This window comes from Paenisporosarcina sp. FSL H8-0542, from assembly GCF_038632915.1.
Classification (GTDB): Bacteria; Bacillota; Bacilli; order Bacillales_A; family Planococcaceae; genus Paenisporosarcina.
In genome coordinates, this window is sequence record NZ_CP152050.1 from 3,462,844 (window position 1) to 3,578,186 (window position 115,343).

The following is a 115,343-nucleotide window of genomic DNA, read 5'->3' on the forward strand; positions in this document are numbered from 1 at the left end:
CATAGGACAAGTCGTTCAATCGACGTCCTCACTTTTCGAAAAAGGCGATGTCGTTCTCGGATCATTGCCATGGCAAGAATATAGTGTGGTAAAAGAAAGTGCGGTTCGTAAAATTGATCACCGTATTGCGCCTGCCTCTGCTTATTTGAGTGTGCTGGGCATGACTGGTTTGACAGCTTACTTTGGCTTATTGGATATCGGGAAACCTAAAGAAGGAGAAACGGTGGTTGTGTCAGGAGCTGCAGGTGCTGTAGGGTCCATCGTGGGACAAATTGCGAAAATTAAAGGCATGCGTGTCGTTGGAATTGCTGGTTCTGATGAGAAAGTGAAGTTTTTGGTCGAGGAACTGGGTTTTGATGCTGCAATAAATTATAAAACTCAGGATGTTGCTCAAGCGTTACGCGAAGCTTGTCCAAATGGAATTGATGTTTACTTCGAAAACGTGGGTGGGGAAATTTCAGATGCTATCTTCCCTCTTTTGAATAATTTTGCGCGTATTCCTGTATGTGGCGCAATTTCTTCTTATAATAATAAACAAGCTGACATTGGACCTCGTGTTCAAGGATACTTAATCAAGACGAGCTCATTGATGCAAGGCTTCACTGTTGGCAATTACTCTTCTCGTTTTGGAGAAGGCGCAAAAGAATTGGCAACTTGGCTCAAAGAAGGCAAACTGAAATACGAGGAAACGATTACGGAAGGTTTCGATCATACGATTGACGCATTTCTCGATCTTTTCAAAGGAGCAAACCTTGGGAAAGCGATTGTGAAAGTATCGGAAATCGAATAACAATTTTAGCCGTTCTGGTTTATTCCAGAATGGTTTTTCTTTCTCTTTTTACGGGACGATATTTCTTACCGATTTTAAATATAATTGGTGTTCCGATGATGGTTGGCAAGTACCAGAAGATAAGCACAGGCAATTCGTTAAGAAGTGGTATTCGAGGAATGTTTACAACAAGTGTGGCTGTGAATATCCCTATGTAAGATCCCAACATCCCTCCGATATGGATACGCAGCCAGTTTTTCCATCTGATTTTTGCAGATATATAGCCAAGCAATGCAAGACCGTATGAAAATATACCGATATAAAAGAGATAGGCACTTTCTTTCCAGTGCATAATAGACATCACGACAGTAGTGATAAATACAAACACGAAAAATCCATGATAAATCTCTCCACTGATTGTATGTCTGCCTTTTCTCTTTTTAGAAATACCAGCCAGCAAACCAGTAATCAAACAAATGCATCCAGCTGCAATATGAATCATTAAAAACAGGTTGAACAAATTCAACACCTCCAATTATTTACATTTTATTTCTAATTATAGTAACATACATAAAATTCCATTTCATTCATTCGAAAAAATATTCCGATTGTTAATCTTATCTCTACTCTTATATGATTAAGTTATTAAAGATTTCGGAGGTCACCCACATGAGTGAATTTGATCTTGTACAAGAAACTACATCTTTCCAATCAGTTGAAACGTTGAAACAACAGTTGCAAACACTTGGCATCAAAGCAGGAGATGCTATCATGGTTCATTCATCTATCAAATCGATGGGGTGGATTGCCGGTGGAGCAAAAGCTGTTATCGACGCATTGATGGAAACCATCACGGAAAAAGGGACCATTATCATGCCAGCCCAATCTGCCGAGAACTCAGAGCCTTCCTATTGGATGCTACCGCCAGTTCCAAAAGAATGGCATGCGCCTATCCGAGAACATACTCCAGCTTACGATCCACATTTGACCCCACTACGTGGAATGGGCAAAATAGCGGAATGCTTTCATCGCCATCCTAAAACCATTCGCAGCTATCACCCTGTTCACAGCTTTATGGCCTGGGGCAAGGATGCTGAAAAATGGATGATGGAACATCCACTTGAGGATTCATTTGGAATGACTTCCCCACTCGGTTCATTTTTAAATGAAAATGTTAAAATCCTGTTAATTGGAGTCGGATATGATTCGTGTACAGCTTTGCACCTATCGGAGAATTTAATTGAAAAGAAGACTTACATGAATCAGGGTGCAGCGATGCTGGTGGACGGTGAGCGTCAGTGGATTGAGTACCAAACACTTGATGTAGACTCGGATCGTTTCCCTGACCTTGGAGAAGCATTTGAAAAAGAACATCCCGATGCCTATCATGTTGGAAAATTAGGTCAAGCCGACTGCCGCATCATTCAAATGAAACAGCTAGTTGATTTTGGTGTGGAGTGGTTAAAAGCAAATCCTGTAGAGGAAGATTAAAAAAATTTTATTAGTAAAATTCTCATTTTTGTTCATCCTAATGGAACTAACATGATGGAGGAACAAAATGAAAAATAAATTTTTAAAATTTGCGATTGCAGCTATTCTTTGCCTAAGTGTCATAGCTCCTATCGCCACTTTCGCAACTCATTACACGTCTACCCAGAATGAAAAAGAAACCAATCTTGAAACAAAAATACTTCAGTCTCTTGATGCAGATAACATGTATAACAATATTAAATTTTTATCCAAAACACCTAGGGTAGCTGGGACCCAGCAAGAAGATGCTGCAGTTGCTTATATCAAAAAGCAATTCGAATCTTACGGGTATAAAACCGAAGTTCAAGCATTCACTTTCAATGACTATACAGTCCCTAATTCCATCGGGTTGGATGTCGAGCGATTTTCGAAAAAACTGAATCCGCAGGCTTTAGAATATTCGGTTAGTGGAAAAGCTACCGCGGAAGTTATCTTCGCGGGACTTGGTCAGAAAAACGACATCGCACAATTGGACCTTACCGGAAAAATCGTACTCCTGCAACGTGGCGTCATCAGCTTCAAGGAGAAAATGTTGAATGTGGCTGCGAAAGGTGCTGCCGGGGTCATATTTTACAACAATGCACCAGGAACCATCATGGGAAGTTTAGGTGAACCAAATAAGGCTTATGTTCCGTCTGTGCTGTTGACCCAGACAGAAGGAGAAGCGATATTGATTCATCTCAACAAAAACCCGCGTGCTGTTGTCTCATTGAACATTGAAGGTGCTAAATCCGCTCAAAATACATCGCACAATGTCATTGCAACTAAAAAGCCCAACGTTTCCAACAAAGCATCTCATGATATATTGGTCATCGGTGCTCATCACGATTCAGTTGCAGGTGCGCCGGGTGCTAATGACGATGCATCAGGAACTGCCATGACGCTTGAACTTGCACGTGTCTTGAAAACCATTCCAACCGACACAGAAATTCGTTTTATCACGTTCGGTGCTGAAGAGCTTGGATTACTTGGATCCAATCATTATGTCGAACAGTTACCGAAAAATGAAATCAGCCGAATCGTGGCAAATTTCAATTTGGACATGGTCGGAAGCAAAGATGCCGGGGAATTAATCTTGCAAACGGTCGATAATAAGCCTAACCTTGTGACTGAACTCGCCCAGGATGCCAGCACACAGCTAAACGGTGAACCCACACCTTACAATCAAGGTGACAGCAGTGACCATGTACCCTTTTCAAATGCAGGCATTCCCGCTGCCCTATTCATCCACAATCCCGCTGAGCCTTGGTACCACAAGCCACAAGATACAATAGATAAAATCAGCAAAGAAAAACTGCAAGATGTTTCGGAAATCGTCAGTATAGCTGTATGGAATCAAATCAAAATCGATCGCCAAGTCAAATAGTGTAAACCTTTAACCCCACGTCACTGGATCGGATGATCTCGTTACGTGGGGTTTTTACGTAACGTCTACTATACTTTCACAGAGCCTCCAAAAGGATTACTACGGCTGGGTGAGAGAGGACGATGAACTATGGATAGCACTCGTGGAAGATTAATCCTACTCAGGTCGTTGCACTAGCCAATCCTCCTAGGCTTTTCACTCTAGGAAGGATTTTTGATTATCTGACAGATTAGATTAATAATAAATCTTACAAGGCTCAGCCTTTTTTTAAAAAGTGTTTTCTGGGTCTACTTTAATTTGCTTTTTTTTGATTTTAATTTTCATGGGAGTTTAAGTACATTACTTCACAATGTTTAGTTTTTGATAGTCCAGTTAAATAATCCTTTTACTTCTTTTCAACATATAATATTTAGACCCTAAATTAAAGGAGTGAAATAACATGGGATTTTTCCAGCCCGAGGGAACAATGGCACCAACTTCCCCTCCCCCACCTCTCATACCAACAAAACCTTCTGTATCCTATATAATTGACTGTGTATATCAAAACACTTATGTATGGCTTATAAATGGGGACCAATTCTGGTTTTACCCAACTCGCGTGGAATATGGTGAAGTATCTGGATATAGATGGAACGGTTCCTTCTGGCAATTCTACGGAATTGACCCAAGATTTATAGATGCTGTTGCCTGTTATCCTACTCCTACCCTTTACTAAAATCCAAAAAGCCTTTTGGTAATTAAAAACCCAAGGCTTTTTCTTTTGTAATAGGCTTAAAGTGAATACACATTTTCGCGACATAATCCATTCAAAGTAGTATTATTTCACTAACCCCGTTAGTTTTACTTATTTGTTCTTCCTCGAAAATAAGCCTTCATCACAAATACCATCTTTCCAATGAATAGTCCCATCTCTATTATATGCTTCGATTTTAAGATGGTTTGGCTTGCCATTGTCGGATTGTTCTTAAATATCGAATGAACTAACCAGATTCTTTGCGTTCGATAACTCCCGACTTTACTTCTTTCCCTAAATGGTTTTGTTCTGCTGTACGCAAACATGAAACTCTCCTTAAAACATGGACTGAAAGTGATTAATAGCAGAGAAAAACTGATTAATAATGCGGACAACCTGATTCAATATTTGTAACGATGAATGTGTAACCTAAAAAAGAAATACTTATTATTATTGAAGTATTCCGAAAACCATAATAGTAAAAAATAAAGGGGGATAGGGAATTGAGAAAAGCAATGGGGATAATGTTGATTGGTGGCTTGCTAATAACAGGGTGTTCAGAAAAGGTTAAGTCCAGTGAAAATGAAAAATCAGACCCAATCACAGAACAGGAGTATGTGGGTAAGTTTGAAAACAACTATGATTTAATACATGAGAATTTAAATAAAATATCTGCAGCATCAGCATCATCCTCACTAGACGATATGGAGGAATTATGTAAGGCTTTTTCACATACAACCAATATTAATTTGCAGGTAATGAGTGAGGTAACACCTCCAAAGGAATACCAAGAAGCGAATGAGATGCTAATAGTGGCTCTTGAGAACTATATTGATTGGGGCTGGGCTATGGTGGAACTTTTGGATGATCCCAGTGATGAAGTAGGAGCAAAAGTGGATCACCACTTAGGTATAGCCTCTGAGAACTTGGAAAAGGCTCATGCTGAAGTAGAAAGCCTTAAATAACCTAACCTATTCTGTGAACCTGCTCCGTTAATAGAAAAAGACATTACTCCTTCTTGAAGTAAAGCACCCGTTAGTTGAAGAAGGTTATTTAAAATTATCAATATTAAAGTGGAACCAACTTTTATACTTTCAATCCACGCACTCACATGGTCCTCTCCAAATCTTCAAATTCCATTAGTTTATTTCATGCAGTTTATTGGATGCAATCAATTCAAAATTATAATGATGTATCCTACGGTCTGAATATTCGTTGGCAATTTAATTCCCTTGATCCACCTTAGTCTTAAGTGCTCGCATCATTTCAATAGGAGTAAAAAATAGAATCCCACTTATTCCACCAACTAATAAGCTATTTGGAAGGATGAGTTTGAGAAACAAGCCTGGATGCTCCGATAATCTAAAATACAACAAAATAAATAGAAAGGTTCCAATTAATGTAGCCCAGAAATATCGTTTGCATCTAGCGTGCGTTCGCTTCGTACTCAGTACCATTCGCTGGAGCGACTTTTGTGTTCCAGATTAAAGATTTTTGTTCCTGTGTGAATGTGATTTCTTTTGTTGTCATTTTGACAACCTCCTCTAATTTTTTTGGATTGGTATTGCTATATAAAAAAAAGCTCTCTAAACGTAGGTTTAAAGGGCTTTTAGATATCGGACTTATCAAGTTTTTGGAAACAAAAAAACGCCTGTACGCAGATGTCATAAAGACATAGGTATACAGACGTTTGGATTATAAACTAATTAATATTTTTTCATTTCCGTTAATTCTGCTCGTCAAAAGACGGGAATTGTTTTGGAAAACACAGACGCACACCTAGCTTTTTTCTGCTCATCTTAACGATGGGAAAATACAAAGGTTTTCGAAATAAAATAACTACTATTAGTATAGCGAATTATTAAATAGTCAGCAAGTCATTCTTTTGATAATTTTTAGTTTTCCATCTTTATAGATATATTCAATTAATTTTTCATTTTTTGTTGTAATTTTTATTCTGAATCCTCCTTTTAGTAAATGTAAGACAAAAAAAGGAGATGGTAAAATGGCAATTCATAATGGAAATCACGATTTTTACTTGTCAGTTCTTCAAAGTGCAACACGACAACTTAAGATTAGTTTCAAAACACCTGCTAATGCGACCTCAGTGAGTTTGATTGTTCAACGTCCGGGGGATTCGGGAATTGTAAAAACACAAACTATTTCTTCAAGCCCTGGTCAAAATCACACTGTATATGTAGAAGTTCCATATTACGGAGAATACTACGTCAAAGTTGATGCAGTTAGAGGTGCAATTTACGATTATTTTATTAGACCAGTAAAACTGCTTGGCACACATACTCAAAAGAAAACCTTTACTCAAGCTGATGTCGATCAATTTAAGACTAGTAAACTTGTTGCTCTTTTCGTAGGAACAGCAATAGGGCTTACAGCAACTGGAGTTATAGCGAAATATGTAACACTTTTTACTGCTGCCTTTACTATGGCAGAAATTGGTGCTTTTGACACTGAAGACGAAGATTGGCCAGACCCACGCGTTGGTTGGGGGCTACGAACAACTATGTACGATAATGGAAGTGCCATTCAAATTAAATGGGAAGCACTTGATCAGTACGGTAATGTACAAAGGACTCAAAACGGTCAAATTAACTATATAAAATGGTAATATTTATATAAAAAAATAAAAAAGGACGATAGCTACTAAGCTTCGTCCTTTTTATTTGTTTTGATTATATCAAGTATAAGAGTAATGTGAATAATAATGAATATAACTATCAATAAATAGGTATTAAATTGGTTTATGAAAAATAATCGATATTGATCCGACAAGTAATAGGTAATTAAATTAAAAAGTAGAAGAATTCCAATGTTGACTACTGTTATATAAGCATTAATCTTCTTAAATCTTTCTTTTTTCTCTTTTAAAAAGATTCGAACTAGTATTAAACCAAATAAAATCAATGAGAAATAGTGAAACTCTATTGGCATGAACCTCTCCCCCAATGCTTTGACTATCAAAATATATATGATTTTTTATGAAAATCATGTAAAATTAACCTAAGAAAAAGATTTTTTAGCATAAACTGGTTGTTATATTTATACTATATATCCCTTTAATAATAAAGGACATGATTTTATTCATGTTCTATATTTTTTACCCAAAAAGCGAACATACATTCGTAGAAATGGGAGGTGGAAGTTTGAAATGAATAAAAATCGACTACTTGCAGAGTTTTTTCAAGATGATAGGAATCGAAAGCTATATCAAGAGTATCTTAGGAATCCAACAGGCATTAACCAAAAAATTTTAGATGAAAGATTTAAGGAGTTTTATTTTAGAATCCGTTCGATTGCTTATATACTAAAAAGTTTGCACTTTGAAAGTCAAAAATTAGATAGAAAAAATCGACTGTATAAGCAACGTTATCAATCAATTTTAGATAGACCAAACGAAGATAATTCTACGTTACTAGATTTAATTGAAGTACCACCTCCCAGAGAAGAAACTCATTCAAACAAGTTAGAGGATTATATAACAGATTTTAAATTGCATTCTTCGATAAAAAAATTAACCAATAAACAAAGAGAAATTTTATTTTATGTATTTGTAATGGAGTTAAAAGATGTTGAGATAGCGAAAACTTTAGCTGTCTCACAGCAGTTTGTTACTAATACGAAGAATGTAGCATTGAAGAAACTAAGGGGGGAAATGAACGATGTTAGATGAAGCGAGTATGATCCAATTAGTAGGCAACTTTGGTTTTCCGATTGTCATGACCATTTATTTATTGCATCGCTTTGAAAGAAAGATTGAATCTCTCGATAACACAATACAAAACTTAGCAAAAGTTGTTGGAAACAAAGGAGTGAATTCATAATGAATATTATTGAGGAAAAAGAAATAAGAGCAATAATAGAGTTAATTCAGCCTAAAATTAAAAGGTCACTCTTTCAGACATCTCTTGAAAATAGAGAAGATTTGGAACAAGAATTAATGTTATATATACTAAAAGTAATTAACAATAAGATAAGTAGAAACGTACCAGGTTTCTTTACCACTTTTGGACAATCATTCAACATAACAGAAAACGAATTATTGTCCTTTGAACTATCTTAGTGTAACCATTGAAAAAAATTTTAATTAAAATTTAGCGAGCATAATCAATTTCTAGGTAAAAAACAAACCTCGTATTTTGAAAATACGAGGTTTCACCTGTTTATTGCTATTCATTTTTATAAAAAAGATTGATTATTTCAGAAATCGAATCTTCAACTAAAGCACCCGTTAGTTTAAGTGAAATGTTTCACAAAATTGCTCTTTACAATCGATAAAAAAAATTCAAGCATAAATACTAATTCTGTGTTTAAACCAAATATCCAAATATTCACAATAACATTGAGGTAATAAAACGGTTGTACACATTGTTTTAGTACCCATAATAATTCACAAAATTATGAAACTCTCGCCATTCCAAAACGTATGTATATTTAACGATACATCAAAAGGGTGAAAAGGATGTTAATAGCTTTTTACAGTACTCTCATAATCTTTCTAATTTTATTTATTGTCACGTTAAGTTATTTGGTCAGTCTTGTAAAGCGAAAAAAGGCAACAGGCGGCAATGTCCTAGCCTTATTCTTCCTGTTACTATTAACAGGAATTGTTTCAGGTATATATGGATTTGACTTTCTTAAATTGCAAGCTGGAAAAGTACAAATAGCACAAGGCGATTGCTTTATTGAGTTTAATGATAATGGGAGAAGTATTGCAACTACTACAATTGAAATAGACGATAGAGTCTATCAAATAAAAGGCGATACATACAACCATTTGCCAGATGGAACTTATCAATGTAAAGTTCATTATTTGCCAGTTACTAAAATTATTGAATCCCTTCACTTAGAAAAATAATAGGAATCAGTCTGGAATTTGGCTGTTTCCTACTAATCCTTGTTCAACTAACCTGCCCCGTTAGTTTAATAAGACATACCAGCTTCTCTAAAGGCATTTCGATAAATCTCAGTGTTTATTCTTTGAACATCAATCTGCAATAATTCTTTTCTAATGGTACTAAATAGGTCACTTGGAATATTAGGAAATTTACCTTCAAGATCCTCTCTTTTATCTAAATGATTTAGCGTTTGAATAATAACAAAATAAATGTTTGGATATTGCTTTTTAATGTTGGAAGTATGTTTTAGAAACTCTTTGAGGTACTTATCAAAATAGTGACGGTTGTATCCTTCTATACCTATATAGAATGGAAATCCACTTCGGTCTTCCCACTCTATCAAAAGACCCCAAAAAGCAATAAGGGAACCCCCCCTATATCTCAAATTATCGTCGTTAAAGTGTTCATAATAAGGGTAAAACAATTTTACACACCAATCAAAGTCTACTATCCCATTCACTTCTTTTATCATATTATGTAATAGGTCTAATTTTTCTTTGATCGAATTCATTTGAAACCCCCTCTGGAACGTAATTAAAATTAACAATATCTCTTATACCTATTTTTATCGCTTTTCTTATCGAACTAACCTGCCCCGTTAGTTGAATAACGTTATTCTCATTATATTTACATCTTTTTGTCTCTGTCTGGTTCCTTCATAAATATATTTTCATTCTCATCAAATCCTTCAGGTAGCCAGTAATCCTCTGGTAATCCTTTTTCCTCAAATAACTGTTCAATTGATTCGGACCACGTTAAAAAGACTTTGATAGAATATGGTGGTTGTCCTTCATCATTCCAAACTGCCCACTTTTTATTAGGGAGTTCTGTCGCATACCAACCTGCGTCTTCTCCTAGACGCCAAACATAAAACGTGTTTTCTTCAGCAACTTTCCAATCTTTGTAGCCCAAAACTTTCGCAAATTCATCGTAATTTTTATAGATGAGAGAGCGTAAAAACTTTTTCACTTGTTCCATTTTCATCCTCTCCTCCTCTTTTTCTTTACTAACAAAACTGCAACTTCTTATTGAACTAACCTCCCTCTATAAACATTGATGTATCAACGGTTTACATCACTTCGTGATGTGAGGAAAAATATTTTTGACGGTTTCAATAAACATAGATTTGAATATATAGTTTTTATTACCAACTTAAGAGTACGCTTCGCTAAAACTAATGGAAATCATTAGCTTTTCTTTGCCATTATGTGATGCACAATGGATCTCTGCGAAACTTATGATGACGGACCCTCCCATGTCTCTTAGCGTCAGTGCGCTTACATTCCTTCGTTTGGTCTATTCATAAGGCAGAGGCCTGCTAAGCTGCCCCGGGGACTCATGGTCTTAGTTTAGTTATGTTGCTGGCTTCTCCGTGTCATCCTTCTTGTCATAAATCGATCATCGAAATGTTTACGCTGCCTCTGAGAGGCAGTAAAGATCCTTCATCATATACTGCTCATTAAAATGGACTTTCTTTTTACATATGCCATGTAATACTTTCAGTAATTTACCGCACAAGACCACCATTGATTGCTTACCCCGTAAGGGATTTTGTTTGCGTGTTGTGTAGTATTCATGAAGCTGTTTAAACGCCGCGTTATGACGTATGAGTGGAACTATTACTTTGAAGAGGATATATCTGAGTTTCTTTCGCCCTCTTTTCGAGATATGTTTTTGTCCCTTATGTTGACCAGACGAGTTTTCACGTAGTGTTAATCCCGCTAGTTTGATAAGTTGGCGTGGATTTTCATAAAGTGAAAAGCTCCCTACTTCAGAAAGTAAATCAACAATCGTCGCATCTCCTAAACCAGGAACGGAACTGAGTAACTCATATTCCATTGTTGTTTGTGCCATTTCGGCTAATTGATTATTTACAGAGGCAATTTCGGTTTCTAATAAGCGATACTGACGTAGGAGCGTGGCGATTTCATGTCGGGCCATCTTTTCTCCTTCTTTCAGGCCGATTGAGTTAGTCGAAGCTTCAATGAGAAGCTTTGCTTTCGGCAACTGTGGCGTTCTCATACCCTCTACCTCACGGTATAGAAAAACCAACTCCTCAGCTGTTTTCCCTTCAATATCCTGTGGAAATGGAGTCATTTCCAATGCCGCCAACGCCATCTTTCCAAAAGACGGAAAGACTTGAGTAAACTCTGGAAAATAGCGATCAAGCCAACGGACGATTCGATTTTTAATACTCGCTAAATCTTCCGTTAACTTTGAACGGAGAGTAGATCCGATACGAAGTTCAGCTTCTACCTCTTTTAACAAACGTGGATAACTAAAACGGCCATCCTTCAATAAGCGTGCGATGACCAACGCATCTTTTTTGTCGTTCTTTGTTTGTAAATTATCGTCCAGTTCCTTCGAACGTTTGACGTGCATTGGATTTACCATGACGAGTGGAATGCCATAGTTACCTAAGAAATAAGCCAAGTTCATCCAATAGTGGCCTGTAGGCTCAATTCCAACGATAACGTCTGTTTTCTTAGCTTCCTTCATGGTTTGACGAATCTTTTCATACAAACTTTCAAAGCCTTCTTTTGATTGATTTACTGCAAAGGATTTTTCAATCACACGCCCTCGTTCATCGACAAAGCACGCATAATGAACACGCTTGGCAATATCCATACCGACAACGAGTGTATTTTCAGTCACTTGATTAATTTTTTCATTGCATTTAAACTGCATAGAGAAGTCCTCCTAGTTAGCTGATGGGTCAATGGTCGTTGACACTCACATCATACTAGAGGGCTTTTTTTCTTTCAAGATGGCACAAATCCTTCAAACAGGAATGCTGCCCCGTTAGTACAATAAGAAAGATGATTTTCAGTTAGTTGAAGAAGAAATGCGTTCAGTAACATATCTATTCTATCGCTGAACGAGTGTGCAGCATGCACAACGTGTTGACATAACATCAGGATCAGGAAGTGATCATTTTTGGTCAAAAACCATTAGTCTTCCATGTTGGGGAAGCATAAGCATTTTCTCTTAAGAATTTTACAAACATAAAAAGAAGTCGCCCAAAACAATACAGGTAATGAATTAGAAGCAAATGCATGTTCTCTTAAGAATCCTACAAACATAAAGTACCTCCTATATAAAAATATGCAAGAAAATCCGAGCTTATTTCCTTGAAGAAAAAAAGTTTCCTTAATGCAACTATAGAATAACATATGCATTTTCCCTTGAGAATTCTACAAACATAAAAATACTTCCTGCAGGTAGTAAAAAAATGAACTGGCTTGTATGGTGTATGCACAACGTGTTGACATAACATCCGGATTGGGAAGTATTCGACATTAATCCATAAAGAAAGCTGCCCTTTAAAGGCAACTGGCTTAACATTTGTATATAATCCAACTGACATAATGTTAAATAAAAAAATCGTCCGTTCAATCGGACGATTTTTTCTTATTGTGCTACTTCGCTGGCAATGCTTGATTCTGCTAAGCCAACTTCTCTTTCGGGAGAAAATTAATCAACTTCTGCTTTCTTATAAGTTCAAAAGAAAAAGAGCAGCCGCTACCGTTCATTGTTTAACTCAATAAAGAAAGCGATCCCTGCTAAAGAATCGCTCCGGCTTGCGGAAGACTAAAAATGTATTTAAAGGGCTTAAGGGCATGTTTGCGCTTAGCTGGCTAAACAGAAATTTGTTCGGATTTTATATGGTTACTGAAAATAGACAGCCTTTTTTGATCGTGTCACTTGTTGGTAGTAACCCTCCAACCAATAAATCCATATCAATAATCTTTCAGCTCGATCCCGTTAGCAGCTTTGGCTATCATTTTTGAAATCATCTTAAATTGTACGATCATAATCGGGGGTATGTGCAACATTAAATTGCGTAGAAAGATTTTGAAGTTTGATTTTTCAATCATACTCCTGGCAGCCATTAGTCCTATTTTTTGATTCTTCTCAACAAACTTTCTCATTTTTTGTTCGTAGGCTACAAATGCACGGGCGAAATCGCCATCTGCAGCTTTAAGTTCACCAGCTAATACATAAGCCCCGACAAGCGCCAGGCTAGATCCTTGACCTGATAGAGGAGATGGACCATACGCCGCATCGCCTACCAATGTAATCCGCCCTTTTGACCATGTCGGCATGTGAATCTGGCAAACCTCGTCAAAATAAAAGTCTGTCGCATCTTTCATGGTTTTGAGTAGATGCGAGGTTTCCCAACCTGAATCGCCTAAGAAGGCATTTTCTACTAGTTTCTTTTGAGATTCTGTAGCATTGCGGTCGTGCTTCAATGCCTCTGATTGAAACAAGAACATACCCCTTGCTTCGGTATTGTCACGAGCGCTATACATACCTACAGTTTTGCCTGGTATCGTATATAACAGTTGGCGGTGGTCGAGGTTGAGGTAATTCTCGAGAGTGAAAATCGAGATATAACAGCCAAGCGTCCGTTTAAACTGTGCTTCATCTCCAAAAGTTAAGGTTCGAACATTAGAATGAAGCCCGTCTGCACCGATGACAAGGTCAAATGTCTGTGGCTTGCCATGAATAAATTGAACTTCTGCACCAGCTTCAGTCTCATTTATAGCGGTAATCGAATCGCCCCAAATGTAATCAACAGTATCCTTGGTTAAATCGTACAAAATGTTACTTAGATCGTCTCGCATGACTTCGATGTCCAGACCATACTGGTTCCCCATACTTGCTTCGCTTATTTGACCTTGTATCTTGCTCTTGCTGTTCACAAAGTAAACACCAGTCATGTTCGTGTCAGCTGCACGAACTTGATCGAGTATACCCATCCCCTTAAGCACGGAAATGGCTGCACCACGGATATCAACCCCGAATCCACCCGCGCGCAATGCTGGAGCACGTTCAATTACAGTCACGTTGAATCCATGACGATGAAGCCAGTAAGCGAGTGCCGGACCGGCAATGCTTGCACCAGAAATAAGAACGCGCATCGTTTGTTTCATTATTGCCTATTCACTCCTATCCTAATTAAAGTCTTAACATACCCACAGTATATTTATGGACGATTTCACTTATTTAGGACAATAAAATAATAGGAATTTAATTTTAAAAGCTGAGACTAATGTTCAACTATCCTGCCCCGTTAGTTGAACAAGTTCATTCTTTTACCCATTCTTTTTTCGCTTTTCTATATTCACTCCTTGATGTAAAGAATAGGAGTGACATACTTATCATTAAATATAATGGTTCCATATCGAGAACATCTTTTATTAAAAAATTACCCACAAAAGAAGAGCATCCACTAGGCTCTTACCTCGACCGGACTATACCAGATAGTCGTGCCTGACTTGGTTAGACACGCAATAAAAAAAAGAGCTAGCAAAAATACCGCTAACTCTCGTATTGATCAATAAATGGCCTAATTACAATCTTTGAATCAACCAATAAAATGCCAGCACAAAAATAAGGCAAGACGTTGAGATCATCATTTTACGATACCATGGGAACCTTCGCAGCCATAGCAAGAAGGGAAGTAATAGGCATAGGAACATGATCTGGCCCGCTTCCACACCTAAATTAAACGTCAGGAGTGAGCCAATCAGATTGCTCTTTGGAAGTCCCGTTTCGGCCAAAGCCCCGGCGAAGCCCATGCCGTGAATCAGGCCAAATAAGGCCGTCAATAGCCACCGCCATTTCGCCTTTTGAACAAACATATTTTCCACTGCCACATAACAGATCGTCAGGGCAATCAAGGCTTCGACCCAATGCGAACTGACCTGAATACGGTCGGTGGCCACCAAGAATAGTGTTATGCTGTGGCCGATTGTAAAAGCAGTAACAATTTTCAACGCATCCTTGAAGCGAGATGCGATTAATACTAAGGATAACAAAAACAGCAAATGATCGTACCCGGTCAAAATGTGTTCGATTCCAAGTACAAAGTATTTCCATAGGACGGATCCAATTTCAGGCTGGGGAAGTTCCTGAGGAAGGTCCTGGGGAGGGTCCTGGGGAAGGTTGATCAGAATATCTCTATTAGTGCTATCAATCATATCCTGCTGAAAATATTCCCCTGCATGGACCATGAGTACACTCGTATGAGCAGGCGCATCGTCAAACACCAAATCGTAATGAAGATTAAATTGTTCGATTTCTTCATCGGCGATAAACGTCAGTTGAATTTCCATGCCTCTTACGGCACCCTTTTGCGCCATGTTCATCGAAACCAATTCCATCGTTAAGGGCTTCGAATCCGCATCTATGCGAAGACCTTTCTGTAGATAGGATTCAATTTTTTGCGAGGCCAGTTCATCGTTCACCAGATTATCCAAGTCAGTACCGAATTGTGGAAACAAGTCTGTTTGTTCAATAAAAAGATCATAGAGAATCTCGTTCCCTTCAATGTTTAAATCCGAGTAATTCATATCTATGGAATGCGCAAGTGAAGTTGTGGCAGTTCCAAAAAATAATAAGATGATAAACAATGACAGGAATGAACGTCGAATCATAATGGGACCTCATTTCATAGAAAGTGGAGAGAAAAGATTTACTTTTCTCTCCTTATTATCTGGTGCTATTGCAAAATCTTATTGGCGATCCAAACTAAATCTGCAAAATTAATCTTGTCGTTATGATTGATATCTGCATCTTTAACCATGTGCCAATCCTCACTTGTAATGGTCTTTCCTTAATTCACCGTATCCAGCGTTCAATAAATTCTCTTAAAGTTAGAAGCTAATTCTTTACAGTTTCTGTTTCAAGGACGCTAATCTCCGCGGCCGCTGCCCAGCCGTTAACACCCGCCGTTGCTTCGAGCTTGACATATGATGCATCTGTCGGATCAAAAGTTGCTACTTTCTCCGCATTGTCGTTTGCCCAAGTTCCGCTTGCAACTTTAGTAAAGGTCACTCCATCTGTACTTACATAAACGTTATATCCTGTAATATTTCCGTTGCTGCCTGATGGCCTTGGTAAATACGCGACCTTATCGATTGGGTAAGTTCCTCCAAGATTTAAGGTGATCGATTGAGGGAGAACATCAGATTTATCCCACTTTGTATGCCAAAAAGTTTGTGAATTTCCGTCAATCGCCATGGATGCTGAATTATTTTCACCAATCGTTTCCTGACTTGTCGCCGTTGCCGTCATTTGAGACTGAGTGATCTTATTAACCGTTACTTTAGTGCTTGTTGTCAAAGGGACGTTATTGGGATTTTTCACCCCAGTTGGCAAAGTTACAGTTCCATTGACAGCGAAGGTTTGTGCAGTCTTTACAGTGGGATCATAGTTTGAAGCATCTACATTCCATGTCACATTGGCTTCTCCCCTGCCTGCATCAGTATCCAAGGATACTGTCTTTGGCAATCCAAGGGCGTCCGCTGTCTTCGCCGTTCCGATTGTCAACCCTGTTATGTCAGCAGGCGCAGTGATGCTGTTTAAATTAACACTTTGAGCCTCAATGTCAATGTCCTGCGACGAACGGTTATACATGGAATCGTCGGCAAATACCCTGAGTATATATGGAGTAGTCGGCGACAAATCTGTAAACTTATACTGTCTGTATTCATCGAATGGTTTGTCTAGCGGCAGTGAAAGGCTGTTAAACGATTTGTCCACTTTCCCGGTGAGCTTGTTGATAAGCTGAATATTGTATTCCAAAACGCGCACATTGTCATTTGCTTGCTTTATTGTAAAAGCAAGTTCGTTGTTTTTGTAGGAATCGACCGTAATACCCTCTTCAAACTGCGGAGCTATGAGTTCTCTTATATCGCTCCTGCTATAGGTAAAGGCATCTTTGCCTTCACCAACGACTTTTACAGAAGGTATGCCTACATATTCATCTGTACTCAAATTATACTGTTTGATGATAATTTTTGAACCGTAAACCTCTATGAAATTCGCGATGCGAGGTGTGGTATGGTATTTGATATACGAGCCTTCTATATATCCTCCGTACGGACCGTTATCAATATAACTGGAATATGAACTCGCACCGCTGTCGAGATACGTAGCCGCACCTTGATAGTGAGAACGTTCGTCGGTCGGGTCGTATTGCGTATGACCTGACATATATACCACCTGTGAAAAATTATTGTCGGCAATATATTTACCTACATTATTACTTGCCGCGCTGCTCCATGCCGATCCCCACGCGGTTCCGCTTATAGGGTAGTGAGAAGATACAAATATGGGTTTGGTTGGATCGTAATCCTCTTCTTTTCTAATTTGGTCGAGGAAATTGGTGGCTTTTCCCACCGTTTTTTCGTTGTTATAATTTCCGTCAAAACCCACAAAATTATATCCTTTTACCTTTACCCTATAAGAATCGTTAAAGAAATTGTTATCGTATGAATTCGTTGACTCGTTCCACGCGCCCGCCGAACCGACAGGAATAAATTGTTCGGCTCCGCCCATATCATGGTTGCCTCTTACCATATAAAACTTCGTATTTTTTAACAAACCCTCATTTGTAAGTTTAGTATGTATGTCTGTCAGATTTTTCATCCATACATATTCATTGGCATTGTTACCGCCGGTAACGTCGCCAGGAATAAAAAGTACGTCGGCCTGTGGGAATAGTCTCAGTTCTGTTCTGTAATCTTTTTCAATGCGCGCGTGTGTTGCGGGATTACCACTGATTTCCGGGTCGCTGTCCACAATCATATTTAAACCGGCGGGAGTTAATGTTTTATTGCTTTTTTGATAGATGAATAGGGCGTTGTTTAGTTCACGTTCGTAATAATTGATGGTTTCCTGTGTATATAATTTTACTTTTTGCGTTCTTGCAACCGAAGTTGCAGTATTCAAAACCTTTTTCAAATGATCAAAATCGGTTTCGCTGAAGCCTTTGCCAAGTCCGTCTGCTATTAGTGTATTTGCTTCTGATATTGTGTCGTTAAGTGCGTTCATATCTACTTTATTTACAGCGTAACTATTATAATTAGCTTGGACTACATCACTGCTAAATGCACCTTTCCAAACATTCAGATCAGCTATATCGAATGAATTACCGCCATGTTTGCCCAATCCGTCGCTACCTATATTTAATGGGTTCGATGTATCTAAAGATCCGATTCCCAGCGAAGTTTCAGTCATTTTGTAACCATCAATATACAACGATCCGAGCATTTTATCTCTGTCTACAACAAATGTCACGTAACGCCAATCGGAAGCATTAAACGTGTCGCGCCCAAATTTTACTGATGTGGTCGGGAATCCTAAATTCATATTGACCGAATTGGCTGATGTATAAATCGCCCAGCCTTCATTAGAGCTCTTAGTAAAATCCTTGTTTGATAATATTACCTGATTATTGTTAGTGTCACCCTTATACCAGAAGGATGTGGTATAACTGTCATTACCAAAATTCAAGCTATGCTTTGTACCGACATAATTGCCGTCTCCACTTTCTAAGTGCAGAGCTTTGGTCCCGGGTAATACACCGTCTACATAACTATAATTTCCTTTCCCTTCCAAGTTCTCTTGATTTGCATCGTCCTTTAAATTATTATCGAATTTCATCGATGCAATAAGGGGATTGGCATTTAATACTGCGTTCGTGGGCAATGAAGTTTTTCTGTCACTATTTGATGGTAAACCAACTACAACACGCAATTTTTTACCAATATCATTTAACGTTACGGTGTAGCTTTTGGATGTACCACCCGATTTTACATTAATATATTTATCGCTTATACGTGAATCCTGTACTTGCCATTGAAATGTTAGATTTTTGCCCTTTGAACCTTTACCCTTGATCACACTGGCGGTAATCGTTTGACCGTAAATCGGCTGCATATTGTCGATTTTGACGATTTTGTCGCCCGATGCGCCTGCGGTGGTCGTTAACATAACGAATATCATCGTTAATACGAGGGTAATGGATAAAATTCTTTTCATTACAGAAAACCTCCATATTTTAAGTATTTTAAGAGTCTGTTCAAAAATCTTGAAAAATTGAGTAAAAAACAAAACCGTAGCGAAACTTTGATGCGGAACTCATTGATTATATCGAACATGTCGACGACTCCATTGTGATGGAGAAGGTCGCCCCTCTTTACAAGGATGGTGGGCATCCTCCAATCGATCAGGATGAGAGGAGATTTTTCGTCACGGAAATCCCCCTTTCGTTTCCAATATTGGAACCTTGATTCTCTCCTTCTACTATTCTCATTAAACTGAAACGGTGCTTTAATCCTGGCACGCCGATATTTTGAAGTTCACCTCCCAGAATAGGGGGAATACATAGACGCCACCTCAAAACAGCATAAAATAATGCACTCACACAAATTACCTATGTATAAAAAAATAATACACAATCAATATTGATTTTCTGTAAATATCTTGTAAATTATTATTGTTTTTATGAAAAATTAGACAAAAACACATAAATAGCTGCTGGTGGATTTTATTTTCCTGGCTGCAAAAAATAAAAGATTTACTTAGCTACTTGATTGAGGAGAGAAGCTGAATTGAGATAAACTGAGTTTAAAAAACTCATAAAAAAAAGGAAAGTAGACGGCTACTTTTCCTTCAAATTAATCTTATTCACAATTTCAATACCTTCTTTTTTATATTTCTTCAGTTTGACCCCTTCGTCCGAATTAGAAGAGGAAATGAAAAAAGTCCTCTCCATTAAAGGAGCCTGTTCCAATTTATCTCTGACTTAAAAGTCATTTGAAACATATCTTATTAGAAAAGCATGTTCGAAAGGTGACAAGATTTGGAGAGTCAATTAAATTCATTTATTTACGGATTGCAACCTAGAACCCCCAAACAAGCTGCGGAATTATGGATATTGGGTGTAGAAAATCGAAGTGGTGCTGTTCAATATGCTGTGCTATCACCATCTCTTCAAAAACTTACACAGAAACAGTTCGAAGAAAAAGGTTGGGTGACTGGACAATCAAGTCCGTGGGTTGCTAACGTTCATTTTGTAAAAGTAAATAAAATAAGTGATACAAAGTTACAATATACAATTTCATATGATTTACTAACTTCATATGAAAATTTCGGCAGAGGACATAAGGTTATTACTGTAGAAATGAATCCAGAGCCCTATAGAACAAACTGGTTTATTACTAAAATAATTACAACTTATTTTCAAAATGAAGGGGTTACTCCCGCCGAAACGGTAAGTAAATAAAGGTAAATTACAAGTATATTATTCGTTAAACCTATTGTATAGGACATACACAGTATGCTGACATAACACCCCGATTAGGAAGTATTCCTTTTCTTCAACTAAAGCACCCGTTAGTTCAACAACTTCTATATAGCCTAAATAATGGATACGTTATTCATCATCAGAAAAGATTTACTTTAGTAAATAGGTTATAAAATGAAGATAAAAGGGCTAAGACCCCAACTATTTTACTGAAGTTTTTTTGCTTACTTTCTTTGTCCAATATAAAGAAAATACCTGTACAAAAGAATCCAATAAAAAACCCGATTTCATATTGTAAAAAGGCTAAAACAAACCCTAAAAGACCAATAGTTTGAAGTATTATTGGGAAGTTTTTTTTCATAACCACTCCTTATTTTTATTTCTTTTTTGAAATTTCAACAATTGAATCGTTCTTCAACTAACCTGCCCCGTAGTTAAATAAGAAAAAAGAGCTGCCTAAGCAACTCCACGATCTTTAACTAAAGCACCCGTTAGTAGAATAAGAAAAAAACTTCTCACTGAATCAATGCCTTGTATAAATTTGTCATTTTTATATATAACCTTAATAAAGTAACAAAAGAGGCCACATTAATAGGGTAGCCCTTTGTTTTAATTAAGGATTAGAAACATTGCAATGTAAATTGAACTTTATCGAATTGCTTATTAGCTAGTGAGGTCTTATCTATACAGAAATAAATGATGCCTGAATCGCCCCACAGCAATTTTAAATCTTCTTCATCTGAATCAATCTGTAGGAGAAGAACAGCTTCTTCTGGTTTTAAATCAAATTCATCAAAAACATCATTTTGAATGCTAAATGGATACCCTAACATATAATGAGCCGGTTCGTAGTTACCTTTCTCATCACTTGGCTGGATAAGTTCGTGCCTCATTTCAGAGTAGTTTTCTTCATCCTCATCACTAAACTCCATATCTTCTGGATACTCCGGTAATGTCAGCTTGTTTGTGAATGTAACTTTAAAAACAGGTAAAGGGAAGTAGTCTTCTGTCTCTTCCGGGTATTCTGTCCTTTTTAACTCTTTTTCGTCTCCCTCAAAGTATAAAACCTTAAAACAACCCTCGTCTTCTTCAAAACCCCAGGGCTGTTCTACTACATCATAAAATATATAAAGGATCTCACTAATCGGAAGATTATTTTCCGCGTTATATGGCTTTATTTCCTTTAAGTTAAATTGCCCTAAAAAAGAGAGCGAGCGATTGTTGTAGCTTGGAAACTCCCAATCTTCCGGCAAATCTGGTAGACCACCAATTTTAGAGGAACCTAACGGAATTTGCTCTTCCTTCACTTTATTTTCATCACAAATACATTTTTTTAATTCTTCCTTGTTATTTAGATTCTCTATGTGGAGACAACTGTGTACGTATCCTCTTAACGCGCTTAGCTTTAAATTAGGATTTTGGAATGATTTACACATTTCAAGTACTTTTTTATATACGTCAACTGCTTCTTTGTAATATTCCTTTGAAAAGTATTAAACTCCCAAATTGTGCCATACGTTGATTTCCTTTGCCTCTTCTTGATAAGTTCGGCAGCTTTTGATTAACGACTGATATTGCTGAACTGTATCTTCGAAATGATCAAGGTCGTTAGATGCCATTTGCGCTAACATTAGCATTTCTGAATCCAGGATTCTTTTGAAATTATTCGTTTTTCGAAAATAAGTTAAGGCAAGATTTCCATAATAGTAGGACTTTACTTTAGCATTTGTGTAATGAGAAGCAGACGCAAGATGAAAATAAAATTCATGGTTATTGTACTCCATCGGGTTAATATTCTTCAGATGATGAATTGCTTCTTTACTTTTATTTAAAGTAAGGTAATAGATTCCCAATGTATGTTCCAACAAATTTTTTTCATAACGATCCAACTCATTCCAATGAGCTTGACAGCTCTTTAAAATGTCTTTTCCTTTTTCCACATCCCCTTTTATTAAGAAATAGCGTGCTACTAGGATACGATAAAAATGATGTGCTTCTGATATATGGACAAAAGTGTTGTCTTCGATTTCTTGTTTGAGAAGTTCTATATCTGCCATCTGTTGTTTGACCATTACTTCAAGCCATTCATTCAGCTTCTTTTTCAATCTATCATATTGTTCTAATTCTTTTTGTAAATCGATGTTAAGTCGCTCACAAATAAGATTGATAATTTCTTTTGAACATTGGGTTAGTCCACGTTCAATTTTACTTACATGAGTGACAGAACAAATCCCTTTTCCCAGTTGTGCTTGAGTCAAACCAGCTCGTTCACGATACAGTTTAATAATTAATCCTTCATCCATGTACCATCAACTCCTTTATTCTTATTTACATGTAACATTTTTAGAAGAAATGGATATATCAGATGTCAGTTTTTCACATAAGGACTAGAAAGCTAGGAGGAACAATACTTTAATCCGACTAGCCCATTTGGAAAACTAGTATTTGGGATAATTAATATGAAGAAAATGCTCTATCAATATATTATTTGTAAGAAGAAGTAAGTTTTAGAGGCGCTTTTATCTAGTGAAAATAATTATTTTACATAATTTAATTAAAATTTCATAAGTAAATCCCTATTTATTCCTAACTAATTACCCTCATTTACTTCCTATTAGGCGAATAATACAATTATATTGAAATATTCTTAATTTTAAAACTATTAAAAAATTGAGAAGTAAGTATTTTTTGTTTCATTAAAAAAAAGGGGGAAGGGTAAAAAATGAGAAGAAAATTTCCGTACAAGGTATTTGCAACGACGACTTTGGCTGCGATGTTGTTAACGACAACAGTGTTTGCGGAAGGGCCACAGAATAATTCGGTTTCCTCTCCAAATATAGAGGAGATTGCGAAGCAAGGATTGCAAATTTTCCAAGATGAACAAAACCAAGCTGCTATAGAAGCAGCTGATAGGCTTGGATACAAGAATTTGAAAAAAGACGGCTTAGCTAAACCGTATAAGCCGGATGAAAAGGTGCGCTTGATTGTGGAGGTAGAGCAGCCAATAATATTGGAAAAATCTGTCCAAAACAAAAAGACGAAGTATAAACAAAAACAAGATCAAGTAATTGCACAAATTTCTAAGGAAAATTCAGCTTCTAAAGTAAATCATCGATTCTATGAAAGCTTTAACGGCTTTAGTATGGAAACGGAGTTTAGTAATGTAAAAGAAATTCAGGCAACTCCAGGTGTTATAAACGTGCATATCGCAAGGACGTTCCAACCATCTATGGGGGCAAGCAAAGAATTGGTACAAGCACAAAAGGTATGGGAACAATACGGATATGAAGGAGAAGGATTGCTTGTTGCGATTGTCGACTCCGGACTAGACTATACTCATAAAGATATGACGTTGACAAAAAAAGGAAAGGAAAAAGAGAAGTGGACGCAAGAGAACATTCAAGGGGAACTCGCAGAAACAGCAGTAAACGAAGTATGGTACAGCGACAAAGTTCCGACAGGTTATGACTGGGCTGATAAAGATACAGACGTAATTCCACGCGGTCAATATGGAAGTTCACATGGTATGCATGTTGCAGGAACTGTAGGAGCTAATGGTGATGAAGCAAACGATGGAGTACAAGGGGTTGCACCAGGTGTGCAGTTGTTGGCAGAAAAAGTTTTCTCCGATAATGGGGGTGGAGCTTATGAAGATGATATCATCGCAGGTATCGAGCACGCGGTAACATTAAGCGCCGATGTTATCAACATGAGCTTAGGTTCTGACGCGGGATTTGTTGGCGAAGAGAACGACCCAATTCAAAAAGCAATTCGTCAAGCAACTGAACAAGGCACGCTAGTTGTTGTAGCAGGTGGTAACGCTGCTTACAGCACAAAAAATAATCTCTTGCCTTCTTCCGAAAAACCATATGCTGAGAATCCGGATATTGGAACAGTTGGAGAACCAGGAGTAAGCCCCTATGCGTTATCTGTTGCTTCCTATGAAAACACAAAAATGCATAAAACCACGCTTGCAGAAGAAAACGGTTTACAGCTTCCGTACCAAGACCAAACGCAATTTAATTTTAAACTCTCCAGAGTACTAACACCTACTGAGAGCTATGAAATGGTGTATGTAGGGGAAGGAAGAAAGGCAGACTTCGCTGGAAAAGACGTCGCAGGCAAAATAGTAGTTGCGAAACCGCAAGTACCCTATGCATTTTATTCTTATATTCAAGTGGAAGCAAAGAAGAATGGTGCGAAAGCAGTTATTCTAGTACCGCCAACCACAATGGCAGATTTCCCATATCTAAATTTCAGCTATCTATCTACTCCAGCTGCTACAACAAGTAAGGTTGCAGGAGATGCGTTAATCACAAAGCTTACAAGTGGTCAAATTGTTAAGATGAATATGACAAAGGGTATTTGGCTTGATAATCCTGATAATAATACCATTTCCGACTTTTCATCTGTCGGAACTCCGCATACGTTAGACTTTAAACCAGAGCTTTCAGCACCGGGTGGCAACATTTATTCAACTGTTGCGGGCAATGAATATGAGGTTATGAGTGGAACATCCATGGCAACTCCTCATGTTGCAGGTGGTTCGGCATTGTTAATGCAAGCATTATATGAAAAAGGATTATCTCATTCAAAGAATACAGCACTAACGGCAAAAATCGCATTGATGAATACAGCGCAGGTAGTACAAGATCCGCGCACAAATAATGAAGTACCGTACTCACCGCGTGTACAAGGATCCGGCTTAATGAAAATTCAAAATGCAATTAAAACACCTGTTATTGTGACAAGCAAGGATACTCCGTTAGAGCAAGCCGGAGCTGTAGCGTTAAAAGAGATTAATAAAAAAGGGACGAACTTCAAGTTGAATGTGGAAGCCTTAAAAAATGTAGATGTAAAAGATTTAGAATACATGATCTTTGTAGATGTTTTGACGGATGGAAAAGAAACAAAAGAATTTGACTTAGACGAAGACGGGAAATTGGATTCTAAAGAATATTTAACTTTAACAAGCAAGCATGTAAAAGGTGCTATTTCATCTATAAATGGCGAGAAAGTGACACATACACAAGGTGCGAAATTGAAGATTAAACCGGGTCAAGAAAAGAACCTAGACGTAAAACTTGTATTACCTGAAAGCTTGGAGGAAGGGACGTTTGTTGAAGGATTTGTTCGCCTAGTGCCCACAGGCAAAAACAGCAAGGCGGCAGTTCCGTTAACCGTTCCGTATATGGGCTACTATGGAGATTGGGATCAGCCGCAGAACATTGATCCTGTTGCATGGGATAAAGATGCATTCTTAGGATATACCGTGCTTTGGAACGATGAAGGAGCACAATTCCCGTTGGGATATGACCCGTATACGGGAACCTTTAATATGGACCGAATTGTCATTTCTCCAAACTTTGTCTTGCCAGGTGTATACCCAACATTTACAGCACTTCGCAACTTAAAGAAGACAGAAATGTACGTGGAGAATGATCAAGGAAAAATGGTTCAAGACCTAGGCGATTTTAGTGAATATACTGGGAAACCGTGGAAGTTCCGTAAAAATGTTATGGCATACGGTGATTATATGAATAGTGGTTATTTATGGGACGTAAAAGACCAGGCAGGACAAGCAGTCAAGGATGGCACATACAACTTTGTTATTAAAACAACACTAGATTACCCAAATGCGAAGCCACAAGAAGTGAAGCTTCCAATCCGTGTTGATTCTGTTGCCCCAGTTGTATCTGATATTCAAGTGCAGCCAAAAGAAGGACAATATGAAATTTCTTTCAAGGCAGTGGACAACGAGGGCGGTAGCGGATATAACGCAGCAATCATCTGGTATAACGGTAAGTATGAATCCTTACAGCCGGGACAAACTTCTGTACTAGTAAAAGAAGAGCCGAAGAGTGTGGTAGTGTTAGGTGCAGACCATGCTTTTAACCACAGCTATACGGTTTGGGGAGATCCTACTTATATTAATGAAGAAATGCTTGTAAGTTATTTCTCCGTGTATCCAAACAACAACGTAAACACAACCACCCCTGCCCAAATTAATGCGTTTGCCAGTAACCGTGTGAACTGGACAATAAACGTTAAAGATGTAAACGGCAAGGTAGTGGACACGATTGTAGCTGAAAATGAGCATGAAATTCACTTGAAATGGACTCCAGAAGCGGATGTTCCAAGCGGTACGTATACAGTTTCAGCAGAAGTAGTAAACAAGCAAGGCTTTAAAGTAACGACAAGTCCGCAAACAGTAACTGTATTGCAGCAATAATTAAAGATACGAAAAGAGCCGGCCTCACTATTACTATAGTGAGCCGGCTTTTTCTGTAAAGTGATTCGAAAATTTTTTCTTAATTATGGTACCCCAAGTACCCCAACTCTGGGTTTCATATGCTGTATTCGCAAATAATGCAGTTGATAACACACATCTTTTGGCGATTTTTAATGCACCCACTCCTCAAGTAATTTGGGGTTCTAACATTTTAAATTTTACACCTTCAAATATTATGTCGTATACCTATGGTATGAATGAAAATCTTGGAAACAGGTAACCGCATCTGTTAAACCTAACACTTATGTAGGACCCACCTGATAATCTTGAAAGGATGTCCCATCTAGATATATACCAACACTCAATATCCAACCCCAGAGCTTTACTAAAAAAATAAATTCCTTGGGGGAAATTATAACCACAAGGAGTTTTTATTTGTGTTTTTCTCGAAAGGAATTTGACCTCCTTATACTACTCTGCAAATCCTTATTAAAATACCTTTTAAGAAATCTCTCTTCTTCAACTAAACTGCCCCGTTAGTTGAAGAAGAAAAGCTATTACCTTTCAGTTGTTTTAGCTCTATATTAGAGACTTAGATTAATAATTCACCCCATAATATCCGTACCGCTGTACCTGCAATGGCAACATCTTTTTCTTTTGGTGTTACGTATAATAACCCACCTCGTTTTGAAAGCTGTTTGCTGACAATACTTTCTATTGATAACTTTTCACACCAGTAAGGTCCTAATGCACCGTGGGTAGAACCATTTACATGGTCTTCATCAATGCCCTGTGCTGGAGAAAAAAATCTAGAGACAATATCAATTCCCTCCTCATTAGACATGCTCGTGATACAAACACCACGTACAGGAAACTGTTTCATTGCAGAAAAATCAGGTTCAAAATCTGCAATGTATTCTTCGTGACTTAGTTCCACTATATAATCCAAATCTGTTTTCCCTACATATTTCGGTTTCGTACCGAGCCATTCTTCAAGCTCTGAAGGACATTCAATCTCTTCTAATTGGTACTTCTTAATTGTTATTTCTACCAGTTCATTACACCATCTTGCTTGCAGAGGACCGCTTAAAGTCTGGAATGTAATAGAAGAATCTAAGGGTAAAATCGCTTGTTGCCAAACAATAAAAGCACTGGCTATTGTTCCATGTCCACAAATCGGAATTTCCATCTCTGGAGTAAACCATTTAAGAAAAAAATCATTCCCCTTTTTTTGGACAAAAGCTGTTGTTGGTACGGGTATCTCCTGAGCAATTTTTTGCATGGTCAACTCAGATATTGTTGAATCTAGTAAACATACTGCCGCGGGATTTCCCTTGTAAAGATCTGTAGTAAATGCATTTACGATAAAATACGTGACTCTGTTCAACTCTCCCACCTCATTCTTCGTTACTAATATAAATTTATTTTCATTAACCTACCCCGATAGCCATCCATGCAACAAAAAACACTGTGCCATAGAGCCCAACCGTTAGTAACTCACATCATTTTATCATTGATTTTTATTGAACTAAACTGCCCTTTAGTTGTATCGCGGCAACTTAGAAGTGGTTTTATATGTATGATTCCTTTTTGAATTGATGTCTCTATGTATCCAATGATTTGCTCAAAAGTAAAAACGTTTAATTGTTGTTTACTGTGTGTATTTTCATAGTTCATATCTTCTAAAACATATGGAATAAAGTCATTAATGTCTTTTGAGGGTACTTCTTCAATTTCGATAACTGAACCATTACTATCGAAAATTTCTTTAATTCCATCTGCGACTCCATAATAATCCAATAACAACCCATTTAGAGTTTGAAAATCCCCATGATACAGATTTAAAATATTTTTATCGTTTTCCATTCTGTTTTTTAACCACGGTAAATAAAACCCCTTTAACCACAAGTCATCTGCGATGAGATGTGAATAATACCCTAAAATAAATGAATTATTTTTAACAGAACTGTATTTTTCAATGAAATTTTCATAATCCACATTTCTTGAATAATCATCTACTTCGCCTGAAAAGAAATGTGATAACTCTTTAGGAGACACCGCATCTGGTGCTATCCCTCCTAATAAAAATGAAGCTTTATCTGATATTGAAACTGATTCAGTAATCTTATAGGCTATAATACTATGCATAATTCTTGAACCCATAATAACCTTCCTTCACATTTTTTTAGTGATTTTCTTCTTACAAAAATGAAAACTTCTTGCCCACTCCTTTCTATTCTCCTCTGGAATTTCAATCTCCTTTAATATGGAAAAAGAAGGCATTTGGTTTTTAGATGACGAATACAATAATAATTAAATCCTTTTCTTACGTGAATTAAGGAGGCATGAAGAATGGAGGTTGACCATTCATTAGAGTTTATTGAGTTCCTCCATTTAAATGAGGATGAATTACATCCATATGAACCATTGGCAGGATCCTATGCAATCATTCAAATTAATCATAATGTGCTTTTTGCATTTAATCGATTTCGGAAACGGTGGGAGTTGCCGGCAGGTAAAAGAGAAATAAATGAAACTGCTAAAGAATGTGCCATCCGAGAATTGTTTGAAGAAACAGGACAAACGGTGCCGAATTTAAAATTTCAAGGATTAGCCAAAATCCGTAATCTGAACTCACAACATATAAAATACAACCCTATTTAAAGTTGCAAACTTAACTACTTTTATTCCGAATGACGAAATGGAATGTATCACTCTATGGGATTTGTCTAGTGATATAGGACCTGTAGATGACGTAGATTTAAAAATTTGGATAGCGTTAAAACATAGTCTTTGTAGCAATTAGAGGAGATGAAACAATCAGCAGGTCCCTTCATGGACCATACCGGTGGTTTGGTAATAGTGGATGTTAATGAATTGAAAGATGCAGAAGAAATTGCAAAGAATGATCCTGCTGTACTTGAGAATAAATTCACCTATGTCGTTCACCCTTTGGAACCTTTGGAAGGTATTTTCAGGTAAATACAAATTAATTACTTCAAATGACATCTAATAGGATTATCAATACATTCTCTAGTAACGGAGGATTTTAACATGACAACGACCTATGTAAACTGGGGGAAGTCTCGAATAAAATTAACCTGGATATCGTCTTACACACTGCCTCAACCTGAATTAATAACAAGTGTGCATGCTTTTTGCTTTCATCAAGACAAATTGCTGTTAGTGGATATAAAAAACCGCGGATGGAATTTTCCTGGTGGGCATATTGAACAAAATGAATCACCACTTGAATGCGTGAAACGTGAAGTGATGGAGGAAGCGTGTGTTGAGGGAGATTGCACGTACCTTGGCTATGTTGAAGTCAACCACAGTGAAAACCCAGCTTGGAATAGCAATAGTCCCTATCCTTTAATAGGATATCAAGCCATGTATCGAATGGATATTACTCGCATACTTCCGTTTGATGCCATTTACGAATCTGCTCAAAGGATTTTTATCCAGCCTTTTGAAGTTACCCTGCATTGTGAAGATTGGCATGAAGTTTATGCAGACATTCTGCGTAAAGCGTTGTCATTTGAAATTAAGTGAACTAATGAAGAGGCTTTAAAAGAAAGGCTGAGAATAATCATGTTAGATGGAAAGAGAAACGAACATATATAAAGAGGAATTGCAGACAGGAGGAGTCTATGCAAAACGAAATCGGAAGCCTTATTTTCAGAAAGTTAGTAACAACGTTTGTCGCCACCACAATTTCTTCTTTGTTGCTCGCTATTCTCAGCACACAAGGACCTATAGAAACCATATACAACCAAGGGGAACATTTCATCGGATGGTTTCTTATTTTCTTTATGTACATCGGGGCTATCATTCTTATTTACGGGAATTTGGTTTCTGTAGGGATGGAGCATTTTCAGCGGAAATGGTTTAAACAACACGATTGGCTCTATGTGTTAATCCTTAGTCTTTTTGGCTTAGCGAACGGGTTGTTTTTTCAAGAAAGACAGTTTGCTCTAGCTGGGATGTTGGCTGCTTTGTTATATGCGGTGATAGACAAATGGTTTTATAAAAGAGTGGCAGAAAGTAAAAGTATTAAATGGTTTTTCCTCTTACCCCTTGCCTCCCTTCTGATAGTATGGGCATATTTCCATGTTACTTCGCCACTCTTGCCCCCTTTTACAAAAGGAGATGCCATAGAATTCGCAACTTCTGGAGATGGAACGATAATCGATCATTTTCCTAGAGAAGTTGGTCAGTGGGAAGGCAAGATTAATGGTTATCAAGTGACTAGAGAAAGTAATGCAAAGGAAATCGGAAAGGAAATTTATCTAGTTACCTTTACAGAACGTTGGCGTTGGAGTCAACGTGCTGGAGAAGGTATTTATACTATATCCTATAAAGTTGAACGAGGAAGTTTGACTGCACATAGTGAAAAAGGCCAATTGCCTCCTTACTATAGTGGGAATTAGTCGGTTCTTAAGTAAGATTAACACGCTACCGTGAAGTGAAAGCACCCTCAAGCATAAGTCAAAAAACAGGCGCCTTCTTACTAAAGAAAGCGTCCTGTTTGTTCTTATTCAAGTATTCTAAAACTACTTTTGATTGCTCAAACGTTTTTTATCCTGTATAGCTAACTTTTCCAGTCTCAACTAATTCCTTCAGTCCCATGAACATTAAATTCCAACCATGTTCAGCTTTCTTTTTTACTTTCTAAAACTCATTCTCAAGATTAGCCATAAAACTCAATATGTTCTTTCTCGTTTTTGTAATACTCCAGTCGATCCTGCAATGTGCCCGTGTGAAATTCAAACTTATGTCCATCCAAGTCTTCAAAGTAAATGGACTTTTTATCCCGCTCATCCCGCTCCCTGCCAGGCAAAATCGAAACGTTCAATTGGTTCAGCCTGACTAGAGTTTCTTCATATTCTTCCTCGGTAATTGTGAAAGCCATATGTGTGTAGGATTCCTTTATTTCATTTCGCGGAATGTCGGTTTCCTCGTTTAGTGCTAGCCATAATCCTTCCAAATCAAAATACGCTGTTTTTCTGCCTTTCATCATTAGCTTGGCTCCGAATACTTCCTCATAAAATCTAATAGAACTTTCCAAATCAGAAACGGAAAACAACAAATGGTTTATTTTCATTCCTTACTATCCACTCGTTCAAGCAAACGATAAGGTTTTGTTTCGTACGATTCGTATGCGACATTTCCAGGTTTCATGGCATCATGAATACGAGTAGCAAATTGCTCTCTTGTAACCCATTCGTTGATATTCGTTTCATTCAATTCAACAAACTGAACGTCTATCGTTTCGCCCGGTTGTGGTGTAGGTGTCCCTGCTACCGCCTTCCCTGCATATACAATACAAAAAACTCCGCTAGTGACATTTTGATAAACGCCGACCATGTCCCCAATTTTCGCATGGATTCCCGTTTCTTCAAATATTTCTCTTGCAACGGCTTTTTTTAAACTCTCACCCGGTTCAACTCGTCCCCCTGGCATTTCATATGTATCGGATCTGTGACCATTTCGAACCAACAATACTTCCCCCGCTTCATTTTGAATGAAAGCAGAGACCGCCACCACATATCGCGGAGTTGAATAATCACCTGTCCATTCCATAAAATCTTCAGAGCTTGTCTCAAATAATGGTGGTAATGTTTTTCGGAAGTTTTGTGCCGTTTCATGAAGTTCAGAAACCCGAATCTCCTGATCCACACGCTCAAAATCCTCGCGGTCACGGTAACCCCACATAGCCATAATTTCTGTTTTATCCACGTTCACCCAACGCCCTATTAAACGTGCACCATGCGTTAATTGATTCGGCAATAAATAGGTGTGGAAAAAGTGATTAAACGTCTCCAGCATTTCAGGTTTAATGGTGTACATTTTTCTTCGAAATAGCATACGATACCCGCTTTCAATTAAAGATTAATCTTCTTTTTTAGGTTTGGTTTCTTCATATTCAATCTCATGCTTTGTATCGTGAAGCGATGACGCATTATTATCATCTTTCTTTCCTTCCATTGCATCATCAAATGGCATGTAATGATTCATTGGTAAGCGACGTTTAGTTCCCAATCTCCAAAGTGTCCAAGCAATCACACCGATTAATATTGCTAAAAATATGTAGCCCATCCCGTATCACTCCTTTTAGTTGATTGTACTTTATCCGTCTCTTATGAGTTAGGGTTAAATCTATTTCATAACTTTTCTACAAACACTAGGAAATCCCCTTTAATTCTCTTGCGCAGCATTTATTCCCTTTCAATTTGGTTTGTTCCTTTTCACGAGGGGTTTCTTCCCTTCCGGTCAATACAAAAAAACCGCAATGCCTCAAGTTTTCACTCGAAACATAACGGTTTTCAAAAACTATTAATTTGAGCTTGCTTGAATTTCTTTATTCTCTTCAGCCGTGAACGCGCGAGATCTAGTCAGAAACCTTTTCCCTTCCACGCCTTCCAGTGAAAACATGCCGCCTCGACCGTCTACCACATCAATAATTAACTGAGTATGTTTCCAGTAGTCGTATTGGCTCTTATGCATATAGAAGGGACTGTCGCCGATTGAACCGAGTAGTACATCTTGATCTCCCACTATCAAATCACCTTCCGGGTAGCACATCGGTGCAGACCCATCACAGCAACCTCCCGATTGGTGGAACATGACGGGACCATGCTTGCTTTTCAACAACTCGATTAGTTCAAGCGTAGCGTCCGTTGCGATGACACGTTCAATCATTGGTCATTCCCCTTTCTATCAAAAGAATCCTAATTTGTTTTCGTTGTAGCTAACTAACAAGTTTTTCGTTTGTTGGTAATGGTTTAACATCATCAAATGGTTTTCGCGTCCGATACCTGACATTTTGTAACCACCGAATGCAGCGTGTGCTGGGTACGCGTGGTAACAGTTTGTCCAAACTCGGCCCGCATGAATAGCACGGCCGAAACGGTATGCTGTGTTCATGTTACGAGACCATACGCCAGCACCTAGACCATATAAAGTATCGTTTGCAATTTCAAGTGCCTCTTCTTGCGTTTTGAACGTTGTTACAGAAACAACCGGTCCAAAGATTTCTTCTTGGAAAATACGCATTTTGTTATTCCCTTTGAAGACAGTTGGCTTCACATAATAGCCACCAGCGAAATCACCTTCAATGTTATTACGCTCTCCACCGATTAAGCATACTGCGCCTTCTTGTTTCCCGATATCCAAATAAGACAAGATTTTTTCCAATTGTTCACTTGATGCTTGTGCACCCATCATCGTATTCGGATCAAGTGGGTTCCCTGTCTTGATTGCTTCAACACGAGCCAATACTTTTTCCATGAACTTATCATAGATAGATTCCTGGACTAGTGCACGTGAAGGACATGTACACACTTCCCCTTGGTTCAATGCGAATAATACAAAGCCTTCTACCGCTTTATCAAGGAAAGCATCGTCTTGGTCCATAATATCTTCGAAGAAAATGTTCGGTGACTTTCCGCCAAGTTCCAATGTTACCGGAATCAAGTTTTGTGAAGCGTATTGCATGATCATACGGCCTGTAGTTGTTTCACCAGTGAAAGCAACTTTGCCAATACGTGGATTCGATGCAAGTGGCTTACCAGCTTCCAAACCGAAACCATTTACAATGTTCATAACACCTGGTGGTAATAAATCGCCCACTAGTTCAGCAAAGACTAGAATACTAGCTGGTGTTTGCTCAGCTGGTTTCAACACAACACAGTTTCCTGCAGCAAGTGCCGGAGCAAGCTTCCAAACTGCCATTAACAATGGGAAGTTCCAAGGAATGATTTGTCCAACCACACCGATTGGCTCATGGAAATGATACGCTACTGTATCGTTATCGATTTGGCTTAAAGATCCTTCTTGCGCACGAATGGCACCAGCGAAATAACGGAAATGATCGATCGCAAGTGGTAAGTCAGCATTCAATGTTTCACGTACTGCTTTTCCGTTATCCCAAGTCTCTGCGACAGCCAGCACTTCTAAATTTTCTTCCATGCGATCCGCAATTTTATTTAAAATATTTGCACGTTCAGCTACAGACGTTTTCCCCCAAGCGTCTTTTGCTGCATGTGCTGCGTCTAATGCTAGTTCAATGTCTTCAGATGTTGAGCGAGCAACTTGAGTGAAACTTTTACCCGTAACTGGTGTCACGTTATCAAAATATTCACCTTTAACAGGAGCAGTCCATTGCCCGTTAATATAGTTATCATATTTCTCTTTAAAAGTAACAATTGAACCCTCAGTGTTTGGAAATGCATATACCATTCTCAAGTTCCCCCTTTAATTTGGCCGACTCATTATTTGTATGCGCTTTTATAATCTAGTATTCAAACAAATTAAGAAGTCCGTACATCTATTATTGTCAGATAACATCGAATTTTACAACATATTTGTTTATGAAATATGGCCAAGACTATTCATACTATATTAATCTTCTAAAGAAATTAAAGGCGTGACATTTATTTCGGACGATTAGAGAAGTTCCCTTCCATTCCTACTCTTTTTTTCATCAACTCTTAACAAACACCGGTAATTATATAGATAGAAACCCTCAAGTAATCTTCTCGAATTTTGAATTAGAGTAGACACCCTGATAGTTTGAAATCTTTATTAATAGTCTGCCTATCTCTCATGCCAATGGCGCACATATTATAAACTATCTTGCAAGAAAGGAGGTGAACTAATGAATAATTATAGAAAAAGAAGAAATTACAAAAGTATTCATCATAAAAATGAAATTGATAGAAATTTGAGGCATACACATAATCATAGTGAACATCAACATCATCATCATCATCATCAAGTACATGCTGAAAGCAACTATCATCATTCCGAAAATATTGATAAAGAAAAAGAATATAGCCATTCCAATGAATATAAATGGGATAGGGGGCCACAGGGACCTAGAGGACCTGCGGGACCGATGGGACCTGTTGGGCCTGCTGGGCCTGCTGCAATTGGACTTTCTGGAATTGACGGAGCTACTGGACCAATTGGACCTGCTGGGCCTCCTGGAACTGACGGAGCTACTGGACCGATGGGACCTGCTGGGCCTGCTGGAACCGACGGAGCTACTGGACCGATAGGACCTGCTGGCACTGACGGGGCTACTGGACCGATGGGACCTGCTGGGCCTGCTGGATCTGACGGAGCTACTGGACCGATCGGACCTGCTGGATCTGACGGAACTACTGGACCAATGGGACCTGCTGGATCTGACGGGGCTACTGGACCGATGGGACCTGCTGGATCTGACGGGGCTACTGGACCGATGGGACCTGCTGGATCTGACGGGGCTACTGGACCGATTGGACCTAGAGGACCTGCTGGAACTAGAGGACCTGCGGGACCTAGAGGACCGATTGGGCGTACTGGGGCTACTGGACCTGCTGGCGCTGCTGCAATTGGACGTGCTGGAACTGACGGAGCTACTGGACCAATGGGACCTGCTGGACCTGCTGGGCCTGCTGGAACTGACGGAGCTACTGGACCGATGGGACCTACTGGATCTGACGGGGCTACTGGACCAATGGGACCTGCTGGATCTGATGGAGCTACTGGACCAATGGGACCTACTGGATCTGACGGGGCTACTGGACCAATGGGACCTGCTGGATCTGACGGAGCTACTGGACCAATGGGACCTGCTGGATCTGACGGGGCTACTGGACCAATGGGACCTGCTGGACCTGCTGGATCTGACGGAGCTACTGGACCGATGGGACCTGCTGGATCTGACGGGGCTACTGGACCAATGGGATCTGACGGAGCTACTGGACCGATGGGACCTGCTGGATCTGACGGGGCTACTGGATCGATGGGACCTGCCGGGCCTGCTGGATCTGACGGAGCTACTGGACCGATGGGACCTGCTGGATCTGACGGGGCTACTGGACCGATGGGACCTACTGGGCCTAACGGCGCTACTGGGCCGATGGGACCTACTGGGGCTAACGGGGCTACTGGACCGATGGGACCTACTGGGGCTACCGGTGCTACTGGACTGATGGGACCTGCTGGATCAACAGGGCTAACTGGACCAATGGGGCCCGCTGGCGCTACTGGACCTGCTGGACCTGCTGGTGCTGATGGTGTAGATGGGGCTACTGGGCCAATGGGGGCTACTGGGGCTACCGGACCGATGGGACCTGCTGGCGCTGACGGGGCTATTGGAGCCAATGGGGCTACTGGACCAATGGGACCTGCTGGTGCTGACGGAGCCACTGGACCGATCGGACCTACTGGACCCGCTGGTGCTGACGGAGCCACTGGACCTACTGGACCTACTGGACCTGCCGGTGCTGACGGAGCCACTGGACCTACTGGAACTACTGGACCTGCCGGTGCTGATGGAGCTACTGGACCAATTGGACCTGCTGGACCTGCCGGTGCTGACGGAGCCACTGGAGCTACTGGACCTGCTGGTGCTGACGGAGCTACTGGACCAATTGGACCTGCTGGTGCTGATGGAGCCACTGGGGCTACTGGACCTGCTGGACCTGCCGGTGCTGACGGAGCCACTGGGGCTACTGGACCTGCTGGTGCTGACGGAGCTACTGGACCAATTGGACCTGCTGGACCTGCTGGTGCTGACGGAGCCACTGGGGCTACTGGACCTGCTGGTGCTGACGGAGCTACTGGACCTGCTGGACCTGCCGGTGCCGACGGAGCCACTGGGGCTACTGGACCTGCTGGTGATGACGGAGCTACTGGACCTGCTGGACCTGCCGGTGCTGACGGAGCCACTGGGGCTACTGGACCTGCTGGTGCTGACGGAGTCACTGGACCGATTGGACCTGCTGGTGCTGACGGGGCTACTGGACCGATTGGACCTTCAGGCGCTGACGGGGCTAATGGAGCTAATGGAGCTACTGGACCTGCTGGACCTGCCGGCGCTGACGGCGCTACTGGACCGATCGGACCTACTGGACCTGCTGGTGCTGACGGAGCCACTGGACCGATCGGACCTACTGGACCTGCTGGTGCTGACGGAGCCACTGGACCGATCGGACCTACTGGACCTGCCGGTGCTGACGGAGCCACTGGGCCGATCGGACCTACTGGACCTGCTGGCGCTGACGGAGCCACTGGACCTACTGGACCTGCCGGTGCTGACGGAGCCATTGGACCGATCGGACCTACTGGACCTGCTGGTGCTGACGGAGCCACTGGACCGATCGGACCTACTGGACCTGCCGGTGCTGACGGAGCTACTGGGCCGATCGGACCTACTGGACCTGCCGGTGCTGACGGTGCTAATGGGGCTACTGGAGCTACTGGACCTGCTGGACCTGCCGGCGCTGACGGCGCTACTGGACCTACTGGACCTACTGGTGCTACCGGTGCTACTGGACCTACTGGGCCTACTGGGCCTACTGGACCGGCCGGACCTACTGGGGCTACTGGGCCTGCTGGAACAGGAGGCATACTAGACTTTGCAGATTTTTATGCTTTGATGCCTGGTGATAATGCTACAACAGTTGGTGCAGGTGAAGATGTTGATTTCCCTCAAAATGGACCTACCTTAGCTGGATCAAGGATTACTCGTATCAGCGGTGATTCATTTAATTTGTCAGCTATTGGAACTTATCAAGTTTTATTTCAAGTGAGCATAACAGAAGCTGGGCAACTAGTTTTAACTCTTGATTCGGGATCGGGATCCACTGAATTACCTTATACTGTAGTCGGTCGTGCAACCGGCACTACTCAGATAGTAGGGATGGCATTAGTGCAAACAAATGTCACTAATTCAATCATCACCGTACGAAATCCTCAAAGTGCATCCACTGCACTGACAATTACTCCTACCGCTGGAGGATCAGAGCCTGTATCAGCTCATCTTGTTATTACACAAATTGGATAATGAGAAAAAATTCTAGACTTTCAAAAAAAGCTTCCATCCCGGGAGCTTTTTTTATTGTTTATTAACGCAAGAAGCTACACTTTTTTAATCATAAGGAGCCCTGTTTCTGTTTCTGCATAGCTACTCTAGCTTCGAAACATGATTAAAAAATCAACAGTAAAAGTAGACAGAGTCAATCGTAAAAACATGAAACTAGTAATAGATTTCACGATTCAATGTTTATAATATCCAGTTCATTTTTAACTTGCTCTTTTCTAAAAATACTTTTTGTTAGTCATCAATAGGACAAAGTTACATATCATTGTCCGACAAATTAAAAAAAGGTTTGCGGCGAACTCTTTCGCTACAAACCTCATTTTAACCTTATTCTTCTATTTCATTAACTTCCACTAACATTCCGACCACTAAAGTAATTACAACAAAGAAACATATCAGCATTAAGACCATTTCATTCAACTCCTACCATGTTTTGAATCCTTCTGAACCAGGAGGTGCATGGTGAATCATGCCAGTTAGCGGTATAGCATAGGCGATAATGATTAATGCGAATGCGATGCCAATCCAAATCCACCAGTTTTCCAAAAATTTCGGTGTGTTTTCTTTGTCACTTTCCGCCATTGGAAACTCGACAAAGTCTTCTTCACGTACAGCTTTTGGTGATAAAAACATCGACATCACGACGATATAAATCATGATCATGGCAGATAGGAATAAAATGCTACCTCCAATTGCCATCGTTACATGATTCGTAATTATCCCATCAAACCATTCCATTGCGGAAGGATGATTATTGTAATTGGAATATGCAGTGCGTCTCGGTGCTCCCAGAAGACCTAAAATATGTTGCGAAGTGGACATTAAGAGCATACCGATAGTCCATGTAATAATTTGAATGAATCCTAGCTTTTGCATAGACTTTGAGAATTTACGTCCTGTTAAGTATGGAATTAACCAAAATGTCAGCCCCATAAAAGTCATCGCTACAGGTGTCCCAACAGTAATGTGGAAATGTCCGACGATCCATAATGTGTTGTGGACGACTTCGTTTAATTGGAAACTTGCGTTGATGATTCCGCCCGCTCCACCAGGAATAAAGAAAGCCATTGCTATAAAAATTGATGTAAAGCGAACGTCTTTCCAAGGAAGTTTCGTGAACCAGCCGAATAATCCTTTCCCTCCTTTTTTACGTCCTGAAATCTCGAATGTCGCAAACATAGAAAACGCCGTCATTAAAGATGGAATAATAACCATGAATGTCAACACGACTTGAAGGAACTTCCAGAAGTTCGAAATCCCTGGTTCCGTTAATTGGTGATGGAACCCTACTGGAATAGAGAAAAGAATGAATAATACAAATGACAAACGAGCCAATGAATCACTGAAAACTTTCGTTCCAATTAGTTTCGGAACTATTACATACCACGCCATATAAGCTGGCAACAACCAGAAATACACAAGCGGATGACCGAAATACCAGAACAAAGAGCGACTTAGTTCCACGTTAATCGTATCTACCCAGCCAAACGCCCAAGGGATGTATTGAAATAGAACTGTGGCTACCACACCTAGACAAGCGATGATCCACAGGATGATTGTCGTAATGGTCATGAAAGCAAATAGTGGACTTAATTGTCCTTTATGTTTTTTTCTCCAGACGAGATAATGTCCTACCAATGCAAAACTATTAATCCATGTACCTACTACAAACAATGCCAATCCTACATAATACCAACCACTTGCTTTCAACGGAGCATAGAACGTATATAGAACTGAAGCTTCCCCAGAAATAATCATAGCTGTTGCTAAAATAGTGCCGATTGTTGTGACTGCAAAACCAATCCAGGAAACGCGTCGAACTTTTGGACCGAAGCTTCCAAGGCTTTTACTCATACCAGTAATAAAGAAACCGAAAATGAAATAAGTAGTAAATATAAGTGCAAGCAATACGCCATGTGCCGTTAATATTTGATAATAATCCAACCAACTAGGTAATTGGAGAGCATCGTTTCGTATGAAAACTTGTAATAATCCGCATAATGTTCCAATCAGAAATGCGATGTATGCAACTCCGATATTCCATAAAGCCAACTTACGATCTTGTGCAGCAATCATCTTAATACACCTCTATTTCTGTGGACATCATGTGGTGACCGGCACCACAGTATTCATTACAAAGAATTAAATATTTACCTGGTTTATCGAATGTATAAGATTTTGTTGTAATCCGACCTGGAACCACCATCATATTTACTTTCGTATTATCAATCGTAAAACTATGAACTACGTCTGTACTAGTTAATTTAAAAATGATTTCTTTTCCTGCAGGTACCTTAAGTTCCGGAGCATTGTATCCGAACGCCAATGCCACAATTGCAACCTGGTACGTATCGTCATCTATCTGAGTAACGCCAGGGTGATCAAATGGCGCAGTTTCATTTACTTTTTTAGGATCAATTGTATCCATTCCTCCCGATGGTGTGTGGCCGTGAGAGAATGCGCTTACTCCGACTATACTTAAAAACACGATTAATGAGACTAGGCCAAATACAAGCCAAATCTTTTCATATTTATGAAAATGCATTTAAATCTACTCCTTTTCATCTTGCTACATACATGAAATAAACGACAAACCACATGACGATAATAATGATGCCGACTGAAAATACACTGATCAGCGTTCCTTTTAAGTTCAACTCTGGCGATTGATTTTTTTTACTCAATCTCATTCACCTCTTTACGTTTTTATAACTTATATTCAGCGTAGGCCATTCATGGTTTAGGGACTGTGATATAAGTCACACTCGAAGGATTATTTACAGTGAGTGTCGATAATTTGTCAAAATTGGAATAGGGCTATGGAGTAAATCGAGGGTGATTGAATTTAATCGGAATGGAACTCAGTTTAATCGGCATCAAACCCGTCTTAATCGGTTTCGCCCATTTTGTCCCACAAAAAAAGCGATTTACCTTTGAGGTAAATCACTTCTTTAATCAATTTTACAAAAAGCAATTGGGCAGTTTTCGCAATTGATTTCTTCTTTTAAATAATCAAGGTCGTGTATCAGCATCTTTCCATCCACCGTGGAAAGTATGTTTTGCTTTTTTAAGTCACTCAGCAGTCTATTCACCACTTCACGTGTCATGCCGCAAAAATTAGCAAGTTCTTGATTGGTAAGCGTCATGTCGATCATGATGCCCTTTTCGTTAGGTACTCCATAGCTATTCGTCATGCGAATCAACGTTGAGTAAAGCGCTCCTTTTTTCCCATGCAATAGGAGATCACGGAATTTCGTCTGTGTTTTTTGGTGATTGATACCCATCCACTTCATAAAGGAAACGGCAAGCTTGGCATTATGGGTCAGCTCTTCTTCCAGATCGTCGACACTTATCTTGATGCATTCTACATCTTCCATGACCTTGGCATCCAACATATATTTGGCTGATTCGGCAAAGAGCGTAAATTCCCCAACGAACTGATTGCGTCCACAAATCCTTAACGTCAATTCTCGACCTTCAGGTGTAACTTTCCCAATTTGAACTTTTCCGGTTCGGATGAAGTATATCCCTTTGATGGGGTCGCCCTCTTGGAACAAATAAGAGTCTTTATTATACGTTTTCACAATGTGTCGTATGGAAAGCAACTCTTTCAGTTCAACGGACGTATCAACCATCCCTTTTTTCAATCAAAACACTCCTTTCTTCGTTTTCTCTTGGGTAAAGAGTACCATAGAACCTTTTCTATTGGATAGTACCATCTGCACGATTGAGATTCCCCTTCCATCTCATATAGGAGTTCATTATGGGGTATAATTAACATACTAAATGAAGCAGGTGATGATATGCGCATAAATAAATTTTTAAGTGAAGCTGGTATTGTCTCAAGACGCGGTGCTGATAAATGGATAGAAGACGGACGCATTACGATCAATGGGAAAAAAGCTGAACTTGGGAGCAAAGTAGAGCCTGGAGACGATGTGCGTGCCGATGGCAAACCGGTAAAACATGAAGAGCCCTATGTCTACATCGCTCTTAATAAACCCGTAGGCATTACTAGCACAACGGAACGACATATTAAAGGAAATATCGTTGATTTCGTCAATCATCCTTTACGTATTTTTCATATCGGCCGACTCGATAAAGATTCACATGGATTGATTTTATTGACCAACGATGGAGATATTGTAAACGAAATATTGCGGGCTGAAAATGAGCATGAAAAAGAATACATCGTTAAAGTGGACAAACCTGTTACACAGGATTTTGTTAAACAAATGTCTGAAGGCGTAGAGATTTTAGACACCAAAACATTACCTTGTAAAGTAGAAAAACTCTCTTCTCAAATGTTTAAAATTACGCTAACACAAGGATTGAACCGTCAAATCCGCCGCATGTGTACAGCACTGGGTTACGAAGTCAAAGGTTTGCAACGTATTCGAATCATGAATATTCATGTGGACGGTCTTACGGTCGGTGAATGGCGTGATTTAACGAAAGTGGAATTGGAAGAACTATTCAGTACGCTTAACTATTCACCAAAAAGGTAATAGAGTAGTAGGAGGCGATGCAATGCTATCATTAACTCATACACTTAATATAACCGGTGACCTAATACGCGGAGACTTTGGGGACTTAAAAGAAGTCAGTCAGGCACTTTCCGGCTAATTTTACCCAAAATAATGAAAAAAAGCGGTCCTATTCTTTAGGATCGCTTTTCTTCATCATCATGACATCTTCAGTTTACTCCGTAAAACCTAATTTCTTTAGTCGTGAATTACTTGATAGTCGTGCGAAAGAATTAAAAAGATATACCTGGTAAAACCCAAGGATACCCTACACAAAGTTCACAATTATAAGCAAAACATCATGATTGCGAATTGTTGTTGTTTCATGAATTGATCCGGGGACAATGTCGGCTTCCATGCAAAAGGAAGTAGTTTCGTACAAGCATTCCAAAATTCAATTTGCCGATGTAAATCTTGAGGCCCTTCATAAAAACGATATGTGATTGTCACGTGTAATTGCCATCCACTATTTTTTTATATGCCATTCTGTTAATGACCTCTTCTTGTTGAGGATATAATTCTAGTAATTCTTTTTGCGTAAAGAGCTCGAAATCATCGAAATCAAAACCAGGCGACACCATACAACCGACTAAAGAAAATGTGGATTCAAGATCAACTGAGGAACCGAATATTGCTCCTTTAGGTACGAGTACCTGTGGCTTTTCCCCGTTATTAAAGTCCAACCCTAATTTCTGAGCTGTATATTCACCATCCGGGTGTATCACGTGGACAGTGAGTGGACTTCCGTCATGGAAAAACCATAATTCGTCCGATTGAAGTCGGTGTAAGTGGGATACTTCGCCACTCTTTAAGCAAAAGTAAATTGTCGTGTAGAGATTTCTTGTTTTGCTATCCGACGTTTCCATTTTTTCTTCCGAGTAGAAACTCCGTGTATAGTGTCCCCCTTCTGGGTGCGCTTCCATGTTTAAATGTTCTATGTAATAGGATGCATTTCGTTTTGTCATCATTTCTCTCCCTCCCCCTAATACATTCATCATCCGCTATAAAAGAAATGGATTCAATGCCTTTCGACAAAATGTGCCACGTGGAACATTTTTTAAAGTGTTTTTATCGACATTTTAGTCAGGAAATCTTCTGGATGATGAGTGTATCGATTTGTGATAGACAACCATTCAATCATTAAAGTTGATAATTTTTTTCCGTTATTAAGTTTCTCTGGATTTTCCCATGCATCCCAAAAGACTCCGCGTACAATTTGCTCACTGATAGCTTCATCAGCATTGATATTTTCCATAACAGCCGAGAGTAGCGATCATATAGTTCAATCAAAGACTGTTGTTCCTTGTTAGAAAATCCGATGTTCAAACACTCTTCAGTATTCATCTAGTCACACCCTTTAAATCCTCACTCCCCCACACGCGTTTTGTAAAACATTTCAATGTGCTGAATTTAGAGTAATTTACTTCAAAATAAAAAGCACATGAAGTGATAGACACTTCATGTGCTTAAATGATTAGGCGTAATAGAATGTTTTTCTCTGCTTAATTGTAAACAATCCTGAAACTACCATTACAACTGTGGAAAGATAAAATGCGTGATTTATTCCAAACCATTCGGCTATCAAACCGAAAATAAAAGTCGCGATTCCAAATGCATCAGTCACCAAAACAGATTGAACTGAAAATACATGACCAAGTTGATCCGTATCTGTATGCGTTTGCAATGCAGTCAATTGGGCAATCAGCTGTAATTGACCAAAGACGCCAAGGAACAGTGAAATGACCAGCGCCATCGATGCATAAAATGGAAACAGAAACCACACTGTTAATAGGCTTGTAAGAAAACAACCAACTCCTATCATCAGATGTGCAGGAATCTTCATTAATTTGGCAAACAAATACCCACCAATCAAAAAGCCACCTGAATAAAATGCGTTTATATACCCCCACCACGCAGTGCTTTTCTCAATTACTTCGTCAACATAAACATACAGAATGGCGGAAATCCAGACCGCTCCTGCAAATGCTGTCAATGTATCTAGCAGCAGTATATTACGAATAGGCTTTATGGAAAAGCTATACTTCCATCCTCCAGAAAGTTGTTGAAATACAGATTGTACATCCTTCTTGATATGGGGAATCGCTTTAATTCCGTATGTGAGCATCCATGCGAACATATATAACCCGATGGAAACAAGTAAAAGAGTTCCCCCACTATAAAGAGCGACAAAAAATGCGCCAATCGGCCAACTTACCAGATTGATTGTGTTATAGGAAATGGCTACTAAACTATTAGCCTTAGGCAATTCCGATTTCCCGACCAATTCAGGCAGCATGGCTTGTCGGATCGGCGTTGCCCACCCATCCAGGAAGGCGATGACACTGACCAAAATAAGAATCCATAGGATACTTTCTTCTTTACATAAAAAAACGCCACTTAAGACAATGATTTTCCCGACCATCGAAAAAAGTAATATTTGACGTAAAGGAAACCGATGCAAAAGAAGTGGGGTTAGATAACTCCCAACCAGCCGTGAAAAAGTAATGGTTAATGGAATAAGTGTCAGTGTTAATACAGAACCACTCGAGACATAAACCAGTTGTATCAGTCCCACAATATAAAGAACATCCCCACCATTGGACATCATCTGACTTACCCATAGAAAATAAAAAGAACGACGGTCGTTCACATGAATCTCTCCTTCACTCTATTCAGTTTATTAGATTGAAAGAAGAAGTCTTACACTCGTCGCACCCTTTCCCGATTCATACTATTTCCAATAATTTTACAGAAATAAAAATCTCTCTGCAAGAAATGTTTTGAACGCCGTTTCCAAAAGGAACAAAATTGCATCTATTAAAAGAGATAGAATGGAGGTGAATTCATTATGAATCGCAATATGCCAGGATCAAACTATGGACCAGGATCAAACTATGGGCCACGAGGTGTTCAAGGTGTTCAACAAGGCGCACAACCAGGTTATCAACCAGGTGTTCAACCAATTGTATGTCCGCCTTTATGCCGCTATACGGACTCTTACGTAAAACGTGAAGTTCCTTATATTCAACCATTAATTAATATCAACAGACAGCACATCGTTGACGTTCCTAGAACTTACTACCGGGAGATTAATCAGAACGTTGTTGTTTCTCCAAGCCAATCGCCTTACGGTGGAAACCCTTACGGAGGAAACCCTAATGGTGGAATGAACCCATACGGTGGAAACCCTTATGGTGGAATGAACCCATACGGTGGACGCCGATGTGGTTGCGGTGGAAACCCATGTGGTTGTCGCCGATAATTCAAAAGTTTTATTCGTTCTGATGTAAAGTCCAATAGTGGGGTCGACAGTCAGACGAATTACTGTACAGAATACTCCTCTTTTTTTCCCCACACAAAAACCCCGATGGTCAGTTTATGCTGACCATCGGGGTTTCCCTTTTAATCGACTAGTTGAATAAATTGTTTCGTACGTTCATGACTTGGATTTTCAAAGAAAGTAACTGGATCCGCAGACTCAATAATTCGGCCTTCATCCAGCATGATGACACGGTCTGCAACTTCACGTGCAAACTTCATTTCATGTGTCACCACAACCATCGTCATACCTTCTTGTGCGAGTTGCTGCATAACGCTCAGCACTTCTCCAACAAGCTCCGGATCAAGTGCAGAAGTTGGTTCATCAAACAGAAGAACTTTCGGTTCCATTGCAAGTGAACGTGCTATTGCGACACGTTGCTTTTGTCCACCGGATAATTTGCTCGGATAGACATCTGCCTTGTCAGCCAAGCCTACTTTTTCAAGTAAGCCCTTTGCCAAAGTAACCGCATTTTCTTTTTTCAACTTCTTCACAATCATTGGTGCTTCAATGATATTTTCAAGCACCGTCATATGCGGGAAGAGGTTGAAATGTTGGAATACCATGCCTACTTCTGCACGGATATTTGATAATTTATGTTTCTTGGGATCCACCACTTGTCCATCCACCTCGATGGTCCCTTTATTAATTCGTTCTAAAAAATTGAAGCAACGTAAAAGCGTACTTTTACCGGATCCACTGACCCCGACCAGGACGACCACTTCCGAAGGAGCGACTTCCAGATCAATGCCCTTCAACACTTCCAAATCGCCGAACGATTTATGGATATTTGTTCCCTTTAACATTTAATCCACTCCTTCTTATTTGTCGACATTCAGTTTATTTTCATACAGTTTTAGTAAATAAGTGATGATCATAACCAACACTAGGTAGTATACCCCAACCACTAAAAAGGTTTCCAGAGATTGATAGGACTGCACCGCTCCTCGGTTAGCCATGGCGAACAGTTCTGGCACACTGATAATATAGACCAATGAAGAGTCTTTCAAGGTGATGATGAACTGATTTCCAAGAGGTGGAATGGAGCGTTTCAAAAAAGCTCACCTGCCGTAATTGGCAAGTGAGCTTTAATGCTAAGGTTATTTTAGAATTTTGATTTTGACTGTTTTACGTCCCCATTTTAATGCACTTGTCTGGTTAGGCATAAACAAATCAATCTTATTTCCTTTTATTGCACTTCCTGTATCGCCTGCGACAGCGTATCCGTAGCCTTCTACGTATACTTTTGTTCCAAGCTTGATGACGTGTGGATCAACAGAAATTACTTTTAAGTTTGGATTCTTTTTCAAATTAATTCCCGTCGCTGTTATGCCCGAACATCCTCGACAATTTGCTGTGTAGGCAGTTGTCGATACCATAAATTCTTTTACCACATTGGCATTCGATCGAGATGGTGTAGATTTTTTAGCAGCAGTTTTAGTGCCGGTTAATTTAAGTTTTTGATTCGGTTTAATCATGTCGGACTTTAAACCATTTAAGGATTTGATGGTAGAAACTTTAACATTATAATGTTTGGAAATTTTATATAATGTGTCACCTTTTTTAACCATGTGCGAAGAAGCAGCTGCTTCTGAATCATTGGCAAATGTGAAGAGGAACATTAGTACAAAACTTATCACGAAACTAAATTTTTTCAAGTTGTTTCTCCTTTATTTCTCGTTTGTAGAAATAAAAATAACATTTAAACATTACAGATTCATGACAAAACATAGGATGTTTCTTTACAATTTGAGGGTGTTTATATTACTAATGCGAAACAAAAGAATTTTCAAAACCAAAAATAAGTAGGTATATTTGTCTATTCCCATCGAAAAATGACGTGAAAAAACACTCCAGTCATAAGTCTTCAGGAGTGCTAAAATCTTCTTTTGTACTTCCTAATATTCCTTCATGAATTAATTCCACATTGACCGCCATTGCAGCCTCGGCACCACTTGCAGCGGCTATGATCAATTGGGCAGGATAGACATTTGAAGCTTCTCCTGCCACAAATAAACCGTGCACTTTAGTTTTTCCTACCTCGTCCGAATGATGGCCTCCTGTATTGTTTAACTTAACACCTAGACGAGTTCCTAATTCACATGCTTGCACAAGCTCCGGTGTCACAAATCCACCCATTCGTGCTATGACTCGTCCATTTTCAAGCTCGATTTTTTGGAGCTTTCCTTCTATTCCAATAAGAAGTCGGATAGGACTTGTTTCTACTTGGAGCTCAGTCTTTTTAATTTCATTCAATTGACTCTTCGTCAATTCTTGACCATTCGTAAATATCACAAGATTTTGAGACCAATTGCGTAATATTTCAGCTGTGTGAAGGGTGTAGTCAATTATGCCAAATAATGCGAGTGGTTGATCTCGCAATTCCCAACCATCACAATATGGGCAGTTGAAGATACTTTTACCATAAAAATTCCGGAGGTTTGGGATGTTCGGAAACTTCTCTTTTACACCAGTAGCCAGAATGACTTTTCGTGTCTTCCACTGTTTCTTCATTTCAGTTTTAACTAAAAACCCATCCTTCTCTTTCGCAATTTCAACAACTTTGTCTCTCAATGTCTGGATAGTCGGGTAGTGACTGAACTCCTGATGGGCAAGTGCTCTGAATTCTGCCGGTTTTACGCCGTCTCTTGTTATGAAGCCATGCGAGGCGTCCGTTACTTTATTGCGTGCCTCATCACTGTCAACCAACACTACATTTCTTCTAGCCCTTCCTAACACCAAAGTGGCATTTAAACCCGCTGGACCTCCCCCAACTACTGTGCAATCTATCATTCTATTTCTTTCCTCCTAACAAATCTTGTTTAAAGGTCCATTTATTTGTAAACTTCCATTAATAACATTAATCTTTCCTTCTTTTGGTTTAATCAAACCGAAAGATTACTTTTTATCTAAACGGGTACTTATCCTATTAACAGCAAACTAAGGGAGGGGTATGTGTGATTAATTCTACTTATCAATTATTTACGTTTGAAGATGATGGCACGATTCCAAATAATCCACAATTACCGGTTATTTTATATCCCGGTGTATTCAAGCATCATCCAAATGAAATCGAACCTACATTTAGATTGAATAATTGGGGAAACAGCTGGATTGATGGTGTCTTTGACTATCATCATTATCATAGCAATGCTCATGAAGTATTAGGAGTTCGCGCTGGTTCGGCAACATTAAGAATAGGAGGAAAATATGGGGAAACGGTTGAAGTCAGAACCGGTGATGTCCTCGTTTTGCCCGCGGGTACAGGACATAAAAAGTTAAAGGGTAGTACAGATTTTGAAGTTGTCGGTGCTTACGCAGATGGCAACGAATACAACCTTAAAACCGGTGAACACAATGAAAGACCTCGAGTCTTAGAAGAAATTAAGCAAGTTAAAGCCCCTTCCATGGATCCCGTGTACGGGAGTCGTGGGCCAGTACTTGATCGATGGATACAAGAATAGCTAAGAACTTGGAGCAACCTAAAAAAGCATTCATCACGCGAAATTCATGTGATGAATGCTTTTATTCGTAGTAGTTATCTATATTACTTTTTAAAACGATAAGGAACAGTCGTTACAACTACATCTCTTCGGTAAAGCAAGATGGATCTGATTAGTAAACTTGACTGATTGTGAAGGATATTATGCCACCCTTTTTTCGGAATAAATTGTGGAATCAAGACGGTTACACGATGGTTTGATTCATTTGCTTTATATTCCACCGTACTAATAAATTTCGCCAATGGTTGAGTTATGCTTCTATATTGAGAATGCAAAGTCACAAGCCGAACATCAGGCTGGAATTTTTTCCACTTCTCTTGGAAAATGTGTTCATCTTTTCTCTCAAAAGATACATATACGGCAATGATTTGTGTTGGATTAAGTGATTTGGCATAGTTTAATGAGTTTTCAACTACATGCGTGATTCCTGCAACCGGCACAATAATGACATTTCCTTCTATTGGCATTGCAGGTTCACAAGTAGAAATACTTAACTGTTCGCCAACAGAAAGATAATGTTGTTTTATCTTATGGAAGACAAAAACGAGCAGAGGCAAAAAGATTAGAACCGCCCAAACCTGTCCGAATTTGGTGATGAAGAAAATCATCATGACCGCAAAACTGATAAATGCTCCGACAAAGTTAGTGATTAGTTTGACCATCCAACCCTTTGGCTTTTCCCTCATCCATTTAACAAGCATCCCTGTCTGGGATAACGTAAATGGAATAAATACTCCGACTGCATAAAGCGGGATAAGTTGTTCCGTTTGTCCTTGGAAAACAATGATGAGAAGGATTGAAGTGATTCCTAGTGTGATAATCCCATTGGAATAGCCCAAGCGATCGCCTCTCATTTTGAACATGCTTGGAATGTATTTATCATTCGACAGGCTGAATGCCAAAAGCGGAAAAGCTGAATATCCTGTATTAGCTGCCAGTACAAGAATCAAGGCCGTCGTTCCCTGAACGAAATAATACATATAGTTTCGCCCAAAAATCTCGGAAGCCATTTGTGAAATCACAGTTTCCTCCACCTTGGGTGAAATTCCATAGAAATAAGCCAGAAAGACGATTCCGGTGAATAACAAAGCGAGCAATGAACCCATCATCACTAGGGTTTTTGCTGCGTTTTTTGCAGCAGGGTTTTTAAAGTTTGGAATTGAGTTCGAAATGGCTTCAACCCCGGTTAATGCAGAACTTCCGGATGCGAATGCTCTGAGCAATAGGAATAAAGTGAGACCCGCAACAGGTGTACCGAGCGGTGTATGCAAATCAGGTGACACATTCCCTGTGATAATGTTGAAAAGACCTACTCCAATCAGAACAAACAAAGCAATAACAAACAAATAGACTGGATACGCTAGAATGGACGCCGATTCTGTAATACCTCTTAAATTCAAGATGGTAACAAAGATAACGAGTACACTGGCAATGGCCACATTATGATCGTGAAGGCTTGGGATTGCGGAAGTAATGGCATCGGTGCCTGCCGAAACACTAACTGCTACCGTCAGGATATAATCCACCAACAGCGAGCCGCCCGCAATTAACCCTGCATTTTCACCAAGATTCTCTTTCGCCACAACATATGCGCCACCACCACGTGGATAAGCAAAAATAATCTGTCTATATGATAAAATAAGTGCCATTAACAGAACAAGGACACCTACTGCAATTGGAATCGAATACCAAAACGCGATTGCCCCTACCGAAGCCAATACAATCAAAATCTGTTCCGGTCCATATGCTACAGAAGATAATGCGTCTGAAGAAAGGATGGCTAAAGCTTTTGTTTTGTTAAGCTTTTGTTCACCTAACTCCGATGATTTTAATGGACGACCGATTAAAAATCTTTTTACTGCCGACAACATGTTTTCCACTTCTTTCTTTGATGAGCCGCCGTTTGGACAGCCTTAGATGCACTGCGAATTCCTGTAAAAGAACAACAAAAAAGCCCGCTAGGCATAGGGAAAGAGCCTAGTGGGCTTAATAACATTCTCACTAGTTCGTATTTCTCTCTCATAACGCTTACGGAGTTAGCTGTCGGGTTTGGGCTAAAGAGTAGCCCTACCTACAATAGTAGGATTCACCCCAAGCGGCAAAGAGAAGCCACAAATAATGGGTTCCCCGTTCCAAATGGATTAAGCGATTTAGAAATATGAAACTGAAGATTATAGTACTCCCATATAAACAACTTGTAAATATAAATTTTATATCTTTTTAAAATGTCTTAATTTTGTTAGTTTATGCGTTAAGAAAATATACTCATGCAACAATCGTCCATTATTACTTTAAATAACAATATTTTATTGGCCATTATGTTTTAACAGACCCAATAATAAAAGGACCAGATACTTTGATCTGGTCCATCTTTTTAATCTTATTAATGAGTTCCCGCGTGTTGGATAGACGATGGTGCATACGAATTCACAATGGCCATCGTGTCTTGTTGTGCAAGTTGTGGCACTTGGTAATAATGGTGTTTGTTTTGATAAATGGAAACTTCATATGCCATTTCAATACAGTTTGGCACCGAGTCTGCAAGTACTCGACGAACTACGGGGTTAGTGGTTTCTAAGGCAGACATTGCTTTTAAAGAGGCACTTGATTTGTGCACACCCAGCATGAAGCCTGAAATAATTTCATCTGTCAACTCTGCACCAGATTGAATCGGTTTCTTCGGTTGTGAAGGTTTTAAACCAAAAATGAAATCATTATCTTGCTTCATCATGTATTTTTGAGTTGTTTTAGACGGGTCCCTACCTGTTTTAAAACATTCTGCTGTAATGTTGTATTCCTCTTGCATGAAGCTGAATTGTCTATCCAACATCGTTAATAATTCCTGATCTTGAATATGAGGGCGTAATAAAGTGTATTGGTTTAATCCCGAAACAGAAGCAGATAATACTTCATGAACATCAAACAGTTCGTGACCACCATGATTCATTTGTGGCGGCACTGGACCTGTATGCATATTTTCGTGCATTTGACCTTGTGGATTTTGAGTCATTTATCAATTTCCTCCTTGTTTCATTTAATGTGCATCAGAACTAGTGTGCATCGAAATGGAGTTTTTATTCAAAATGAGCGGACTTTACTATGACACATAAAAACTGAGTTTTTTCGAATACTGTAATAAAAAACGTGCGGAAGGATTAATTAATCCACTGCACGTTTTCGATCTATATTTTTTACTCTTCTTCGACTAGTTTTCTTTTACGGAACTTCCCTAAGAATTCATAAACTACAGGTACAATAATTAACGTCAATAAAGTTGAACTGGTAAGACCGCCAATAACCGTTACACCCAATCCTTTGGAAATCAACCCGCTACCTTCAGCTCCAATCGCCAATGGAATCAATGCGCCGATAGTTGCAATTGCCGTCATCAGAATTGGTCGTAATCTCGTTACGCCGGCTTCCAAAATAGCATCGCGTGTACTCAAGCCTTCTTTTTCTTTATGAATAACCCGATCAATCAATACAATTGCATTCGTTACAACGATACCAATGAGCATAAGAGCTCCAATCATCGTGGAAATACTGATTGTTTCGCCTGCGATTAGCAAGGCAATTAAAGCTCCACTGATTGTGAATGGTAACGAGAACAAGATAGCAAACGGTGCAACCGCTCCGCCAAATGTGATAACCAGAATAAGATACACGATGGCAATTGCCGCCAACATAGCCAAACCAAGCTGCGTAAACGACTCTTGCATATCAGCTGTTACTCCTGCTGTTTCAATACTCACATTCGCTGGAAGGTCTAGTTGATCGACTTTCTCTTGAACCTCTTTTGATGCTTTTGAGACATCATCGGTCGTTATTTTACCTTTCACACTTGCATAAATCTGTCCATCTCTTCTTGTAACAGTATCAGATGTTTTACCTTCATTCACTGTCACAACGTCTTTAACAGGTACTTGCATGCCAAGTGGAGAAGGAATTGTTCTATTTAATAACTCTTCCAATGACTCCGGTTTTTCTTTTGTAGAATCAATGAACACTTCAAACTTCTCGCCATCTTGTTCAATCGTTGCCAGCACTTCACGCTGTACATTTGGATTGAGCGCCATCCCTACTTGAGCGGTCGTTAATCCGAATTGAGCAAGTTTCGCTTGGTCTGCCACTAAAGTATGTTCTTCATAAGACTCTGCAAGCGTTGACCCTACGTTGTTTATATTTTTACCTTCATTTAAAATTTCTTCTATGTCACGAATAACAGGTTCAATCGTTTTCAAATCTTTACCGTATACATAGTAGCTGATTTCATTACTACTGCCACTTGTTGCAAAGTCTTGAGATTTCCATTCCCCTGCAAAGTTGAAATTTTGAACTTCTTTCATTGCTTCTTCTTTTTCTAATGAAAACTCTGGTGTGTCATTATCATAAATAACATACATTAATGCCCCATTATTTTGTCCAGGCATCATTGGATTTTCCCCACCGATTGAAACTTGAACACTTTCTACATCTTTACGATCAATGAAGAAATCCTCGATTTCTGTAACTGTTTCATCTACATCTTCTCTCGTTTCACCCGGTTTAGGAGTATACGTAATATACATCATTTTTTCATCTTCTTCAGGCATGAAACTTGTTCCGACTAATGGAACTAAAGCTAAGCTGCCGACGAAAAGTACAACTGCCAGTACTGTGGTAATCAGTTTATGATTAAGTGTCCAATTAAGAATTGAACGATAAACACCAGCTATTTTTCCTGGTTTCTCAGGATCATGTGTATGTTTGTCGCCTAATCCTTTTTTAAATAGCGAATGGGATAACATCGGTACGAGCGTAATGGCAACTAATAGTGAAGCCAGTAACGCAAATACAATTGTTAATGCGAATGGTAAGAATAATTCGCCCACCATTCCTCCTACCAAACCAATTGGTAAAAATACGGCAATTGTTACAAGTGTAGACGATAGGATTGGCACAAACATTTCTTTTGTTGCTTCTCGAATTAAAGCCTTCCCTTTTAACTGCTCTGTCGGGGATGCCATTCTTCGATAAATGTTTTCGACGACAACGATTGAATCATCAATTACACGCCCAATAGCGACGGTTAGAGCTCCTAGAGTCATCATGTTTAATGTGATATCCATTTGTTTAATCAGTAATACTGCGATTAACAATGATAATGGAATGGATATAATTGCGATTAGGGTTGAACGGATATTTCTAAGGAATAGCAAAATGATCAATACAGCAAAACCAGCACCAAATAATGCCTTGCTCAGCATCGTTTCTACTGATTTCTCGATTGGTTCCCCTTGGTCAAATGTAAAAATGATTTCGGAGTCAGCATTTTCCTTTTCAAACGCCTTTACTTCTTCTTTCATTAAATTGACAACATCAACCGTATTTGCCCCTTGAGACTTTACAACTTGAACAGCAATCGAATCTTGACCATTGGTACGAGAAATTGATTCCGCTTTTCCAACGAGTTCTATCTCCGCCACTTCGCCTAATGCCACCATTGAAGGTTTAGAAGAGGCTGTATCTGGACTGGTTGGGACAACCGGAATTTGAATTTTTTTCAGGTCATCAATCGTAGTAATATCTCCGTCAACAACGACAGATTGTTCTTTTCCTTCAAATGGGAATAACCCTAAAGGGAATGTAACGTCAGAGCCTTTTACGATCCCTTTTACCATCTCTTCAGTCAGTCCATATTGAACTAACTTATCTTGATTGAATCTAAAGCTGACTTCATTTAGGTGCTGACCGGTGACAGCGACGGAAGACACACCTTCAATTCCTTCGAGTGTAGGCACGAGATTCGTTTCTACATTCTCCGTAAGTTCAGCAAGTGTATCTTGTTCACTTGAAACACTGATCGCAGCGATAGGAAATGCATTGATGCTTATACGCGCGACTTTAGGCTCTTGTGCACCTGTCGGAAGTGGAATATTTTTAAGAGCCGCAGCTACTTCTGCTTCTGCTTCCTTCATATCTGTTCCAAATTCAAACTCAATTTGGAGAGAGGATGCATTCTGATAAGAAGAAGACATGACCATCTTAACGCCTTCTAAATTTCGGACAGCTTTTTCATACGGTTCTGACAGTTCATTGACTACCTGGTCAGGAGTCGCACCTGGATAAATAGTCGTTGCCGTAACTACAGGAACCGTGATATCCGGAATTGTTTCTAATTTCATTTGTAAACCTGCTGTTAAGCCGGCTACTATTATAACAATGGTCATTAACCATACTGCAAATTTGTTCTTCAACACAAAATTAATGATGTGGTTCATTGTGTCAGTTCACTTCCACCCTGCTTTATTTGACCAACTGGTCATAATCAATCATAATAATACTGACTGGTCATTCAAAGGTCAACTATTAACCTATAATTTTACATCGTTTTTTCGGAAAAGGAGCTTAAATATGACAAATAAGAAACAATTAATCATTGAAAAGGCTCTTCACTTATTCGCCTCAAAAGGATTTGAATCAACATCCATTCAAGAAATTACCGATGCTTGCGGCATCTCCAAAGGTTCTTTTTACCTATCTTTTAAATCCAAAGATGAATTGCTTGTTTCGATTTTTGAATATTTTTTCAGTAAAATATCGAAAAGATTTACAGAGCTTGACACCATACAACGAGTATCTCCCAAAGAAAAATTCCATCAGTTATTAGTCATACAATTTGAAGAAATTGAACGCCATGCGGACTTTATCTTGATGCAAATTCGAGAACAGACAAATCCTTTGAACAAAGATATGACAGAGCTGTTAGCTTCCATGCAGGAACATCATCATACGATTTTGCACAAAATTTTTGTGGATACTTATGGTAAAGATGTTCAACCGTATGTTGCCGATCTGATCGTCATGGTAAAAGGGCTCATTCATGGCTATATCGAAATCATCCTGACTCATCGTCAACAATTGGATACCAATGAATTATCAGTTTTTATCATGGAACGAATAGATGATCTAGTGTTGTCCCTATTATCCAAACAACCACACCCTTTTTTAAGCCTTTCTATGTTAGATAAGAGTTTATTGCAAAATGCAGCTCATAGTTCGCCCAGTCAAGTCCTCCTTCAGGAAGTCCTTGATTGCAGGAACAGCACAATCGATAACGATATACTCGTCACGCTAGATGTAATTGCTGAAGAACTAAAAAAGGACAAGCCCCGAACCCCTGTCATTAAAGGAATGTTAGCTAATTTGGTAGAGGATAAGGATATGCTTGCATTGCAGCAAAAGTTGATGACTTACGTAACGAATCAAACTGATTGAAAATTCAACACCCTATCACTCTATGCTTCTAATACATGCGAAGAACAAAAAAGACTTGTCGTTTATGACAAGTCTGATTTGTTACCTCTATAGATTGATGGCTAGCTATACATACACATCATTTTTTATACAATGCCATCTTCTTTTAACACCTGTTCAAATTTATCTACTACTTCTTTATCATAGTGAGTGACCGATAGTTTTTTCAATTCTTCCAAAGCGTATTGAGCACTGAACGCTTTACGATACGCACGGTCTTCCGTCATTGCATCGAATGTATCACTGACAGCAATAATGCGAGCTTCGAGGAGTATTTCATCATCTTTCAATCCTTTTGGATAGCCGCTTCCGTTTAAACGTTCATGGTGCTGCTCAATAATAGGCGCAATATCTTCGTAAACGCTGCCTTTTATCATCTCTGCCCCATCGGATGGATGTTTTTTTATCACTTCATATTCTTCAGAAGTCAGTTTATCGGGTTTATTCAATATATCTTTTGGAATATGAATTTTTCCAATGTCATGTAAAAAAGAGGCCGTTGCAAGATTCTCCAATTGTTCTTCATTTAATTTAAATTTTCTAGCTATTTTTAATGCATAAGTAGCAACTCGATCACTATGCATATATGTATGTCGATCCATTAATTCAACCTGTTTGACAATCTCCATTAAAGAAGATATTTCTTTACTTAAATGCACAAAAGTTGGCTCCGTTATTACCCATAAGAAGGTAACGTCAGATAAGGCTGTAAAATGAATAGGCTCAGTTATTCCTTTAACTGTGAAGGAATCATGAGGGCCGAGTACAACTCTTTCGCCATCCTGTTCACAGATAACTTCTCCAGATAAGATTAAATAAAATTCCATAACTTCTGGATTTTCAGCCGGGTAAATGTAGAACAATCTGTCCTTCTCAATAGATTGAAGCAATACTTCAACCCCGTCTCCATCTGCTACTAAGCTTATTTCATTTTTGTCATATTCAACTTTATCTAGGAACGTGCCTCTTTTCCCAATACTAAAACCTTTCATACCAAAATCTCCTCTATGCAAACTTATCAAAAAAATGAGCTCTATAAAAGAACTCATTTTTCTAATTATACCAATATTTAAATAAATGAATAGAGATTTATTAAATAATAATTGCGATGTTTTAGTGCCCACCAATTCCAATTACGCGAATCGGATCAATCCAAACCAAACGGTGTGCAAAGCGTACCAGTACCCAAGAACATTCTGCTTCTATTCCAGCTTCAGCAGATAGTTCAATAGTATCTGCAGACATTTTAAGTGTTTCATTATATACATCGTCAATAATCACATCAAGGTTAGCATTATATGCTTTTGTTAATTGAAGGAATTCAGATGCACTTTTACTTTTTCGAATGTCCTTCAAGTATTGAGTTTGTAGCTCATCTGCTGCTTTAACACCTTCTTCAATCTTTACATCGATTGCGTTGTTTGTGGATTCGATAAGCTCAAGTGCTTTCAAAACAGAATTATCATATTCTGCTGCAGAAGCATTTGTTCCTAAGCTAAAGAATAATGATACCGCAAATAAAATTGCCAACAGTTTTCTCATGTCTTATTCTCTCCCCAAAACTATGTTTTTTGTGGTATACACATAATACAATTGGTAAAATGTTTACCTATGTAACAATGTCAAACTAATTGGAATCTTTTCATTAGTATAACTCTACAAAACTTATCTGACTACAGTTTTTGTAATTTTTTGTAATATCCGCCCGCTTTTTGCAGTAAAACAACTGCATGATGCTCACATTCAGAACATAAATCCGTGCAATGCACCCAATAAGGTGAAAATCACTAAATGATCTCCAATAGCTACCATCAAAGATTGATTCGTCATAAGTCCAAACAATCTATTTTTTATGTATACCAGTGTGATGATAAGCCCCACCATAAACCCTACGAGTATCCCTGGTCCAAATCCTTCAGCACCTGTTGCTTGTACAAAGATAGCGATGATGAATGAGCTAATGAAAGCTACAATCCCCGAAAAGATATACTTCATTGGACCTTCAATTTCATTGTGTTTCTTCTCAGGATGTTTATCTCCACCCAATCTAATGGAGTAGTAAACACCTCCATACACCATATACAATAAACCACCAATAATAATTGCGAGTACATTCAATTCGTTCCAATCAATCAACATAAAAAGCCCCCTTTAACAACTAAATTCAATTTTTTCTAATATAATTCCTGCATGCTCTCATCTTTTGCATCCATTATTTTCATCTTACCTCATGGAATAATTGGTATCCATCTATTCAGTAGGCAGCATTCACATCTTCCACATAATCTTTAGGGATATTATATAGAAGAAACCCTCTTGTTCCCGCAATATCTTCGGCTAAAGAATAAGCTTGTCTTTCTTTCTCCTGCGTTTGTTCCAACAACAAAAAAACCTTCAAATGAAATTTTTTCTGAAGGAAGGTTAAGTGTTGAATCATATGAACTGTCCAAGCGTGCTTTCAGCCAATGAAAAAGGTGGATTTCCCCAACAAATTCCGTCGATATAGGGCCGGCTCTAAATAAACCGACACCAACCCATTATTTTGAACTTTCTTTATTAAAGTGCACACCACGTACTCACTCCGCCTTCATGAAGAGGATACGTACCTTCTGTTGTGAGCAATACGGTTAGATTTTTCATTTCACCAGTTTCTTTACACAAAATTTATTTGGGAACTTGATTTTGATAATAGGCTACTGTTTCTTTCAAACCAATTTCAAAACTAGTTCGAGGTTCCCATTGCAGGAACTCCCTTGCCTTGTCGAAGGATAAAGAACTGTCCTTAATATCCCCGGCTCTAGAATCTGTGTAAGTGATGTCTAATGGCCGATGAATCGATTCTTGCAAAATGGCAAGCAGTTTATTTAACGAAATGGGCTGGTTCGTACTGATATTAAACGCTCCACTCCCGCCAAATGCTACTGCCTGTATGTTTGCCTTTGCCACGTCCTTCACAAAAATGAAATCCCTTGTCTGGCTACCGTCACCGTAAACGGTGACCCCTGTATTACGAATGGCTTGATTAATAAAAATACTCACAACACCTGCTTCGCCAAGCATATTCTGTCTCATACCATAGACATTGCTATAGCGAAGGATCGTGTAAGGCAATCCGTACAGTTGATGGAATAAGTGAATGTACTGCTCGGCAGAATATTTGGACTGTCCATAAAAAGAAATGGGCAAAATACGATGTTCTTCTTTCAACGGCATCTCTTTTGCCGATCCATATACCGCTGCTGATGAAGCATATACTAGTTTGGAAACCTTGTATTTTGCGCAAAGCTTCAATATATTTAACGTTCCTAACGTATTAATCTCGCAATCTGTCAAAGGTTGTTGTGTTGAAAACTCCACAGACACTTGTGCCGCTTGATGTATGACGACTTCTGGATTGTGCATGCGAAAAACCTGTTCCAAGGTATCGGAACGAATATCGATATTGTAAAAAGGCACACTTTTCGGCACAAAGCTCAAATTGCCTGTGCTCAAGTCATCGACTACAATGGGCTCCCATCCGATATTCATTACTTCTTCTACAATAAAAGAACCTATAAAGCCCGCACCACCGGTTACCAATACTTTCATAACATCACCATTTCTTTTTGTGTTTGGTTTTATCCTATGCCACTTATAGTAGTCACATTCCAGTTACGATAAGAAATCTAGTAGTTTTATATGTTTTAACAAAACAATTAAAATTACAGAAAAAGACTGCTTCTTGAATAGACAGTAGAACGGCTCCTTATATGGTAAAACTATCCAACTAAACATAACGATGTTATGATAAAACGAATAAAAATTAATATATTGGTAAGGGATCAATGAAGTGTAGGAATATCTTATTGCAAGACTGACTGTGCTAATTACTTTTGGTTTTGGAACATTACTGATTAATTGTTGGCTAATGCGGGACATGCGGTAAGCTCAAATGCACGATAAAGAATTGTATAAGTTACCTATAAACTCTTCTTAAAAAAAGCCTGTCTCCCATTAAATTGGAGGACAGGCTTTATTAATTCAAGTTACTGGCACACTAAAATTTCTCTGGAAAATATGCCTTTTTTGGCTACGCATCTGTCGATGATGTGAAAACCCGCTTCTTCAATCATGTGATCGATTGTGTCAATCGTAACGACCACGAGCTTCTTAGAAAAAGGCCGTGCATGCTTGAGGATGGATAGTTGATCCTCAGGTGTGGCATGTGTGTAGAGATTGTATGGCATATCAATAATGGTGGCATCATAGTTAGACGTCACTTCCGCGATTGGGCCAAGGTCAACATCCCCTGTTAATCCGAAATGCGCAATGTTTTCACGTGATCCTAGAACGACCAACGGATTAATATCGCGGCCGACTATATCGATTCCCATTGAAAGTGCTTCTACCAGGACAGTACCGATTCCACAGCACGGATCGATTGCTTTCACATCATCTGGTTTTGGAACGGCAATATTTGCCACCGCACGGGCCACTCGTGTGCTAAGTGCTGTTGAATACTCACGCGGTTTTTTTAAATGGTGCAACCAAACAGCTTCACTTTTTAGGTACTCCCCAAAATACCAACGTCCATCGAATGGCACTAATCCAAATGTCATATCGGGGTGATGAACATCTGCTTCCCCTTCAATGATCATTCCAATTTCACGTTCGATTTCTCGCTTTTGTTGGTAGTCCACTTTTTCCGTTAGAGCCAAGTCATTGATTTTGACAAAAATGACTTTAAAAGTGGATTCCATCATATTTACGACTTCCACTTGCTTCAAAATATCCGAGAGCTCATCACCTTCAAAAATTACTTCTATTCGTTCTTTCATAAATGGACTTCTGCTCGGATTTATTTCATTCGAGCTTTTGATTATTTTAGTATGTGTATCCATATCAAAAAATGAACGCATTTCCAAATGACATAAAGATTCTTCGTCATTGGTGTATGCGTATGTATAAATAAATTCACCTGTTCGTTCTAGTTGATTCAAGTTATTCCCATCCTTTTTCATGCCCCTTTACTTCGTGAAGAGCAGTACCTTGTTAGTATAACAACTGGTGAATATTTATGCCGGAAATGTGATGAATAATTGCAAACTTGTTTTTCTATTCATCTTTATTTTTATCGATAATTTAATAAAAAATAAATAATTTTTATCGATAAAATTATTTCAGAAAAATTTTATGACCATACATGAAGAAATACATTTTAAGCCATACTTACTATGTACGGCCAACTTGAAAGGAGACATGATCAAATGCCAAAAAACAATCAGAATTCTTCAGGTAACTCTTCAGGTAACAACAACCGAAACAAAACGAAAACACCACCAAAAACTGGGCAAACAAATGGTGCTCTAACAGGGCGAGAAGAATTCTCTCGTGAATTGACTGAAATCATTAATAAAGCCACACAATCAGGGCAAAGCCAAACTGCTCAAAAACGAAAAAATAACAAATAGTTTTTTCTCAACTCACATGAAAAGAAGCAGGATTCCTAAGGGGATGCCTGCTTCTTTTTCTATATAAAAGGCACAAATGCCTGTTTTTATTTTCCTTCATGCATTGACTTGAGATGGGTCATATTCAAATAAATGGTTTTCCCATTCCCTGTAACCAACTCCACCAAAACAGGATCGACTTGGTTTAAAATCCCTATTTTTCCGGAATCTTTTCCTAAATCAAATAGCACTATTTTCCCGATATGCATTTTTATTTGCTCTTTAAACGTGTGAGCGAATGATTCGTCAGAAGAATTAAGTTGTTGACCTATCTTAATTTGATAAGGGGTTTGGTTGATATAGGGGATTAGCCATTTAAGATGGACGATTGGAATGTAAATCGTTTTAAATGCTGGCGAATCGAACACAATATAGTCTTCTTTGACATATCGGATATAACCATGTACTGTATGACTTCCGGTTAAAAAAAGTTCTACAAATTTACCAGACGCGTTCGTTAATATCTGTTTCATGGATAGCTGCTTTTCCTCTTTTTCAAACGGTGACATATCATTATTAATGTATTCTTCAGTATACGTTGTTTCCACTTTTTTTACGGAGATAAGATGCACGACTGGCAAATACACATAATGTTGACCGTTAAAGAGGACAATAATATCCGAACCTACTTCCAGAAGCTTTCCTATGATTGATTTTTTGGAGGATACTTCAACATCTATTATTTGACCTATATAAGAATCGAGACTATTCATTTATTCAACTCCTTTACTTATAAAATGAAGAGAAGCCACAAATTAAATATAACTAACGTGACGAAAAGAGTCGCTGGAATAACCAATAATGCTGGTCTTCGGTATTTCTTTCTTAAAAAGAAGATCGATAAGTAAATTAAGCGTCGCAATTCCAATCATGGAAGGAACGAAAGCGAAATGTCTATAGGAAATCAAATCTAAACCAACCATTTTTAAACCAATTAGATTTGCTATATTACTCTCTCACCGATTGGCAAACTGGCAGACGTCGCAATAAATACTCCTGCGAATAAATTAGGCAATTTTTGATGTGTTTCAACCGAGACATGCTTACGATATGTAGGATGATTGGAGTGGTAATCAGAATACTTCCGTCATTATTGAAGAAGATGGTCATTAAAAACACAATCATACAGGAATAGTTTTAGTCCAGATCCTTTGCTTAATTAGCCAGATTAACCGCAACCCCCCAGAAAACTCCTTTACTTTCCAAAACAATACAAATGACAATTGTCGAAATGATCGTGATGGATGGTCCGCTTACCAGCTTAAATATTTCAAGAACATCACTAAATTGCACCACACCTGCAACAATAAGTAGAAGTGCTCCACAAAGTGCAGGGATGGATTCATTTATTCCCTGGGGTCTCCAAAGGATGAACAAAGTTGTGAGTGCAAAAATTGTAAATGTATTAACAAGTTCATATTTATGCATTTGGATTAATCCCATTAAAACGGAATTTCATTTTTTTCTTATTATTACGTTCAATTTGTATTGACTGCGACTCTATTGAGAGTGGATGGTAAAGACGACTGTGACTGCAGTTTGTTCAACTACAGGTCTTTCATCCTTTTTTTGTAGGATGATTACTTTTTCCTTTTTTGTGCTTTTCTCTTCATGCGTTTATTTCTTCGCATCATCGCAAGATACAATTCTTCTTCATACGTTAATCTTGTATAGGTTGAACTTGTATAGGTTGATGATTCTTGGTTTCCATCTGATTGCTTGCCATTTTTTGACGAGTTTTTTGATGTTTCTTGGTCTCCGTCTGATTCCTTGCCTTTTTTTGACGAGTTTTTTGATGTTTCTTGGTCTCCGTCTGATTCCTTGCCTTTTTTTGACTTTGTTTGTTGGGCATTTTCTTCTTCAGTTTGTTTGGCATTTTCTTCTTCAGTTTTTTTCTCTTCTGATTTATTAATATTTAGACTGAAATTTTTCACATGATAGTTAGCAATTCGGAAGATTTCGTTGTTAACAACCATTACTAGGTATTCATCATTGGCTTCGGTTAATAGACCTTCTATACTTTCCGGACCTTTTCTATTTATTTTAATCCAAGAGTATGTCAGATTTTTCAATAAACCATTGGTATTGTCTGCAGTAATTTGATCATAAACATCTTTTATTTCGTTCATTTTTAAGATTGCTTCATCTTCAGTAGCTTCGTCCGTTAACGTTTCCTCTACCTTTACTTCCTCATCTTTTACATCGACGTTATTGGTCGTGGGTATAGCGTGACTAAAACTTTTGATATGTTGTTCTTTGTAAAAAATTAATCCGTCCTGCTCAGTATGAAGAACAAAGAAGTCGTCCTTTACATCAATCAGTGTCCCAAACTTGGATTCTGGACCTTTCCCATTAATCTGGATAATTTGATCTTTGAAATGACCCGCAACTTCATTAAACTTGGCTGCTTTAACTAGGTAATTGGAATCATACACTCTTAAAATAGAATTAAATCGAATCTGGGAATTTTCTTTAATACTTTTAATGTGAGCGGTTTTGTAATAAATAATTTCGCCATCTTCTTTTTGTAGGGTTAAATAATCATCGTTGACATCCAGTAAAACGCCTACATTTGAATCGGGACCACCTTTGTAAACTTGAACTGACCTTCCAACTAATGAGATTAAATACTCATCTTTCATCCCGTTTTCCCCTTTCTTCTGTCTTGTCATTGCAAAACAAATAAAAATGCCTCATTAATTTTATTTAGGGCAAATTATTAAGTTTATGATTATGTATATGTCTATGACTTCCATTGTGCATAGGTGAATTAATCAATTATTATCGTGCTGTTTTTGATTGCTTTCCTAATTCAAAGAAATTGGTGACTAAATTGTAGAATATATACTGGAGGTTTCGCAGTGGGAAAAATGCAATTTTTATATCAACTGAAATTAATTCCTTCATTACTTGAAGAATCAAATTGGACTGATAAAGAAAATAATATGTTCAGCATCACTCCGAAGAAGAAGCAAATACTTTGATGGAAAACGACCCCGCAATAAAAGAAGGCATAATGGAGGCTAAGTTGTTTCCCTATCGCGTAGCGTTAATAAAAGATTAATAGGATATTTTTCAGTTACATCAAAATCCCTTTTTTAAGCCATACTTTCTTATATGGGGAGAGACAACATCAAGCAACAATAAAAATTCGTTGCACAAACACCGAAAGCTTTGAAACAAAAACTCCAGCATAAGCAAGAAGAGTTTTCTCGCGAATTCCCTAACTCGGCAATAAAACTGGAAAGCAAGATGGGAAATCAGCAACTCAAGGGAATAGAAACAAAAGCTAATTAAGCGATACCCAATTGGAGTGAATACCGATGAGCAGTAATCGTGAAAAAGAGATTTTTTCTGACCCTGCCAATACGATTGTCAGTGTAAACGGCGTTCAAGTTTTTCTTGATAATAAGTTTGAAGATGAAACGTTGAATGAGGAAATCGAAAAAGAGTACCATGTGGAAAATGAAGGAAAATCCATTATCAAGCAGCCAAAAAAGAAACAGCATTAATCAAACGAACCATCTTTTATTCGTGTAAAAGGTGGTTCGTTTCATTTTGTTTTCTATCTATACATCCAATGTCTCTTAATAGGATTTGTGCGTTGTTTTCAGTCGCTACATGATATTCGTTGTCCTTTTTTGATACAGAAACTTTTCCCTAATCCTCATAAAAAGAAAGGCGCGTGGGAATACTTCTTATAGCGATTTAAAATAGGAGGATATTTAATTTGGAAACGATAGAAAACTCATTATCCATTTTCGCCCTTGGCGGCGTAAATGAAATCGGAAAAAACATGTATGTCCTGCAAGTTGAAAACGATATCGTAGTCATCGACTGCGGATCTAAATTTCCAGATGAAAGCTTACTTGGCATAGATTTAATCATTCAAGATATTTCCTATTTACAGGAAAACAAGGAAAAGGTTCGAGCTTTAATTGTTACCCATGGTCATGAAGATCATATTGGGGGCATCCCATACTTATTAAAACAATTGAATATGCCGATTTATGCCACAAGAATGACGTTGGGATTAATTGAAATCAAGTTGAAAGAACACGGACTATTACGACAAACTGAAATGAATTTGATTGATTCCAAGTCAAAAATCAACTTCAATGCCATTACATGTACCTTCTTTAAAACAAACCACAGCATCCCAGATTGTTTAGGAATTGCCTTTCACACACCTGAAGGTACGGTTGTTCATACCGGGGACTTTAAATTCGATTTAACTCCAGTGAATAATGAATATGCGGACATTCATGAAATGGCTGAAATCGGCAAGAATGGTGTTCTTGTATTATTATCAGAAAGTACAAATGCGGAACGTCCTGGATTTACTCCATCAGAATCTTTAGTTGGCGGACACATTGAAGATGCCTTCCGCAAAGCGAACAGGAAAGTATTTATTTCAACATTTGCATCCAATGTTCATCGAGTTCAACAAGTCGTGGATGCCGCCCAAAAAACAAACCGAAAACTTGTCCTACTCGGACGCAGTATGGTGAATGTGGTTTCTGTTGCTATGGAGAAGGGCTATTTAAATGTTCCCGAGGGCATGATTATTGACCCGCATGATATCAAGCGAATGGCTCCAGAAAACGTAGCTATTCTTTGTACAGGAAGCCAAGGGGAAACCATGGCGGCTTTATCGCGCTTAGCAAGCTCCAACTATCGTCAAGTAGAAATCCTGCCTGAAGATACTGTGATTTTCGCTTCGTCACCTATACCTGGAAATGAACGGAATGTTTCACGAGTTATCGATAATTTGTATCGGTTAAGAGCAAAAGTCATTTATGGTTCTGGTAGTGCTACAGGGATGCATGTTTCCGGACATGCCTGCCAAGAAGAATTGAAACTGATGCTGACGTTGATGAAACCGAAATATTTTATCCCAATTCACGGAGAGCTCAGAATGCTACATCAGCATCGGTTATTAGCCGAATCAGTTGGTGTGGAAAGAGAAAATGTCTTTATCATCAGCAATGGAGACGTAGTAGACGTAAACAACTCCATTGCACGCCAAACGCGAAAGGTCCCTTCCGGCAACATTTTTGTCGACGGATTAGGGATTGGGGATGTAGGAAACATTGTGTTGCGGGATCGCAAGCTTCTATCTGAAGACGGGATGATTGTCATCGTCATTACTCTCAGTAAGTCCGATGGTCAAATTATTTCCGGACCTGATACCATTTCCCGGGGCTTCGTCTATGCACGTGATGCTGAAGAACTGATGAAGGAAGTGGATCGATTAGTGTTGACTACCATCCAAACAACTGAATCAGCGAATGGACGTCAGCGTAACGTACTGAAGCAAAGCATTAAAGCTACCTTAGGGAAGTTTATATTTGTAAAAACGAAAAGAAAGCCGATGATTCTACCTATCATTATCGAGATTTAACTTGATTGCATACATGAATAAAAGCGAACTCCATAAATTAAAGGAGTTCGCTTTTTTAAATTTATATACTGGTATGTCATTTAAAAAAGGTTTCGTCATTTTCCAATTCGATATGATAACGATTCATACCCTTGAGGAGAAGGTCACGAACATAGTCGATTGCAAACACCCATCTTCGAAAACAGAAGATGGGTGTTTAGTGGACAATATATAAAATTATTATAAGTTATTCCATTTACTTTTTACTCACACCCAAATGCATCATACTAAAATTCCTCTTCAAGAGTTCCCAGGTTTCAGTTACTGAGTAGATCATGCATTGTCGAATAAGCTTTGACGATATTAATGATGTTCAGGATTCTTTTTTTAATTGGTTTTTGCGTAACGCATATATAACTACTAACAAAAGAGGTAAAAATAATCCTATTGATAATGAATATGAAACAAGCGTTGTACTGTCCCAATTTTTTTGGTAGATAACGTTTGGATAAACCACAAGAGAAAGGGCAATGGCAATCATGCCTAACGGTATAGTTAAGGGACGATAATCTTTTAAATTTAAAATTTGTGCAATCCCTAAAACGGAAGCGTAAAAATAAAGGGTCGCCTTAAAGTAGAGCGCAATAATCCAAAAGGCGGCCATTAACGCCTCGATACGCTGTACAAAATCCCCGATATTTATCCTTTTAGCCAATTCATAGCCAGGATATAACTGTCTTGTAGTATTCTCGGCACCTAATACCGCAACACACAAAAATGTAATGATGATGGTGACGATTCCACCTATTAAGTTTCCAATTAAAAAGGATTTTTTTCCTTGTCTAGCTTTGTTTATAAATGCAGGAAAAATCATTACCAAAATAACAGCATTGACAGAAGAGTAAACCACTAAATTCAGGGATGATTGAACAATTTTTTTTGTTCCTGCCTCATATACAGGTTGTATGTTTTCAAACTTGATTTCTGGTGAAATAAACACCACTAAAATGAGAAATAGGAAGAAGAAAACAACAATTAAGATTTCGGCCGACCTAGCGATTGTCTCTAACCCAAGACGAACACCCATCATGATAATCATTCCCATAAGTGTATTTAGCGCTACCATTGGAGTAGTTGGCAGCACATGGATATTTAGAAAAGTTCCAGAATGAGCTAGAAGATTAGTGGTATAAAGAAAAGAAAGCGACACAAATAAAAGAGAAAATATTGTCCCTATCCATTTCCCAAAGAGTTTATTATTGATTTCAATAAAAGTGAGATTTGGAAACCATTTCCCTATTGTGCAAAATAGCCAAATGACTAGTAACCCAATCCCCATCCCGAATATCGCGGCAATCCAAGCGTCTTGCTTCGCATTTTGAGCTAAGCCTGATGGTACAAGCAAGATGCTCGAACCAATCGTAAATAGGGTGACTAGAACAAGAAATTGGTACGAATTTATTTTTACATCCTTCATCATTTCATATCATACCTTCCGCTCCAATAGGACTCCCGGGTACCTGTCACTGAGTTGGCAATACATTTCCAACTTGGCTTTTAGCAAATTTTTTCCTAAGGATTTCTGGCCTCTTTTTTTAATTTCTTTTTTCGTAACCCATATATAACTACCAGCAAAAGAGGTAAAAAAAATCCGTATGACAATGATAAGGAATTACCCGTTGTACTGTCCCATTTTTGTTGGTAAATGACGTTAGGATAAATCACGAGAGAAAGGACAACAGCAATCATGCCTAAGGGGAGTGTTAAAGGGCGGTAATCTTTCAAATTTAGAATTTGTGCCGTACCTAAAACGGAAGCATAAAAATAAAGTACTGTCTTAAAGTAGAGCGCAATAATCCAAAGTGTAGCCATTAACCCCTCGATACGCTGTACAAAATCCCCAACATTTATCCTTTTAGCCAATTCATAGCTAGGAAAAGACTGTCTTGCAGTATTCTCATAACCTAATACAGCAACACTCAAAAATGTAATAATAATAATGACGATGCCACCTATTAAGTTTCCGAATAAAAAGGATTTTTTACCTTGTTTCATTTTGTTAATAAAGGAAGGAAAAATCATTAATAAAATAACGGCATTAACTGAAGATACTACGAAATAAAATAAGGATGATTGAACGATCTTTTTCGTACCCACCTCAAATACAGGCTGTATGTTTTCAAACTTGATTTCAGGTGAAATAAACACCACTAAAATGAAAAAAAGGACGAAGAAAACGGCAATTAAGATTTCTGCAGAACGAGCGATGGTTTCCAATCCAAGACGGACTCCCATCACCACTACCCCCACCATAAGAATACTAAGGACTACCATTGGAGTACTTGGCAGCGCATGGATGTTTAGGAATGTCCCACAATAAAACAAAAGTTCTGAAGTATAAAGTAAAGTCGTGAGTACAAAAAAAACAGAAAAGGCTTTACCTATCCATTTTCCAAATACTTTTTCATTGATTTGGATAATGGTGAGGTGAGGGAACCAAAGAGCTATAGTGATGAATAGCCATATGAACAATAACCCGATTCCCGTACCAATTATAGCGGCAATCCAAGCGTCTTGTTTCGCGTCGGCTGCTAATACTGATGGTACAGTTAAGAGACTTGTACCAATCGTAAAAAAAATAACTAAAATTAGAAATTGGTACGAGTTTATTTTAACGTCTTGCATCATTTCATATCATACCTTCCGCTCCACACTGTTCTTTTACTTTAACAAATGAGCAATAACATCATTAAGAGGTTTGAACACAAAAGTGAGTAAATCTAATGGAGTTGGAATAGATTTTCCAACTCCTAGTGTAATACTTATTCCTACGGCAATAGCAAGAAGTATAGCAAACACAAGCAACTCTTTTTTATACTTTTTTTCCAATAGAGGAGGAACTTCAATCCACAGAATGGTAACAGCAATCAGGAGTATTCCTATACTTTTCAACATGATTATTTAATTTCCTTTACATCTTCTAGGTAGGAATTAGTTACTGTACCCGTATGCTGAAGTTTCACATCAACTTTAACGTTCGCTGACAACTCAGAAAATCCTTCATCCCTCCACTGCCTTTTAATCTTTTTCCATTCTTTCGGATTGGATCGATGAATGGCTTCACCAAATCCAAATATGTCTGATTCATATTGTTTTTGTACCGATTCAATGGTCTGATTAATGGTATCTTCCATTTTTTTTTCCGTAATTTTCTCTAGCTCAGCAAATGTTTTTGGTTCACTAAGATTAATTGGACATTCTACATCCCCTACATTTCCTTTTACTTTAATATTGACGTCTACTTCGGGTTTTCCTTTATTCATTTTACCTTTAACGTCAGATTTTAACTGAATGATTTCTATAGAAATTTTTCCTTCTTTAGGACAAGATATTACACTTACTGTATTTTTCACTGAGTTGGTGATGTCATTATATCCTCTGCTTTCCTCTTCAGTTAACCAGCCCAACAGTTTATCTTTTTTAAACACAGCTAATTCATCATATATAATTCGCGCTTCAGGAGTAATTGATTCTACATTCTGTTTGCTTGTTCCTATTTCTTGGTTCCCTGTTACTAGAATCCCCGTTAATACCGCTTCTTTTCCTTCATTTGTTAGATCTGTTATCAGCTCATCTAATATAATGCCGTTCGTTGCGGCCCAGGCAGTTTCTGACGTTTTAAGCGTGTTAAACATTTTATTAGCGGGTATGGCTTCAAGAGTTGTTGTGACATTTAGTATCTCTTCCGCGGTCACATCCTTAGCAATAACAACATAAAAATCAGATCGAAGTTCCCAATCTCTTGACAGTAACTCTAAGGATTCGCCTATACCTTCTTCAGCTAAATCCTCACCGATCACAAGCATTCGAAGATGACCAGGATATATTTTTCGTGGCGAGTTCTTTGTCATTTTTCGAAGAGCTTCATATACCGTTTCCCCTTTCGCCTGAAACAGGGTTACCGGTGAACGCCCAGTACTTGCTTTCGCTGATATTTCAGAAGGTACAACCACTTGAGCAGTTACTTGGTATTCATCTTCTACTTTATCGATGCCTAATGCTAATGTAATGCCAAGCTCATTTAATTCCCTCCGGTCCCAACACCCCGTAAGAAAGAGGCTGAGAATCAGCAGTACAAACATGCACTTTTTCATCGTTTACTCCCTTTCATACTCCTCATTTTTTGTTGGTTGTGGTTTTGCAGAGGCGGAATCTTTTTGACGAGTCATATTTTGTTGATTGATTAGGCGAGGTCGAGTAAACATTTTCCATTTAGGCAAACGAATAAACGTGTCCTTTTGATCGGAAATATTAAATGGAGCTAATGGAGACATATATGGTATGCCAAAAGAACGTAAACTGCATAAATGCAGAATAAGAGCAATTAAACCTATCGTAATTCCAAACAAACCGAACGATGCTGCGATTGCCATAAATACAAAGCGCAACATCCTGACAGCGATAGCCAAGTCATAAGTAGGGGAAACAAAACTTGAAATGGCTGTTATTGAAACTACGATGACCATCGCAGCAGAAATTATGCCTGCTTCAACGGCTGCTGTTCCAATAACAAATGCCCCTACTATAGACATGGCTGCACCGATGTTTCTAGGCATTCTTATACCTGCTTCACGCAAAAGTTCAAAGGTGACTTCCATTATTATTGCTTCAACAAATGCCGGAAATGGGACGCCTTCCCGTTGGGCTGTCAAACTGATAAGGAGTGCAGGTGGTAGCATTGAGTGATGAAAAGTGGTGATTGCAATAAATAATGATGGTGCCAATAAAGCAATTGCAAATGCAAAAAAACGAAGAAGCCGAATAAGACTCGCAATATCTGCACGTTGATAGTAGTCCTCGGAAGATTGAAAAAATTGAACAAATACTGCTGGAACAATCAGTACAAAGGGTGTTCCATCAACTAAAATAGCTATGCGCCCTTCCAATAGTGCCGCAGCGACTATATCTGGACGTTCTGTATTAAAAACTGTGGGAAAAGGTGATAAAGGTGCATCCTCAATCAACTCCTCAATGTTTCCACTTTCAAGAATTGCATCAATTTTTATTTTATCCAAACGCAAACAGACTTCTTTCACTATTTTGTCATTTGCAATGCCGTTCATATACATCACGGCAACGTTCGTTTTCGTTCGTTTTCCAATAATTTTTGATTCCATCCAAAGATTTGGGTCTTTAATTTTCCTGCGAACTAAGGCTGTATTTACACGCAAATTTTCGGAGAAACTTTCGCGTGGTCCCCTGACTACCATCTGAGATGATGCTTCGGTTACTCCCCGATCAACCCAATGTCTGTTGGAAATGATTAAACCTTGCTTATAACCATCGATTAAAATAACCGTATCTCCCGATAAAAGACCAGTAAAAAGCACATCGAAATCGGTTAAATCTTTTATATCCCCTACTGTCATGGCAAAATCTTTTAAAACGCTAATAAGATTTTGTTCTGGAGATATCTTTTCCTGCAATTCCGTCCCTTTGGTATCCAACATGAGCGTTTCCAAAATGAAGTTTTGTAATGATGGTGTGTCAGTTAACCCATCTGTATATATGATAGCGGCTTTAATGGATCCATCTTTTCCAATATTAATTTCTCGAATGATAATATCAGAGCTTTCCCCAAGTGAATCTTTAATTATTTGTATATTCTCTTGAAGATTTGGTTTTATATATTTTGTTGGACTTTTATTCGTCCTTTGACTAGTTGAAGTAGAATTGGGTTGTATTTTATTATTAATTTTCTTTTCGAAAAAGCCCATACACTACCTCATTTACTGTTTCGTTTTTATTTTTGCTAACTTTACTTTTTTTTGGTAATCCTTTTGTCAGTTACAAGAAAATTAACCCAATTACTACATAAACTTTCTTCACAAGCATGTTCAATTTTTCTTTATTTCATACAATATTATTGGTCATATTAAGTGCAACTTTTGAAATAAAGGGGGTAAACCATTTTTTGCAGAACTAAAGAATTCGAAAACCTAATTTCTACTGTAAATGTATTAGAAATGAGATTCGTATTTTGTTATTTCATTAGAGAATAATAAAAAACGATAAAACCCCTGAGTAGGTTTTATCGTTTTATGGTTAGAAAGCTTTTTAAATTTAGACGCTACCATTGTTATTGGTGACGATTATAGTATAGGCACTTAATTGAATCCGGCAGATAATGCTTTGTTGTTGCAATTCTTACTTTCTCGACGAATTCAGGTTGAATGAGTGGTTGAAGCGGTTGTTCCACTTTATTAAAATATTGTAAAGCGTCACTGACCACTATATCCCATTCTTCGTGGTAACGGAGAAGGTCATCTGGGTAAACTCTCGTCCGCTCCGTCCCGTCTTCAGGGAAACAATCGAAAGGTTCATCAATATTCAAAGTTCCATAATCGTCTGTTAACTGTTCACCTGGATAAATGTCTCTGATGGCTAGCTCGAATTCATAAGCGGTCCCCATGCAATTGGCATGAAAACTGTGGTTCACATATCTCCCTAAATCCCAACATAAAACGTACTTCCCTTCTTGGTTTCGATATGCATATTTTTTCAATAACTCGCTTCTGTACTCGTCAACCGTATGAATATAGTCGGGCTCCAGTATTTGATCGAGGTCGTCCAGTGCCCATGTAATCGTTCCTTTCGGAATAAATTGAGTCGCAAATACACCAAAACCCATTTCATCATTTATATAACGTAATTCCGTATGCGGATGTATCATATCTAAGTATTCCCCTTTACTAAGTTGGTATTAAAACCAGTCTATGCACTTGGGGAATGACTTGTTGAAAGATAAGTTTAAAAACGCTTAATTCGAAAACACAAAACCTCCAGAAGAATCGTTGATTCTTCTGGAGGTTTTGTGTTTTAAGAAATGGATTGTTGCTTTAGGATGATTTGATGAAATGCCTTCTCAATTGTTTCGAACGTAAAATGAAACCCTTCTTTCTCGAGCCTCTCCGGCAACACCCAACGACTTTTCACGATGAGTTCTGTTTCAGTTCGTATAAGGATAGCACCGATTTCGAGCATCCATTTTGGGGAAGGCAATCCAAGCTTTCGATTCATTGCTTTGCGCAGTTGTTCCATGAATTCACGATTAGAAACGGGATGTGGAGCAGACAAATTAAAGACACCCTCCAAGTCGGTTCTTTCTTGAAGGAATAGAATAATCTGGTACACATCTTCAATATGAATCCAACTAAACATTTGATTACCTGACCCCTGTGCCCCACCGAGCCCGAAGCGCACCAAGTTGAAGTAAGGCTTCATCACGCCACCCTCTGCACCAAGTACAATTGCCATGCGTAAAGCCACTAGTCTAGTATGTGGAAGTTGATAATCGAATAGGGATTGCTCCCACGCTCTGGCTATATCTACCGAAAAACCGTTGCCAATTTCCCCATTTGTTTCCGTCATGGGACGATCTTCTGCATGACGATAAATCGTTGCTGTACTTGAATTGATCCATAATGGCGGTGGAGTTTCACAAGCCAACAGAGCGTTTCCAAGTATTTGAGTCGTCTTCGTACGGGAACTCATGATTTCTTCTTTATTCTTGTCATTGTAACGACAGTTAACGGATTTACCAGCAAGATTGATCAGCATTTCCGCACCATTCAAAGCACTAATAATACCCGTCTGATTACACCACGCAATATGGTGAGGCTGTCTTGAAATAATCACCACTTCATACCCTAAATCGGTGAATTTCCCCTCCAAGTATTGTCCAATAAAACCTGTTCCTCCAGCTAAGACCACCTTCTTTTTCATACCATCCACCCGTTTTCTGACAGTTTATTTAACATGACGAAGAGAGAGTAAAAAGGATGCTTTAATTCCACTTACAATCAAAATAAAAAGGGGATAAAAATACATCTGAAATGTGGATGAATGAATCGAATAAAAAAACACCTCGAAAATGTTTACATAATTCAAATCATTAATTAAGATCTAACCTTATTTTTATGACTGCAAAAAAACGAGGAAAACCTCGAGCTATAAGATAATTCGTAAAAAAGAAGAGAAAATCTAAGTAGAAAGAATATGAATATTCAAAAAAATAGTATAAAAGACTCTGAATCTATTAGAAAGAAACAAGCATTTTAACTCATTGTTTTAACTCACTTTTGCAAATATTCTAATAAAGATTAACTATCTCAAGGGGGTTACGAATTGAAAAAGTTTTGGAAATCTAGTATTACATCGGTTGTGTTTGCAGGAACATTGCTATCCGGTATGTCCGGTGGCTTTGCAAGCCCAATTTCCGAAGCGCCTCTTCATCAACAAGTATCACATTCTGCTCAATCTCATTTTGCAGGATCTATTGACCTCTCAATTGTAAATGACGAGAAATTAATCAAAGCATTAATGAAACGTGGTGTAATACCAGCTAATGCATCAGAAGCACAAAAACAACAGGGATTGCATAATTATTTAGCTGCTAAAGGTCAATCTGACTCTAGTAACAAAGTAAGTGATGATCCATTAGCGAAACAGGTGAAACAAGCCGAAGCGAAGAAACAGAAAGAATTCAATAATGGTTTATTAAAGGGAAATGGCAAAAAAAATGGGCATCTAAAAAAACAACCAGATCCTGTTGAAGAAGGGGCATCACCAGGTGTAGTGAAACAAGGTAAACTATTAACACTAATGGTAGAATACTCGGATTTTGAACATAATAATCTCCAACCAAATGAAACAGACAACTACTACGAGGATTACAACACGAAGCATTTCGAAGATATGATTTTCGGTGAAAATGGCGTGAAAGGTCCGAATGGAGAAACGTTTGTTTCACAGAAACAATATTATGAAGAACAATCTGGTGGTACGTATACGATTGAAGGAAAAGCATATGGATGGTTAAAACTTCCTGGTACTGCAGCATTTTATGGTGCTGATAGAACTAATGGCGGTCATGATAATGTTGCACCCGGCGGATCGAAAATATTAGTAAAAGATGTATATAACGCGGCTAAAGCAGCAGGTGTCCCATTACAAGATTACGATTTAGAAGATTCACATGATTTAGATGGAGACGGTAACTTCTGGGAGCCAGACGGTTTAGTCGATCACTTACAAATCATTCACTCTGGGATGGGACAAGAAGCAGGTGGTGGTTCATTAGGTGATAACGCAGTTTGGTCACATCGTTCAGCATCATTTGTGGATCCAGATGGACTTGGAGCAGGTCTTCCTGGCTTCTACGATTACACAGTTATGCCGGAAGATGGGGCAACTGGTGTTTTCGCTCACGAGTATGGTCATGACTTAGGCTTACCGGATGAATATGACACTGCTTATTCTGGAACAGGCGAAGCTGTTGCTTATTGGTCCATTATGTCTGCAGGTTCTTGGGCTGGTAAAATTCCTGGAACAGAACCGACTGGATTCTCTCCGTGGGCTAAGCAATATTTCCAATCTACATTAGGTGGCGAATGGTTTGAACCAGCCGTATTAGAATGGAAAGATGTTTCTTCGAAAGGTACACAGTTTTTATTAGATCAAGCAAATTCACCACTCGGTAAAAACAACCAAGTTGTTCGCATCAACATACCGAAAAAAGAAACACCTGTGAACACACCTAAATCTGGTAACTTCGAATTCTGGGGTGGTCAAAAAGATGAAAGCGATTCAAACATGGTGACAAACGTTGATTTGACAGGAAAAACTTCTGCTACATTAACTTTTGATGCTTGGTACGAAATTGAAGAAAAATGGGATTTTGCATTTGTACAAGTTTCTAAGGACAACGGTGCGACATGGAAATCTCTTGGTAATGCAAACACGAGAAGTGATGTTGTGGCTGAAGGTTATCCAACAATCCTAAATTCAATGCCAGGACTAACAGGTCATTCCAATGGTTGGACTGAACAATCGTTCGATTTGAGTGAATATGCAGGCCAAAACATTAAACTTCGTTTACGTTCTGTAACGGACTGGGGTACTTCGGAACTTGGTTTCTTTGCGGATAATGTGAAAGTAGTAGCTGATGGACAAACAATCGTAGAAGATGGCGCCGAAACAGAACCAACTAAGTTCACTTTGAATGGGTTTGAGCGTTTCAATGGTAATAAATTAATGAATCATTACTATTTACTAGAGTGGAGAAATCATGCAGGTGTGGATGCAGGTTTAGGCAACATTGCTCGTGGTAATTCACTAATGAGCTATGATGGTGGTTTAGTCGTGTGGTATGTGGATGACAGTTACACGGATAACTGGACTGGGGTTCACCCTGGAGATGGTTTCTTAGGGGTTGTTGATGCACATACGAAAACCGATTTAACATGGAACATTAAAAATGGTACACCGGTTCAAGCAAGTTCTCGCTACCATTTAGCGGATGCAGCATTCGGATTGAATAAAACATCTGGATTGAATCTGATTTATCCAACTCAAACGTTGAATTATGCAAGCCAACAAGGCGTTCGATTGTTTGATGATGCAAATTCATATAGCAATTCATTTATGCCAGATGCAGGTCGCGATTTGCAGTCTTTGGGTTTGAAAATCACTGTAAATGGTCAAGCTGCTGATAAGTCTGTTGGTTCAATCGTCATTTACAAATAACCATCAAGCCCAATAACGTTACTGTTATTGGGCTTTTTTCATTTATATGGTTAACTTTGTATTTATTCAGTTATTATCATTGTTACTGACGAAGATGAAAACAGCAAAACCGTCCTAGCCATGCGAGGGATTCCAGTCTCTGCCACTGAAGAGGAGCATTCCGTATTCCAGGATGCCCATGAAGTCATTCAACACGGGTTGGCAGGAACGTTCGATCAATTGAATGCCTTTATTGAGCAGTTAAGAGATTAAAATAGAAAAATGCACCCGCTATTTATATGCGGGTGCATTTTTTGAATTAGCCTATGACATGAACAACGAAATTCATCAGGAACAATCCTGCAATAACGTAAAGTGCCGGCGAGACTTCTCGCCATTTACCAATCGCAATTTTCAGGATTGGATACATGATGAAGCCGATTGCAATGCCATCAGCAATGCTATAAGTGAACGGAATCATTGCAATGATGAACAGTGCAGGGAAACTTTCGCTCAAGTCTTTCAACTCGAGATTGCGAATGTTCTGCAGCATCAAACTGCCGATAATGATTAGAATCGGTGCAATGGCGCTATCCGGAATCAGTTTGATAACCGGAATGAAAAACGCAGCCACTAAAAACAACAATCCTGCAGTCACGGTTGTCAGTCCTGTTCGACCACCCGCTACCATTCCGGCAGCACTTTCAACAGAAGCAACAGTCGGACTCGTACCGAAAATACCGGACATCATCGCAGACACTGAGTTTGCCTGAAACGCACGACTAAATCTGTCTGGACGGTTGATAAATCCAACGTGCCCATGGACTAGCCCAATGTTCTCAAAGACAATGACCATTGTCAGCGAAAATACTGCAATCCAGAATGTCATGGACAGGAAATTCTCAAATGATAGTGCACCAAATGCACCAAATGCGTCAGCCAAGCCTAAAGAGGCATTGTCTGTCTGATTGACATCAATCAATCCGAAGAAATACGCAATGATGGTTCCGGACACAATCGTGATGAGAAAATTCCCAGGTACGTTGCGGATGAACAACACGATTGCTACTAAAAACGTCAAGACAGTCGCAAGCACATGTGCTTCACCCAAAGACCCAAGTGCCAAAATGGAACTTGAGCCTTTTTCGACGATGCCGCCTTTTTCTAGACCAATTAGCATAAGGAACAATCCAAGACCGACAGTGATTGCTTCTTTGAGTGAATGCGGTACAGCAGCACTTAATATTCTCGAGAAAGGCGTAAATGCAATGAACACAAAAATGACGCCAGACACAAAAACAACAGCCAGTGCTTCCTGCCAGGAAAGACCCATTGATTGAACCATCGTATAGGAAAACAACGCATTGATTCCCATTCCTGGTACAAGCAAAATTGGCACATTCCCCCAGAAGCCCATAATCAGACATCCGAACACAGAAGCTGCAATCGTTGCAACAATCGCTGCTTCGAGCGGCATTCCCGCTTCAGACAAGATAAGTGCATTGACCGCAATGATGTAAACCACCGTAAAAAATCCGATGATTCCTGCCATTACTTCCCGCTTTACCGTCGTTCCGTTCGTTTTAAGACCGAAAAATCGGTCAAACCAATTAAACATGTTTTCAACCTTCTATAAAATTAGCCCTCTCCCAACCCGCTCTGCCTGATAAACAGGTAAGCCACTAAGGATTCTAATCATAAAAAGGTCATCTGTCAATCTTTTGAGGTCGTAGATGGGGATCTATTCGCGGTTTTGGAAGTTCTATTCGCGATTCTCGCCTTTCTATTCGCGATTTCAATCATTTCATAGTATTTCCACGTCCAAAACACACAAAAAGACGTCCCTTTGCCAGGCACGTCTTACGCTTTTTCTTCAAGGCTTCTTTTTCTCGTTGTCTTTTGATTTTTGGTTGATAACAAAATGTGTCAATGGATGGTCTGACCCTGTGAACAGTTTTGTTATATAAGAGGTTGTGTAGTTATACCCTGTGTCAATTTTTTCTGCTAAATAATTCGTTCGTTCGAAGAGGATGGATCGGAAATGATCAACTTGTCTTAAGATTTTTTCCGTCAGTGCTTCCTGGTTATCAAGCCGGCTCATTACTTCCGTATGAGTATTTTTTTGGGCATTCATTTGATGCGCCATCTGTTTTTGGAGAATCAATTGCTCATCAACCTTTTGTTCCAGTTGCTCATTTCTCAACCCTACTTTGTCTATCCGATACGCTACCTCTTGATTTGAAAGGCTTAGCTGGTTCATGTAATTCATTAAATCTTTGTTGCCTAACGTTTCATTTTCCAATGTTGTTTGTAAAGCTTCACTTTTTCCATCTAGTTTCTTCAACCAATCCAATACTTGATTTTCAACCTTTTCATGGTGGTAATTTACTTTCTTTTGTTCATTGAATCCATGTTGGAAAAACTTCCACTGATTGGTTTGTTTCGTAGCTTGATTTTCCAATAAATCTTTCAGTTCACTAAATGACTGATGCAATTTTTCACTTGTTTTTTGCTGTTCTTCCAACAAATCAGTTAAGTGATTCTGTTTGAAAAATGATTGATTGGGCTCTTGTATTTGCCCATGATTTTTATAAACATCCGGGTGCTTATCTGAATTAATAAATAATCCCATCGCTACTTACACCCCTTTCCTGCAATTCTTTTTCTATCTTATGCAACAAATGCCAGATTGGCATTCAGTTCGGAATTAAAGCCGATTTTTCAAGCAATCGAACGGAAAATTTTTTCTCCTTTTCGAATCTATCTGAAGACCTTCTTTCATACACTTACTAAGAAGTTTGATAGATAAAGGGGTTATGAATGATGAAATTAACATATCCGATGTTGTTCCTTGTTGTGCTTGTTTTCACTTTATTTTCTTTGCCAACTCCCAGTCTTGCTAAAGAAGATTCAAATCGGTACATCGCATTGCATGACCGTTTATTGGCGTTCGAAAAAGAAGAAGTCCGCCTAGAGAACGCACAAATACTGGTTCCATTCGAAAAAATGTCACGTTATTTGTATGCGGACATTCAAAAGTCAGACAAACAAATCACAATCACAAAAAATGATACGTCCATTTCTTATAATTTTCTAACCACTGAAACGACAGTCAATCAAGTGATTATTTCCGACAACGCGGTCCAAATGATCGACGATATTCTGTACATTCCAGTTCGCTTGTTAGGAGAATCCACAGATTTCAAAGTTGATTACTTATCCGACATCTTAACAGTAAGACTTTATACGGATCGATACCCCCATCTGAGCCATCCGCAGTTTATTCAACAAATAAAGAAGAAACGTAACGAAACTGCATCACCGAAACCAACTCCACCTGCTGAGCCTGGAAAGCCAATTGTTTATTTGACCTTTGACGATGGACCGAATCGCTATACATCCGAGCATTTAAAAATCATGAGAAATTATAATGTAAAGGGCACGTTCTTTTTCGTTGGAAATCAGATTTCAAGTTTCAAATCATTGACTCAGCAAACTTATAATGAAGGTCACACCCTCGCTCTTCACAGCATGACGCATGACCGTAAGAGCGTTTATGCATCCGCACCAGCGTTCATAGGTGAAATGAAGAAAGAAACGGAAATGATTCAATCGCTGACTGGGTTCAAGCCTACGTTGGTTCGTACCCCCTATGGAAGTAAGCCCTACGTAACGTCTGCCATGCGTAGTTTACTGAAAAAGGAAGGCTACAAAATGTGGGATTGGGATGTCGATACATTGGATTGGAAAATATCAGAAGCCAATTTCCAACAAATTATCACGAGTGTTAAAAAGGGTGTGGAAGAAGCCATTCGGGCCAAGGATCAACACATTGTGGTATTACTCCATGATCGTGTACAAACCACAAAAGCTTTACCTGGAATCATTGCCTGGCTAATCGAACAAGGGTATTCAATTCAGCCATATAAGTCGGAGTTGCACGTTTCACAAAATTTTTGGCATGATAATGAGCTTTAGAGGAACCAATTTTTAATAAGCCCATTGAAGACATTTCTTAATTTTTTTATCAAACATCGTTTTAATTCAATCCATATAAAAAAGGGAGTAGCGTTTAATCTACTCCCTTCAAAAATTGCTTATATACCCCCTAAGTATGCCAATTTGATTTGCTCACTTGCTTGTAACTCTGCAGCTGGCCCTGAAACGACCACGCGTCCAGTTTCAATTACGTAGCCTCGGTTTGCAATGGATAAGGCAACGTTGGCATTCTGTTCAACTAATAATATCGTCGTACCTTCGCGATTGATTTCTTCAATAATTTGAAAAATAGTCTTTACCATAAGCGGTGCCAGGCCCATGGATGGTTCATCAAGCAAAAGAAGTTTTGGTTTTGCCATGATGGCTCTTCCCATCGCTAACATTTGTTGCTCCCCACCCGAAAGTGTGCCCGACATCTGTTTTCTTCGCTCAAATAATCGAGGGAAAAGTTCATACACCTTATCAAAATCTTTGCTTATTTCTTTTGAATCTTTTCGTAGATAAGCCCCTAACTCCAAATTTTCCAGAACGGTCATATTCGAAAAAACACGTCTTCCTTCTGGAACATGAGAAATTCCGGCTTTAACAATGCCTTGAGCTGGTTTACCTGCGATTGAAGAATTCATGTAATTAATGATTCCTGATTTGGGCTTAAGTAATCCTGAAACCGTTTTTAGTAGAGTGCTTTTTCCCGCTCCATTTGCTCCGATTAACGTTACAATTTCACCTTCGTTGACTTCAAGTGAAATTCCTTTTAGTGCCTGTATATTTCCATAGTAAACATCCAATTGATCTACTTTAAGTAAAGTCATTTCGGAACCTCCTCTCCTAAATAGGCCTCAATCACTTTAGGATGGTTACGGATGTATTCAGGTGTGCCATCAGCTATCAATACCCCATGGTCTAACACATAAATTCTTTCACAGATACCCATAACCAAGTTCATATCATGCTCAATTAATAAAATCGTTAAATTGAACTTTTCTCGAACAAATGCGATTAATGACATTAAATCGTGTGTTTCTTTATGATTCATACCCGCTGCAGGTTCGTCTAACAATAATAATTGAGGTCCCGCTGCTAAAGCACGGGCAATTTCCAATCTTCTTTGCTTACCATAAGGAAGATTCTTGGCAATCTCATCTTTGTATTGGTCCAATTCGAAAAGCTTGAGAAACTCTAAAGATTTCTCTTCCATTTCTTTTTCACCAGAAAAGTGAGAAGGCAAACGCAAAATCGAGCTAAACATCGAATGCTTCGCTAATGAATGATAAGCAACTTTCACATTATCTAAAACAGATAATTCATTAAAAAGTCGGATATTTTGAAACGTACGACTAATTCCCCCACGGGTTACTTGATATGGCGCCAGTCCATTCAAACGTTTTCCGTTGAATACAATCTCACCTTCTGTTGGTACATACACGCCAGTTAATAAGTTAAAGCTAGTTGTCTTTCCAGCACCATTAGGTCCTATAAGACCAATTAACTCTCCCTGATGGATTTCTAAGTTAAAATCAGAGACAGCCTTAAGTCCACCAAAATGAATGCCAACATTTTGCACCTGAAGTAAAGGTTTACTTACCATATTGGTTGTCTCCTTTCGAACTTTTCCATGATTTAAAATAATCAGTTATTTCGCGTGTTCCCATTAATCCTTTAGGTCGGTATAACATGACAATGATTAAAATAAGACTATAGATAATCATACGTGTTTCGGGATAACTTTGAAGAAAAGTCGATACAATCGTTAACAGCACGGCTGCAATAACTGCTCCAGATAAACTTCCTAATCCACCTAACACAACGTATATTAAAATATCAAATGATTTTAAAAACGTGAAGTTTGTAGGTTGAATAATATAAAAATTATGAGCATATAAAGCACCTGCAACCCCTGCAAAAAACGACCCTATAACAAAGGCTGTCACTTTGTAATAAGTTGTATTTATTCCCATAGCATCTGCAGCAATCTCGTTTTCTCGTATAGAGATACATGCGCGTCCATGTCTGGAATTAGTAAAGTTCACAATCACAATAATCGTAATTACTAAACAGACGAAAGAAGTTGTCCATGTAGTTAATTGATCAACTTGCATACCTGCTGCCCCACCGACATAGTCAATGTTAAGAAAGACAATCCGAATAATTTCTCCAAATCCTAATGTGGCAATTGCCAAGTAATCACCCTTTAATCGTAAAGAAGGAATTCCAACGAGCATTCCGGCTAACGCAGCAACCAAACCAGCCATGACGATTGCAAGAGCAAAAGGTAGCTGAAGTTTCATTGTTACAATAGCTGATATGTATGCCCCAATTGCCATGAATCCCGCATGACCAATTGAAAATTGTCCCGTAACCCCAATTACTAAATGTAAGCTTACGGCTAATATTATATTGATGATAATAAAGATGAGTGTGTTTGAATAAAACAGATCCAAAACTCCACCGGTGATGAGAAATTGGATAACTCCATAAATCACTACCGATAAAATGATAAATAACCAGAATCCCTTTATCTTTTTCATATGTGCCTTCACCTACACTTTCTCTCGTGTATTTTTCCCAAAGATGCCATTCGGTCTGAAAATTAGAATTAAAATTAGAATGATGAAAGCTGCCGCATCTCTCCATAATGAGAACCCTAAGCCACTTACCACCGTTTCAACAACTCCAAGGACAAGACCTCCGACCATTGCTCCTGGAATAATACCAATACCACCTAGAACGGCAGCAACAAAAGCTTTCAACCCTGGAATAACTCCCATTAATGGTTCGATCTTTGTATAATACACGCCAAAAATAACACCAGCGGCTCCAGCTAAAGCTGAACCAATCGCAAAGGTAGCTGAAATCGTATTATCAACATTTATACCCATCAATTTTGCTGCGTCTACATCATGTGAAACGGCCCGCATTGCTTTACCAATTTTTGTTTTATGTACGATTAATTGCAAAATAATCATAAGTATCACTGATACAGAAAGGATTAAAATAGACTGACTGCTAATTTGAGCCCCGAATAAATCAAAAGAAATATTAGGCACTACATCTGGATATGCTTCCGGTTGAGCACCTCTAACATATATGACACCGTATTCAATAAGAAGTGAAACCCCAATTGCGGTAATTAAGGCGGCTATGCGAGTTGCATTTCGAAGTCGTTTATAGGCAATTCTTTCAATGAGGACACCAAATGCTGCACATGCAACCATTGACAATAATAATGCTGGGAAAAATCCAAGTCCAAACGCGGTAATTGAATAAAACCCAATAAAAGAACCTACCATGAATACGTCCCCGTGGGCGAAGTTGATTAATTTAATAATTCCATAAACCATCGTGTAGCCGAGTGCGATTAACGCATAGATGCTGCCGAGTGATATTCCGTTAATAATCTGTTGAATCCATTCCATGTATTCTCACTCCCTTATAAATTCTCAACATCTTAATAAAAACAAGATGAGAGGATGGTTGTTCCATCCTCCCATCTCAAGTTAAATCATTAAGGATTTACTTTTGTATTAAAGACTTGTTTGCCATCTTTGTATTCCAAAATTGTTGCAGACTTGATTGGATTATGTTGCTCATCAATTGTTACATTTCCAGTAACTAAAGATAAATCTTTCGTTGCTGCTAGTTCATCTTTAATCTTAGTTGTATCTAAATCTCCTGCACGTTCAATTGCGTCTGCTAACAAATAGACAGAATCATAACCAAGTGCGTTAAATGCGTCAGGTGATGCGCCGTCATATTTATCAGAGAAGCTCTTAACGAATTTTTGAATTTTCTCATCTGGATCTTCAGAAGAATAGTGATTTGTAATAAATGTATTATTAAGTGCTTCTGCACCTGCTAATTCAACTAACTTCGGAGAATCCCAACCATCAGCACCCATTAGAGGAACATCAATGCCCATTTCTCGAGCTTGTTTTACAATCAAACCAACTTCTTCATAATAACCAGGAATAAAAATGAAGTCTGGTTTTGCTGATTTAATACGCGTTAATGTCGAGCGGAAATCTGTATCTTTCGCAACGTACGCTTCTTCAGCTACAATTTTCCCACCAGCTTCTCCAAACGTTTCTTTGAAAGATTTTGCAAGCCCTTTTGCGTAGTCACTTGAACTATCAGAAAAGATAGCTACGTTTTTAATTTTCAACTCATTTGCTGCAAAGTTAGCTGCCACTGTTCCTTGGAATGGGTCGATGAACGAAGTTCGGAAAGCAAACTCGTTTACACTACCATCTTCATTAACAGTTACGTTTGGACTTGTACCAGAAGGTGTCAGTAGAATTGTTTTATTCTTATTCGCAATTTGTGCTTGTGCAACTGTATTACCGCTTGTAGCTGCACCAATAATTGCAGTAACTTTGTCCTTGCTTGTTAATCTAATGGCCCCACTTGTTGCTTCTGAACCCTCGGATTTATTATCCACTTTAATAATTTCAATTTCTTTACCGTCGACTCCACCGGCTTTGTTAATTTCTTCAACAGCAAGGTCGATTCCTTTTGAGATTGAAGAACCAAAAGAAGCAACACCGCCAGAAAGCTCTAAGTTCGCACCAATTTTAATGGTGTCTCCGTTAGCTGAACCCCCACCTTCTGCTCCGCAACCAGTTAAAATACCAGCTAGTAATGTAGAAACCACAGCCAATTTCGTAAACTTTCTCTTTATCATACGCAATCCCCTTTTTGATAATTCTGAAAACTTAATTCACAAAATGTTTATGTGAGTTTAGTAGTTAGATATTATCATTATTTTATAGTAAGCAATTTGATTGTAAAACAAGATATCCGTTTAGTCTATATTATTTTTTGTTAATTTAGATATTTCGGAATATTAATTAACATAATATAATGATTTTTAAAATTGTATATTGTATAAGTGTGCCTTTTATTAATATTATTAATCGAAAATAAATAGTTAGAATACTCTTTTTTTATTTCTTCTCATTTATATTTATCCGAAACCTAAAGCTGAATCAAAACGTATAGATGGAATAATAGGGAAAAAATGTTATTACTACGATAATTTATTCTGATACTTCAAAATGATTAGGAGTGAGGTTTTGAAAAAGTTTATCACTTTAAGCGTAACTATTTTAATTATTGGGAGTTTGCATGGAATTACTGCTTTTATATTTGACTCTAATTTTGTTGATATCGCCATTCCCTTCGGGTTAGCAGCTATATTCTTGGCATACATTTTTACAAACAAGGGCGGGGCCTTAAGTCGTCAGATGGATATGCAGATTCAAGGAGAAACCGGAATTCGAATGGCCACGACAAAAAAAGTGACCAGTCAATCATTTGTCTTCCTCGGATCAATTGTGTATTTTTCTCTGGCTCTATTACTTACACTTTATATTTATAAAGATTATTTCATTGATTAATAAGGAACTTAAAGGAGGTTTTTATGAGAAGTTTTGCAGTCATATCATTAAAATTTGTGCTGGGCATCCATACTGACTACCCCTCGAATAAATAGGCTTGAAACAGTATCTATGAAAAACCGAAGATAGGAAAACAAACGCCTGATACAAAAAGCTTTATTCGGTTAGGTGATGTGAAATAATCGTTGTATGGTCTTCTTTAGTCTTAGGCTCTGTTGAACATCGATATTGATAATTAAGCAAATTAAAAAGGACTCAATTGCAGTCCTTTTTTGTGTTTTTATTAATATTTGACCATGCATGCAGTAAGTATGTAAAAGATTTTTAACGGTTATTTCAGCAAGGATAGTGATACAACTATTTATTTAGGGATCACGGGAACCCACAGTTCATGTCTTGGTTTATGTTTTGGTCCGTAATAACATTCGATACATGGTAAATTAGCAAGTTCATAACCCGAAGTTGGAACCCATTCGGAATATAAACGTTTCCATGCATCTGGAATGTTCGGGAAAACTGCCCATGTACTTTGAGGAATAACGAGAGTTTCCATTCCACTTGGTGCCTCACCGTCGTATCGTACACCCATAAAGTATGTAAAATCTTCGTCTGTTATGGCAGCTTCTTTTCCACAAACCCCTAAAAGGCTTTCGAGTGTGCATTTTGGATTTTCCCATGACATATCAATTAGTTCCTGCCTAAATCCAACTTTTTTTGCACTGCCCCAAAGCATAGGAATAATTTTAAAAGCCCTGCTTGTTTTTACTGACTTACCCTTTCCCACAATTCTCATTTCAAAATCAGGATTTTCAATTCTGTACTCCATTTCCGTGTCCCCTTAATTGAAATTTGATTTCATTAACCAAAAAACTAAAATTCTATTTCCTTTATCACTCTTGCCGGGTTTCCACCTACAATCACATTTTCTGGAACATCTTTCGTCACGACTGCCCCGGAAGCAATGACAACATTATCACCAATCGTTATACCTGGATTGATGATTGCACGCCCACCGATCCAAACGTTGTCACCGATTGTAATAGATTTTCCGTATTCGTGCATCGTGTTCCGTTCTGCCGGATGAATCGGGTGGGTAGCCGTATACAAATGGACGCCAGGTCCCATAAAGCAATTGTCTCCTATACGTACTTCACACACATCGAGAATGACGCAATCGAAGTTAGCGAAAAAGTTCTCTCCTACGTGGATGTTGTATCCGTAATCGCATCGGAATGTGGGTTCAACGTATAAGCTTTTACCCGTTGAGCCATACAAATTCTTCAGCATCTTCACTCTCTTGTCCGTCTCATATTCAAGTGTATCGTTAAATAATCTGGTTTTAAGTCGGGCTGTCCCCCGTTCGATTGTCAGTTCCGGATCTGCGGGATTGTACATATCACCAGCAAGCATTTTCTCTTTTTCAGTAGCCAAATGGTGTACCTCTTTTCTATCGCAACTTTTATAAATCGAATCTTTTTCTAATTAACTCCGCAGTTTCAGCTGCAGTCAAATGCGTATTGTTAACTTTTATGTAGTTTTCCTTCTTAATTTCCCCATCGATTGAGTTAAGCCTAAATTTATTAGCTACGCTTTTCAGATGTGCCTCTGACCATGATATGTCTCGTTTGGTTGGTTTGTGTTCCAGGCGATGAGGGGATTTATTCCGTTCAAGTCTTTCATCCATATCAGCCTGCAACTCAACGATATAGACTATCGATCCTTTTGATTCAAAAATTCGACTTATTTTCTCGACATAATCCCAGTCGACTTGCACGTCGAAACGCCACACAAACGTAAAAATCACACCATACATCTCACTTACCGCAAACTCCTCGAACATTTGCTGACGGAATGATTTAACCAACCGATTTCCCGCTTCGGTGCCGTAATCAAAAAATGGATGGACGAGCTCGATGGTCAGATGATTATGAAACAGCTTTAAGTCCGTTATCTTTTCCAGTTCATGCCCGACTGTCATCTTCCCGACAGCCTGGGGTCCCACGATGATGACAAATTTCATATTTTTCTTTCCTTTCCTGTTTTTACTTTGATAACAGAATTTCGCTACAAAGCCAATAAGTGTGGTGCCTGACACCCTTACTCAGCTTTCAAAATAATACCCATCTGTTCTCATCTAACCAAAGGCTTTGAAGATGTTTTTGGGAAGATGAGTGCCCAACCGATGACGACAGCTCCCAGTAGAAGAATAAAATAGATGGGTAATACGTAAGGGACCTTCAATGCTAAGTGATGAGCTCCGTAAAAGAGTCCAGTGACTAAAGCGAGCAATAAAGTTTTGGCGGATTTGGCTTCTTTAATGAATTTGAACGACTTAGAAAACGGATGAATCTCATTGTCGAGCAGTTTGTAGGTCACGAGAGTCTGTACGATACCAGCTAGGAAGATAATGACCAACTGCGGCAGGAGACTGACCGAAAACAACCAAGTAAAACCGATGCTGACGACAAGGAAGATTGGCATATACAGTTTCACGATGAACGATTTTAGTGTCGCGCTATATGTTGACGTAATCTGCTCAAGGGGAGTGGTCTTGAATATCCAGCTTGCTTTGTCGTTTCCTGAGTATTGGAGCATTTGAATGACTGCAGGTATCATAAAATTACAGAAGTAAATTGATAAGTATCCGTTCCCACTTGAAACTTCGTCCATGGAACTAAAGCGGGTTTGATTCACCACGAATAGGAAGGGGATGAAAAGTGACAAGGCCAAACTCGGATAAACCTTCAGTTTGAATTCCCTGTCCTTCTCCATCATCAATCCTGCAAAACGGAACATCGCTCGTTCTTCATTTGTTCGACATAGAATCTTTGCCCACAATTCGTTAACACCACTCCATCTCTTCTTGCTTTTGCTTGAGTGAGTCAGCAACTTTTGCAAATTCCGTTCGAATGAAGGCATCATCTTCACGTAAACAATCAATGAAATGACTGGAACCAGTAAGGCTAGGATGGATAATCCAATCAATGGCGTGGAAAAATCCCCGCGCAACAACAGTTCGAATGGGGCACCGAACCAGAAGGCAGGAACAAAGAGATGCCACCAGTCGAATTGATAACTAAATCCTGACATGGTGAACTCAACTGACCTCCCAATAAGTTGGTACCCCAAGAAGATACCGATGCTCAAGATGATTTGGACATAGTTGATGATGTCTTTAAGACGCTCGCCATCAAAAAATTTCAACACCAACAAATACAACAGGGCAGTTAGCACTACAACGAACAGGCTAACAAAAATTAATACCCCCACAAACAACAGGGCAAATAAGGGACCTTGGCTGAACAAACTGACAACTACTGGAATAGCAACAAAAGCACAGGTAATTGACACCATATAAATTAGCACATGAATGGTCTTGGCAGCCTGGATGGTCCGATTGTCAACCGGTCGGCTATTCAACATGGTTTTATCCCTTAAATCCAACAAAACGGTTGAAAAGTCGGTGATCATGGTGGTCATTAGGATGAAGATGATGATGCCGAAGACCAGGCTTAATTGAATCATATAGTTTTCACCAAGCAGGATGAAGGGAATCAATATCAACCCGTAGAGTGCATAAATGCCCAATGATTTCAGGAAGTGATTTTCTCCTTCTTCTGGATTGGCTCCATCGAAAATGGTTGGTACACGACGGTCATCCATCGTAAGCTTCAATTGAAGAATTTTTCGCATGACGTCGTAATCAATACCTACTGCTATGAACAATTTACGAAATGCATCCAGCATTCTCAGTGAGCGAAAATTATCCATTCTGCTCTCCCCCCGCCATTGTCGTGACAAGGCGTAAGGCAATATTCCGATGTTCATTAAAACCCGTCAATTGATTGAAAATGTCTTCTAGAGACCCTTGTTCACTTTGCATGACCAACTCCTCGAACGTTCCATCTGCTACAATCTCACCTTCCACTAGAAGGATGATTCGAGTACTAATTTTTTCGACGACATCCATGATGTGGGACGAATAGAAGATGGTTTTGCCTGCAGCTGCAAGCAATGTGATCATTTCCTTGACGACCATCATGCTGTTTGCATCAAGCCCGCTCAGCGGTTCATCGAAAAATAATAAATCCGGGTCATGTAACAAGCTTGAGATAATCAAGACTTTTTGTTTCATTCCCTTCGAAAAGGAAGAAATGCGGCTGTCATACACTTTCTCCAGTCCGAAATCCCTCAGCAAGTCGAGTGCTTTGTGCTCTGCTTCTTTTCGATCAAGCCCATAAAGCTCACCTGTGAACGTCAAATATTCCCGTGGCGTTAAGGTCTCATACAGTTCCGCATTTTCAGGAACATAGCCAATTTTTTTCTTATATGTAATGTCACCGTCAGTAATATCCTGACCGAAAATCTCCACTTTTCCCTTGTATCCATTAATCAGGCCCAGCATGATTTTAACGGTGGTACTTTTCCCTGCTCCATTCGGCCCAATATAGCCAATGATTTGACCTCGGTAAACGTCCAAATTGATTCCTTTTAAGACGGATTTATTTCCGTAATTCATCTTCAAATCGGTAAGTGACAACATCTTTTCTCTTGATCCATTCATGTTAATTCCCCCTATTACCAGTTTAACACGTTTCCAACATTTGGATATACCTATACAATTCTTTTAATGCTGTAATACATGGATACACTCTTGCATTAATTATTCAAACTGAGTAAAAGGCAAAAGTGCAACATGTCGACAAAGGTTAAGCTACACCTGCCATCAAATGTGACGTGTGTAAAATGAAAAAGGAGCATACTTTCCATTGTGGAAGTACACCCCTATTTGTATACCTATGGCAGTACTGTTGTTCCCATCAAGTAGCGATCACATTCCCTCGCTACCTCACGCCCTTCGTTAATGGCCCATACAATCAAGCTTTGCCCGCGACGCATATCACCTGCAGAAAAAACACCTTCTACATTTGTTGCATACTTGCCGTATTCCGCTTTGACCGTAGAGTTTCGGTTTGTTTCAACATTCAATTGCTGAAGAAGTCCTTGCTCCGGACCATTAAACCCTATGGCAAGCAAAACAAGATCAGCTGGCCATACTTTCTCGGTCCCGGGAATTACTTCGCGGACACGGTTTCCATTTTCATCGATGCGGAGTTTTACATTAATAGTATGAACTTCTTTGACGTGACCATCTTCGTTCCCTACAAAATGTGTGGTTTGAACGGCATAGGCGCGTGGGTCTTCTCCAAATTTACTGGCCGCCTCTTTTTGGCCATACTCCATACGATGGATGATGGGATATTGTGGCCAAGGATTGCCCAACTCGTCACGCACCGCACCTTTTTTATCGTAAATATCAAACTGCGTTAAACTTTTGCAATCATGACGAACGGCTGTCGCCAGACAATCTGTCCCTGTATCGCCACCCCCAATTACAACGACATCTTTGCCTTCCGCTGAAAGGAAATTGCCATCTTGAAGATTTGAATCCAACAAACTTTTAGTATTGGCATGAAGGAAGTCCATGGCGAAATGAATACCACTTAATTCTCGCCCCTCCACTTGGATGTCACGATGAACCGTTGCCCCTCCACATAAAATGGTCGCATCAAACTCGGTTTGCAGTTTTTCAGCAGGGTAGTTCTTTCCAACTTCTGTTTTGGTAATGAACATAATGCCTTCTTTAATCAATAAGGCAACCCGTCGTTCCACCATTTCGTATGGCAATTTCATTTCAGGAATTCCATACGTCAACAATCCGCCTACGCGATCGTTACGTTCGAAAACCGTTACCCAGTGCCCTGCTTTATTTAATTGCGCTGCCGCAGCAAGACCAGCTGGTCCAGATCCGATGACCGCTACTTTTTTTCCTGTACGTTTTTCGGGAGGCTCGGGAACGACCCAACCTTCTTCAAAACCTCTTTCGATAATGGTACGTTCTACGGTACGAATGGCAACAGGAGGTTCGTTTATTCCAAGGACACACGCACCTTCACATGGAGCGGGACAAGCAGTGCCTGTAAATTCAGGGAAGTTGTTCATTTCATGTTCACGATTCAAGGCTTCCTGCCATTGTCCCTGATAGACAAGGTCATTCCATTCAGGAATTAAATGATATACCGGACAACCGGATGTCACCCCGTTGATTTCAGTTCCTGTATGGCATGTAGGCACTCCGCAATCCATGCAGCGTGCTGCTTGTATCTGCACTTCCTGTTCCGTCATCGGTGCAGTATAATCCTGCCAATCCTTTACGCGATGTTGCGGTTCACGTTCTCGTTGCGAATGACGCTCATACTCCATAAATCCAGTTGGCTTTCCCATCGTATCCCTCCTTTTCGCCAGATTATTTTTCCGCTCTTACTTTTTTACTTTCCTCAAATGCAGTCATTTGTGCATCGAATACCGTTAAGCCACTATCGTGAAGCTCTTTGATTCGATCGTTTATCGTTAAATAGGATTTCGGAATAACTCGCACAAATTGTGATGAGTATTTCTCCCAGTAAGTTAAAATGCGTTTGCCTAGTCCACTGCTTGTATACTCCACATGCTTTTCAATCATAGAGAAGACCTCATTCAACTCTTCTTTATTTTCAATTGGCTGGATATGAACGAGCTCCGCATTGCACTTGGATAGGAATGTTCCATCTTCGTCAAAGACATACGCTACACCACCAGACATCCCTGCAGCGAAATTGCGTCCGGTTGAGCCAAGAACGACCACTTTTCCACCCGTCATATATTCACAGCCATGATCGCCAACTCCCTCTACCACTACGTTGGCACCACTATTACGGACACAGAAACGCTCTCCAGCGACTCCTTGGATATATGCCTCACCGGCTGAAGCCCCGTAGAAAGCAACGTTACCGATGATAATATTTTTCTCGGGTGGGAATGTGACCACTGGATCGGGATGAACGATGATTTTGCCGCCAGACAATCCTTTTCCAACAAAGTCATTCGAATCTCCAACGAGTCGAAGCGTTATTCCCCGGGGAATAAATGCACCAAAGCTTTGACCTGCAGATCCTTTTAACGTCAGACGAATGGTATCCTCAGGTAGTCCTTTTTCACCGTATCTTCGCGTGATTTCACTTCCTAGCATCGTACCTGTTACCCGGTTAATATTTCGTATAGCTGTTGTAAATTCAATTGGTTGTTGTTTTTCGATGGCATTTCGACAAATCGGTATCAGCTCCTGGAAATCGAGCGTTTTCTCTAAATCATGGTCTTGGTCTACTGTGTGATAGCGACCTACTTTTGCTGGCAGATTAGGTGAGTAAAGGAGTGCAGACAAGTCGATGTCTTTCGCTTTCCAATGGTCAATCGCTTCGTTTACTTCAAGTGCATCTGTGCGTCCCACCATTTCGTTGATTGTTCTGAAACCAAGTTCAGCCATCAGCTCTCTCGTTTCAGTGGCAACAAAACGCATAAAGTTCGCGACATGTTCAGCATCCCCCGTAAATTTCTTACGCAGTTCAGGATTTTGCGTCGCAATTCCTACTGGACATGTATCCATATGACATACGCGCATCATGACACAGCCGAGGACTACAAGGGGAGCGGTCGAGAATCCATACTCTTCTGCTCCGAGGAGTGTGGCCAATACTACATCTCTTCCGGTCATCATTTTCCCGTCTGTTTCCACAACGATTCGATCCCGAAGTCCATTTAGCAGCAAGGTCTGGTGCGTTTCAGCTAAACCGATTTCCCATGGCAGCCCTGTATGTTTCAGACTCGTACGAGGTGCCGCCCCCGTACCGCCATCATATCCACTGATTAATACTAGGTCTGCTCTTCCTTTTGCGACACCAGCGGCAATTGTTCCCACCCCAACAGCGGATACCAATTTAACGCTGATACGTGCTTGTGGATTAGCATTTTTCAAATTATGAATAAGCTCGGCTAAATCCTCAATGGAATATATATCGTGATGCGGTGGAGGTGAAATGAGTTCAACCCCAGGCGTAGAGCCACGGACTTCTGCAATCCACGGATATACTTTCTTGCCAGGTAAATGCCCACCTTCACCTGGTTTTGCCCCTTGAGCCACTTTGATTTGTATTTCATCAGCATTGACAAGGTAATGGCTCGTCACCCCAAATCGGCCTGATGCTACTTGTTTAATTGAACTTCGTCTGGAATCTCCATTTGAATCAGGTGTGTAACGGTCGATATCTTCCCCGCCTTCACCTGTGTTACTTCTTCCGCCTACGCGGTTCATGGCAATCGCCAATGCTTCATGTGCTTCTTTCGAAATGGATCCATACGACATGGCACCCGTTTTAAAGCGTCGACAAATTGCCTCAACGGATTCTACCTCTTCAATCGGCACGGACTGTACTTTCTTGAATTTTAAAAGTCCACGCAATGATTGTAAGTTGGTTGTTTCATCAGTTAACAATTTCGTGTACTTTTTGAACAAGTCATAGTTATTTGTACGGCAAGCATGTTGCAGCGTGTGGATGGTACTTGGATTGTATTGATGGTCTTCACCGTTCGCACGGTATTGGAATTCATCACCAGCCTCCAGAGCCTGATTGTTCCCACGATTTTCGCCAAATGCCATTTCATGTCGCATAAGCACTTCTTTTTCAATCATTTGGATGCCGATTCCACCAAGCCGTGAAGATGTTCGTGTGAAATACTTCTCGATGACATCCATGTGAATGCCAACCGCTTCAAAAATTTGAGCACCACGATAACTTTGAATCGTAGAAATCCCCATTTTGGAAAGGACTTTAATGACTCCGTCTGTTACTGAATGGATATAGTTAGCTACTGCCTGGTCAAAGGACTCCATGGCGATTTCACCTTTATCCATCAGGTTTCGTACTGAATCAAATGCTAAATATGGATTGATACCTTCAGCCCCGTAACCGAGTAAGGTAGCAAAATGATGCACTTCTCTCGGTTCTCCTGACTCTATTAAAATACTAATTTTTGTACGCGTACCTTGGCGAATGAGATGATGATGCAACCCCGATACCGCAAGTAGGGCCGGAATGGCTGCATATTTTTCCGACGTGCCACGATCGGATAGAATCAACAACGTATGTCCTGCTTGAACTGCCTGGTCAGCTTTAACAAACAATGCGTCGAGTGCTTTTTCTAAATTGCATTCGTTTCTTTCGCTTGATGTTGCGTCAAACAGCGTCGAGAATGTAATGGATTTTAAGCCTTCCATTTGTTGCGCTCTTAGTTTTTGGAGTTGTTGATTTGTCAGGACCGGTGTTTTCAAACGAATATGCCTACAGCTCTCTGGACCTGGTTTTACCAAGTTCCCTTCAGCACCTATCGTGGTATCGACCATCGTCACGATTTTTTCGCGAATGGCATCTATGGGTGGATTTGTTACTTGAGCAAAGAGCTGCTTAAAGTAGTTATAGAGTAATTGTGGTTTTTTCGATAAAACGGCTAGTGGGGAATCATAGCCCATGGAACCGACTGGATCTTTGCCTTCCATTACGAGGGGCTTAATGATTTTATTGAGTTCTTCTCTTGTATAGCCAAATACAAGCTGTTGTTTTAACAGTTCTTCTCCCATGTACACGGGTGGTTGTTCCACTGCTTCAGGTAAATCCTCTAAATCTTTCATATTTTTCAGCCACTCTTTATATGGCTGTTCAGAAGCAATTTGTAGTTTAATTTCTTCATCCGGAATGATTGTTCCTTTTTCCAAATCAACCAAAAGAATTTTACCAGGTGCAAGTCTTCCCTTGTATTCGATATCATCGGCGAAAATATCCAATGCGCCAACTTCGGAGCCCAGGACAATCATGCCACCCTTAGTTACATAATAACGGGCAGGTCTCAGTCCATTTCGATCAAGACACGCACAGATTTGGTTGCCATCTGTAAATACCAGTGCAGCCGGGCCATCCCATGGTTCCATCAATGTACTGTGGTATTCGTAAAAATCACGTTTTTCTTCTTTGATGGTCTGATCATTCGACCAAGGTTCGGGTACCATCATCATAGCTGTATGGGCCAAGGAACGTCCTGATAGATGTAAAAATTCAAAGCAATTATCAAACATCGACGAATCACTGCCGTCAGCATCGATGACAGGTAATACTTTTAACAAATCTTCCTGACTGAAAAACTCCGATTCGCATAGCTGCTCACGTGCTCGCATCCAGTTGACATTGCCTCTTAATGTATTAAATTCACCATTGTGGATGGTATATCGATTCGGGTGAGATCTCTTCCAGCTCGGGAAGGTATTTGTACTAAAGCGGGAATGAACAAGTGCTAAAGCGGATTTAAATTCTGGATGATTTAAGTCGATGTAAAACGAATCAAGTTGTTCGGGGATCAGCATGCCTTTGTAGACTATAGTGCGCGTCGATAAACTACAAATGTAAACATCCTCAAAGCCCTTCACACTTGCTAACTCTTTTTCAATTCGTTTGCGAATCACATAAAGCTTTCGTTCAAAATCCATTTGATCTTTAATATCTTCAGATACTTGAATAAATAATTGCCTAATGGCAGGTTTGGTTTTTGTCGCTACTTTCCCTACAAATGAGTCGTTGATTGGAACAGGACGCCATCCCAGAAACAGTTGACCTTCTTCAGCAATAATCTGCTCAAAAACTTCTTTGCTTTTCATGCGCAAATCGTGATCTTTAGGTAAATAAACCATGCCAACACCATATTCGCCTTCTCTAGGCAACACGATGTTCTCCTTCTCACATTGTTTTTTAAAAAAACGATGGGGAATCTGCGTTAATATCCCAGCTCCGTCTCCTGTACTCGTGTCAGCGGATTGCCCACCGCGATGCTCCATATTGCAAAGCATGTTGATGGCATTCTGTACGATACCATGTGTCTTTCTACCGTTGATATTGGCAAGCATCCCAATCCCGCAAGCTTCGTGCTCTTGCTCGGGATCGTATAAACCTTGAGGTGCGGGATATCCAAACTTCGTCATGATAACATCTCCTTTCTATTAATGCTGAAAGATGTTCACTCTTTTCATGAAGGGGTTCTTCACTATATGCACACTTTCAATTTTGGAAAGTATATCACAAAACAGCGTTAACACACAATTCCAATAATATTATTTATTCACTTTCTTTAATAAATATAAATGAAAACGCTATCGTTTTCTGTTCTTTTTTTATTATATGCACCATAAATGCATACATACTCGCGTTTTGCATTATCTAATGTTCCATTGTATTTTTTCTTCTAAACATTCTTATTCATCTTCAACAACTCGATTTATGAATTAGGAGTTTAGATAGGAGAAGTTGGGTAAACTATACATATGTAAATTTCTAAAGGAGGTTAATCATGAAAACGAAAGCTAAATTTCTAGCCATGCCACTGGCAGCTGCATTATTATTAGGTGCTTGCGGTGAGGATGATAAAGCGGATGAAATTGAAGTCGAGGACCCGATGTTAGAAGACAACGGGGAAAACGATATAGGTGGATGACTTAGTCATCTAAACGAAGAGATTGAGATCTCTTCGTTTTTTTGTTATTTAAACAAATTAGCATTCCCTCAAAAAAACCCTAAGAAATTTGCACTGATCTAAAAAAGAGGTTAAAAAAACCGCAGGCACGAACGCCAACGGTTTCATAAATAGGTTTGTTGCCACAATAGCGGTTTCACTTTCCCAGTTCAATGAATAGATATCCAATCTGTCTTGGGGATTTAGCCAAATAAAAGTGATACACTGTCAGGCTCTTTTATAATGAAGGAATAATAATTGAAAAACATGTTCCCTTCCCTTTTTCACTTTTTATTTCTATATCCCCGTTTAATTCTTTAATAATACTATATGCAATCATAGTGCCGAGCCCAGTCCCCTCTTCTTTTAATGAATAAAACGGCATGGCGATTCGCTTTACCTCCTCAGGAGACATTCCAATACCAGAATCGATAATCTCAATTACAATACTATTCTTTCTCTTTTTTACATTAATTCGTAGCATCCCGCCATTTGCCATGGCTTCAATCCCGTTTTTTATTATGTTAATTAAACACTGTTTAATTTTATCGGCATTTGCATTTATAGAAAGTGAATCATTAATACTGCTTTTGATTTCAATATTATGTAAGCTTGCTAGCGGTGAAATATTATTTATTACTTGATTGACAATTAGCCTAATATCTAACGAGTCTTTTATAACATTATTTTGTGGTTTTCCTAATGATAAATAATCGTTAATAATGAGCTGTGCCTTTTCTAACTCCTGCTGAATGACTTGTAAATACTCATCCTTATGTGTTTCCGAGATTTCATTTTTATGAACCAACTGTATAAATCCAGATATAGTTGTTAGTGGATTTCGAATCTCGTGAGCAAAAGAGGCGGCCAATTCACTTATTACATAAAATTTTTCTGCCCTTTGAATTTTTTCTTTCATTTTATACTTTTCAATCATTCCTTCAATTAAATAAATAGAAAATAATCCCGTAAGGATATTGATTACTATATAACTGCATAAAAATTGTATACGAACAGAGCCGGCCGTTCCATCTATTTTTATTTCGGTCATTATAGCAAAAACAGAAAAAGTAATAGTGCTAATAAGAATTAGCAGTGTGCCGAAGAATTTTCTCCTTTTCTCTAACTTTGCCGGTTTAACAAAATAAACTATTACAATAATAGAAACGAACAAAATAACCATAATAATAAATGATGGGAAAAAGCCGTTTCCTCCTAAGTAAAAACGGTAAGAAAGATATACAAAGGTGACAAAAATAAAGCTTCTTAAACCTCCATATAGAAAAGCTAAAAGGATAGGAATAAGCCGTAAATCATAAATATATCCCAAATGAAAACTAAAGGGGAACGTTATACAAAGAACGGTAGAAATTGATGAAAGAAAGGAAATCAATACCTTATTACGTACTTTATTACTATCTTTATCTAACCAAAATATTTGATAGCAAAAAATACAAAGGATAATAATGAATGCATTTAATAACAGTGTATGTATCCACATGCTCTATCCCCTTCTTTCCATTAAAATAAATGTCTATTAAGTATAATTAACAAAATATTATTATGATTATACATGATTTTACCCAGATGAAAAGTATGAATATTGCGAAATTTATATTAAATTTTTTTAAAAAATTATGAAAGGAGGAAATAAATAAATTCGTAAGTAGGGGGCTGGACAGTTTAGTTCACGGGATCGTCGTCCCACGCACCCGTACGTCCTACCCTGGCTACTGATATCTTAAATCCTATAAAAATAAGGTCAACCAGTAAAAACTGGTTGACCTTATAATACGAACGTACCCGTTAGGATAATAAGTTATTTATTAAATTCTTCTAATTCCTTTTCTATTTCTTCGTTAGAATACTCATACTCAGCTTCATTGTCCTTATTTCCACCACCAGAAAAAAACAATGCAAGACCTATTACAAAAACAATTATAACTAAAACCACAGTCATAGTAGGCGGATCTCCACCATCTGTCCTAGAATTTTGTGAAATAATGGCACCCTCGCCGTAGGCTCTGATTTTGACGCTGGTCATGATAAAAAATTGCCGTACGGTATGCAACACCACGGTCGTTGAACTGACCTTCCGCATCGGTTGGATTGATTTGTTTCCAAAACAAATCAATCCAATTTTCGTATGAGAAGACAGTTGGATTATATGTTATTTATACCGCTGCATAATGACCAGTTGTGTGCATGTGCACGTCTTCATATGTAGGGTTCTAAACGGTGCCACCTGTATAACCTGAGACCACATCAAGAATACCCGGCTGCTCATCAAATGGCGACATCATGCACCAGAAACACCCACCGCAAACGTTACGAGATTCGTATGTTAGTCTCTATTTGTTTAATTGGGGACGTAAGGATTGTTCCCAAATCGCCCGGTAATCCAAGTCGACGATCGGTTCGTCCTTAATTAGACGATTGCGGATACCGACTACGAGCTCATTTACACGTTCATTATTGGCTAGGTCAACCTTCTTGTGGAAAACGCCATACAATGTATAGTCGCGCATCTTCAAGAATAAAGGCAAACGCTCAATCCATTCTAGCGGTATGGCTCTTACATTCATATAACCTTTCAGGAAATGGGTCAATACTTCAGTCCCAAAAGCTGAACGTGTTTCAAGCGATTCTTCTCCGTACTTCCACCATGTTGTGTAATAGACCGGTATGGCAATATCGCTAACAAAATAAAAATACATAGCATCATCGAAATCAAATACGTGAATATCGCCATCATGGTAGAAGAAGTTGCCAGGATGTATGTCCGAGTGAATCAAGCCAAATGTTTCCTTTGTTTGTGGCAATTGTTGAATCTCCGCTACAAGATTGCGATTGCCTTCAACAATTGCTTGATCTTTTACGGGATCAATATATTTGTCGAGCTCAATTAAATCATCCTGTTCCCAACTTAAACGCTCTGTCCCCGACGCTTCATAATCTTCGGTGACTAAGTGCATTTTCGCTGTAATAGTTCCCCATTTTTCAAAAAGTTCCGGCCCGAAATGAGGATCCTTCATTTTAACTGAAGTTCCAGGTGCCTTATCAAACAAGCAGACATAGAAATAAGAATCTCCAACCGATAATTCTTCGACGAGTTCACCATTTACTGACTTATGTACAAGTGACACGTTGATTCCGTGCCCGTTCAGAAAGTTAATCCACGTCAGTTCGCCTTCTACTTCCGATTTTGAACGATGCGAGGAGTGTGTCAGCCTTAATATAAATGGTTTGCCATCCCGTTTTACTTCATATACATAATTCTCGAAATCCCCTAGCTTCTTGGCGTCCGTTGCATCCGCTCCGTATCGTGTTGCCGCATCCTCCAAAACCTCTTTTGTAAAAAGATTTTCCACCCATTGTTCCATAATTTATTCCCCCGTTAATCTTTATTTATTGTTGTGATGAACCATCACAATAGCCATTCATGAATTTTCAGGATACATGTTTTGTAAAAATATGATGGATTGATGGATCAACTCTTTCATTACGTCCACATCAATATCGTCTAGTTTATTAATATACACGCAGGCTTTTCCTGACGTGTGTTTGCCAAACTTTTCGAGCAGCTGCTTACGTTCGGTATCACCCGTCGCAAAGTACAAGCTGATTTTCGCTTTGCGTGGTGAAAATCCTACGAGAGGGGCATCACCTTCATGTCCTGTCGGATATTTATAATGGTATCTACCGAATCCAATTATGCTCGGTCCCCACATTTTCGCCTCATAGCCTGAAGTTTCTGTGAAGATGTCGAGCAATTTGTATGCATCTTCCCGCTTTTTCGGATGATCCACTCCTTCAATGAACTCAATTACACTGCGATCAGTTTCCTTCGTTTTCAATTCATATGTCATCTGTTCGTCCTTCCTTTTCACTAAAAACATGTGCCGTCAAATCTGGTTATGTACTTCCTTTTCGATTTTACAAGTATGAAATCCTTTATTTTTGAAACATACCTTTCAGAAAGCTGACAAAAGATTTCATCTTATTGTATTTTCACGAAAACCTTTGCTACTAGAATTTCAAATGCTCTGAAGCTGGATATGGGTTATACTTTTTAATATTAAAGTGTTGAATCTTTTCTGAGATTCACCGAATTCGGCAAAGGAAGGATGATGTTGAAATGGAAGATAAAAAAAATCCGAACGACAAAGGATTAAGATTACTGTTAATTGGGCCGAACATTCTTATGTGGGTGTTATTTTTAGGACTGTTATTGTGGTTTGGACTACATTTGGAAGAAATCAAAGAAAACAATCGCTTAATTGTTTATTTAATTTTGCTTGGCGCACTGTTATTCGTTTCGATATTTGGTGCCTTTCGTAATTGGCTTTGGATTAAAGAAGGCAAAATGTAAGGTTTTCTGTTCAAACGATAGAAAATATTAAATCCCTCCAATCATTTACTGATTGGAGGGATTTTTTGTGCTTATTTTGCCTGACTGTTTAAAAACTCTCTTACTACTTTTGAATATTCTTGAGGCTCTTCAACTCCTGGCATATGAGAGCTGTTTTCGAATACATGAAACTCGGAATCTGGAACTAAGCTCGAATAGTATTCCGTTGTATTCGGTGTTGCTTCATCATAGCGTCCACACGTAAAGAGGCTTGGCATGTCGATTTCATGCAATCTATCGGTGACATCAAAGCTTTTTAATGTTCCTGTCACGGTAAATTCTGACGCGCCCCACATGTAGCCATAGATTTGATGATTGCTTTTCGACATATTTGCCAGAAGTTCTTCAGGCCAAGGCAACAATCTGCAGACATGTCGTTCATAAAATTGAATCATCGCTTGATGATACTCTGCTGAATCAGTTGTATTCTCCCGTTCGCTTCTTTCGATGATATCCTGTGATTCTTGAGGCAACTGTTTCAAGTATTCGCGCTGGTCGCGTTCCCACATGCTTGAATTAAGACATGGGCTTGAGAAAATAACACTTTTAACGCCTTTCGGTTGTTCAAGAAGGTATGCAGCGGCAAGCATGGTTCCCCATGAATGTCCGAGAATATGCACTTCATCCAATCCAAGAGCTTCTCTCACTTGAGCTAATTCTTCCACATAGCGTTCAACCGTCCATAATGTAAGATCTTCCGGACGATCTGAATTTCCACATCCCAATTGGTCATAATGAATGACCGGTCTGTCGTCACCCAGTTCTCTAAGCGGATCAGATTCCCGGCTCATTCCGCCTGGTCCCCCATGTAAAACCAGCAGTGGAACTCGAGGTCCATCCCCTGTCTTTCGATAATAAACATTTCCTCCTGTAACAGGAACGAATCCTTCTGAGAGATGCTTCATGTGATAACTCCTTTTGTATTTGTTTCTGTTAAGTTACTACTATTTTTAGTATAGAACAATAGCTGCAAACGTTTTATAAGGTCTTCATGAAAAATTAACCATCAACAGTAATACGCCAAGACCCGCAACCCATAGCATTGGAATCAAATTGATGATAATGGCGGTTCGTTTTCTCTGTATATGCAGAATCCAGGAAAAAATGGAACAGAGGATAACGGCTATCGGGTAAAATCCAATCGCGAGAACAAATGAAACGTTCCATACGCTAAACCCATTATCAAAACTCATAAACGACAAGCCCCAAATCACGAACCAAGGAATCAGACACAGCACATAAAAAATCTGACTGCCAATTAAAAACCCCTTCATTCTACCCTCCTTACCTATTTGAAATCTTCACTCGGCTACACATAAATTGGCCAAACGTCTAATTTCTTCACCCATCCTCTGATTGATAAGAAAAACATCTTCTAAATACTTTAATATATGCAACGCTGATTCAGGGACATGATGATACCCTTGCATCATGTCACCAATCGTCTGTGCAAAACGTGGAAATCTTTTTTCCAAGCGTCTTTCATTGCTAAATACGTCTGGAAAGTACTCTACTTCTGGTTCAATCAAATGCAGCACATTCAGAATATTATCGATGGCCTCACCTTGAACAAACTTCAAAGCAGATAGCTTCTCCCCCCTTGCATAACGGCACAATCCCACATACAAATTAGTTAACGCCTCATTCAACGAATAGTTCAGTGAGTGATCTTTTTTTGGCGAAACATTTTGAACGGTAGGTATATGCAAGCAGCCTTTATTAATGAAATGTGCCTCTTGCCAAACAATTCGTCCCTCTGAAAACGAAATATGGTCCATTTCTTTTTCTTCAAAAATGGCAAACTCTGCATAAATCCCGTCTTCAAATAAGATTTTATGCCCGTCTTTCGTATTCTTAAAAGAAAATGCTAACGGATGAACCGCTTCTAACCAATCCAAACGGTCAATAAATCTGGATTTTAACTCGGGTCTTGCAATCACGAAGAAATCCAAATCCGAATAGTCATCGAGCCGCTCAAGCTCAATCCCCACTGAACCGAGTCCAAACAGCAACAACGCACCTCCCGATGATTCCAAACTCTGACCAATTTCATCTAATCTGCTTAACAATTTCTGTTTTCTCAATCGCGCACTCCTCCCATTTGAATAGAAAAAGGGTCCAACCACCTTATTTGCGAGGTTGAACCCAATCGTTACATTGCCTTTAGTTTTCTTAACTTGAAATTATCATTGTGCGTAAAGTCTGTCAACTTCATAAATATATTACGTTTGTGTTGTCTCTGAAACTTCAGGAGGAACAAGGGCATATTTCTCCCAAGCCCTGCTCTTCCATCGGAAATACATAATGATGCCTCTTGTCCACTCATCTGCAGCAATGGCCAACCAAATTCCTGGCAGCCCCATATTCAAATGGAAAACGAAGAGATAGCCTAAAGGCAAACTCATCAACACCATTGAAAAAACTCCTATTAGTACTGGGAATTTAGCATCTCCCGCAGCGCGCAAGGAATTGATGATGACGATATTCATTGTCCGTCCCGTTTCCAGAAGGATACTCAGCAACAGAACAGTAGACGCTATTTTGATGACTTCTGGATTATCCGTAAACAACCCGATTAGCTGATTGCGGAAAATCATAACAAGAATGACCATACATAGCGTAAATATAAGAGCTGATTTTAAACTCTTCCATAATCGCGAATATGCTTCTTCTTTTTCATTTGCCCCGACCAATCGCCCAACGATGATGGCAGTTCCCATACCAATCGCGATGGCAAATAAGAATGTGAACATGGAAATATTCATCGCATATTGTCTGGCAGCTAAAGCTTCCGCTCCTAGATAAGTCGCATAATACAAGAAGACAATTTGACACGCTTGATACATGACTTGCTCAAACGCTGCCGGAATCCCGATGTGCAGGATTTTGCCAATGTATTCTTTGGACAGGTTAATGTAATAGTGAAATTTCACTCTATATTCCATGACTTGATAGAGTAACCAGAAGAACACAATGAGTGCAAGGAAGCGACTGATGACTGACGAGATGGCGGCACCTTGAACCCCCATTTCAGGGAATCCGAATCTCCCGAAAATCAGCAAATAGTTACCGATTACGTGAATGATGTTCATGCCCAACGAAACATACATCGTTTGTTTGGTCCACCCGTGTACACGTATAATAGCCGCTAATGAATTAATGATGGCCTGAAGAAAAATTGCGCCTCCTACAATGGACAAATATTGTTCTGCATACGCCAATACCTCGCCTTGTAAATTCATGGCCGACATCATGCTTCGAGCAAACAACAAGTATCCTGCGCTTATTACAAGTCCAATCCCAAGATTTAATGTAACGGCTAGCCCGGATATTTTTGATGCTTCGATATACCTCTTGGAACCGAGATATTGTGAAACCACAATCGCAGCACCTGTTCCGACAACTTCGAGTACTAAAATGGCAATGTGTATATATTGGTTTGCTGCACCGACTCCCGATACGGCATCATCCGAAAGGGCACTTAGCATGAACGTATCTACAATTCCCATTAACATAAAAAGAAAAATTTCTAAAAAAATAGGCCATGTCAGGCTGAATAATTTCAACTTCTCCATTGGCTTGTTCTCTGCTTTAATGGTTGCCATTTTTTCACCTACTTCCCAAGTAACAATATGTTATCTTATCAATTACTAGGACAAAAAGAAAGACAAGTAACACAGTGGTTACTTGTCTCAACCATTTTTCAGATAGGTCATTTCTTCAGCAAAGTTGTGTTAGATGAATAGTCCAACGACTGTAGCTGTTAGTACCGATGCCATTGTAGCAACTAACAACATCTTGAGGCCAAACTTGGCTACAACCCCTGATTGTTTTTCATCAATTGCCTGTACTGTTCCGATGATGATTCCAATAGAACTAAAGTTAGCAAATGAGATTAAGAATGCAGATACAACGCCTACAGTTTTAGCAGACAAGTTAGGGATCATTTCTTGGAAGCCCAACATGGCTACAAACTCATTAGAGATGATCTTTGTTCCCATTACACCGCCTGCTTGTACCATTTCATTAGCTGGTACACCCATTAACCAAGCTACAGGTGATAATACAAACCCCATAATTGTAGTCAAGTCTATACCAATAGTTGATGTAAGAACAAAGTTAACCATTGCAATAAGAGAGATGTATGCAATAAGCATAGCTCCTACAATTCCTGCAACTTTCATCCCATCTATGGCACCATTGCCAATTGCCTCGAATAGAGACTTATCATTAATCATATCTTTAACTCTTATTTCTTCACCTTCAACTGATTGAGCCGGAGCCACCATAGAGGCAAGTAGTAAACCTGACATTATATTAAGAGGTAGTGCTACCAGTACGTATTCAGAAGGTATCATCGTCATATAAGCTCCTACAATGGATGCTGATACACTTGTCAGAGATGCTGTAGTAGCAATAAATAATCTGTTCTTATTCATTTTAGGAATATGGTTCTTTACTGCGATTAAAGCTCCTGTATCTCCAAAGATTGAAGAGGCTACAGTAGAGAAAGATTCAATTACAGGAAGACCTGTTAATTTAGAAACTGCTCCTCCAAGATACTTGATCATAAGAGGTAAAATTCTGATGTAAGTCAATACACTTAGCAAAGTGGATGTAAATACAATCAGCAATAAAACCGAGATAAAGAATACTGGTCTGTCATTCTCAAACACAAAGCCACCAAAGACAAAAGCGATCCCTTCATTACCAAATACCATCAACTTAGCGAAAAAGTCAGTAACTGCTTTTACTACCTGTCCACCAATTGCTGTATTAAGCATGGCATAAGCTGTAACAAGCTGAGCTACAAACAAGATTACTACTGCTCTATAGTTGATGTTTTTCTTATCATTCGACATTAAGAATGCCGCTCCAAGTAATACAATAACTGATAAGATTGCTGTTAATATTCCTGTCATGTTGATTACTCCCCATTTCATCAGTTTATTATTTTACATCCTCTGATTTGTTAAACAATGTGTGGCATTATTCAAAAACTGTATATCCAATGTAGATTATCCATGTCACCACGGAATTTTCAATTCCTATGATATCCCTTAAAATTTAGCTTTTCCCATACTTTTAACTAAATACATTGATAAATGAAATCGTTTTCTTAAAACGGAACACGATTGGGAAAGCATAATTTTTTTAAAAAAAATTAAGTTTTGGTACAGAGCATTTTACACACTCGTTAGGATTACGACGAATCGCTGAATAGAGTTATGTTTAACATAATCAAGAGGTTTTATATACGTGCTCCAAAAACCAAAGCTACGGACGATTATAAAAAAGTGACAACAAAAAAAGCATCTCTAGAGAGACACTTAAACAATATACTATATCAAATTGGATTCTCTTTAATTTTGAAAACTTATACTTAACTGATTTTAATTGTCGTTTCAATTAGGAAATGGACATAATGACAACAACCGAGCAGAAAGAACAGGTGCCAGAACACTGTTTCTCTTTGATAACCCAATACCTCATCTTTTACTTTGATTGTTACCATTTTTCCATCTATTTCTTGATTAACAAGATTTTACTTTAAAATTACTCGGTTTTTTTTATGATTTTAACTTTTTAACAATCTAACTTTCTTCCTTAACGATCGAGCAATCGAAGAAGGCACAACCAATTATTTTCAGTATATGATCCTCATCCAGAACTCAGAGGAAGCAACTCCTTATTAGGCGTTCGAACGATTTCGCATAACTCCCCGTATTTTGTCATAACGTGGAGTATGGGGGGAATAAAATTACAAAGGTACAGAAAACTGCAGATGTCGTAAAGAAAGGAATCGGTTTTGGAACTTGCCTTTCGATGGTTATCTCGTACACAGCTTATAAGTCTATTGGTTGGGCCATTGTACACGGGTTTTTTAGTTGGTTTTATGTCCTTTATTATTTAATAAAGAATTCAACAGATTTATTTTAAAAAACAAAAGACAGACTTCTGCAAACGAAGTCTGTCTTTTGTTTTTCGAGTTTCACTTACACGTATCATTGATTATCTACCTTACGGATTAATAAGTCCTTGTTCTTTTGCCTTGAACACCACTTTATACCTTCCCGTAACTTCTAATTTTGAATAAATATTTGAAATATAATTTTTTCCCTGTTCCTTCCGTCAACGTCCACCAGAATATACTACTTTTGGTGATAATTCATTCGTGATGAAGAAAATTCGACACTAATCCATAATGCAAACGCGGTTAGACTTTCATAGTGAATTTAGGCAACTTTTTAAGGCCGTAATATACAAGGATTGTTTCTGAATCCTGTATATTACGGCCTTTTTAATTTATTTATATGATGATTTCGTACACAAAGGACATAAACAAATATTCTCTAGACCATGAATCTGTAGCAATAGATGCTTACTGTGTGTCTTCCCATTTTGCGACTTCTTCCCGAACGATCGGTGCCACTTCCGTTCCCAACAGTTCAATGGCCTTCATCACATCAGCATGAGGCATCGTTCCAACGGGTACATGTAGCATAAAGCGTGTAATCCCTACGTTTTTACGCAGGTATATGATCTTTTGGGCAACGGTTTCCGAATCCCCTACATACAATGCCCCTTTAAAACTCCGAGCTGCATCGAATGCTGCACGGTCGTAATGACCCCAGCCTCTCTCCCGTCCAAGGACGTTCATGACTTGCTGGGTCGGTGGGAAAAATTTATCTGCTGCTGTCTCATTATCCTCTGCAATAAACCCGTGTGAATGGGAGGCAATCGGTAATTTTGATACGTCATGACCTGCCTTAGCCGCCGCTTGTTTATAGAGCTGAACGAGTGGGGCAAACTGCACGGGGCGTCCTCCTATTATTGCCAAAACCAGTGGCAGTCCCAAAAGTCCTGCGCGGACGACCGATTCACTATTGCCCCCGCTTCCAATCCATATAGGCAAAGGATCTTGAACAGGACGCGGATAAATACCAACATTATCAATGGCTGGGCGATGCTTTCCAGACCATGACACGATTTCGGACTTCTGTAATTTCAGCAGCAAGTCCAATTTTTCTTCAAATAGTTCGTGATAGTCCTCTAAATCATAGCCAAACAGCGGAAAGGATTCGATAAAAGAACCCCGTCCAGCCATAATTTCCGCACGTCCATTCGAGATACCATCCAGTGTGGCAAAGTCTTGGAATACCCGGACTGGATCTGCAGATGAAAGCACAGTGACCGCACTCGTCAATCGGATTCTCTTTGTCTGTGATGCTGCAGCTGCCAACACAACTGCTGGAGAAGAGGCCGCAAAATCATGACGATGATGCTCCCCAACCCCAAATACATCCAATCCAACTTGATCGGCAAACACAATTTCCTCCACTACTTCACGCAACCGTTGTGCGTGGCTGATTACTTTACCGGTTTTAACATCAGGTGTTGTTTCTACAAACGTGCTGATTCCTATCTCCATTAACAAGACCTCCTATATAATTCACCGTTTCTTCAAATGAATAAATTTTATATTTTCTTTAATATACTTCATTTTCGAGATATTTTCCTTTCGAAGAATTTCTTTCAGATACACGTAAATGTCACTATCCTACTTAGGAAAAACCATACTTATACTGTCCTATACATTAGTAATTTACTGCTATATAGTAAAATCAGGTGATGATATGAAAACAAACATATACTTAAACAATGAAAAATTCATTGCAGGAATGACCATGAAAAATGAAGTCGAACTGGAACACAACAATATGGCTCTCCACGCCTGTGAATCCACGGCTGACATAGTAGAAAACCGCAAGAAATTAGCTGCCTTCTTAAATTGCGAACTGGATAATTTCGTTTGTGCGAATCAGACACATAGTGCGAATTTCCATCGGGTAACGCTTGATGATAAAGGACGTGGCGCGAATCAGGTTGATACAGCCATTGCGGATACAGATGCCCTGTATACGTATGAGCCTAATATCTTGCTAAGCAGCTTCACTGCCGATTGTGTTCCTGTGATTTTTTACAATGAAGTGACTGGCCTGATAGGCGTTATTCATTCCGGATGGCAAGGTACCGTCAAAGAAATCTCATTAAAACTTTTTGAGCATTTAAATCAAGTTGAACGTTGTAACCCAAGTGATTTACATGTCCATATTGGTGCAGCGCTGAGCCAAGAAAAATTTGAAGTTGATGAAAATGTGTATGTAAAATTCAAAGACCTTGGCTACGCCGATAATTTTATGTATTACAATGATCAAACCCACAAGTATCACATTGACAATCAATTAACCGTGAAAAAGCAATGTGAATTAGCAGGCATCCCGTCAGAGCAAATTACGATTGACCGTACGTGCACGTTTGTTAGTCCGGATGGCTTCTCTTATCGCCAAGACAAACAAAGCGGTCGACATCTGAGTTTTATTATGAGAAAAAGTGACTGATCCGGAATAATTTTAAAAGCACATCAACATTAAAAAGTTGATGTGCTTTCTTATTGTTATAGCTTGACCTTGCTTAATGCTCCTATTTCAATGGAATTCATCTTTTTTGACAGTCGTTTATTTCCCATTTTTCAAAATGGAATCAAAATACATTTCACACACCGACAAGTGTACGCATAGCATAAGAGATAATTTCCTAACGACGGAGGTACAAATTTGGTCAATTTTTTATCTTTCCAGGGAACGGTCACGGAAATCAGTGATTTCATGATAGGAGCAAATGGTGAAGGAGAAGGTTGCTATACGTTGATGTCAGTAGATAATGGTGCTGGAGCTTCAGTAAATTTCGTGGTATCGCCGACCACTTATTTTGTTAACCAGGAGATGGTCGCTGTGGGAGACCGGGTAACCGGGTACTATGATGGAAATGCCCCTGTTCCTCTCATTTATCCACCGCAATACCGGGCACTTATCATCGTGAAAGATAATCCTTATCAAGATGTGAAAGTCGATTACTTCAATAGCCAATTGGAAAGCCAGGATGGACAATTAAAATTAAATCTCTCTCCTTATACTCCGATTATATCTAGGAATGGGCAACCATTCACACGGAGTATTACGAACCGAAACCTGATTGTCATCTATGGTCCAACTACGAGAAGCATTCCGGCACAGACCACGCCATATGGAATTATTGTTTGGTGTTGAATTTAAAGGAATCCGCATGGAACTTGCGATTTTTATTTATTCGTTTATGGTAGGGTTCACCGAAATAATGTAAGAGGCAAAAAAAGACGGGAGATTTTTCTTCCGTTTATTTTTTTGTAAGTCGGCATCACCTTAATCTGACCCCTACATTTTGCTATAAACTGATACTTTTAAATAGTCCAGCCCTTTGCTACTGTTATCAGTGAATTCAAAAAAACGCAAAGAAGGGTTAAACTATGCAAAATACACAAAGTTATTCAAGCTCAATCTCACGCACTCGCACATTTGATTTAATTTTAACGTCTATGTTAATTGCACTTGTATTCGTTTCTACACTCTTATTAAATATCAAACTACCTATTACGGCGAATGGCGGTTTAGTTCACCTTGGAACAGCTATGCTCTTCATTGCCTCCATTTTATTTGGTCCTAAAAAAGCAGCCATCGCTGGTGCTGTTGGGATGGGGTTATTCGACTTAGTTTCTAATTGGACATTGTGGGCACCCTTCACCATTGTGGCTCGCGGCTTACAAGGATATATAGTTGGAAAAATTGCTTGGTCGAACGGTCGCAATGGTAACAGTGTTGCTTTCAATCTACTCGCTACTATTGTTTCTATTCCTGTGATGTTAGCGGTTTATTACCTTTGTGAAGGGGTTCTATATGGTAACTGGATTGCACCTGTGGCCTCTATTCCTGGAAACATCGTTCAAAATGTTGTCGGGATCATTGTAGCCATTCCTGTAGCTAGTGCACTGAAAAAGGTTCCTTTTTTTAAGTAGTACTATTGTTAAACACCATATAACAATTTTTATATAACCTAAAAAGGGGAAGGCTTTGTTATTAAGCCTTCCCCTTTACTATTGTTTTTTAGAAAGTGAATTATCGGTTAGTCACTTGATCATCTTTTTGAGTATCTATTGGAACACGCTTGCCGATTCGAAAAGCGTAAAAACTAATGACAACAAGACATAAGAACACAATACCTGCAATAAGCGACATCCGTGTGTCCTCATTAAACCACATGCCAACTAAAACTATAATTAAAAAGGCGATGGTAATGTAGTTTGTCACCGGTGCAAAAGGCATTTTGAATGGATGATTATCCATTTCAGCCCCTTTTCTTTTTCGGAATTGAATTTGACTAATTAGAATGACAAACCACGGAATCATACCAGGCAGTACACTTGCACTGTATACATACACAAATAAATTTTCTGGTGCAATGTAACTTAGCACAACGCCAACTATTAAACCAAGCATTACACCAAGCAAACTAAATATAGGCACTCCATTACGAGAGAGTTTTGTAAAGAACTTTGGTGCTTGTCCATTTATCCCTAATGTATAAAGCATACGTCCTGCACTATAAATACCACTGTTACAGCCTGACAACGCCGCTGTGATGACGACAAAGTTAATAAGTCCGGCGGCGGCTGTAATACCCACTTTCGCAAAAGTTGCTACAAATGGGCTACCAATCGAACTCAGCTGATCCCAAGGATAAACTGTTACTATAACAAAAATCGCACCAATGTAGAAAATTAAAATACGCCAAATAAGACTTTGAATGGCTTTCGTTAATGTTTTTTGCGGATCTTTCGCTTCACCAGCTGTAATCCCAATTAGTTCGACACCTTGATAAGCCCCAATAACTAGTGATAGCGCAAAGAAGAAGCCTGTCCAGCCACCTGTAAAGAAGCCGCCATGTTCCCAAAGGTTAGATAATCCGATTGCATTTCCTCCATTACCAAATCCGAAGAAAATAAGGCCAAACCCAGCAATAATCATCAATACAATTGTAACGATTTTAATCATCGCAAACCAAAATTCAAATTCACCAAATACTTTAACAGAAACTAAGTTAGCTGCACCCAGAATCACTATTGCGATAAGACCTGGTATCCAAGCAGGCAGGTCTGGGAACCAGTACTTCATGTATGCCCCAACAGCTATAATTTCTGACATCCCAACAATTACCCACTGGAACCAGTTACTCCATGCCGTCATATACCCCGCTAAGGGATGAATGTACTTATGGCCAAATGTCGCATATGAACCTGTACTTGGCTCTAAATATAACATTTCTCCCATTGCACGCATTATGAAAAAGATAAAAATCCCTGTGATTGCATAAGCAAGCATTACAGACGGACCCGTCCATTTAATTGTGCTGGCTGAACCCATAAATAAACCAACACCAATTGTACCTCCCAAAGCAATCATCTGAATATGACGCGCTTCCAAGCCTCTCTTTAATTCTTTGTTTGCCATTCAATTTCCTCCTCTTAGACTATAAAATTGCTTCAATTAACAGCAAGCTACTAATATCTCTATTCGGTATTAAAAATGATGAAGGGAGCGTCACTTTCAATATATTTTAAAAGTAATTTACTTGT

Annotated in this window: 105 protein-coding genes, 3 pseudogenes and 1 riboswitch (1 of these 109 running past the window's edge); of the genes and pseudogenes, 35 read left to right on the forward strand and 73 right to left on the reverse strand. The window is 39.0% G+C overall.

Translation table 11 applies throughout. The annotated features are described in order from the left end of the window. Nucleotides 1-790, forward strand: the 3' portion of a protein-coding gene (locus MHH33_RS17340) for an NADP-dependent oxidoreductase (RefSeq protein WP_342542499.1). Its footprint begins 215 nt before the window's first position; the window shows 790 of its 1,005 coding nt (coding positions 216-1,005); its start codon lies beyond the left edge, outside the window; the stop codon is at nucleotides 788-790. Nucleotides 791-809: 19 nt separating this feature from the next. Here the strand turns inward: MHH33_RS17340 and MHH33_RS17345 are convergent, their stop codons facing one another. Then, nucleotides 810-1,295, reverse strand: coding sequence for a DUF2306 domain-containing protein (locus tag MHH33_RS17345; protein WP_342542500.1), 486 nt, complete (start codon nucleotides 1,293-1,295; stop codon nucleotides 810-812). A 143-nt stretch (nucleotides 1,296-1,438) separates the two neighbouring features. On the opposite strand from MHH33_RS17345, the gene MHH33_RS17350 reads away from it, so the two are divergent. The 9 genes from MHH33_RS17350 to MHH33_RS17390 all read left to right on the forward strand — a co-directional run bounded on the left by MHH33_RS17350 (nucleotide 1,439) and on the right by MHH33_RS17390 (nucleotide 9,271). Further along, the gene (locus MHH33_RS17350) at nucleotides 1,439-2,260 is read left to right on the forward strand and encodes an AAC(3) family N-acetyltransferase (protein ID WP_342542501.1); all 822 of its coding nucleotides are present in this window, start codon (nucleotides 1,439-1,441) and stop codon (nucleotides 2,258-2,260) included. A gap of 67 nt (nucleotides 2,261-2,327) precedes the next feature. Then, a complete protein-coding gene (locus tag MHH33_RS17355; RefSeq protein WP_342542502.1) occupies nucleotides 2,328-3,665 on the forward strand; it encodes a M28 family peptidase in 1,338 nt (445 codons plus the stop codon). A 439-nt stretch (nucleotides 3,666-4,104) separates the two neighbouring features. After that, nucleotides 4,105-4,380: a hypothetical protein gene (locus MHH33_RS17360; RefSeq protein WP_016428780.1), complete on the forward strand. Its 276-nt coding sequence runs from the start codon at nucleotides 4,105-4,107 to the stop codon at nucleotides 4,378-4,380. A gap of 521 nt (nucleotides 4,381-4,901) precedes the next feature. Continuing rightward, nucleotides 4,902-5,363, forward strand: coding sequence for a hypothetical protein (locus MHH33_RS17365; RefSeq protein ID WP_342542503.1), 462 nt, complete (start codon nucleotides 4,902-4,904; stop codon nucleotides 5,361-5,363). Between the two features lie 1,040 nt (nucleotides 5,364-6,403). Then, a complete protein-coding gene (locus MHH33_RS17370; protein WP_342542504.1) occupies nucleotides 6,404-7,024 on the forward strand; it encodes a hypothetical protein in 621 nt (206 codons plus the stop codon). A 540-nt stretch (nucleotides 7,025-7,564) separates the two neighbouring features. Continuing rightward, on the forward strand, nucleotides 7,565-8,086 hold the full coding sequence (locus tag MHH33_RS17375) for an RNA polymerase subunit sigma-70 (protein ID WP_342542505.1): 522 nt from the start codon (nucleotides 7,565-7,567) through the stop codon (nucleotides 8,084-8,086). Continuing rightward, a complete protein-coding gene (locus MHH33_RS17380; RefSeq protein ID WP_016428784.1) occupies nucleotides 8,076-8,237 on the forward strand; it encodes a YvrJ family protein in 162 nt (53 codons plus the stop codon). Before MHH33_RS17375 ends, MHH33_RS17380 begins: the two co-directional genes overlap by 11 nt. Next, on the forward strand, nucleotides 8,237-8,476 hold the full coding sequence (locus tag MHH33_RS17385) for a hypothetical protein (protein WP_016428785.1): 240 nt from the start codon (nucleotides 8,237-8,239) through the stop codon (nucleotides 8,474-8,476). Before MHH33_RS17380 ends, MHH33_RS17385 begins: the two co-directional genes overlap by 1 nt. A 399-nt stretch (nucleotides 8,477-8,875) precedes the next feature. Further along, nucleotides 8,876-9,271, forward strand: coding sequence for a cobalamin biosynthesis protein CobN (locus MHH33_RS17390; protein ID WP_342542507.1), 396 nt, complete (start codon nucleotides 8,876-8,878; stop codon nucleotides 9,269-9,271). 65 nt (nucleotides 9,272-9,336) lie between these two features. On the opposite strand, the gene MHH33_RS17395 is transcribed toward MHH33_RS17390, so the two are convergent. From MHH33_RS17395 to MHH33_RS17420, 6 genes are all read right to left on the reverse strand, one after another. Next, entirely contained in the window at nucleotides 9,337-9,822 is a 486-nt protein-coding gene (locus tag MHH33_RS17395; protein WP_016428789.1) for a hypothetical protein, read from the reverse strand. A 116-nt stretch (nucleotides 9,823-9,938) separates the two neighbouring features. Next, the gene (locus tag MHH33_RS17400) at nucleotides 9,939-10,295 is read right to left on the reverse strand and encodes a hypothetical protein (RefSeq protein ID WP_342542508.1); all 357 of its coding nucleotides are present in this window, start codon (nucleotides 10,293-10,295) and stop codon (nucleotides 9,939-9,941) included. A gap of 426 nt (nucleotides 10,296-10,721) precedes the next feature. Next, nucleotides 10,722-11,999: an IS110 family transposase gene (locus MHH33_RS17405; RefSeq protein ID WP_342541766.1), complete on the reverse strand. Its 1,278-nt coding sequence runs from the start codon at nucleotides 11,997-11,999 to the stop codon at nucleotides 10,722-10,724. 1,052 nt (nucleotides 12,000-13,051) lie between these two features. Beyond that, nucleotides 13,052-14,248, reverse strand: coding sequence for an FAD-dependent monooxygenase (locus tag MHH33_RS17410; protein WP_016428791.1), 1,197 nt, complete (start codon nucleotides 14,246-14,248; stop codon nucleotides 13,052-13,054). Nucleotides 14,249-14,668: 420 nt separating this feature from the next. Then, complete coding sequence (locus tag MHH33_RS17415; protein WP_342542509.1) at nucleotides 14,669-15,754, reverse strand: HupE/UreJ family protein; 1,086 nt, start codon at nucleotides 15,752-15,754, stop codon at nucleotides 14,669-14,671. A gap of 226 nt (nucleotides 15,755-15,980) precedes the next feature. After that, nucleotides 15,981-19,145, reverse strand: a complete 3,165-nt coding sequence (locus MHH33_RS17420) for a discoidin domain-containing protein (RefSeq protein ID WP_342542510.1) — start codon at nucleotides 19,143-19,145, stop codon at nucleotides 15,981-15,983. 823 nt (nucleotides 19,146-19,968) lie between these two features. Here MHH33_RS17420 and MHH33_RS17425 point away from each other — a divergent pair. Beyond that, on the forward strand, nucleotides 19,969-20,391 hold the full coding sequence (locus tag MHH33_RS17425; protein WP_016428794.1) for a hypothetical protein: 423 nt from the start codon (nucleotides 19,969-19,971) through the stop codon (nucleotides 20,389-20,391). Between the two features lie 160 nt (nucleotides 20,392-20,551). On the opposite strand, the gene MHH33_RS17430 is transcribed toward MHH33_RS17425, so the two are convergent. The 3 genes from MHH33_RS17430 to MHH33_RS17440 all read right to left on the reverse strand — a co-directional run bounded on the left by MHH33_RS17430 (nucleotide 20,552) and on the right by MHH33_RS17440 (nucleotide 22,715). Beyond that, the gene (locus MHH33_RS17430) at nucleotides 20,552-20,773 is read right to left on the reverse strand and encodes a hypothetical protein (protein WP_342542511.1); all 222 of its coding nucleotides are present in this window, start codon (nucleotides 20,771-20,773) and stop codon (nucleotides 20,552-20,554) included. 259 nt (nucleotides 20,774-21,032) lie between these two features. After that, nucleotides 21,033-21,848 carry a YwqG family protein gene (locus tag MHH33_RS17435; RefSeq protein ID WP_342542512.1) on the reverse strand — a complete coding sequence of 272 codons (816 nt, stop codon included), beginning with the start codon at nucleotides 21,846-21,848 and terminating at the stop codon, nucleotides 21,033-21,035. A 57-nt stretch (nucleotides 21,849-21,905) separates the two neighbouring features. Beyond that, nucleotides 21,906-22,715 carry a helix-turn-helix transcriptional regulator gene (locus MHH33_RS17440; protein ID WP_016428796.1) on the reverse strand — a complete coding sequence of 270 codons (810 nt, stop codon included), beginning with the start codon at nucleotides 22,713-22,715 and terminating at the stop codon, nucleotides 21,906-21,908. A gap of 419 nt (nucleotides 22,716-23,134) precedes the next feature. Between MHH33_RS17440 and MHH33_RS17445 the strand changes: the two genes are divergently transcribed. Beyond that, nucleotides 23,135-26,644 (forward strand): S8 family serine peptidase, encoded by a 3,510-nt coding sequence (locus MHH33_RS17445; RefSeq protein WP_342542513.1) that lies wholly within the window; start codon nucleotides 23,135-23,137, stop codon nucleotides 26,642-26,644. A 139-nt stretch (nucleotides 26,645-26,783) separates the two neighbouring features. After that, a pseudogene (locus MHH33_RS17450) lies at nucleotides 26,784-26,965 on the forward strand (cupin domain-containing protein); the annotation flags it as partial. Nucleotides 26,966-27,236: 271 nt separating this feature from the next. Here the strand turns inward: MHH33_RS17450 and MHH33_RS17455 are convergent. Both MHH33_RS17455 and MHH33_RS17460 read right to left on the reverse strand, forming a co-directional pair. Further along, nucleotides 27,237-28,031 carry a PhzF family phenazine biosynthesis protein gene (locus MHH33_RS17455; protein ID WP_342542514.1) on the reverse strand — a complete coding sequence of 265 codons (795 nt, stop codon included), beginning with the start codon at nucleotides 28,029-28,031 and terminating at the stop codon, nucleotides 27,237-27,239. 110 nt (nucleotides 28,032-28,141) lie between these two features. Then, nucleotides 28,142-28,792 (reverse strand): hydrolase, encoded by a 651-nt coding sequence (locus tag MHH33_RS17460; RefSeq protein ID WP_342542515.1) that lies wholly within the window; start codon nucleotides 28,790-28,792, stop codon nucleotides 28,142-28,144. A 204-nt stretch (nucleotides 28,793-28,996) separates the two neighbouring features. Between MHH33_RS17460 and MHH33_RS17465 the strand changes: the two genes are divergently transcribed. The 4 genes from MHH33_RS17465 (at nucleotide 28,997) to MHH33_RS17480 (ending at nucleotide 31,074) form a co-directional block, all read left to right on the forward strand. Further along, nucleotides 28,997-29,308 (forward strand): NUDIX domain-containing protein, encoded by a 312-nt coding sequence (locus MHH33_RS17465; protein ID WP_342542516.1) that lies wholly within the window; start codon nucleotides 28,997-28,999, stop codon nucleotides 29,306-29,308. Nucleotides 29,309-29,455: 147 nt separating this feature from the next. Continuing rightward, nucleotides 29,456-29,626 carry a YciI family protein gene (locus MHH33_RS17470; RefSeq protein ID WP_081637813.1) on the forward strand — a complete coding sequence of 57 codons (171 nt, stop codon included), beginning with the start codon at nucleotides 29,456-29,458 and terminating at the stop codon, nucleotides 29,624-29,626. A 72-nt stretch (nucleotides 29,627-29,698) separates the two neighbouring features. Then, on the forward strand, nucleotides 29,699-30,196 hold the full coding sequence (locus MHH33_RS17475) for an NUDIX domain-containing protein (RefSeq protein WP_016428802.1): 498 nt from the start codon (nucleotides 29,699-29,701) through the stop codon (nucleotides 30,194-30,196). Nucleotides 30,197-30,294: 98 nt separating this feature from the next. Beyond that, nucleotides 30,295-31,074, forward strand: a complete 780-nt coding sequence (locus tag MHH33_RS17480; RefSeq protein WP_342542517.1) for a hypothetical protein — start codon at nucleotides 30,295-30,297, stop codon at nucleotides 31,072-31,074. Nucleotides 31,075-31,334: 260 nt separating this feature from the next. On the opposite strand, the gene fosB is transcribed toward MHH33_RS17480, so the two are convergent. The 5 genes from fosB to adh form a co-directional block, all read right to left on the reverse strand. Beyond that, nucleotides 31,335-31,748 (reverse strand): metallothiol transferase FosB, encoded by a 414-nt coding sequence (gene fosB, locus MHH33_RS17485; RefSeq protein ID WP_016428804.1) that lies wholly within the window; start codon nucleotides 31,746-31,748, stop codon nucleotides 31,335-31,337. Then, entirely contained in the window at nucleotides 31,745-32,512 is a 768-nt protein-coding gene (locus tag MHH33_RS17490) for an NUDIX hydrolase (RefSeq protein WP_016428805.1), read from the reverse strand. Before MHH33_RS17490 ends, fosB begins: the two co-directional genes overlap by 4 nt. Nucleotides 32,513-32,536: 24 nt before the next feature. Next, a complete protein-coding gene (locus MHH33_RS17495; RefSeq protein ID WP_016428806.1) occupies nucleotides 32,537-32,743 on the reverse strand; it encodes a hypothetical protein in 207 nt (68 codons plus the stop codon). Between the two features lie 237 nt (nucleotides 32,744-32,980). Continuing rightward, on the reverse strand, nucleotides 32,981-33,346 hold the full coding sequence (locus tag MHH33_RS17500; protein WP_016428807.1) for a DUF779 domain-containing protein: 366 nt from the start codon (nucleotides 33,344-33,346) through the stop codon (nucleotides 32,981-32,983). An 18-nt stretch (nucleotides 33,347-33,364) separates the two neighbouring features. Beyond that, a complete protein-coding gene (gene adh, locus MHH33_RS17505; protein ID WP_016428808.1) occupies nucleotides 33,365-34,885 on the reverse strand; it encodes an aldehyde dehydrogenase in 1,521 nt (506 codons plus the stop codon). 418 nt (nucleotides 34,886-35,303) lie between these two features. On the opposite strand from adh, the gene MHH33_RS17510 reads away from it, so the two are divergent. Then, on the forward strand, nucleotides 35,304-38,483 hold the full coding sequence (locus MHH33_RS17510; RefSeq protein WP_342542518.1) for a collagen-like protein: 3,180 nt from the start codon (nucleotides 35,304-35,306) through the stop codon (nucleotides 38,481-38,483). Between the two features lie 459 nt (nucleotides 38,484-38,942). Here the strand turns inward: MHH33_RS17510 and MHH33_RS17515 are convergent, their stop codons facing one another. The 4 genes from MHH33_RS17515 to MHH33_RS17530 form a co-directional block, all read right to left on the reverse strand. After that, on the reverse strand, nucleotides 38,943-40,595 hold the full coding sequence (locus MHH33_RS17515; protein ID WP_342542519.1) for a b(o/a)3-type cytochrome-c oxidase subunit 1: 1,653 nt from the start codon (nucleotides 40,593-40,595) through the stop codon (nucleotides 38,943-38,945). A gap of 1 nt (nucleotide 40,596) precedes the next feature. Then, complete coding sequence (locus MHH33_RS17520) at nucleotides 40,597-41,064, reverse strand: cytochrome c oxidase subunit II (RefSeq protein ID WP_342542520.1); 468 nt, start codon at nucleotides 41,062-41,064, stop codon at nucleotides 40,597-40,599. A 16-nt stretch (nucleotides 41,065-41,080) separates the two neighbouring features. Then, complete coding sequence (locus MHH33_RS17525; RefSeq protein WP_231391084.1) at nucleotides 41,081-41,203, reverse strand: cytochrome C oxidase subunit II; 123 nt, start codon at nucleotides 41,201-41,203, stop codon at nucleotides 41,081-41,083. A 267-nt stretch (nucleotides 41,204-41,470) separates the two neighbouring features. Then, entirely contained in the window at nucleotides 41,471-42,166 is a 696-nt protein-coding gene (locus MHH33_RS17530) for a Crp/Fnr family transcriptional regulator (protein WP_342542521.1), read from the reverse strand. A gap of 156 nt (nucleotides 42,167-42,322) precedes the next feature. Here MHH33_RS17530 and rluF point away from each other — a divergent pair, with 156 nt between their 5' ends. After that, on the forward strand, nucleotides 42,323-43,027 hold the full coding sequence (rluF, locus tag MHH33_RS17535) for a 23S rRNA pseudouridine(2604) synthase RluF (RefSeq protein WP_342542522.1): 705 nt from the start codon (nucleotides 42,323-42,325) through the stop codon (nucleotides 43,025-43,027). Between the two features lie 464 nt (nucleotides 43,028-43,491). Here the strand turns inward: rluF and MHH33_RS17540 are convergent, their stop codons facing one another. From MHH33_RS17540 to MHH33_RS17550, 3 genes are all read right to left on the reverse strand, one after another. Beyond that, a complete protein-coding gene (locus tag MHH33_RS17540; RefSeq protein WP_342542523.1) occupies nucleotides 43,492-44,013 on the reverse strand; it encodes a cupin domain-containing protein in 522 nt (173 codons plus the stop codon). A gap of 89 nt (nucleotides 44,014-44,102) precedes the next feature. Next, nucleotides 44,103-44,300 (reverse strand): hypothetical protein, encoded by a 198-nt coding sequence (locus tag MHH33_RS17545; protein ID WP_342542524.1) that lies wholly within the window; start codon nucleotides 44,298-44,300, stop codon nucleotides 44,103-44,105. 219 nt (nucleotides 44,301-44,519) lie between these two features. After that, a complete protein-coding gene (locus MHH33_RS17550; RefSeq protein WP_342542525.1) occupies nucleotides 44,520-45,695 on the reverse strand; it encodes an MFS transporter in 1,176 nt (391 codons plus the stop codon). A gap of 198 nt (nucleotides 45,696-45,893) precedes the next feature. Between MHH33_RS17550 and MHH33_RS17555 the strand changes: the two genes are divergently transcribed. Beyond that, nucleotides 45,894-46,307 carry a hypothetical protein gene (locus MHH33_RS17555; RefSeq protein WP_016428819.1) on the forward strand — a complete coding sequence of 138 codons (414 nt, stop codon included), beginning with the start codon at nucleotides 45,894-45,896 and terminating at the stop codon, nucleotides 46,305-46,307. A gap of 140 nt (nucleotides 46,308-46,447) precedes the next feature. Here MHH33_RS17555 and MHH33_RS17560 read toward each other — a convergent pair whose 3' ends face one another. From MHH33_RS17560 to MHH33_RS17575, 4 genes are all read right to left on the reverse strand, one after another. Further along, nucleotides 46,448-47,170 (reverse strand): amino acid ABC transporter ATP-binding protein, encoded by a 723-nt coding sequence (locus MHH33_RS17560; RefSeq protein WP_016428820.1) that lies wholly within the window; start codon nucleotides 47,168-47,170, stop codon nucleotides 46,448-46,450. Between the two features lie 15 nt (nucleotides 47,171-47,185). Next, nucleotides 47,186-47,419, reverse strand: coding sequence for a hypothetical protein (locus MHH33_RS17565; protein WP_342542527.1), 234 nt, complete (start codon nucleotides 47,417-47,419; stop codon nucleotides 47,186-47,188). Between the two features lie 45 nt (nucleotides 47,420-47,464). Next, on the reverse strand, nucleotides 47,465-47,986 hold the full coding sequence (locus tag MHH33_RS17570) for a 3D domain-containing protein (RefSeq protein ID WP_342543799.1): 522 nt from the start codon (nucleotides 47,984-47,986) through the stop codon (nucleotides 47,465-47,467). A 235-nt stretch (nucleotides 47,987-48,221) separates the two neighbouring features. Further along, entirely contained in the window at nucleotides 48,222-49,157 is a 936-nt protein-coding gene (locus MHH33_RS17575; protein ID WP_342542529.1) for an NAD(P)/FAD-dependent oxidoreductase, read from the reverse strand. A 164-nt stretch (nucleotides 49,158-49,321) separates the two neighbouring features. On the opposite strand from MHH33_RS17575, the gene MHH33_RS17580 reads away from it, so the two are divergent. Beyond that, nucleotides 49,322-49,828, forward strand: coding sequence for a cupin domain-containing protein (locus MHH33_RS17580; RefSeq protein ID WP_342542530.1), 507 nt, complete (start codon nucleotides 49,322-49,324; stop codon nucleotides 49,826-49,828). Between the two features lie 83 nt (nucleotides 49,829-49,911). Here the strand turns inward: MHH33_RS17580 and MHH33_RS17585 are convergent, their stop codons facing one another. The 3 genes from MHH33_RS17585 to MHH33_RS17595 all read right to left on the reverse strand — a co-directional run bounded on the left by MHH33_RS17585 (nucleotide 49,912) and on the right by MHH33_RS17595 (nucleotide 56,127). After that, nucleotides 49,912-51,738, reverse strand: coding sequence for an APC family permease (locus MHH33_RS17585; protein ID WP_342542531.1), 1,827 nt, complete (start codon nucleotides 51,736-51,738; stop codon nucleotides 49,912-49,914). Nucleotides 51,739-51,876: 138 nt separating this feature from the next. Then, nucleotides 51,877-52,025, reverse strand: a riboswitch (cyclic di-AMP (ydaO/yuaA leader). Nucleotides 52,026-52,250: 225 nt separating this feature from the next. Further along, nucleotides 52,251-52,877 carry a spore coat protein gene (locus MHH33_RS17590; RefSeq protein WP_342542532.1) on the reverse strand — a complete coding sequence of 209 codons (627 nt, stop codon included), beginning with the start codon at nucleotides 52,875-52,877 and terminating at the stop codon, nucleotides 52,251-52,253. 181 nt (nucleotides 52,878-53,058) lie between these two features. Beyond that, nucleotides 53,059-56,127, reverse strand: coding sequence for an efflux RND transporter permease subunit (locus tag MHH33_RS17595; RefSeq protein WP_342542533.1), 3,069 nt, complete (start codon nucleotides 56,125-56,127; stop codon nucleotides 53,059-53,061). A 133-nt stretch (nucleotides 56,128-56,260) separates the two neighbouring features. Between MHH33_RS17595 and MHH33_RS17600 the strand changes: the two genes are divergently transcribed. Next, on the forward strand, nucleotides 56,261-57,124 hold the full coding sequence (locus MHH33_RS17600; protein ID WP_342542534.1) for a TetR/AcrR family transcriptional regulator: 864 nt from the start codon (nucleotides 56,261-56,263) through the stop codon (nucleotides 57,122-57,124). Nucleotides 57,125-57,249: 125 nt separating this feature from the next. Here MHH33_RS17600 and MHH33_RS17605 read toward each other — a convergent pair whose 3' ends face one another. The 6 genes from MHH33_RS17605 to MHH33_RS17630 form a co-directional block, all read right to left on the reverse strand. Further along, the gene (locus tag MHH33_RS17605) at nucleotides 57,250-58,155 is read right to left on the reverse strand and encodes an HD domain-containing phosphohydrolase (RefSeq protein WP_016428829.1); all 906 of its coding nucleotides are present in this window, start codon (nucleotides 58,153-58,155) and stop codon (nucleotides 57,250-57,252) included. Nucleotides 58,156-58,276: 121 nt separating this feature from the next. Further along, the gene (locus tag MHH33_RS17610; RefSeq protein ID WP_016428830.1) at nucleotides 58,277-58,705 is read right to left on the reverse strand and encodes a hypothetical protein; all 429 of its coding nucleotides are present in this window, start codon (nucleotides 58,703-58,705) and stop codon (nucleotides 58,277-58,279) included. Between the two features lie 201 nt (nucleotides 58,706-58,906). Then, entirely contained in the window at nucleotides 58,907-59,302 is a 396-nt protein-coding gene (locus tag MHH33_RS17615; RefSeq protein ID WP_342542535.1) for a DUF1761 domain-containing protein, read from the reverse strand. 115 nt (nucleotides 59,303-59,417) lie between these two features. Beyond that, nucleotides 59,418-59,546, reverse strand: coding sequence for a hypothetical protein (locus tag MHH33_RS17620; protein WP_255349285.1), 129 nt, complete (start codon nucleotides 59,544-59,546; stop codon nucleotides 59,418-59,420). A 281-nt stretch (nucleotides 59,547-59,827) separates the two neighbouring features. Then, complete coding sequence (locus MHH33_RS17625; protein ID WP_342542536.1) at nucleotides 59,828-60,751, reverse strand: NAD-dependent epimerase/dehydratase family protein; 924 nt, start codon at nucleotides 60,749-60,751, stop codon at nucleotides 59,828-59,830. Between the two features lie 437 nt (nucleotides 60,752-61,188). Next, a complete protein-coding gene (locus MHH33_RS17630) occupies nucleotides 61,189-62,142 on the reverse strand; it encodes an RNA methyltransferase (protein ID WP_342542537.1) in 954 nt (317 codons plus the stop codon). A gap of 267 nt (nucleotides 62,143-62,409) precedes the next feature. Here MHH33_RS17630 and MHH33_RS17635 point away from each other — a divergent pair, with 267 nt between their 5' ends. Continuing rightward, the gene (locus tag MHH33_RS17635) at nucleotides 62,410-62,613 is read left to right on the forward strand and encodes a hypothetical protein (protein WP_016428835.1); all 204 of its coding nucleotides are present in this window, start codon (nucleotides 62,410-62,412) and stop codon (nucleotides 62,611-62,613) included. Between the two features lie 86 nt (nucleotides 62,614-62,699). Here MHH33_RS17635 and MHH33_RS17640 read toward each other — a convergent pair whose 3' ends face one another. The 3 genes from MHH33_RS17640 to MHH33_RS17650 form a co-directional block, all read right to left on the reverse strand. Next, on the reverse strand, nucleotides 62,700-63,365 hold the full coding sequence (locus MHH33_RS17640; RefSeq protein ID WP_342542538.1) for a DUF2642 domain-containing protein: 666 nt from the start codon (nucleotides 63,363-63,365) through the stop codon (nucleotides 62,700-62,702). A gap of 442 nt (nucleotides 63,366-63,807) precedes the next feature. Then, nucleotides 63,808-64,095: an ArsB/NhaD family transporter gene (locus MHH33_RS17645; RefSeq protein ID WP_147640311.1), complete on the reverse strand. Its 288-nt coding sequence runs from the start codon at nucleotides 64,093-64,095 to the stop codon at nucleotides 63,808-63,810. Between the two features lie 137 nt (nucleotides 64,096-64,232). Further along, a complete protein-coding gene (locus MHH33_RS17650) occupies nucleotides 64,233-65,294 on the reverse strand; it encodes a hypothetical protein (protein WP_342542539.1) in 1,062 nt (353 codons plus the stop codon). Between the two features lie 219 nt (nucleotides 65,295-65,513). Between MHH33_RS17650 and MHH33_RS17655 the strand changes: the two genes are divergently transcribed. The 3 genes from MHH33_RS17655 to MHH33_RS17665 all read left to right on the forward strand — a co-directional run bounded on the left by MHH33_RS17655 (nucleotide 65,514) and on the right by MHH33_RS17665 (nucleotide 68,056). Beyond that, nucleotides 65,514-65,636: a hypothetical protein gene (locus MHH33_RS17655; protein WP_255349286.1), complete on the forward strand. Its 123-nt coding sequence runs from the start codon at nucleotides 65,514-65,516 to the stop codon at nucleotides 65,634-65,636. A 339-nt stretch (nucleotides 65,637-65,975) separates the two neighbouring features. Next, nucleotides 65,976-66,164: a hypothetical protein gene (locus tag MHH33_RS17660; protein ID WP_342542540.1), complete on the forward strand. Its 189-nt coding sequence runs from the start codon at nucleotides 65,976-65,978 to the stop codon at nucleotides 66,162-66,164. Between the two features lie 218 nt (nucleotides 66,165-66,382). Next, on the forward strand, nucleotides 66,383-68,056 hold the full coding sequence (locus MHH33_RS17665; protein WP_342542541.1) for a ribonuclease J: 1,674 nt from the start codon (nucleotides 66,383-66,385) through the stop codon (nucleotides 68,054-68,056). Nucleotides 68,057-68,408: 352 nt separating this feature from the next. Here MHH33_RS17665 and MHH33_RS17670 read toward each other — a convergent pair whose 3' ends face one another. The 7 genes from MHH33_RS17670 to MHH33_RS17700 all read right to left on the reverse strand — a co-directional run bounded on the left by MHH33_RS17670 (nucleotide 68,409) and on the right by MHH33_RS17700 (nucleotide 75,820). Further along, nucleotides 68,409-69,515: an endospore germination permease gene (locus MHH33_RS17670; protein WP_342542542.1), complete on the reverse strand. Its 1,107-nt coding sequence runs from the start codon at nucleotides 69,513-69,515 to the stop codon at nucleotides 68,409-68,411. Nucleotides 69,516-69,607: 92 nt separating this feature from the next. After that, entirely contained in the window at nucleotides 69,608-70,723 is a 1,116-nt protein-coding gene (locus tag MHH33_RS17675; protein WP_342542543.1) for an endospore germination permease, read from the reverse strand. Between the two features lie 33 nt (nucleotides 70,724-70,756). Beyond that, nucleotides 70,757-70,990 carry a hypothetical protein gene (locus MHH33_RS17680; RefSeq protein ID WP_342542544.1) on the reverse strand — a complete coding sequence of 78 codons (234 nt, stop codon included), beginning with the start codon at nucleotides 70,988-70,990 and terminating at the stop codon, nucleotides 70,757-70,759. A 2-nt stretch (nucleotides 70,991-70,992) separates the two neighbouring features. Further along, nucleotides 70,993-72,189, reverse strand: coding sequence for a Ger(x)C family spore germination protein (locus MHH33_RS17685; RefSeq protein ID WP_342542546.1), 1,197 nt, complete (start codon nucleotides 72,187-72,189; stop codon nucleotides 70,993-70,995). Between the two features lie 3 nt (nucleotides 72,190-72,192). Beyond that, entirely contained in the window at nucleotides 72,193-73,812 is a 1,620-nt protein-coding gene (locus MHH33_RS17690; protein WP_342542547.1) for a spore germination protein, read from the reverse strand. A gap of 362 nt (nucleotides 73,813-74,174) precedes the next feature. Beyond that, on the reverse strand, nucleotides 74,175-74,768 hold the full coding sequence (locus MHH33_RS17695) for an SET domain-containing protein (RefSeq protein ID WP_342542548.1): 594 nt from the start codon (nucleotides 74,766-74,768) through the stop codon (nucleotides 74,175-74,177). Between the two features lie 146 nt (nucleotides 74,769-74,914). Continuing rightward, nucleotides 74,915-75,820, reverse strand: a complete 906-nt coding sequence (locus MHH33_RS17700) for a TIGR01777 family oxidoreductase (protein ID WP_342542549.1) — start codon at nucleotides 75,818-75,820, stop codon at nucleotides 74,915-74,917. 402 nt (nucleotides 75,821-76,222) lie between these two features. Here MHH33_RS17700 and MHH33_RS17705 point away from each other — a divergent pair, with 402 nt between their 5' ends. Together MHH33_RS17705 and MHH33_RS17710 are read left to right on the forward strand one after the other, a co-directional pair. Further along, nucleotides 76,223-78,622: an immune inhibitor A domain-containing protein gene (locus MHH33_RS17705; RefSeq protein ID WP_342542551.1), complete on the forward strand. Its 2,400-nt coding sequence runs from the start codon at nucleotides 76,223-76,225 to the stop codon at nucleotides 78,620-78,622. A 120-nt stretch (nucleotides 78,623-78,742) separates the two neighbouring features. Further along, entirely contained in the window at nucleotides 78,743-78,874 is a 132-nt protein-coding gene (locus MHH33_RS17710; protein ID WP_342542553.1) for a hypothetical protein, read from the forward strand. Between the two features lie 46 nt (nucleotides 78,875-78,920). Here the strand turns inward: MHH33_RS17710 and MHH33_RS17715 are convergent, their stop codons facing one another. Next, nucleotides 78,921-80,219 carry an NCS2 family permease gene (locus tag MHH33_RS17715; RefSeq protein WP_016428849.1) on the reverse strand — a complete coding sequence of 433 codons (1,299 nt, stop codon included), beginning with the start codon at nucleotides 80,217-80,219 and terminating at the stop codon, nucleotides 78,921-78,923. A 255-nt stretch (nucleotides 80,220-80,474) separates the two neighbouring features. Further along, nucleotides 80,475-81,233 (reverse strand): hypothetical protein, encoded by a 759-nt coding sequence (locus MHH33_RS17720; RefSeq protein WP_342542554.1) that lies wholly within the window; start codon nucleotides 81,231-81,233, stop codon nucleotides 80,475-80,477. Nucleotides 81,234-81,421: 188 nt separating this feature from the next. Between MHH33_RS17720 and MHH33_RS17725 the strand changes: the two genes are divergently transcribed. Beyond that, a complete protein-coding gene (locus MHH33_RS17725) occupies nucleotides 81,422-82,579 on the forward strand; it encodes a polysaccharide deacetylase family protein (RefSeq protein WP_342542555.1) in 1,158 nt (385 codons plus the stop codon). A gap of 119 nt (nucleotides 82,580-82,698) precedes the next feature. Here the strand turns inward: MHH33_RS17725 and MHH33_RS17730 are convergent, their stop codons facing one another. The 5 genes from MHH33_RS17730 to MHH33_RS17750 form a co-directional block, all read right to left on the reverse strand. Beyond that, on the reverse strand, nucleotides 82,699-83,412 hold the full coding sequence (locus MHH33_RS17730) for an ABC transporter ATP-binding protein (protein WP_342542556.1): 714 nt from the start codon (nucleotides 83,410-83,412) through the stop codon (nucleotides 82,699-82,701). After that, nucleotides 83,409-84,188 carry an ABC transporter ATP-binding protein gene (locus MHH33_RS17735; protein ID WP_016428853.1) on the reverse strand — a complete coding sequence of 260 codons (780 nt, stop codon included), beginning with the start codon at nucleotides 84,186-84,188 and terminating at the stop codon, nucleotides 83,409-83,411. Before MHH33_RS17735 ends, MHH33_RS17730 begins: the two co-directional genes overlap by 4 nt. Further along, nucleotides 84,178-85,128 carry a branched-chain amino acid ABC transporter permease gene (locus MHH33_RS17740; protein ID WP_342542557.1) on the reverse strand — a complete coding sequence of 317 codons (951 nt, stop codon included), beginning with the start codon at nucleotides 85,126-85,128 and terminating at the stop codon, nucleotides 84,178-84,180. The genes MHH33_RS17735 and MHH33_RS17740 overlap by 11 nt, the downstream gene beginning before the upstream one ends. A gap of 12 nt (nucleotides 85,129-85,140) precedes the next feature. Beyond that, complete coding sequence (locus tag MHH33_RS17745) at nucleotides 85,141-86,016, reverse strand: branched-chain amino acid ABC transporter permease (RefSeq protein ID WP_016428855.1); 876 nt, start codon at nucleotides 86,014-86,016, stop codon at nucleotides 85,141-85,143. An 89-nt stretch (nucleotides 86,017-86,105) separates the two neighbouring features. Continuing rightward, nucleotides 86,106-87,281, reverse strand: coding sequence for an ABC transporter substrate-binding protein (locus MHH33_RS17750; RefSeq protein ID WP_016428856.1), 1,176 nt, complete (start codon nucleotides 87,279-87,281; stop codon nucleotides 86,106-86,108). Between the two features lie 391 nt (nucleotides 87,282-87,672). Between MHH33_RS17750 and MHH33_RS17755 the strand changes: the two genes are divergently transcribed. Beyond that, nucleotides 87,673-87,996, forward strand: a complete 324-nt coding sequence (locus MHH33_RS17755; RefSeq protein ID WP_016428857.1) for a hypothetical protein — start codon at nucleotides 87,673-87,675, stop codon at nucleotides 87,994-87,996. A 361-nt stretch (nucleotides 87,997-88,357) separates the two neighbouring features. Here MHH33_RS17755 and MHH33_RS17760 read toward each other — a convergent pair. The 7 genes and pseudogenes from MHH33_RS17760 to gltB all read right to left on the reverse strand — a co-directional run. Continuing rightward, nucleotides 88,358-88,834: pseudogene (locus tag MHH33_RS17760) on the reverse strand (GyrI-like domain-containing protein); the annotation flags it as partial. 32 nt (nucleotides 88,835-88,866) lie between these two features. After that, nucleotides 88,867-89,427, reverse strand: a complete 561-nt coding sequence (locus MHH33_RS17765; RefSeq protein WP_342542558.1) for a sugar O-acetyltransferase — start codon at nucleotides 89,425-89,427, stop codon at nucleotides 88,867-88,869. Between the two features lie 28 nt (nucleotides 89,428-89,455). After that, on the reverse strand, nucleotides 89,456-90,016 hold the full coding sequence (locus tag MHH33_RS17770; RefSeq protein ID WP_016428861.1) for an AAA family ATPase: 561 nt from the start codon (nucleotides 90,014-90,016) through the stop codon (nucleotides 89,456-89,458). 110 nt (nucleotides 90,017-90,126) lie between these two features. Then, on the reverse strand, nucleotides 90,127-91,767 hold the full coding sequence (locus MHH33_RS17775) for a hypothetical protein (protein WP_342542559.1): 1,641 nt from the start codon (nucleotides 91,765-91,767) through the stop codon (nucleotides 90,127-90,129). Further along, the gene (locus MHH33_RS17780; protein WP_342542560.1) at nucleotides 91,760-92,560 is read right to left on the reverse strand and encodes an ABC transporter ATP-binding protein; all 801 of its coding nucleotides are present in this window, start codon (nucleotides 92,558-92,560) and stop codon (nucleotides 91,760-91,762) included. The genes MHH33_RS17775 and MHH33_RS17780 overlap by 8 nt, the downstream gene beginning before the upstream one ends. Nucleotides 92,561-92,793: 233 nt before the next feature. Further along, nucleotides 92,794-94,281 carry a glutamate synthase subunit beta gene (locus MHH33_RS17785; RefSeq protein ID WP_342542561.1) on the reverse strand — a complete coding sequence of 496 codons (1,488 nt, stop codon included), beginning with the start codon at nucleotides 94,279-94,281 and terminating at the stop codon, nucleotides 92,794-92,796. Between the two features lie 22 nt (nucleotides 94,282-94,303). Next, nucleotides 94,304-98,896, reverse strand: coding sequence for a glutamate synthase large subunit (gltB, locus tag MHH33_RS17790; protein WP_342542562.1), 4,593 nt, complete (start codon nucleotides 98,894-98,896; stop codon nucleotides 94,304-94,306). A 365-nt stretch (nucleotides 98,897-99,261) separates the two neighbouring features. On the opposite strand from gltB, the gene MHH33_RS17795 reads away from it, so the two are divergent. Beyond that, complete coding sequence (locus MHH33_RS17795; protein ID WP_016428866.1) at nucleotides 99,262-99,405, forward strand: hypothetical protein; 144 nt, start codon at nucleotides 99,262-99,264, stop codon at nucleotides 99,403-99,405. A gap of 256 nt (nucleotides 99,406-99,661) precedes the next feature. Here the strand turns inward: MHH33_RS17795 and MHH33_RS17800 are convergent, their stop codons facing one another. From MHH33_RS17800 to MHH33_RS17820, 5 genes and pseudogenes are all read right to left on the reverse strand, one after another. After that, a complete protein-coding gene (locus MHH33_RS17800) occupies nucleotides 99,662-100,924 on the reverse strand; it encodes an ATP-binding protein (RefSeq protein ID WP_342542563.1) in 1,263 nt (420 codons plus the stop codon). Between the two features lie 318 nt (nucleotides 100,925-101,242). Further along, nucleotides 101,243-101,467 carry a hypothetical protein gene (locus tag MHH33_RS17805; protein WP_342543802.1) on the reverse strand — a complete coding sequence of 75 codons (225 nt, stop codon included), beginning with the start codon at nucleotides 101,465-101,467 and terminating at the stop codon, nucleotides 101,243-101,245. After that, nucleotides 101,454-101,726, reverse strand: a pseudogene (locus MHH33_RS17810) (peptide-methionine (S)-S-oxide reductase); the annotation flags it as partial. The gene MHH33_RS17805 and the pseudogene MHH33_RS17810, both read right to left, overlap by 14 nt. A gap of 48 nt (nucleotides 101,727-101,774) precedes the next feature. Beyond that, nucleotides 101,775-102,806: a phosphotransferase gene (locus tag MHH33_RS17815; protein WP_342542564.1), complete on the reverse strand. Its 1,032-nt coding sequence runs from the start codon at nucleotides 102,804-102,806 to the stop codon at nucleotides 101,775-101,777. A 57-nt stretch (nucleotides 102,807-102,863) separates the two neighbouring features. Further along, on the reverse strand, nucleotides 102,864-103,292 hold the full coding sequence (locus tag MHH33_RS17820) for a DUF1801 domain-containing protein (RefSeq protein WP_342543800.1): 429 nt from the start codon (nucleotides 103,290-103,292) through the stop codon (nucleotides 102,864-102,866). A 269-nt stretch (nucleotides 103,293-103,561) separates the two neighbouring features. On the opposite strand from MHH33_RS17820, the gene MHH33_RS17825 reads away from it, so the two are divergent. Next, nucleotides 103,562-103,795 (forward strand): hypothetical protein, encoded by a 234-nt coding sequence (locus MHH33_RS17825; protein ID WP_342542565.1) that lies wholly within the window; start codon nucleotides 103,562-103,564, stop codon nucleotides 103,793-103,795. Between the two features lie 71 nt (nucleotides 103,796-103,866). Here MHH33_RS17825 and MHH33_RS17830 read toward each other — a convergent pair whose 3' ends face one another. From MHH33_RS17830 to MHH33_RS17855, 6 genes are all read right to left on the reverse strand, one after another. Further along, complete coding sequence (locus MHH33_RS17830; protein ID WP_342542566.1) at nucleotides 103,867-104,739, reverse strand: proline iminopeptidase-family hydrolase; 873 nt, start codon at nucleotides 104,737-104,739, stop codon at nucleotides 103,867-103,869. A gap of 84 nt (nucleotides 104,740-104,823) precedes the next feature. After that, nucleotides 104,824-105,108 carry a hypothetical protein gene (locus MHH33_RS17835; RefSeq protein WP_342542567.1) on the reverse strand — a complete coding sequence of 95 codons (285 nt, stop codon included), beginning with the start codon at nucleotides 105,106-105,108 and terminating at the stop codon, nucleotides 104,824-104,826. Nucleotides 105,109-105,135: 27 nt separating this feature from the next. Beyond that, nucleotides 105,136-105,918 (reverse strand): hypothetical protein, encoded by a 783-nt coding sequence (locus MHH33_RS17840; protein ID WP_342542568.1) that lies wholly within the window; start codon nucleotides 105,916-105,918, stop codon nucleotides 105,136-105,138. Between the two features lie 138 nt (nucleotides 105,919-106,056). Continuing rightward, a complete protein-coding gene (locus tag MHH33_RS17845) occupies nucleotides 106,057-107,439 on the reverse strand; it encodes an MATE family efflux transporter (RefSeq protein WP_342542569.1) in 1,383 nt (460 codons plus the stop codon). Between the two features lie 129 nt (nucleotides 107,440-107,568). After that, nucleotides 107,569-108,756 (reverse strand): nucleoside transporter C-terminal domain-containing protein, encoded by a 1,188-nt coding sequence (locus MHH33_RS17850; RefSeq protein ID WP_016428879.1) that lies wholly within the window; start codon nucleotides 108,754-108,756, stop codon nucleotides 107,569-107,571. 1,460 nt (nucleotides 108,757-110,216) lie between these two features. Then, a complete protein-coding gene (locus MHH33_RS17855; RefSeq protein ID WP_342542570.1) occupies nucleotides 110,217-111,266 on the reverse strand; it encodes an LLM class flavin-dependent oxidoreductase in 1,050 nt (349 codons plus the stop codon). Nucleotides 111,267-111,471: 205 nt separating this feature from the next. Here MHH33_RS17855 and pgeF point away from each other — a divergent pair, with 205 nt between their 5' ends. From pgeF to MHH33_RS17870, 3 genes are all read left to right on the forward strand, one after another. Further along, nucleotides 111,472-112,236 (forward strand): peptidoglycan editing factor PgeF, encoded by a 765-nt coding sequence (gene pgeF, locus MHH33_RS17860; protein ID WP_342542571.1) that lies wholly within the window; start codon nucleotides 111,472-111,474, stop codon nucleotides 112,234-112,236. A 216-nt stretch (nucleotides 112,237-112,452) separates the two neighbouring features. Next, on the forward strand, nucleotides 112,453-112,944 hold the full coding sequence (locus MHH33_RS17865) for a hypothetical protein (RefSeq protein ID WP_342542572.1): 492 nt from the start codon (nucleotides 112,453-112,455) through the stop codon (nucleotides 112,942-112,944). 236 nt (nucleotides 112,945-113,180) lie between these two features. After that, nucleotides 113,181-113,726, forward strand: a complete 546-nt coding sequence (locus MHH33_RS17870; protein WP_342542573.1) for an ECF transporter S component — start codon at nucleotides 113,181-113,183, stop codon at nucleotides 113,724-113,726. Nucleotides 113,727-113,826: 100 nt separating this feature from the next. On the opposite strand, the gene MHH33_RS17875 is transcribed toward MHH33_RS17870, so the two are convergent. Then, nucleotides 113,827-115,218 carry an amino acid permease gene (locus tag MHH33_RS17875; protein WP_016428891.1) on the reverse strand — a complete coding sequence of 464 codons (1,392 nt, stop codon included), beginning with the start codon at nucleotides 115,216-115,218 and terminating at the stop codon, nucleotides 113,827-113,829. Nucleotides 115,219-115,343 lie beyond the last annotated feature (125 nt).

Coding starts and splice junctions, on each gene's coding strand:
- MHH33_RS17830 (WP_342542566.1), bottom strand. CDS start 104,739: ATGAAGCATCTCTCAGAAGGATTCGTTCCTGTTACAGGAGGAAATGTT.
- MHH33_RS17780 (WP_342542560.1), bottom strand. CDS start 92,560: ATGAATGGATCAAGAGAAAAGATGTTGTCACTTACCGATTTGAAGATG.
- MHH33_RS17440 (WP_016428796.1), bottom strand. CDS start 22,715: ATGGATGAAGGATTAATTATTAAACTGTATCGTGAACGAGCTGGTTTG.
- MHH33_RS17390 (WP_342542507.1), top strand. CDS start 8,876: ATGTTAATAGCTTTTTACAGTACTCTCATAATCTTTCTAATTTTATTT.
- MHH33_RS17715 (WP_016428849.1), bottom strand. CDS start 80,219: ATGTTTAATTGGTTTGACCGATTTTTCGGTCTTAAAACGAACGGAACG.
- MHH33_RS17360 (WP_016428780.1), top strand. CDS start 4,105: ATGGGATTTTTCCAGCCCGAGGGAACAATGGCACCAACTTCCCCTCCC.
- MHH33_RS17855 (WP_342542570.1), bottom strand. CDS start 111,266: ATGGAGATAGGAATCAGCACGTTTGTAGAAACAACACCTGATGTTAAA.
- MHH33_RS17730 (WP_342542556.1), bottom strand. CDS start 83,412: ATGACTTTACTTAAAGTAGATCAATTGGATGTTTACTATGGAAATATA.
- MHH33_RS17690 (WP_342542547.1), bottom strand. CDS start 73,812: ATGGGCTTTTTCGAAAAGAAAATTAATAATAAAATACAACCCAATTCT.
- MHH33_RS17740 (WP_342542557.1), bottom strand. CDS start 85,128: ATGAAAAAGATAAAGGGATTCTGGTTATTTATCATTTTATCGGTAGTG.
- MHH33_RS17635 (WP_016428835.1), top strand. CDS start 62,410: ATGCCAAAAAACAATCAGAATTCTTCAGGTAACTCTTCAGGTAACAAC.
- MHH33_RS17515 (WP_342542519.1), bottom strand. CDS start 40,595: ATGATTGCTGCACAAGATCGTAAGTTGGCTTTATGGAATATCGGAGTT.
- MHH33_RS17430 (WP_342542511.1), bottom strand. CDS start 20,773: ATGAAAAAAAACTTCCCAATAATACTTCAAACTATTGGTCTTTTAGGG.
- MHH33_RS17385 (WP_016428785.1), top strand. CDS start 8,237: ATGAATATTATTGAGGAAAAAGAAATAAGAGCAATAATAGAGTTAATT.
- fosB (WP_016428804.1), bottom strand. CDS start 31,748: ATGAAAATAAACCATTTGTTGTTTTCCGTTTCTGATTTGGAAAGTTCT.
- MHH33_RS17495 (WP_016428806.1), bottom strand. CDS start 32,743: ATGGGCTACATATTTTTAGCAATATTAATCGGTGTGATTGCTTGGACA.
- MHH33_RS17585 (WP_342542531.1), bottom strand. CDS start 51,738: ATGTTGTCGGCAGTAAAAAGATTTTTAATCGGTCGTCCATTAAAATCA.
- MHH33_RS17745 (WP_016428855.1), bottom strand. CDS start 86,016: ATGGAATGGATTCAACAGATTATTAACGGAATATCACTCGGCAGCATC.
- MHH33_RS17770 (WP_016428861.1), bottom strand. CDS start 90,016: ATGAAATTTGTCATCATCGTGGGACCCCAGGCTGTCGGGAAGATGACA.
- MHH33_RS17540 (WP_342542523.1), bottom strand. CDS start 44,013: ATGATGACAAAACGAAATGCATCCTATTACATAGAACATTTAAACATG.
- MHH33_RS17720 (WP_342542554.1), bottom strand. CDS start 81,233: ATGGGATTATTTATTAATTCAGATAAGCACCCGGATGTTTATAAAAAT.
- MHH33_RS17480 (WP_342542517.1), top strand. CDS start 30,295: ATGCAAAACGAAATCGGAAGCCTTATTTTCAGAAAGTTAGTAACAACG.
- MHH33_RS17400 (WP_342542508.1), bottom strand. CDS start 10,295: ATGAAAATGGAACAAGTGAAAAAGTTTTTACGCTCTCTCATCTATAAA.
- MHH33_RS17870 (WP_342542573.1), top strand. CDS start 113,181: ATGCAAAATACACAAAGTTATTCAAGCTCAATCTCACGCACTCGCACA.
- MHH33_RS17675 (WP_342542543.1), bottom strand. CDS start 70,723: ATGATGCAAGACGTTAAAATAAACTCGTACCAATTTCTAATTTTAGTT.
- MHH33_RS17695 (WP_342542548.1), bottom strand. CDS start 74,768: ATGATACATCCGCATACGGAATTACGTTATATAAATGATGAAATGGGT.
- MHH33_RS17815 (WP_342542564.1), bottom strand. CDS start 102,806: ATGGAACAATGGGTGGAAAATCTTTTTACAAAAGAGGTTTTGGAGGAT.
- MHH33_RS17725 (WP_342542555.1), top strand. CDS start 81,422: ATGATGAAATTAACATATCCGATGTTGTTCCTTGTTGTGCTTGTTTTC.
- MHH33_RS17850 (WP_016428879.1), bottom strand. CDS start 108,756: ATGACAGGAATATTAACAGCAATCTTATCAGTTATTGTATTACTTGGA.
- MHH33_RS17710 (WP_342542553.1), top strand. CDS start 78,743: ATGCGAGGGATTCCAGTCTCTGCCACTGAAGAGGAGCATTCCGTATTC.
- MHH33_RS17555 (WP_016428819.1), top strand. CDS start 45,894: ATGAATCGCAATATGCCAGGATCAAACTATGGACCAGGATCAAACTAT.
- MHH33_RS17420 (WP_342542510.1), bottom strand. CDS start 19,145: ATGAAAAGAATTTTATCCATTACCCTCGTATTAACGATGATATTCGTT.
- MHH33_RS17845 (WP_342542569.1), bottom strand. CDS start 107,439: ATGGCAACCATTAAAGCAGAGAACAAGCCAATGGAGAAGTTGAAATTA.
- MHH33_RS17595 (WP_342542533.1), bottom strand. CDS start 56,127: ATGAACCACATCATTAATTTTGTGTTGAAGAACAAATTTGCAGTATGG.
- MHH33_RS17660 (WP_342542540.1), top strand. CDS start 65,976: ATGAGCAGTAATCGTGAAAAAGAGATTTTTTCTGACCCTGCCAATACG.
- MHH33_RS17465 (WP_342542516.1), top strand. CDS start 28,997: ATGGAGGTTGACCATTCATTAGAGTTTATTGAGTTCCTCCATTTAAAT.
- MHH33_RS17590 (WP_342542532.1), bottom strand. CDS start 52,877: ATGACTCAAAATCCACAAGGTCAAATGCACGAAAATATGCATACAGGT.
- MHH33_RS17605 (WP_016428829.1), bottom strand. CDS start 58,155: ATGAAAGGTTTTAGTATTGGGAAAAGAGGCACGTTCCTAGATAAAGTT.
- MHH33_RS17800 (WP_342542563.1), bottom strand. CDS start 100,924: ATGTGGATACATACACTGTTATTAAATGCATTCATTATTATCCTTTGT.
- MHH33_RS17405 (WP_342541766.1), bottom strand. CDS start 11,999: ATGCAGTTTAAATGCAATGAAAAAATTAATCAAGTGACTGAAAATACA.
- MHH33_RS17825 (WP_342542565.1), top strand. CDS start 103,562: ATGGAAGATAAAAAAAATCCGAACGACAAAGGATTAAGATTACTGTTA.
- MHH33_RS17795 (WP_016428866.1), top strand. CDS start 99,262: ATGAAAACGAAAGCTAAATTTCTAGCCATGCCACTGGCAGCTGCATTA.
- gltB (WP_342542562.1), bottom strand. CDS start 98,896: ATGACGAAGTTTGGATATCCCGCACCTCAAGGTTTATACGATCCCGAG.
- MHH33_RS17645 (WP_147640311.1), bottom strand. CDS start 64,095: ATGGGATTAATCCAAATGCATAAATATGAACTTGTTAATACATTTACA.
- MHH33_RS17750 (WP_016428856.1), bottom strand. CDS start 87,281: ATGATAAAGAGAAAGTTTACGAAATTGGCTGTGGTTTCTACATTACTA.
- MHH33_RS17500 (WP_016428807.1), bottom strand. CDS start 33,346: ATGATTGAACGTGTCATCGCAACGGACGCTACGCTTGAACTAATCGAG.
- MHH33_RS17625 (WP_342542536.1), bottom strand. CDS start 60,751: ATGAAAGTATTGGTAACCGGTGGTGCGGGCTTTATAGGTTCTTTTATT.
- MHH33_RS17685 (WP_342542546.1), bottom strand. CDS start 72,189: ATGAAAAAGTGCATGTTTGTACTGCTGATTCTCAGCCTCTTTCTTACG.
- pgeF (WP_342542571.1), top strand. CDS start 111,472: ATGAAAACAAACATATACTTAAACAATGAAAAATTCATTGCAGGAATG.
- MHH33_RS17805 (WP_342543802.1), bottom strand. CDS start 101,467: ATGACCAGCGTCAAAATCAGAGCCTACGGCGAGGGTGCCATTATTTCA.
- MHH33_RS17820 (WP_342543800.1), bottom strand. CDS start 103,292: ATGACATATGAATTGAAAACGAAGGAAACTGATCGCAGTGTAATTGAG.
- MHH33_RS17600 (WP_342542534.1), top strand. CDS start 56,261: ATGACAAATAAGAAACAATTAATCATTGAAAAGGCTCTTCACTTATTC.
- MHH33_RS17680 (WP_342542544.1), bottom strand. CDS start 70,990: ATGTTGAAAAGTATAGGAATACTCCTGATTGCTGTTACCATTCTGTGG.
- MHH33_RS17375 (WP_342542505.1), top strand. CDS start 7,565: ATGAATAAAAATCGACTACTTGCAGAGTTTTTTCAAGATGATAGGAAT.
- MHH33_RS17785 (WP_342542561.1), bottom strand. CDS start 94,281: ATGGGAAAGCCAACTGGATTTATGGAGTATGAGCGTCATTCGCAACGA.
- MHH33_RS17520 (WP_342542520.1), bottom strand. CDS start 41,064: ATGCATTTTCATAAATATGAAAAGATTTGGCTTGTATTTGGCCTAGTC.
- MHH33_RS17640 (WP_342542538.1), bottom strand. CDS start 63,365: ATGAATAGTCTCGATTCTTATATAGGTCAAATAATAGATGTTGAAGTA.
- MHH33_RS17775 (WP_342542559.1), bottom strand. CDS start 91,767: ATGGATAATTTTCGCTCACTGAGAATGCTGGATGCATTTCGTAAATTG.
- MHH33_RS17570 (WP_342543799.1), bottom strand. CDS start 47,986: ATGTTCCTCTTCACATTTGCCAATGATTCAGAAGCAGCTGCTTCTTCG.
- adh (WP_016428808.1), bottom strand. CDS start 34,885: ATGGTATATGCATTTCCAAACACTGAGGGTTCAATTGTTACTTTTAAA.
- MHH33_RS17560 (WP_016428820.1), bottom strand. CDS start 47,170: ATGTTAAAGGGAACAAATATCCATAAATCGTTCGGCGATTTGGAAGTG.
- MHH33_RS17350 (WP_342542501.1), top strand. CDS start 1,439: ATGAGTGAATTTGATCTTGTACAAGAAACTACATCTTTCCAATCAGTT.
- rluF (WP_342542522.1), top strand. CDS start 42,323: ATGCGCATAAATAAATTTTTAAGTGAAGCTGGTATTGTCTCAAGACGC.
- MHH33_RS17445 (WP_342542513.1), top strand. CDS start 23,135: ATGAGAAGAAAATTTCCGTACAAGGTATTTGCAACGACGACTTTGGCT.
- MHH33_RS17835 (WP_342542567.1), bottom strand. CDS start 105,108: ATGAAGGGGTTTTTAATTGGCAGTCAGATTTTTTATGTGCTGTGTCTG.
- MHH33_RS17615 (WP_342542535.1), bottom strand. CDS start 59,302: ATGTTGATTGATTGGAACGAATTGAATGTACTCGCAATTATTATTGGT.
- MHH33_RS17475 (WP_016428802.1), top strand. CDS start 29,699: ATGACAACGACCTATGTAAACTGGGGGAAGTCTCGAATAAAATTAACC.
- MHH33_RS17650 (WP_342542539.1), bottom strand. CDS start 65,294: ATGAAAGATGAGTATTTAATCTCATTAGTTGGAAGGTCAGTTCAAGTT.
- MHH33_RS17610 (WP_016428830.1), bottom strand. CDS start 58,705: ATGAGAAAACTGTTGGCAATTTTATTTGCGGTATCATTATTCTTTAGC.
- MHH33_RS17415 (WP_342542509.1), bottom strand. CDS start 15,754: ATGATTCGACGTTCATTCCTGTCATTGTTTATCATCTTATTATTTTTT.
- MHH33_RS17370 (WP_342542504.1), top strand. CDS start 6,404: ATGGCAATTCATAATGGAAATCACGATTTTTACTTGTCAGTTCTTCAA.
- MHH33_RS17670 (WP_342542542.1), bottom strand. CDS start 69,515: ATGATGAAGGATGTAAAAATAAATTCGTACCAATTTCTTGTTCTAGTC.
- MHH33_RS17575 (WP_342542529.1), bottom strand. CDS start 49,157: ATGATAGATTGCACAGTAGTTGGGGGAGGTCCAGCGGGTTTAAATGCC.
- MHH33_RS17355 (WP_342542502.1), top strand. CDS start 2,328: ATGAAAAATAAATTTTTAAAATTTGCGATTGCAGCTATTCTTTGCCTA.
- MHH33_RS17410 (WP_016428791.1), bottom strand. CDS start 14,248: ATGAAACAAACGATGCGCGTTCTTATTTCTGGTGCAAGCATTGCCGGT.
- MHH33_RS17380 (WP_016428784.1), top strand. CDS start 8,076: ATGTTAGATGAAGCGAGTATGATCCAATTAGTAGGCAACTTTGGTTTT.
- MHH33_RS17700 (WP_342542549.1), bottom strand. CDS start 75,820: ATGAAAAAGAAGGTGGTCTTAGCTGGAGGAACAGGTTTTATTGGACAA.
- MHH33_RS17875 (WP_016428891.1), bottom strand. CDS start 115,218: ATGGCAAACAAAGAATTAAAGAGAGGCTTGGAAGCGCGTCATATTCAG.
- MHH33_RS17545 (WP_342542524.1), bottom strand. CDS start 44,300: ATGGAAAATATCAATGCTGATGAAGCTATCAGTGAGCAAATTGTACGC.
- MHH33_RS17490 (WP_016428805.1), bottom strand. CDS start 32,512: ATGCTATTTCGAAGAAAAATGTACACCATTAAACCTGAAATGCTGGAG.
- MHH33_RS17460 (WP_342542515.1), bottom strand. CDS start 28,792: ATGCATAGTATTATAGCCTATAAGATTACTGAATCAGTTTCAATATCA.
- MHH33_RS17735 (WP_016428853.1), bottom strand. CDS start 84,188: ATGGTAAGTAAACCTTTACTTCAGGTGCAAAATGTTGGCATTCATTTT.
- MHH33_RS17470 (WP_081637813.1), top strand. CDS start 29,456: ATGAAACAATCAGCAGGTCCCTTCATGGACCATACCGGTGGTTTGGTA.
- MHH33_RS17395 (WP_016428789.1), bottom strand. CDS start 9,822: ATGAATTCGATCAAAGAAAAATTAGACCTATTACATAATATGATAAAA.
- MHH33_RS17510 (WP_342542518.1), top strand. CDS start 35,304: ATGAATAATTATAGAAAAAGAAGAAATTACAAAAGTATTCATCATAAA.
- MHH33_RS17435 (WP_342542512.1), bottom strand. CDS start 21,848: ATGTGTAAATCATTCCAAAATCCTAATTTAAAGCTAAGCGCGTTAAGA.